Genomic DNA, 113,205 nt, shown 5'->3' on the forward strand with positions numbered 1-113,205 from the left:
CGATCACTCAGAGTGCCACATAAGTTGCCGGGAAAACCTCAGTGACGGGGAGACCGGTGAAACCGGCCTTCTCATACGTCCGTCGGGCTGGCGCGTGCCCAACATCGCCGCCGGTCCAGACTTCGACCCGGGAGTATCCGGCTTCACGAATTTGATCCATGGCGAAGTCGATGAGCGCGGTTCCGATTCCCTGGTTCTGCTGGTCAGTGTCGACTGCCAGCAGTTCGATTGCGGCCAACTTCGGATCATCTTGGTAGATCACGACGATGAAGCCGACGACTTGCTGATCGAGGACGGCAACCCAGCGCCCTGCATCCTCCCGAAGACAGCAAGCGCGAACCTCCTTCGCCTGGCTCTCTCGCCAATCAGGGTAGGCGGCGGCGAACAGCCGCTTCCCCAGAATCTCGGCGAAGGAAGCAAAGACCGGTTCCCATGCCCGCAGCGACAGCTCGGCGACTTGATCCTGGTCTCCGGGGGCGACGGACCGAATATCAAGTGTCACGTCTATCGATCGTAGGAGTCCCGTCAAATGCTTTCCCCTAGTGTCGACCCATCACTCGCTCTGCGGCCGCGCCTGCGACAGGTGTAACGTGAACCGACTCGTCGGTGGGCGGGACCCATCCCAACAAGTAGACGTGCTTGATGTGGCTGTGCCAGATGAGAGTCAGGCCCGCTTGACTGCGGACGATGCATAGGTGCCGCTGCTGGGCTTTGACGATCTCGGGGAGCTTGCGGACGTCGGCGGGCTTGTCGATGTCGAGCGGTCCGATCCAGACCTGGTGGCGGATGCAGGCGTATCGGTGGTGCGGCAGGAGCCGGATGACTCTGCCTCCCGGATGAAGAGCGTCGCAGTGGTGGCAGCCGACCTGGGGGAGGTGCCGGAACATCGCCCTCGGCCTGAACGACTCCACGACCGCAACGGAAGGACCAGCGCAAACACGCTGCTTTGCGGCTCATCGCACGCTTCTTACCAGCATCCCTACTACGTCGGTGGCCGCCACCGCGCCCTGGCGATGATGCAGGGCGTCCGCCGGACCGTCACGATGCGCCTAGAACTGCTCGACCCAGTCACCAAGAAGATCATCTACGACTGACAACGGTTCAGCGCGCCCACTGGTAGAACAGATGCTCACCTCGGTTGGCGCCCAGGTGGATCGGCAGAGTCAGTCGCGCTTCGAGCGAGATCGCCTGCTCGGAGGGAAGGACCTCGAACCCGTTGGCCCCGTAGAAGTCGGTCAGATGCGCCGAGTCGGCGTCGAACTGGCCGTACGCGAGTTGGTAACCCAACTGGAAGTACAACCGGGTGCAGCAGCGCAGCAGCGCGGTTGCCAACCCGCGGCCGCGGTGGTCGGGGAGTACGGCGAGTCGACGTACCTTCACCAGGACCAGCGCAGCGAGTAGTGCGTGAGTCCGGTCCACACCCGCCTCGGTCGCCTTTGCGATGATCGAACCGGGCGGGACCGCCTCCGCCGCACCGACTAGGTTCCTGTCCCGGTCAACGACGACCAGGACCACCGAGAGCTTCACCAACGCGCCCACCAGGTTCCCGGCCGCGGCCTCCGTCGTGAGGGCCAGGGCGAGTGTCTCGAAGGGATCGCGAGCGGCCAGCCCCTTGAACAGGTTGTTGCCGATCTCAGCGGCCTCGATAGCGGCGAGGTTGTCCTCCTCGGGAAGTTCCCCGGACATCACCAGCAGCTCTCGGGCGACCATCGATTCCCCCGGGCGAGCAAGCCGGATCCGGTAGCCGCCACCAGCGGCGAGGCCGTGCCGCAACCCATTCGGCCGCAACACTGCCGATGTGGATGCTGCCTTGCCGGAGGTCTTCTTCTTAACCATGCCACCACCGTATCGGGCAGCCCCTCAAAGGCCAACGGATGCGTCACCGGCCGGGACCGCCGAAGCTTTGCGGCTCATGACAGCTACCCAAGCGCTGGGACAAGACATGGCCGTTGCCATGCTCGATGCCCTCGTGTGCTCCCACCACAGCGTCTCCCTCGCCAACACCGAACGTTCAAGATTACCGCGGCGCGAGCTCGCGCCCGAGCTGCCATTGGTAGCGCTCGACCCGCTCATCCGGTGGACGGCCGGATCGAACTGCGGCCGCGGCAGCGCGCCCTCGGGGGAGTCCGCGCCTCTGGCCCTAGCCCGTCCAGGGGCACGGTTACTGCGAACAGCGCACGACCCCAGGCACGGTTGTCGCGGAAAGGGCACGATCAACTTGCACTGGACACACCAGTGCAGGTGTCCATTTCAGATTGATCTTGCCCGCGTTGAACTGTGTAAACAGGTAGTTGAACGGTTGACCCGAACGGTCTTCGGTCGATCTGTTCGGAGTAATCGTGCATTTCTGGACGGGCTCGGCGCGGCGAAGTCCCGGCTCGACGACTGGATCCAGTGTCAGCGGCCATTTTTCGCCCCGATGGCGGCCTTGAAAATTCCCCGGCCAACGGTCACGCTGCGTGAGCCAGAAATCGGTGGTAACCAACTCAGGATGCGGCTTGGCGCGTCGGCCAGAGACGGGGTTCATGCCGAACTGCCGCCCCGTATCTGGGCTATCCCCAGGAGCTAGTTGACGTCTGACATCGCTGCGTGTGTTTCGTTGTCTTCCCACTCGCGGAGGCTGCGGATCGAGATGAGGCAGAGCATCGCAGCGGCAGCGAAGACCGCGCCGGCGATCGCGAACGGTGTTCGATAACCGAGCGCGGAGGCGAGGAAGCCGCCCACGCCCGCGCCGACGGCGAGGCCGATCAGGCCGGCAAAGCCGTCCAGCGACCCCACTCGCCCCATCATCGCGTTGGGGGTAGCCCGCTGTCGGACCGTGGTGGCCATGATGCTCCAGACGACCGCGTGTGCGATGTAGATGGCCAGTGCGATCGCCACGACCACGATGTTGGTCGTCAGCGAGATCACGGCGAACGAGAAGGCGCCGGTGACGAGCGCCGCGACCATCGACCACCCGTAGCCGATCCGCTTGCGCAATCTGGTCGCGACGAACGTCCCCGCCAATCCTCCGAGGGCGGAGAAGGCGAGCAGGAGGCCGTAGCCGGTACCGTCGAGGCCGAGTTCCTCCTGGGCATAGAGAACAAGGTAGGAGAACGGGATCATGTAGGCGACGCAGGTGATGCCACTGAGGGCGATGAGCAGTCGCACGACTCGGTGCCGCATGGCCCATTGGGCGCCTTCGCGGAGGTCGGCGCGGACACTGGCGCGAGGCTTGTCCGTCTCGACCGGCGTGACGATGTAGGTTCCGCGCAGCTGCCAGAAGGCGAAACCCGCTGCTAGGAAGGCGACGGCGTTGAGAGCGGTGGGGGCGAAGGCGGCCATGGCGAACAGGAGCCCGCCCAGGGGCGGGCCGATGAATTCGTCGATCACCAGTTGTGTTCCGGCGATCTGTGAGTTCGCCTTGTCGAGTCCCTCCGGGGAGACCGCCTGAGGCAGGACGGCGCGCGCGGCGCCGTCCGCCATCGTCTCGATGACGCCCATGACGGCGTAGACGAGGTACAGCGTGGCGATCGGTGCGGCGTCCAGCAGCACGAGGCCGGTCAGGAGGGCGAACATCCCGGCGCGGGAGAAGTTCGCGAGGTAGGCGAGGCGGCGTCGGTCAACACGATCGATGAGCACACCGATGCCGAGCACCGAACAGATGCGTGACAGCGAGTACGCGACCGCCAGGCCGGCGATCGCGATCGGGTCGTCCGTGACGGTGGTAGCCAGCAGCGGCAGCGCGATGAACGTGATGCCATCGGCCAGGTTCGCTGACGCATTGCCGAACCAGATCCGGCGGTAATCGGCTCCCAGATGCATTGGTGTCCCTCGTCCACGGCAGCCGACCTTGAATGGTCGACTGGGTCTGAGCGGACGCTAGCCAGTTTGTCGTTGGAACGCAACCGGTTTGATGAGCGACAACTTCGATGAGGGGCGATGCCGAAGTTCGTAACTCTCGGCAAACATTACTGGCCGCCAGTGGGGACTTCTTGGCGGCCGCTGACAATCCAGCCCAACAGGAACGCATTCTTGATGTGGCTGTGCCAGAGGATGGTGATTCCGGCTTGGCGTTTCTTCGCGAACCAGTGTGCGCTCTTGCCGTGTCGGCGGCCGCGGTTGAGTGTGAGGTGGGCGGTGGTGATGCGCTTTCGGCCGGGGGTGTAGGTCAGCCTCGGCTCGCGCAGCGGCTGGAGTGCTCGGCCGGTCGCCCATCGGTCGATCAGCTCGACGGCCTGGTCGTTCTCTCGGAGGTAGCCGATGCGGTCGATCAGCTCGGAATGGAACCTGGATCGCTCGACCTCGGAGCTTCCGGCGGTCTGTCGCCAGTAGGGGGAAGCGAAGAGCGGGGCGATGCGAACGGCTTCGGGAAAGACGACTGCGAAGAGTTTCGAGGTGCTGTAGGTCGCCCAGATGTTGTCGGGTGGAATGAGCAGGTCCGTGCGCGAGTCCCAGAGCCGTCCGACATGACGCTGGTCGGACATGCGGTGAATCTCGGCCCAGAGCTGGGCGCAGAAGACGAACGCGGTGAGCAGCCCATCGTGGGCGGCGTTCCAGCCGAACCGGTGGACGGTGCGCAGGTGCCGCTGTTGAGCCTTGGTGATCTCGGGGATCTTGTGGACGTCGGCGGGCCGGTCGATGTCGAGCGGTCCGATCCAGACCTGGTGGCGGATGCAGGCGTATCGGTGGTGTGGGAGGAGCCGAACGACTCGGCCGCCCGGATGTCGGGCGTCGCATCGGTGGCAGCCGACCTGGGGGAGGTGGCGGAACATCGCCCAGTCCGGTTGCGGGTCGCGCAGTTCCGGAAGCGCCCCGGCGAGGGCGTGCGCCGATCGTCCGGTCAGCGCGGCGAGTCGTTCGGGGATGGCGGGAAGGTCTGCGGGGTTCGGCTCGGCCGGGTCGGTGACCTGCTTCCAGAGGCTGTAGGAGGAGACGCCGTGGAGGGCGGCCAAACGGTCCAGGTAGGAGGCGATGAGTTCGTGCCGAGCCGGGGGGACGGGGTCGGGCAGTTCTCGCGGCAGCATCAGGCGGCCTTCTTACTGGTGGTGCCTGATCTGGTCTTCTTGGCGGCGGCCCGCTTTCTGGCGGCGAGTTCGGCGGCGTAGTCGATCGGGACGATGTCGAGGAGGTCGCGAGTGATCTGCTCGCTGCCGTCCTCGATCGCGAGAATCGCGGCCCCTCGGATGAGCTGGGAGAGGCTGCCGATCATGCCTCCGGTCCGTTCGAAGAGGTATTCGCCCAGGTCCGGAAGCGCGCCCTTCTCATGCTGGTGGAGGCGCAGCATGGACTCCATCGTCGCGACCAGGGTGTGCCAGTCGGCGATCTCCTGCTCGGTCGCGTAGTCGAAGGCCTGGGTGGGGATGAGGGTGAAACGCCCGGCGAGCTGGCGACCGCGGACGCCGGAGAACAGGCCGTTGCTCTCGATGTCGATGCCCGCGTAGACGAATGTGGCCCGCAGCCGCTCGGCGAAGTACTTCAACTGGTCGCTCGCCTCGGCGCCTGAGCGGGCAGCGGTGAGGTTGTGCAGCTCGTCGACCAGGACGAGGTCGACGCCGACGTGCGAGGCGGTGGCGCAGACGGCGTCGACGATGTCGGTGATGTTCGCGCGCGCGACGAAGCTCAGGCCGAAGAACCGGGCGAACTCGACCGCGAGCATCTTCGGCGTCGCCGCCGGCGGAACGGTCACGTAGACGACCGGCAGCCGCCTGCCTTGCTCGGGATGCTGCTTGCGGACGGCCAGTTCATGCGCGCGGCCCAGGTAGGTGAGCGCGGTGGTCTTCCCGGTGCCGGAGTAGCCGCTGATGATGCCGCCCCTCCGGGCGGAGATCTGGTGCTTGTTCAGTTGCAGCAGGAGTCGGGCCGTGGCGGCGGCCTTGCGGATCGCAGGGGTGCTGACCAGTGGCAGCTCAGAGTGGTAGCCCATCCGGACCCGGTTGTATTTCGCGCGGGTGTTGCGGTGCAGGGCAGCGAGTTCGCCATCGGGGAGCAGCTCGGGCGGCGCGGGGTCGAGTTCGACGAAGGCCCGCCAGCCTTCCTTGGTCGTCAGGGGGTGGTCAGGCGGGACCTCGTCGGACTGGTCGTTCGGGGTGCGGCGGTTCACGGAGGCGGTCATATCCATCTTTCGGCTTCGGCATGGACATCGAGGACTTCGAAGACCGTGTCGGTCTTGATGCGGGCCGGCGGCGGTGTCCGCTCGGCGGGCGGCGGTGTTTCGACGTGGTCGGGGAGGGCGGCCGGGGCGGCCTTGCCGCGCCCGAGGATCCGGTCGGTGCGCTTGTCGATCGGGCCGTCCTCGGCGCGGGTGAGCAGGTCGTCCAGGACCCGGGCGACGGCGGCCTCGTGCGTGGGGTCCTCGCCGACCTCGGCAGCGAGGCGGCGGGCGTGCTGCCAGGTGAACTCGGCGAACGGGGCGGAGACGAGCGGCAGGTGGATCCAGGGGACGGTGATCCAGCCGTCCTTGGTGCGCAAGAAGACGCGCGAGACGTCGTAGGGGTCGTAGTGGACCTCCCAGCGGCCTTCCTGTGCCCCGTTGCCCGAGTGCTGCCGCCGCCAGGGGCCGAGGTCGGGGGAGTCGTAGGTGCGGTAGTCGATGCGAATGCCCCATTGGTTGATCTGGCGGCGTGCGACCGGCAGCAACTCCAGGTAGTCCTCGCTGGGCAGCAGCAGCGGCAGGTAGCCGCAGATCGCGACCAGCGAGGCGTACTTTTCGTTGGGGGACATGGGCCGCTTGGGCCGGTAGGGGTCGCGGAGGCTGTCGTGGGGACGTTCCTGCCAGATGAGAGCCCATTCCTCGAACAGGTCCTGGAGCTCGGGGACGGTCCAGAGCCGGTCGTTGTCGATGCGGTCGCCGCGGCGCGTGACGTTGGGACCGGTGTATCCGGCGACGTACTGGCAGAACAGGTCGTTGATCGAGCCGAATGTGCGCTCGACGATGGCCTTGTCGGTCGGGGTCCGAGGCCGGGCCCGCTGGATCGAGATCCCCAGCTTGGCGCAGGCGCGGGTGAACGTCTCGGACAGGAACACCTTCCCGCCGTCGATGACGATGGTCTCGGGGACGATGACCGGGCGCGCGGCCGCGGCCCGCATCCGCTCGTCGACCGCGGCCAGCCGGTCGTGCGGCAGCAGCGATGCCGACATCCGCATCGTCTCGGCCCAGCCGGGCCGCATGGGTTCGGGGACCAGCATCCGCGCCAACAGCAGCGCCGCGTCGACGGCCTTGGTGCCGACCGGCCGGAGCGCGGCCGCGCAGATCGTCCTGGTGGCGACGTCGACGGCGATGGTCAAGTCGGCGCGGACCGTCTCGCCCGTATCGAGCATCACCATCACGTCGATCGGTGTCGAGTCGATCTGGACCTGCTCGCCGGGGCGGGCGGCGAACGTCGGCGTGAACTGGCCTTCCGGGCGGTTGGCCGCCTGCCTGCGGGTAGCCGCCGGCCCGAACGTGTGCTTCCCCGACGCGAGGGTGTTCAGCAGCTTGTAGAACGTCGTCTTGCCCGGCAGGGGGACCACGCCCTTGCCGTAGACAGCCTCGACCTCCTTGGTGACCGCGCGGATCAGGCGCGACCGCGTCCCGGTCGAGGCGTGCTCCTGGTCGTCGACGATCTGTCGGGCGACCGCGACCACCCGCGCATCGACCCGCCCGGTCGAGTACCACTCGCGGACCAGCCGCCCGTCGACCAGGCCCCAGAGTCCCTGCGCCGCATAGTTGGCTCGCTTCTTCCGCAGCGTCCGTTCCGCCAGGCCCAGCTCGGCGGCCTTCGCCTCGATCCTCTGGCCTATCCCGCGGACCCCGGGGTCGAACTGCGGCCGCGGCAGCGCGCCCTTGGGGGAGTCGGGCGGCAGGCCGGTCTCCAGCTCAATGAGGTGCCGCTCCAGCTCCTTCGCTGCCGCAAGCACTTCCGGGCCCAGACCGTCCAGGACTCCGAACGGTTCGACCGCAGGAAGCACCCGCTTGCCCGCCCCGAGGATCTCGAAGTCGGGTGCGCCCATCAAGAACGCGGCCAGGACGACTCGGTCGGCCCCGTTTGCCGACCGCAGTCGGACCGAGGTGCCTGCCAGGGCCGCGACCTGGAACTCCTCGCCGTCGTAGGCGACCCAGTCGCCCAGCTCCAGCACCGCTCTCGGCCGCCCCATCACGACTCCCGACCGGTGTGGACCACGGACGCGGCGTGGAAGGGGACCGACAGGTCCACCTGTAGGACCTGGTTCCAAAGCAGGTGGAACAGCACCGGCATGACCGCGATCAAGTCGCCGACCGCCCCGGCTCCCTCGACCAGCCCGCGCGGCCGCGAGAAGACCTCCCGCAGCTCGGCCGCCACGGGCTCCCGCCAGTAGCGCGGGTGACGGTACCCGGCCAACCAGCGGACGTTCGCCGTCACGATCGCGTCGGGCGCGCCGACCAGCCGGTACTCCCAGCCGACTTCGTCGCAAGCCACTCGCGTCGCTTCGAACTTCGCCAGGTCCCGCGGTTTGCGCCGCTCCAGTGGCCGGCAGTCCACGACAATCCCCGAGCCGTCCGCGCAGCGCGCGAAGTAGTCTGGCGCGTGCGAGACCGGTCGGCCAGCCGCGTTCGCCCAGCACAGCCACAACGGCTGCGAGGACAACCCCACCACGGCCGGGTCGAAGTCCAGCACCATCGCGTGATCGCGTTCCAGCCAAGACTCGAACCCCACATGTGTGCCGAGCGTCGCCGACCACCACAAGCCAGGCAGGTTCCGCTGCCCCTTGTACGACGGGATCCGCCGCACCGGCAGGGCCTCCTCGAACCGGACCGACCGCGCCTGTTCCAGCGAGACCCGGTGCTCGGCCCCGGAGTCAGCGACGTAGACGACTTCGAAGCCGTCGGCCGGCGGGGCGCTGACACCCCCTTCAAGAACGCGCACGATCCCAGGCACGGTTGTCGCGGAAAGGGCACGATCAACTTGCACTGGACACACCAGTGCAGGTATTCGGTGACAGGCCCGTGGACATATAACTTGCGGGAACGGCACTTCTCGTGAGTTATGTGTTGGCTCGCGACAGGTTTTATTTTATCTTTATTTATTATAAAAGCCGGAAAATAATAATGGTATGATGTGGGCATGACGAAAACAGCTACGTTGTGCAAGCGGTGCGGCAAGCCGGTTCCTCAGGCGGGCGGGCGCGGGAGGCCGCGCCTGTACTGCGCCGAAGGCGACTGCGCGTCCCAGGCCAAGCGCCAGCGCGAGCTGCGCCGCGCCACACCCGGACTCGAAGGCGCGCTGGCCCGCGCCGAGGAACTCTACGAACAGATCGAGCAGTCCATGTCCACGGCGCTGGCGCCCCTGGCCGAGGCGCTGCGGGCCGAGACCGACCCGGCCGAGGTCGAGGCCCGGCTCGCCGAGGTCCGCTCCGAGGCCGCCGGCGCGGTCGCCGCCGCGCGGGCCGAACGGGACGAGGTCACCGGGCGTGCCGAGGCGCTCAGCGAGGAGCTCGCAGCGGTCCGGGCCGAGGCCGATCAGCATGCCGCGGGCAAGGCCGAGGCCGAGGCGCGGGCCAAGGAGGCGGTCGAAGCGCGGTTGGAGGCCGTCCGCGCTGCGGAGCTTGCCGGCGAGGCCGCGGCGGCGGCGAAGGCTGAGGTGTTGGAGGCGGTCGTCGAAAGGGATGGGGCCCGCAGCGAGGCGGAGGCCGCGCGAGGGCAGGCCGCGGCGGCTCGCGGCGAGCGGGATCGTGCGTTCGACTCGCAGGCAGAGGCCGAATCCGCTGCCGCGCAGGCGCGGGGTGAGGCGGACTCGGCTCGGGCCCGGGCCGATGAGGTCACCGCTGAGGCCGCTTCGGCGGTCAGGGCCGCTGAGGAGGCGCTGCGTCGGTCCGATGAGCGCTCGGCCGCTCTGGTGGCCGAGCGTGATGCCGAGCGCGGCCGTGTCGAGGCGCTCGTGGCCGATCTGGCCGTTGCCAGGCGCGATGCGGAACGGTCGGCTTCAGAGGCCGCCGAGGCTCGGGAGTCATTGGCGCACAGGCACCGTGAGGTCGAGGCGTTGGCCTCCGATAAGCGGGTGCTGTCGGCGCAGCTGGAGGCCGCGGACGCCGCCCAGACCGGGTTGCGGGGCGAAGTCGAGTCCTGGCGCCAGCGCGCGCTGGCCGCCGAAGCGCGTTTGGACGCCGGGAGGTCGTGAAGCGAGGGTAGGCCCGGGGCGCTGGTCCCCCGGGCCGTTCGGTGTTTCCTGGTGTCAGATCGTGATGGCGGTCTTGCCGAGGGCGTGGCCTTCGTGGAAGTGGCGCAAGGCCTCGGGGACTTCGGTGAGTGGGTGGGTTCGGCCGATGACCGGGGTCAGGGTGCCGTCGGTGAGCATCCGGGCGAGGTGTTCAAGGTGGGCGGCGCGTTCGGATCCGATCTGGGTGGTGAGGCTCTGCCTGGTGAACGGCGAGACCAGGGCGGCGCGCATCTGGCGGTCGAGGCCGCCCAGCCAGTTCCCGGGCGTCTCGGATCCGACGATCACGAGGGTGCCGCGTTCGGCGAGGATGCGGCGGAGCCGGTGCAGCGGGCGGTGCCCGGCGGTGTCGATGATCGCGTCGTAGCGTTCGGGCCGGTCGGTCGGTTCGGTGCGGGTGTAGTCGATGACGTGGTCGGCGCCTATCTCGGTGACTGTGTCGGTCTTCGTTTTTGAGCAGACGCCGGTGACTTCGGCGCCTGCGGCTTTCGCGATCTGGACGGCGAAGGTGCCGACTCCTCCCCCGGCGCCGATCACCAGTACGCGCTGGCCTGGTTTGATTTTCGCGGTGTCGCGGATGGTTTGGAGTGCGGTCATGCCGGAGACGGGGACGACCGCGGCCTGTTCGAAGGTGAGGTTCGCCGGTTTGCGGGCGATCTTGGCGGCCTTGGCGACGGTGTGTTCGGCGAAGGTGCCCGAGCCGATCCCGTAGACCTCCTCCCCTGGTTCGATGCCGGTGACCGCGGGGCCGACGGCTTCGACGACGCCTGCGAAGTCGATGCCGGGCACCGGTTGTTTGGGGCTTCGGGTGCCGGTCATGAGGCGCACGGGGTAGGGCAGGCCGGTGGTCAGGTGCCAGACTTCGGCGCCGAGGCCGGCGGCGTGTACGCGGACGAGGACCTCGTCGTCGCCGGGGACGGGTTCGGGGATGTCGGCCGGGTGCAGGACTTCGGGGGGTCCGTACCGGTCTTGGGTTATGGCGCGCATGGGTGTGTTCTCCTCTTTTCGGTGAGGGGTGGTGCCGGTCGGGTTATTCGTCGGTGTCGGCGTAGCCGAAGACTTCGTCGAGCGGTGTTTGGAATACGCGGGCGATCTGGAAGGCGACTTCGAGGGAGGGTGAGTAGCGGCCCTGTTCGATTGCGATGACGGTCTGGCGGGTGACGTTGATGCGGTCGGCGAGTTCGGCTTGGGTCATGCCGCCGTTGGCGAAGCGGAGCGCCTTGATGTTGTTGGTGACTTTGGTCGGTTTGCCCACGGTCACCATCCCCGGTGGTAGAGGACGAGTTTGGTCACCGATGCGGTGATGGCGTTGAGGACGTATGCCAGGTACATGGCGCTTGCGATCCAGAAGTACTCGGCTTCGAGCATGGCCAGTGCGAAGGGGCCGATCATGGCGAAGGCGAGGATGTAGAAGCCGATGTGTTCGCCGCGGCGGTGGATGTCCTTGTCGCGTTCGTCTCGGCGGTCGCGGCCTTTGCGGGGTGGTGGGGCGACGAACATGTTCATGAGGATCGAGGCGCCGATGGCGATGAGCAGGGGTCGTTGGTAGGCGATGTCGGCTGCGGTGGTGTCGGCGAGTCGGTTCAGGATGTAGACGGTGTAGACGACGGGGACGGTGATGGTGGTGGTGAGGTAGCCCCAGGTGTAGCGCTCGCCGTAGGGGATGGTGGCGCGGTCGTTGTCGGATGGTGTCATGAGCGGGCTCCTCCCCGGTAGCCGGTGATCTTCGCTGCGGAGAAGGCGATTCCGGAGATTGCGAAGGCGAGGTAGAGGGCGTTGGCGATCCAGAATTGGTCGATGTCGAGTAGGGCGAGTGTGAGTGCGGTGGTGGCGCCGAGGGCGATCCAGCTGCTGCCGGCGACTTGGCCTTTGCGGTCGATGTCGGCGTCGCGTTCGTCGCTTCGTGGGTCGGTGAGGAGTCGGGTGGCGGTGTAGCCGATGCCGAAGGCGAGGGTCGCCGCGGCGATGCTGATGATCATGGGTGCTCGGTAGGGGGTGTCGGTGATGGTTCCGTTGCCGGTCTGGGGCAGGACGGTGGCGTAGTAGGCGATGGGGGTGGCGGTGAGGATGGCGGCCCAGAGCCAGGTGAGTTTTTCCTCGAAGGACATCGGCGTCTCCCATGTCAAAGTTGTTTTACTCCTTCGAGCGTAAAGCATGTTTGACATCATGTCAATTTTTCTTGACTTCGATGGTGGCCAAGGGCGGGACGTTGCGGCGTTGCCGCCCCTGGAGGGGCCTTCGGCCTGCCCCCTTTGCGGTCGGCTGCCTGCGACTCGCGGCCTGGAACCGGCCAGCCTTGCGGCGCAAGCGGACATCCTCCGATTTCGGATGCGCCTTCGCCTTCTGCACCAGGCGTCAGATCTACCAAATGTGACTATATGGTGACCTAATGTAGTATTGTCTTGTTGCTGTCTATAACATCATTAACAGTAATATATAGAACAATTCAGACAATCGGAAGGGAATCGACGTGACCGAGCCGTACGTTATCCGTGGCAGGGGCAAAGAGCAGTGCCCTCCCAACACGTTCTGCCTGTTCGCCGACGTCAACTTCAATGTCGGCGGCCCCCGGGAGACGATCCTCGTCATCCCGGCCGGATCGACTTCGAACAACTTTTCGGAACACGGCTTCGACCAGTCGGCCGAAGGTGTCTCCTCGGTCGTCAACGGCACCGCTCAGGAAAACGCCCTGTTCACCAAGGTCGACCAGGGCGGCGCACGCCTCCCCGTGGCGGCGAACAGCGACATCGCCGACCTCACGAAGTACAATCTGCCAGGAAGCCGCACCGGCACCTGGAACGACCAGCCGCAGTCCGCCCTGGCGTACATGGAGGTCGTACCGGTGCCGGTCATCGACGAGCCGCGCCCCGACGCCCAAGTCGACAACGCCAGGCAGCGCGTCTCGGGGATCGCTAGCGGAGCGGTCGACAAGGTCGAGATCTATGACGGGCTCAAGCCCATCGGTACCGCTCCCGTCGCCAACGGCGCTTGGACCTACACGCCGAGCATCGACTGGAGCGACGGCAAACACGAACTCGCTGTCCTCGCCATGCACGGCTCGGCGAAGTCCGGCCGCGCCTACCGCAACTTCTACCTGGTGAAGCCTTCGGCGTCCGTGCAGATCACCAACCCGAAGAGCGGCGCGCACGTCGCCGCCTCGGCGCGCATCGAGGGGCACGCGTTCAACGCCGGGACCGTCGAACTCAAAGACGGAGGCAATGACCTCGGCACCGTGCCGGTCATCAGCAACAATTGGGCGTACGCCCACACCGAGGGATGGGCGGTCGGAGAGCACACCGTCCACGCCACAGCCGTCTCCGGCGGCATCCGGTCCACCGAGGCCCAGGCCACATTCACCGTGGAGAAGCCGAACCTCGATGTCTCCTACGAGTTCTCCGGAAGCTGGTCGGACAGCAGCAGCGGCGTCGAAGAGCACGTGTATTCCTACAACATCCTCCTGACCGCCGACACCAAGTCCGTTCAACAATGGCGGCTGGGATTCAAGCAGCTCCCCGCGGGGACGCACCTGCCCAAGACGTTCACCGACACGTTCTGGGGCGTGGTCATCAAGGACGGCGCCGACGGCACGATCCTCCTCGGCTCCCCGCCGCCCGAAGAGGGCAAGCACGTCATCTTCGCCGGGAATGAGTTGCACGTGCAAGTGCAGGTGATGTTCCCCGACAAGGACACCGCACACGAGAAGCTCTACGGCCTCTTCGCCGAGGACTGGGGCGACACCGCATAACCCGACGCGACGCCGTGAGAAGAAGGCGACGCCGAGGTGCCGCCTCTTCCCGCGGCGGCCGGGTCCCGTACGGGACCCGGCCGCCTATGGGTGTCGTAGGCGATCCAGCGGCCGGTGATGTGGGCCACCTAATTTGAGTGGTTATCGTTTGCCTCGCGGGGAGCCGACCGCCTAGGGTACGGACGATGACTGCGAACCGCGGGCCCGCACGGTACGGCCACCTCGACTTCAACTCCCCCATCGCCCCTTGGCGGGCCGACCGGCTCGTCGCGGGCCTGGCCGAGGCCGGACCGGGGACGATCGTCGACATCGGTTGCGGCTGGGGCGAGCTGCTCCTGCGCCTGGCCGAAGCGATCCCCGCGGCGAAGGCGACCGGGATCGACCCCGATGCCGAACTGCTCGAACGCGGCCGCGCCAAAGCCGCGGCCCGCGGCCTGGACGGCCGGGTGACGTTCGCGGAGTGCCGGGGCCGGGAATGGACCGAGACGGCCGACCTGGTCGTGTGCATCGGCGCCTCCCACGCCTTCGGCGGCAGCGCGAAGGCTCTGACCGAGCTGTACCGGATCGTCAGACCGGGCGGGCGGCTCGTATTCGGCGACGGTTTCTGGGAGCGGGTGCCGACCGACGCCCAGCTCGAACACATGTGGCCCGGAACGACCACAGAAGAATGCCTTGAACTGGCCGACCTCGTCGACGTCGGGATCAGCGCCGGTTTCCGGCCGCTGCGCATCGAGACGGTCGAACGGTCCGAATGGGACGACTTCGAATCCGGAGCCGGAGCCGACAAGGAGAACTGGCTGCTCGCCAACCCGGGCGCACCGCAGGCCGCCCAGATCCGCGCCCTGGCCGACCAGAACCGGAACTGGTGGCTGCGCGGCCACCGGAACCTGCTCGGCTTCGCCTATCTGACGCTCGGTCGGCCAGTCGCCTGAGGCGAGGCGCTCTGCCGGCGCGTCGAGGTCGGCGATGAGCCACCGGTGCCGGCCGCGCCGGCGTACCGAAGAGCGCACAGCGTCGCCGGTGCGCAGGACGAAGAAGCCTGCGCCGAGGCGTCCGAGGGTGGGATCCAGTCGGCCTGGTGGCTCCTCACGGTGCCGAGGAGGTCGGTGGCCTCCCCGGTGTAGAGGGGCTCTGGCACAGGTGGACCAGCTTGTCGGCCAACATGGTTTCTTCGCCGGCGAGTGCCCGTGCCCAGTGCGGCGGGCGGGAATTCAGGTGCGTCGGGCTCGCCAGGCGGCGAGGGCCGCCTCGGTGTCGATGGGGCCGAAGTTCAGCGGCGGGCCGTCCGGTGGTCCGATGAGGGCTTTGCGGATGCGTCCGTTGAGGTCCTCGACGGCGCTCTCGACTGCGACCTCGTCGGTGAGCGCGTCGAGGGTCTCGGGCAGGTCGTCGACTTCCTTGCGGAGTTTGAGCGCGGTCGGAAGTGCGTCGGCACCGATGTTCTCGCGGGTGGCCTTCTGGCGCAGCCACCAGTCATCGGCTGCGGGCTGTCCGATGCCCGGGAGCGGTTTCCCAGCTCCGGGGAGGTTTGTGAATTCGCCTCGTGCTTCGGCTTCGCGCATTGCCCGTTCGACGCCGCGGGCCTGTCGGTCGCTCATGGTCGCCTCCTTACCGGGCCAATGGTATCGGAATCAAGCGTTGTGGACGACCAGCGCGACGGCGATGAACTGGGTGATGTAGGCGGCGAGGGTGAAGGAGTGGAAGACCTCGTGGAAGCCGAACCAGGCGGTGCTGGGGTTGGGGCGTTTGAGCGCGTAGATGACGCCACCGGCGGTGTAGAGGACGCCGCCGGCGAGGATGAGGACGGTCGGGCCGGTCCCCGCGCCGGCGGCCAGTTGCGGAAGAACGAAGACGGCGACCCAGCCGAGGACGATGTACAGGCCGGTGTAGAGCCAGCGCGGGGCGCCGATCCACAGGGTGCGGAAGGCGACGCCGGCGGCGGCTCCGGTCCAGATGACGGCGAGGAGGACGGCCTGGGCGGCGCCGTCGAGGGCGAGGACGGCGACGGGCGTGTAGGTGCCGGCGATGATGAGGTAGATGTTGGCGTGGTCGGCTCGTTTGAGCCAGGCGGCGGCGGCGGCGGTGGTGAGTCGGGCGCGGTGGTAGGCGGCCGAGACGCCGAACAGGGCCGCGGAGGTGGCGACGTAGACGGCGGCGGACAGCCGGGCCGGCTCGGTGGGGCCGGTGGCGACCAGGGCGAGTCCGGCGATGATCGCGGCCGGGAAGGCGGCGAGGTGGAGCCAGCCGCGCAGGCGGGGTTTGGCCTCGTGGGGGGCGGTGTCCATGGGTTCGACGATACGCCCTGTTGTTACCTGTCGGTAGTGTCGTTGGGTCCCCTTCCCGCGGTGGGCTTAGCCCTACGAGGCGACCGGTCGGCGAGTCAGTGCCACAGCCCGCCGGTAGTGGCCGATGATGGCGTCGCCCTCGGCCTCCCAGGTGCGGCCCAGGACCTTCGATCGGCCCTCGGCGCCCCAGGCGCGCAGCAGCGCGCGCCGGTCGCGCAGGTCCGCGACGGTGCGTGCGAGCGTGTCGGCCTCGCCGCTCGGGAAGTGGGCGCCGTCGACGCCGGGGTCGACCAGTTCGGCCGCGCCTCCGGCGTCCACGCACACCACGCCGACGCCGGAGGCGTGGGCCTCCTGGATGGTCTGCCCGAACGTCTCGAACGGGCCGGTGTGGACGAACACGTCCAAGGACGCGTACAGGCGCGACAGGTCGGCGCCGTGCAGGTTCCCCAGGAACGCCGCGGAGGGCATCAGCCGCTCCAGGGCGCGGCGGCGGGGACCGTCGCCGGCGACGACCAGGCGCACCCCGGGCGTCTCGGACAGCGCCCGGGCGAGGTGAAGGTGCTTCTCGCGGGCCAGGCGTCCGACGTAGCCGACCAGGAGTGCGCCGTCGGGCGCGAGCGCGTCGTGGAGGCCCTGGTCCCTCCAGGCGGGGCTGAACCGTTCGGTGTCGACCCCGTGGGGCACGACCGTGACGCCGCCGATGCCTTGGGAGGCCAGGGCGTCGGCGGTGCATCGGGAGAGGGCGAGGTTGACGCTGGCGCGGGAGTGGATGCGCCGCAGGCGCCGCCACACGAGCTGTTCGAACGCGGTCAGGTGGTAGGCGCGGGCGTAGGCCGGCAGGTCGGTCTGCCAGACCGCGATCGCCGGGATCGCGTGGCGTTCGGCGTACTCGGCGGCGCGGGCGGTGTAGCCGAACGGGGAGGCCAGGTGGATGACGTCCGGGGCGTGCGCGTCCAGGGCGGCGTCCAGGGCGCGGGTCGCGAGGCCGGCGCGGAAGTTCCGGTAGGCCGGGACCGGCACCGACCGGACGTGGACGATCGGGCACGGGAAGTCGGGCACCGCGGCCGGGCCGGGTGCGGGGGCGATGACGACGGCGTCGAGGCCGCGCGCACACAGGTGCTCGGCGGTGCGGGCGACCGACCGGGCGACGCCGTTCACCTGCGGCGGGAACGACTCGGTGACCAGGGCGACTTTCATACCTGCAGCGTATGGGCTCAGCGGGGACACAGGCCGAATGCGACATGGCCTGGTCTTGAACCGGCGGCGACGCTCCAGGAACCGGGCCCGGGCCTCTGACGTGCGGGGCGGTGTCACAGGCGTGCGATAGGTATTGGAGGATGCACGAAGCCAGGCCGAGCCGAAGCTGCTCGCACTACCCGGAAGGAGCCTTGGATGTCACTGTCTAGTGCCGACGTCACCCATCTGGAATCGGTGCTGGCGCAAGGGAAGAAACCGAAGGTGATGTTCACCGACGCCGCAGGGCAGGTCGCCGGCAAGTCCGGCAAGGTCGTCGCCCTCGACGAGGCCAGGGACGGCGATTTCGTCCAGGTCGCGTTCGGGTCAGACCAGCTGCCGTTCTCCCCCGCCGAACTGCGCCTTCCCGAGCGCGGCGAGACGACCCGCGCCAAGACGCCCCGCCAGCGGGCACCCGAACCGGCGGCACCGCCCGGTCCGGGTCTGTTGCCCGAAGCACCGAAACCGAAGCCCACTGAGAGGAATACCCCGAACGTGCCCGAGACCGCCCCCGAGGCCAAGACCGAGGCCGCGCCGCGCAAGAAGGCCCCGCGCCAGCGCACCGCGAAGGAGAAGCACCCGGAGCTGACGGTAACGCTCACCTATGAGGACGGCGACTGGGCCGTCGCCGCCGCCAAGGGCGCCCGCACCCTCGTCAAGGGCGTGCAGGTGAGCCACGCGGCGGCGCTGGCGATGTGCGTGGCGACCGAGTCGGCCGACGTGACCGACATCGTCACCGAGGTGGTCGACAAGATCCGTTCGGAGGCCGCCGAGGAGGCCGAGGCGTTGCGCAAGCGCCTTGAAGAGGCCGAGGCGCGCCTTGCCGAGCTCGGTTCCCTCCAGTAGGGACCCGCTGACAACTGCATACCGGTTCGACGTTCACCCGCGGGCGTGTTTGATGTAGATCATCACCGCCTCGCGGGTGGTCTTCACTCCGAAGGTCTTGCGTGCGGCGGCGATGCGGCGGTTCGCGGTCCGCAGGGACACGAATTCGGCTTCGGCCGCGGCGGCGATGGTGGAGCCGGCGGCGAGCCGGTTGAGCAGGGCCCGCTGCTCGGTGTCGAGATCGAGGCCGTCTTCGGGTTCGGGCCGACCGGGCGTGTGTCCGAGGGGCCCGACGCGGCGCAGGTCCGAGGCGAGCGCGAGAGCGATCTGCCCGGAGGCGACGGCGACGATCGCGCTGCCGCGCGCCGCGGCGAGGACGGCTTGGGAGGCGGTGTGGTCGTCGGCGACGGTGCCGTGTGCGACCATGCGCCGCTCGGCCAGGTCCCAGGCCGGTTCCAGCAGCGCGAAACCGCGGTGGGCCTTCCAGCCTGCGGCGGTGCAGCGGCGCACGATCGCCTCGGCGTCCTGACTGGACGCCACGACGTGCAGCGGGACCGGTTCGCTCATGCCGCACCGCCGTGGGCGTCGAGCAGGACCGCCGCCTCGGTGCGGGTCTTGGCGCCGAGTTTGCGCATGCCCGAGCGGATGTGGGTCTCGACGGTCTCGGCGGTGATGCCGAGGACCTCGGCGATGCGGCGGGAGGGGTGCCCGGCCGCGACGTGGCGGAGCACTTCGACCTCCCGGTCGGTCAGGCCGCCGGTGCCGCGCGCCGACCGCCGGTCGCGCCGCACGTCGTGGCGCCGCAGCGACCGTCTCGCGCGCCCGGCCAGGACGGTCAGTCCGTGGTGCTCGGCGACCTGCTCGGCCGCTTCGAGCGCCGCGATGGCGCCGGCTGCCTCGGAGGTGTGGGCCGCGAGGGCGAGCAGGCACCTGACCTGTTCGCGCGCGGCCAGGCCGTCCCAGGCGTCGGCGGCGTCCTTGAACGCGGCACCTCGTGCCTCGTCCCAGGCGCGCAGCGTGGAGGCCACGGGCGCGGGCCAGGCGTCCGGGCCGGTCTCGACCGGATCGGTGCCGGTGTCGTAGGCGATCCAGCGGCCGGTGATGTGGGCGAGCCCGCCCATCAGGCCTGAAGCCGGGGCGCCCGGATCGGGGTCGGGCTGACCGTCGAGCCAGGCGGTCTCGTGTTCGAGCCAGGTGACGAGCGCGCCGAGCGCCGCCGGAGGGTCGGTCAGGCGCGCCAGGCGGGCACGAGCGGTGCCGAGCGCACCCGTGTCGGCCTCGGCCAGCGCGATCGCGGCGACGATGAGCGTGTCGGCCACGGCCGGGAGCGTGTGGTCGGCGAGGGTCTGCGCGGTGGCGATCAGATGGTCGAGCCCGGTGCCGGACAGGACGAGGCACCACGCGGCGGCGGCGAGGAACCGCGTCTGCCACGAGTAGGCGCCGGCCTCGGCGCAGCGGGCCGCGGCTTGGCGGGCGACGGCCTCGGCCTCCTGGAGCCGGGCGGCGTCGGCAAGGGCGATGACTCGCGACCAGGCGCACCAGGCGGCGGTGGTCGCGTCCCCGGCGGCCCGCGCGAGCGCTTCGGCGGCGGCGAGCGCCGCGGGGTCGTCCCCGGCCAGTGCCGCGGCAAGACCCGGATGGTCGACCGCCTCACCCCAGGTGAGACGCAGTTGCTCGGCGAAGGCCGCGCGGGCCTCGGCGGGGGCGCACAGCAGCCGCAGCTGATCGGTCTCGGCCCCCTCCGGTGCGGCCTCGAGTGATGCGGCGGCGGCCGGCCCGTCACCGGTCGCCAGGTGCGCCCAGGACCGCGCCAGAGCCGCCTCGCCGCCCGTGGCTCCTGTGAGGACTTCGAGTGCGGCGCGGGGCCGGCCGGCTTCGACCGCGGCGCGTGCGGCCGCGATCGCGTGCGCGGGTTCGATCTCGGCGGCCAGCAGCAGCGACTCGGCCCGCACCGACGGGCCCGCCGCCTCGGCGGCGGCCTCGAGCGCGGCGGCCAGGGCCCGCTGGTCGAGTCCGGCCGCCCGAGCGTGTCGGGCCGATTCGAGTCCGCCGGTGGCCTCGGCGAGGTGGACGTGCATGGCGGTGCGGGCGCCCGAGTCGAGGATGCCGGCGGCGATCTCGGCCATCCACGGGCTGGCCGGGCGCAGGAACTGGCCTTCGTACACGGCGAGGCCGGCCTCGACCAGGAGCGCGGCGCCTTCGCCGAGCAGGCTCGGGTGGGCCGGGCGGCCGAGCAGCCCGAGCGCGGCCAAGGCGGTGCGTCCGGGTCGGGGCAGGTCGGCGATCGCCGCCGCGGCGGCGGCGGCGGGGTCGGCGACCTCGCCGAGGTCGAGCTCGGCGTCGGGGTCGTTCGCGCGCCGCGCCAGCGCCGTCAATGCCAGCGGATTGCGCCCGCCCCTGGCGCACAGCGCGGCGATGCGGTGCCCGGCCAGCGCCGGAGCGCATTCGCGGATGAGCGCCTCTGCTTCGGCGTCGGTCAGCTCCGGTACCTCGATGACCGTCGCCGCGTCGAGCAGACGCTCCAGGGCCGGGGCGGGCAGGCGGTTGGGGACGCGCAGGGCGGCGGCGACCGGGAGGCGTTCGGACAGCAGCGGCAAGACCGCGAGCGTGGCCGCGTCGCACCATTGCAGATCGTCGATGACCAGGACGCCGCCGCGGGTGCGCGAGTACACCGCCTCGGCCAGCAGCGGCAGATCGCCTGCGGGCATGCGGGCCCGCGTCGCCCGCTCCAGTGCCAGAGCGGGTGAGCCGGAGAGCATCGCCAATCCGCCGCCTATGTGGACAGGTCGGGTCGAGGACGCGGCCAAGCGTTCCAGCAGACGGGTGCGGCCGGAACCGGGCGGGCCGCAGAACACGGCCAGACCGGTGTCGGTCAAGGCGTCGGCGGCCAGGCGCAGCGCGTCGTCTCGGCTGGCAGGGCTCGCTGCCGCCTGGTTCTCGGCGGTGGCGGACCGTGGTCGCTCGAGGCCGGGGGTGGGAGACGACGGGGCGGCCAAGGGGGCTCCTAACGCTCTGGCACGAATGGGGGAGGCGGCGTGCGCCTTGCGGTTTGTATCGTCAATGTCAGTCGACGGACCGCCGACGCCTTTCATGATATTGCGGAAGCTTCGATGCCGCAGACCGGCGTCGCCGGCCGTCGAGGCCGAACCGAGGAGAGGGCGGACGCGAAAGCATGGTGGCAGGGCAACTCACCACGAGCGTGGCGAGCATGTGCGAGGAGCTGTCCGGCAAGGTCAGCGACCCCTCGCGCGCCGTCGTCCAGGAGGTGGCGGCCCGGCTGGGGCAGCCGCTGCGGGTCGCCGTCGCCGGACGATTGAAAGCCGGAAAGTCGACATTGGTGAACGCGCTCATCGGCCGTCGCGTCGCCCCCACCGCAGCCGGCGAATGCACCCGCGTGGTGACCCAGTTCCGCTACGGCCCGGCCGACCGTGTCGACGTGATCGACCGCGCCGGCAGGAAGCACGCGGTGCCGTTGGACGCGACCGGGATGATCCCCACGACACTGCCGATCGCGGCCGAGGACGCGGCGATGATCGACGTCCAGCTGTCTTCGGACCGGCTGCGGGACTTGATGGTGGTCGACACGCCCGGCCTGCAGTCGATCAACACCGACATCTCCGAGACGGCCCGTGAAATGCTGTTCGCCGCCCCCATGGCCGACGACGTCGACGACGACTCGCGCGAGGCCGTCGCCGGCGCCGAGGCGATCATCTACGTGTTCACCCAGCAGGTCCGATCCGACGACGTCGACGCCCTGGAGGCGTTCGCGAAGGCCTCGCAGCAGCTGTCGAGTTCCCCCATGAACTCCCTGGCGCTCTACAACAAAGCCGACAAGCTCTCCCCCGGGCCCGGGCGGGACCCCTGGCCGGTGGCCGGGCCGATCGCCGAGGAGCAGGCCGCGATCCTGCGCCGCGCCGTGTGCGACGTCGTGCCGGTCGTCGGCCTCCTCGCCGAGACCGCCGAGGCCGGACTGCTCACCGCCGCCGACTGCGAAGCACTGCGCACCCTCGCCGGCCTCGACGAGGAGAAACGCGCGCTCATGCTCGCCAGCGCGGGCCTGTTCACCTCCACCGACGGTCCGGTCGGCGCCGAACAGCGGCACCGGCTGCTCGAACGCCTCGACCTGTACGGCATCCACTTCGCGATCGCGCACCTGCAGGCCAACCCCCACCTGGCCACCGGTGAACTCGTGCGGCTGCTGTTCGCCGCCTCCGGGTTCCCGCGCCTGCGCACTACCCTCCACCAGGTCTTCGGGGTTCGCGCCGACGTCATCAAGGCCGGTTGGGCCCTGGGCCGCCTCGAGGCCGCCGCCGCCGCGGGTCCCGCCGCCGACCGCGATCTGCTGCGCGGCGCGGTCGAATCGATCGTGGCCCGCCCCGAGTACCACCGGCTGCCGCTGCTGGAGGCCGCCGCGTCGGTCACCACCGGGCAGGTCGCCCTGCCCGAGGACATGGAGGCCGAAGTCGCCCGGCTCGCCCTGACCGACGACCCCGGCGTCGTCCTGGGCCTGCCCGACGCGGCCCGGCCCCAGCTGCGCCGATCCGCGATCGAGGCCGCCGCGCGCTGGCGGGCGTTCGCCAACGGCGGCGCCACGCCCGCGCAGGCCCGGGTGGCGAACGTGGTGCATCGTGGTTTCCATCTGCTGGCCCAACGCCTCGGCTGAGACTCGTACCTAAGGAGCACATTGTGACGTTTCGACTCGGCGGGCCCCTGATCGGGGCGCTGGTCGGCCTTGCGGCCGCCGGCCTCGGCGCCGTGTTCATCGCCGGCGGACCCGACTGGCGGACCTTGGCCGTCGCCTGCGGGCCGGTCCTGATCGCGGCCGCCGTCGCCGCGGCGACCGGCCGGACCATCACCCCCCGACCCGCCCCGGTCGCCCCCATGGCCGGGCCGGCGAACTCCGGGCCGATTCCGGTGAACCAGCTGGCCGAGCCGGCCCGCGCCGCCCAGGCCATCGCCGACCGCGCCGCGTTGGTCGAGGCGTGCATCTGGATGCGGGACCGCGCCACCTCTCCGGCGCTGGCCGCGCAGTTGGACCAGACGTTCGGGCGCGTCGGTGTCGCCGCGGTCGATGCGACCGGTCAGCGGTTCGACCCGGCTGTCCACGAGGCCGGCTCCACGGTCGCCGCGCCGGGCCCGGCCGAGGACGGCATCATCGCCGGCACCGAATCGGTCGGCTACACCGACCGCGGCCGGCTGCTGCGCCACCCGGTGGTGACCGTCTACCGCGGGCAGGTGCGCGCATGAGCGTCGAGACCGAGACCAAGGCGAAACCGAAGCCGAACCCGGCCGCGCAGATCCACAAACTGTGCGTCAAGGCCGCGAAGGCCGGCACCGCGTCGCTGCGGTCAGTGGATGCCAAGGCCGCCGCCGAAGTCGACGACGTCGCCCGCTGGCAGCCCGACAGGCCCGTCGCAGTGGTCGTCGGCGAAACCAAACGCGGCAAGTCCTCACTGGTGAACGCCATGCTCGGCACCCCGGGACTGTCCCCGGTGGACGCGGCGGTCGCGACCACCGCTTATCTCGAGTTCTCGCACGCCGAGGAGGCGTCGGTGCGGGCCTGGCAGCCCGGGGCCGCCGATCCGATGCTGCTGGGCGTCGGCGACCTGCGCAACTGGGCGACGCGCCTGGGCACCATGCCCGACGGGATGGTGCCGCCGCGGCGCATGCTCGTCGGCCATCCGGCGCCGCTGCTCAAACACCTGTCGATCGTGGACACGCCGGGCACCGGCGGGCTCGACCCCGACCACGCCCAGATCGCGCTCGAAGCGGTCAGCAGGGCAACCTGCCTCATCATGGTCACCGACGCGTCCTCGCCGATGGCCAAGACCGAACTGGACTTCCTGTCCGAGGCGTCCAAACGGGTCAACTTCGTGGTGTTCGCGCTCACCAAGACCGACACCTACCCGGGCTGGCGGACCGTCCTCGAAGAGAACCGGGCGCTCATCGAGGCGCACGCGCCCAGGTTCCGGCACGCCCCGCATTTCCCGGTCTCGGCGATGCTCGCCGAGCACGCCCTGGCCTCGGCCGGGCCCACCCGCCAGGCCCTGGCGAAGGAATCGGGCGTCGGCAAGCTCCAGCGGTCCCTGGTGCGCATCGCGACCGCGGGGAAAGCACTGGTCGCGGCGAACGTCGTGCGGGCGGCGCGCACCGAGTTCGCGCGCCTGGCCGCCTCGGCGCAGGCCGACATGAAGGCCTACGACCCCGACCCGGCGTCGGCGGCACGGCTCAAGGAGGAGAAGAAGCAGGCGCTGACCGCGAAGCGTTCGGAGACGAAGAAGGCGAACCTGGCGCTGCGCGTGGAGACCCAGCGGGCGAAGATCGAGGTGCAGGGCCGCCTGAGGGCCCACTTGCAGCAGCTCGAAGAGGCTCTGCTGGACGAGTTGGAGAAGGCCAACAAGTCCTCGCTCGAGTCGCTCCCCCAGCGCGTCGACATCGGCCTCCAGTCCATCGCCGCCAGGTTGTCGCACGAGCTGCACCAGCGGTTCGTGCTCTTGGCCGAACGGGTCTTGCGCCAGGTGTTCAACGACGACGAGCTGCGGCAGGCGACCAACTCGATCTCGGCGGGCCTGCGGGCCGCCGCCTCGGGGCGCGCCCGCCGCGACGCCAACGCCGACAGCGCCCTCCTGGTCGCCTCCAGCGCCGGCATGGCGATGATGGCCGGGCGCGGCGTCATGGGCGCGGCCTCGGGCGGTGCGGCGCTGCTCGGCGTCTCGGGCGCGCTCGGCGCGGCCATCTCGGTCGCGGCCATGGCCTCGGGCATCGGCATCGCGGTCGCCGCCGGCGGGTTCGTGCTCTACCGTCGCAAGATCCAAGGCGACCGCCAGGCCGCCAAGCAGTGGGTCCAGCGCGTCATCGCCGAGGCCCGCGCGAACCTGAACGAGGAGATCGGCTTCCGCTTCACCGAAGTCGAGTTCGTGTTCAACTCCACCCTCGACGACGCCCTGGAGCGCCGCGGCGCCGAGTACGACGCCCGCATCCAGGCCGCCGAATCGGCCGCGAAAGCCGACCAGGCCGCCCGCGCGAAGAAGAAGGACGCCCTCAAGCAGCGCCGGGACTCCATGGTGCAGAAAGTGAAACAACTCGACGAGGTGCTGGCCAAGGCCCGCACGCTCGTGCCAGGCGAGGAGGAATCCGATGGATGAGTTCGACGAGTTCGACGCCCCGGGCGAGGGCGACTTCGGCGACGCCGAGCTGGGAGACGAGGACCCCTCCGCCGCTCTCGACGAATTCGACGAATTCGACGACGGATCGGTTCCCGGCGAGGCCGAACTCGAAGCGTTCGACTTCGAGCCCGAGCCCGAGTTCGCCGATGGTCTGGACGACGCGTTCGACTTCGGCGAGGCGACCGACTCCGAGTCCGAGTCCGAGTCCGATGAGACGGCATACGCCTCGACCTATGAGGACATGCTCGTCGCCGACGCCGACAACCCCGCCGCGTTCCCGCCCGAGCTCGACCTCGACGTCCCCGAACCGGTCGACGGCTATCCGTGGGTCGACCTCGACGTCCTCGGCCGGGCCGAGGCCGAACCGTGGGTCAACACCGCCGAGTCCTCCGACTTCGCCGCCGCCGACGTCGACGACGTCGCCTCCGAGGCCCTGTCCCGGTTCTGGGAACGGTGAATGTAAGCGAACTGTAAGCGCGATCCATCGCCCGGTCCGACCGGCCGGGTGGAAGATGGAACGGTGACCGAACCATCCGCTCCCAACCAGGCGGGCACCCGCGCATGGGCCCTCGCCGGCATCATCGCGGCCCTCACCGCCCTGGCCGTAGGCCACCTGGTCGCCGCCCTGTTCGTACCGCGCGCATCACCGCTGTCGGCGATCAGCGACGTCGTCATCGCCGCCTCACCGCCCGATGCCACCGAATGGGCCATCGCGACGTTCGGCACCGCCGACAAACCGCTCCTGCAAGCCGGGATCGTCGCCGCCCTCCTCGCCTTCGGCGCCGCCGCCGGGCTGGTGTGGCGCCGCAGCCCGTGGCCGGGCCTGGCCCTCGTCGCCCTCCTGGCCGCCGCGGGCGCCGCCGCGGCCCTGACCCGTCCCGACCTCGGCGCCACCGCCGCGGTCCCGTCCCTGGCCGCCGGGGCCTGGGCCGCCGGCAGCCTCCACTGGTGGGCGACGCGCGGCACCGCCCGGACCGCGACCGACCGGCGCCGGTTCCTCATCGTCACCGCCGGCATCGGCGCCGCCGCCTTCGCCGCCTCACTGGCGGCGCGCCGGTTCGGGCCCGGTTCGGCCGAAGCCGACAGGGACGCCTTCACCGTCCCCGAACCCGACCTGCCAGCCGCCGACCCGGGCCCGGGCGCCGAACTCGACGTCGAAGGACTCGGCCCGTGGCGCACCCCCAACGCCGACTTCTACCGCATCGACACGGCCATCACACCCCCCAACGTCGAGGTCGACACCTGGCGGCTGCTCGTCAAAGGCCGGGTCGGCACCGAGCGCACCTACACCTTCGACGACCTGCTCGGCCGCGAACTGATCGAACGCGACATCACCCTGTGCTGCGTGTCCAACCCGATCGGCGGCGACCTGGTCGACAACGCCCGCTGGACCGGCGTGTCCCTCGCCGACCTGCTCGCCGAAGCCGACCCCGACCCGCACGCCGACCAGCTCGTGTCCCGCTCCTCCGACGGCTGGACCGCGGGCACCCCCACCGCGGCGGTCTTCGACGGCCGCGACGCCCTCATCGCCGTCGGCATGAACGGACAGCCCCTGCCCGTCGAGCACGGCTGGCCCGCCCGACTGGTCATCCCCGGCCTGTACGGGTACGTCTCGGCCACCAAGTGGCTCACCGAACTCGAACTGACCACCTTCGACTCGTACGACCCCTACTGGATCCAACGCGGCTGGGGCCTGCCCGCCCCCGTCCACACCGCCTCCCGCATCGACACGCCGCACTCGGGCGCTGCCGCGGGCACCGTCACCGTCGCCGGCGTCGCCTGGGCCCAGCACCGCGGCATCAGCGCCGTCGAACTGCGCGTCGACGACGGTGAATGGACACCGTGCGACCTCGCCGACGCCGCCACCGACGACACCTGGCGCCAATGGAGGACCGACGTCGAACTCGGCAGCGGCGAACACGACCTCGCCGTCCGCGCCACCGACGGCGACGGCACCGTGCAAACCGAGGAGCGCGCACCGGTCAAACCCTCCGGAGCGACCGGCCTCCACAATGTCACGATCACCGTGACGTGAATTTCTCGGACCGTGCGGCACCAACAGCGGCCAACCGGCGGTAGATTGGCTCCATTACCGTCGATTCGGCGCGACCATCCCCTCGAACGCGCCGACCCATCCCCGTACGACCGACCGGGAGCCGTGTGGTGAACGAACCAGACCACTACCGCATCCTCAGGGTGAGCCCGGAGGCCTCCAAAGGCGAGCTCCAAGCCGCCTACCGGCGGCGCCTGCGCGAGACCCACCCCGACCACGGCGGCGACGAGCACGCCTTCCACGAAGTGCAGACCGCCTGGGAGACCCTCTCCCAGCCCGCGCTGCGCCGCGAATACGACCTGCTGAAATTCGGGCGCCGCGCCGCCCGCAAATACGGACGCGCCGCGGCCCGCCCCTCCCACCGCAAAGTCCGCAGCTGGAACGTCCAACCCGCCTCCCCGGCGGCGAACCTGGACACGACCGGCGCGCTCGTCACCGTCCCATGGCACGCCCGCCTGCAACGCCGACGAGTCGCCTCCAAACCTGCACTGTGGATCGAACTGGCCGCTTTCGCGGCACTGCTCACAATCTGGGCCGCCACCGGCATCGCGTTCTGCGCCACCGCCATGGCCACCGCCGCACCACTGCCGATCCGGGCCCTGTCCATCCCCCTCGCCCTCGCCGGAGCGATCCTCGTCCTCTCCCAGGCCGCCCGCACCAGACGCAAACCCGAACACCGGCCCCCGCCGGTGCCCAAAGCCCGCATCGCCACCGCAGTCGCCTTCGGCGCCGCCGCCGTCTGGTCGGCCGGCCCCACCTCGACACTCGGCTGGTGGCTCGCCGCGTTCGCACTGACCGGCGCCGCACTGAACTGGCCGATCCGCCGCGTCCGCTGGGCCTCGGCGCTGCGCCGCTCGGTCGGCGCCGCCCTGCGCGAGTTCAACGCCTTCGGCCCGGCCGGCACCCGCCCCAAAGCCGACCGCCCCACCGGCAAACTCCTGCGCGAAGTCCTCACCAACCTGCCCGCCTCCCGCCTGTTCGTCGCCCTCCCGGCCACCGAATCGGTCCGCATCCCCCACACCATCGTCTGCGGCGACCGACTCGCGCTGCTGTGCGCACCGGTCGGACGCGACACCGGCGACGCCGACGCCGACAACCTCGCCGCCGCCGTAGAAACCATCGCCGCCGCACTCCCCGAAGCACACGTCCACGGCTGGGTCCTGTGGCCCACCCTCCCCGAAGAAGGCCCCACCACACTCGACGCCGGCATCGACAACGTCGCCGTCTCCATCGCCGCCGCCGACATCGGCCTGTGGCTCGCCGCCGGAGGCACCTACTACGACCTCCCCGTCCTCCAAAAACTCCGGATGCGCCTGGCCGCCGTCCCCGCCCAAAGGGACACCGCCCGCACACCTGCCGTGCGCGCGTGAGAAAACGCACCCCGCCACACCCGGCCCGAACTGAGTACAGTGCAAGGCGATGAACCCGACCCTCCGCGCCGACACCGTCGTCGCCGACCGTCTGCGCCTGGCCGCCTCCCGCGAACCGCTCCCCGGCACCCCTGAAGGGCACACGGCAGCCGAACTTGCCGCCTCCCTCGCCGCCGGATCACCCCACGCGGCCCGCTTCCGCACCGAAATCGCCGCCGCCGTCACCGGAACCGCACTCGCCCTCGCCGCCGCCCGACCCCACCCGCCCGACCTGTGGACCCACGCCGCCGCCGACCACCGCGACCCGACCGTCTGGTTCGAACAGGCCGCCGTCCTCGGACACCCCACCCACCCCCTGGCCCGAACCCGAGACCGCCTGACCGCCGCCCAGACCCTCGCCTACGCCCCCGAACACCGGCCCCGCATCGACCTCCCCCTCTACCCCATCGCCCCGCTGACCACCCGACGCGACTGGCCCGCACGCACCGGCACCGGCCCGCTCCTGCCGGTCCACCCCTGGCAAGCCGACCGGAACGGCCTCGGCCAGGCCGCCCAGACCTGGACCGACGCCGCACCGCTGATGAGCCTGCGCACCGTCTCGGTCGGCGACCTCCACATCAAATGCGCCGTCGACCTCCAACTGACCTCGGCCGTCCGCCACGTCTCGGCCGCCGCCGCCCACAACGGCCCGATCCTCTCGCGGCGACTCACCGACCCGGCCAGGCGCTGCGGCATCACCGTGCTGGGAGAAACCTCGGCCATCACCCGCGACGCGGCAGACCGACCGCAACCGCACCTGGCCGCGATCATCCGACCCGCCCCCCACACCCTCGGCCTCGACCGCTGCGTCCCCCTCGCCGCGCTGGCCGAACCGTGCCCGGCCACCGGCCGGCCCATCGCCGCCGCCCTGGCCGGGCCCGACCTCGACGCCTGGTGGACCGACCTGGTCGGTGTCGCGCTCGCGCCGCTGCGGCTGTTCGCCGCCACCGGCGTCGCCTTGGAAGCCCACGGCCAGAACACCCTCATCGCCTTCGACGGCGACCGCCCCGCCCGCTGCGTCTACCGCGACCTCGGCGGCGTCCGCGTCCCCGCCGCCGACTGGCCCCACCTCGAAGGCGACCTGGCGTGCGACGAGGAGGACGAACGGATCCGCAAACTCCTCGCCGCACTGTTCCCCACCACCCTCACCGCCCTGGTAGACGCGCTCGCGGCATGGACCGGCACCGACCCCGGCCGCTGGTGGAAGACCGTCGCCGACGCCGCACCCGAAGCCGCCGCAGGCTCGAAAGCCCTCACCGCGGCCCTGTCCGGCCCCACCTGGCCGATCAAGGCCACCACCGCGATGCGCCTGGCCGATGACCCGATCGCCGACCTGTGGGTGAGCGTCGACAACCGCCTGGCGACCGCGTGAACCTCACCGAGAAGACCCTCGCCGCCGCCTGGCGCGAGAACCTCGCGAACCTCCGCGACGATCCCGGCCGCATCGACTTCACCGGCACCGAAGGCGCGTTCAACCAGCTCGCCGTCACCACCGCCCCCGCAGTACCCCCGACCGTCCTGCTCGAGACGATCCTCGGCGGACCCGTGCCCGCCCACCTGGCCGCCGAACTCGCCAGCGCCGAAACCGGACACGAGATCGCCGCCGCCCGCGCGACCGCGCGCCGCTCGCACCTGGCGGGCCTGGCCGCACGAGCCGGAGCCCCCAGCCTCGCCCACCTCCTGGCCCGGTGCGGGCGCGGCGCCGACCAGGCCGCGCGACTGCTGGAGACCCTCGCGACCGACGGCCACCAGCTCCACCCGTGCGCACGCACCCGCCTGGGCTGGAACGCGGACGACATCGCCCGCTACGACCTGGAGACGCCCCGCCCGATCCGGGTGCGGCTCCTGGCCGACCCGGCCGGGCTCCTCGCCCGCTCCGGCGCCGACTTCCGCGACCACCCGATGCTCGCCGGCCTCGACCTGCCCGACCCGGTCGTCCCCGTCCACCCATGGCAGCTGGAGCACCGGATCCGCCCGGCCCACCGCGACCTGTTCGACACCGGCCGCCTGGTCGAACTCGACCAGACGATCCCGGCCTGGCCGACCGCCGCGATCCGCACCGTCTGCGGCCGCGACCGGCCCGGACACCTCAAGCTCGCGCTCGGCATCCACATCACCTCCACCCGCCGAGACATCTCGCCGGCGACCGCGCGGCTCGCGCCAGTCCTCACCGAGAAGATCACCGCCCTCGTCGCCGACGACCCGGCGCATGCGATCGCGGCCGACCAGTCCGGGGCGTGGCTGCCCGGCACCCGGGACCTGACGGCGATCGCCCGCGCCGGCCTGACCGACGCAGCACCGCCCGGCACCGTCGTCGTCCCCGCCTCGGCACTGTGCGCCCCCTCCCCGGTGACCGGCCGCTCCCTCGCGGCCGAATACGCGGACTGGGCCGCAGGAGCCGAGACCTGGATCCGCGACTACGCGGCCCTGGTCGTCCCACCGGTGCTCCGATTGGCCTCACGCCACGGCATCGGCCTCGAAGCGCACCTGCAGAACACCCTCATCGCCTTCGACGGGCCCTGGCCGGTCCGGCTCATCACCCGCGACCTCGGCGGGGTGCGCCTGTACCGCCCGGCCCTGCCGTTCACCCTCGAGGTGCCCGAGACCAGTCCGGTCGCCGCTCCGAGTCGGGGCGCCGTCCGCGACAAGGTCGCCTATACGCTGTTTCAGAACCAGTTGGCGGCACTCGCCGACGTCCTGGCCCGCGACTGCGGCCTCGACCGGTCCGCGTTCTGGGCCGATCTGGCCGACCTGGTCGCCGACCTCGACCTGCGAGCGGCCGACCGCGACGCCTACCTGGGCGACCGGATGGCGACCAAAGCGCTGCTGACGATGCGGCTCAACCCGGGAAGCGAGGTCGAAACATGGGTGGACAATCCGCTCGGCGCGGGCCGGCGATGACGGCGGTGACCGACTTCGCCGCCAGTCTCCCGACACCGGCGTGCGCCTGGATCTACTCCCCGGCACGCCTGGCCGACCGGCTCGAGCATCTGCGCGAAGCGCTCGCCGGACACACGATCCTGTACGCGATGAAAGCCTGCGCGAACCCGGCCGTCCTGGCCGCCGCCGTCGAAGCCGCCGACGGCATCGAATGCGCTTCGGCGAACGAGCTGGCCACCGCCGCCGAAGCCGGAGCCTCCCGCCTGGCCCTGTCCGGCCCCGCCAAGACCACCAGGGAATTCGAACGGGCCGCGAACACCGAGGCGCCGATGTGCGTCCACATCGAATCAGTGCGCGAACTCGACGGCCTCGCCGAGGCCGGATACACCGGGCCGGTCGCCCTGCGAGTCAACCGCGGACCGGCCCTGCCCGGCACCCACCGCATGACCGGCGAGGCCACCGCCTTCGGCCTCGACCCCCGCGACGTCCCCGCCGCCGCCGCGCACGCGGCCGACCTCGGCCTGGACGTCACCGGCTTCCACATGCACGCCGTCTCCAACTGCCTCGACGCCGACGCCTACGCCGGCCACGTCCACGCCTGCCTCGCCTGGTCCCACCAGGCCGCACGCCAGCTCGGCATCGACCTGCGCTACGTCAACGTCGGCGGCGGCCTCGGCGCCGACCCCAGAGGCGAGGTCATCGACCTGGGCGCCCTCGCACGCGCGCTCGAGGGCCTCGACACCGGCGGCGCCGAACTCGTCTTCGAACCCGGCCGCTACCTCGCGGCCGCCGCCGGCTGGTATCTCACCGAGATCGTCGATCTCAAGACCGTCGCAGGACAGGCTTTCGCGCTCGTGCGCGGCGGCACCCACCACCTCCGACTCCCCGCCGCCTGGGGCTACTCCCACCCGTTCACCGTCGTCGCAGTCGACCGTTGGGCCCACCGTTGGCCCCGCCCCCGCTTCGACGAGGTCGACTTGCGCGTCTGCGGTGAACTGTGCACCCCCAGGGACGTGCTCAACGCCGGCCAGAGGGTCGCCTCGGTCGCCGTCGGCGACCGGCTCGTGTTCGCCGACGCCGGCGCCTACGGCTGGGAGATCTCCCACGACCGCTTCCTCGACCACCCGAGGCCGCTCCAGGTCGTCATCGACGGCTCCTGACACGCACCCCCCTGGGGCGTGGCAAAACGAAACCGCACTATAGTGCCTCTCCCGGCCGTCCACACCGGCGCATCACGACGGGTCGGGTGACGCGCACCAAGCGTCACATGACAACCTGGAAGCCCCTGAGATCCCCTCTCTGTCGAGGAGCAGTCATGCCCAACAAGCGTCACGCCCGCAAGATGTACCGGGACGCGGCACGGCAGGCCTCCGCCGGAAACCACCGGACCGCGCTGACCGGACTCGCCCGCGCCGCCGCCGAATACCGCGCCCACCTCGACGGCCGCGGCGACGACGCCGCGGCCCGCACCGAACTGGCCGACCTGCTCGCCCTCATCGCCGCCTCCCACACCGACCTCGCCGCCCCCGCCCGCGCCGCCGACGCCCTGACCGAACGCCTCGGCCACCTCCGTGAACTCGACGCCCCCCGCCGCCTGCTCGCCGAGGTCGAACTCGACCTCGCAGAAGCCCGCCTGGCCGCCGGGCACCTGCTGAGCGCCGCGACCTGCGCCGACAATGCCGTCCGCTCCTACGACCGCCGCGACACCCTCGCACCCGACAGCGCCGGCTTCGCGGAACTGGCCGCCGCGCTGGCCCGCAATGCCCGGATCCTGCATCATGCGTCCGACCCGGATCTGGCGGTCGGCGCCGCCGACCAGGCCGCCCGGATGCTGTTGGCGATACCGGGTGTGGGGGCGGACGCGCGGCGCCTGGAGTATCTGCGGGGCGTCCTGGGTCTGGCCGTCGAGTTGCATTCCGCAGCGGGGCGCGCTGCGTATGCGCGCAGTGCGGCGCGGTTGTTCGGCACGTATTTCCCCGGCGCCGACCCGGCCGCCGAGGCCGGGTCGGGCGCTGAGGGGTTGACGCTGCGGGCGGCGTTGGTCGCGGCCGGGCGTCTCGGGGTGTTCACCGACGCGAACCTGGTCGACCGTCTGTGCCCGGACCCGGCCTCGCATGCGGCGCCGCCGGCGATCTCGGCGCGCTGCGACCCGGGTCTGGCGCCGGTGGCGCTGCACGCTGTGGGCCCGGCAGTGGAGTCGCTGCGGGGATCGCATGCGCCTGTGGCGTGGCGGATGGCCACGGAGATCCATTATCTGCTGACGGCGGCCGACCGGCAAGGTGAGCGGAACCTGCGGTTGAACTTCCGCGATCACGGTCCGGTGTGGCTGGGGATGCTCATGGCGTTGACGGACACGGCCGCGCGGCGTTCGGAACTGGCCTCGGATCTGGCGCGGGTGCTGGCGGACCTGCTGGAGCGGCTGCGGTCGCGGCATGCGGCCGAGGGTCCGCTGGTTGGAGCGGCCGTGCGGTTCATCGAGGCGCACCACCGGCGTTCGTAGGGCGCCCGCCGCGGCGGCGCTCGGCGTCCTTGGCGTCGAAGTGCATGCCGAGCAGCACGATGCCGGTGGCGATGACGAGCATCGCGAGCAGCAGCGCGTCGGTGGAGAAGCCGACGCCGTACAGCAGCAGTAGCGCGGTGAGAGTCGCGATGGCCCACACGGCCTGGTGGGAACGTTTCATGGTGGTCTCCTCTCTCTGGGAGTTCCCACGTTATGGCCCGAGGATGCGCTCCGGCAGGGGCTGAAAGCCGCGCCCGGCCGGGACGGAGGTCCCGGCCGAGCGGACGTGAGCGACTAACGCCGCAGCGACCTTTCCTGCTCGGCGAGGGCCTGCTTGAGGATCCGCACTGTCTTCGGGCCCACACTGTGCAGCTCCAGCAGCTCGGCCTCGGATTTGGCCGCGACGAGATCCAAGGTCGCCAGGCCCGCCCCGCGCAGCGCCCGCGTCGCCGGTCGCCCGATCCCCGCCGGCAGGTCCCCTTCGCCGGGCTCGGTGGCCTCGGCCTGATCGACCGCTGCGACCACCCGCTCCGGCGGCAGCCGGAGCTGCACCCAGCCGTCCTCGGGGAGCGAGGCGAATCCCTTGCCGCGAACCGAGAACGCCGGCATCGCAGCATGAGCGGCCTCCTCGGTCTCCGGCAGCGCGAGCACCGCCTTCCGCAACTGGTTGCGAGTGGTCATCTGTTCCGCCTACATTCCTTCGGTCGCCTCGGCGAGCGACCGGCGGCCGGTCACGACCAGCAGCAGGTCCTTGGCGGGCAGGCGCAGCTCCGCGCCGTCCCCGACCGCCGCGTCCGCATCGGTGGCCACCAGGCGGCGACCGGCGAGGTCGACGCCGAAGTAGGCGAAGCTGCGCGACCCGGCCGCGCTCAGGACCAGGCCGATCCGCTCGGCCGGAGGCGCGGGTAGCCCCAACGGCTCGGTGATGTCGAGCCCGTGGACGACCTCGTGCGAGAGCGCGCCGGCCCGCCCGCCCCCTGGCGGACGCCACGGATGCTCGATGTTGGACCGGTAGAGTGCGGCCAGCTCCCGGTCTGCCATCGCCGCAGTCGCCCGCCGGGCGTCACGGTCGGCGAAGGCGTCGAACCGGAACCGCGCCCGTACCATCCCGCCGAAGAACCTGGGCCCGGAGAGGCGGAACGGCATCGTCAGGTGCGCCAGTACCTCGCGGATGCGCCAGCCCTCGCATAGCGAGACTGCCGACCACTGGGCGGGATTCAAGTCGTCGAAGATCGTCGAGAGCCGTTCGCGCTCGGCGCGGGTCTGCTCGGCGAGCCGGGGATCGTTGCGTTCCATGGCTGTGTCCTTCCTGGTTCGGTCGCGCTTCACCGCTTATACGACCGGACCGGCTCGGACTCATCGGTCGGGGTGATCCGGAAGCCCGAATTCTGCGAATCGCTCACCCGATCCCAGGAAGGTGACTGACTCGGATATCCGCCTGTCCCGCAGCTCGACCAGGATGACGGCGAACGGGGCCAGGCGACCCTCGTTGTCGGGGCGGTACTGCCCGAATCCGGCCGATCCGTTGACGGCGGTCGGAACCAGCCGGTCTCCGGCGCACGCCTCGCTGTCTCCGATCAGCGCGGCGATCCGCTTCCCGCCGCGGATCCACCAGGCGAACGGCGGCATCGAGGTCGCCGCGTCCTCGCGCAGCAGCGCCGTCAGGCCCGCCACATCATGCGATTCGAAGGCGGTGACATAGCGCCGCAGCAGCTCCCGCTGATCGGCGTCAGCCGGGTCGAAGACGTCGGCCGGCTCGGGACGATCGGTCTGGAGTGCGACGCGGGCGCGCTGCAGCGAACTGTTGACCGCCGCGACCGTGGTATCGAGGATCTCAGCGGTCTCGCGGGCCGAGAACGAGAGGATTTCGCGCAGCACCAGGGCCGCGCGCTGGCGGGGAGGCAGTGTCTGGAGCAGGGCGATGAACGCCAGGCGGACCGTCTCGCGCTCCACGGCGACCTCACCGGGATCCTCCGCACCGAACAAGCGCCGGTCGGGCATCGGCTCGACGAATCGCTCGGGCGGCAGCGGCGCACCGAGATCGCCGCCTTCGGAGGCCGGGCCGAGGTCGACCGCGAGGGCCCGGCGCTGGGCGCTGCGGAGCAGGTCGATGCAGATGTTGGTGGCGATCCGATGGACCCAAGTGGTCAGCCGGGCGCGGGCCGGGTCGTAGCGGTCGGCGTTGTGGGCCGCGCGGATGAGGGTCTCCTGCACCGCGTCGTCGGTGTCCGCGGCCGATCCTAGCAAGCGGTAGCAGTAGCGCGTCAGCGGAGCGCGGAGCGATTCGAGCTCCTCGAACGCGAGGGCGGTGTCGTTCATTGCGTCCATACGTCCTCCGGGGCCGTTGTGCCATCTGGAGCCGGCCCAAGGCGCGACTTCACTTGCCTGACCCCGGCTGCGGTTCAATCCAACCCGAGTCGACGATCGCGCCAAGGCAGGCACGACCATTGCCATCAGCTGCGGTAGCTTCGGACAATGTACGGTGCCGGAACTGGCTCAGGAACGCGCCGTCCGCAGCAGTCAACGTGAAGTACTTGATCAACTCAGCACTGTTGATCGAGGGGAAACGGCGCAGCTGTTCAAGCTCGGCCTCAGAGAAGACATCTCGTGTGCTCACGGATCGGGGACCTACCCAGACCACTCCTGTTCGCGATCGGTCGCCCCTGAGAGACAATGCGGACCACGTTGCGCGGCTACCAGGAGGCGGTCCGGACCTCTGCTCCTTCCTCATCGACCCGGCCTACGGCTGGAGCAAGAAGTTCATGGACCGGTTCGGTGCGGCTCCAGTGCAGGTGATCCCGCGACGAGCTGATCGCGCTGTTCGATCACGCCGACGACCAGGTCGGCAGGATCCGCATACACGTCGGGGCCACGGCTCGGATCAACAATGAGGTCGGAGGCGGAATTCCTACGCCCCAGGCGATCACACATAGTCACGAACCAAGGGGACGAGGCTCGAATACCGGTCACTGAATCAACGGTCACTACCTGCGCAACGCTGCGTCCGAGAGACGCGCCTCATAGCACCCGGCCGCGACTCGGGAGGGTCACGATCGTTATTCGAATTGGATGTTCCCCACGCTGGTGGGGGTGAGCCGTACGGCAAGTCGTTCGACAAGCTCGAGCGGATGTGCTCCCCGCTCACGCGGGGTTGGTGAACATGTGTGGCCCCCGGCTTCGCCGGGGGCCACACATGTTTCGACTGGCGCTCGTTGTTCTAGGCGGCGCGGGCGGCGGCCTTGCGGAAGTCCCGGTTCAGCCGGCCGATCACGTCGAGCCCGATCTCCTTGGGGCACGCGCTCGCGCACTCGCCGGTGTTGGTGCAGCCGCCGAAGCCGGCGGCGTCATGCTCGGCGACCATGCCGAGCACACGCGTGGCCCGCTCGGGCTGGCATTGGGGCATCAGACCCAGATGCGTGACCTTCGCGGCCATGAACAGCATCCCCGACCCGTTGGGGCAGGCCGCGACACAGGCGCCGCAGCCGATGCACGCGGCAGCGGAGAACGCCGCGTCGGCGTCCTGCTTGGGGATCGGGGCGGCGTGCGCGTCCGGTGCCGTCCCGGTCGGCGCGGAGATGTACCCGCCGGCGGCGATGATCCGGTCGAACGCGGTCCGGTCGACCACGAGGTCCTTGACCACCGGGAACGCCCCGGCCCGCCACGGCTCGATGTCGATGATGTCGCCGTCGCGGAACTTGCGCATGTGCAGCTGGCAGGTCGTCGTCGCGGCCTGCGGGCCGTGCGGCTGGCCGTCGATGACCAGCGAACAGGCCCCGCAGATGCCTTCACGGCAGTCGTGGTCGAACGCGACCGGGTCCTCGCCGTCGGCGATGAGCTGCTCGTTGAGCACATCGAGCATCTCCAGGAACGAGGCGTCCTCGGAGACGTCGTCGAGCACGTAGGACACCATCTTGCCCTTGGCCTCAGGGTTCGGCTGACGCCAGATTCGCAGCTTGAGTTTCACTTGTAGCTCCGTTGGGTGGGCTTGACGTATTCGAATTCCAGGTCTTCCTTGTGCAAGACGGGCGCTTCACCGGCGAACTCCCACGCGGCGACGTACGAGAAGCGCTCGTCGTCGCGGCGAGCCTCGCCGTCCTCGGTCTGGGACTCGGCGCGGAAGTGCCCGCCGCACGACTCGGCGCGGTGCAGCGCGTCGATGCACATCAGCTCGCCCAGCTCGAAGAAGTCGGCCACCCGGCCGGCCTTCTCCAACTGCTGATTGAGCTCGGCACCGGTCCCGGGCACCTTGACGCGCTCGTAGAACTCGTCCTTGAGGTCGCGGATGAGGCCGATGGCCTTGCGCAGGCCCTCGTCGGTGCGCTCCATACCGCAGTACTCCCACATGATCTTGCCCAGTTCACGGTGGAAGGAGTCGACGGTGCGGTCACCGTCGTTGTTCAAGAAGAACTCGACGCGCTCGTTCACCGACGCCCGCGCGGCGGCCACGGCCTCATGGTCGTCGGCCACGGCCTCGAACGGGCCGTCGGCGAGGTAGTCGGAGATCGTGTTCGGCAACACGAAGTACCCGTCCGACAGCCCCTGCATGAGCGCCGAGGCGCCGAGCCGGTTGGCACCGTGGTCGGAGAAGTTCGCCTCACCGGTCACGAACAGGCCCGGGATGTTCGACTGCAGGTCGTAGTCGACCCACAGCCCGCCCATCGTGTAGTGCACGGCCGGGTAGATCCGCATGGGCCGCTCGTACGGGTTCTCACCGGTGATCCGCTCGTACATGTCGAACAGGTTCCCGTACCGCGCCTTGACCGCGTCCTCGCCGAGCCTGGCGATCGCGTCCGCGAAGTCGAGGTACACGCCCAGCCCGCCGGGGCCGACGCCGCGGCCCTCGTCGCACACGGCCTTGGCCGCCCGCGAAGCGATGTCACGCGGCACCAGGTTCCCGAACGCCGGGTAACGCCGCTCCAGGTAGTAGTCGCGTTCGGCCTCGGGGATGTCGCCCGGGGCGCGCTCGTCACCGCGCTCGGTCGGCACCCACACTCGCCCGTCGTTGCGCAGCGACTCCGACATGAGCGTCAGCTTCGACTGGTGGTCACCGGACTGCGGAATACAGGTCGGGTGGATCTGCGTGTAGCACGGGTTCGCGAAGTAGGCGCCCTGCCGGTGCGCCCGCCACGACGCGGTGACATTGCAGCCCTTGGCGTTGGTCGACAAGAAGAACACATTGCCGTACCCGCCGGTCGCCAGCACGACCGCGTCGGCGATCTCCGTCGTCGTCTCACCGGTCACCAGGTCGCGCACCACGATCCCGCGCGCACGGCCGTCGACCACGACCAGCTCCAGCATCTCGTGACGCGTGTGCAGCTCGACCGTCCCGGCCGCGACCTGCCGCTCCAACGCCTGATAGGCGCCCAGCAGCAGCTGCTGCCCGGTCTGACCGCGCGCATAGAACGTACGCGAGACCTGCGCGCCCCCGAACGACCGGTTGTCGAGCAGACCGCCGTACTCGCGCGCGAACGGCACACCCTGCGCCACACACTGATCGATGATCTCGGTGGAGACCTCCGCCAAACGGTGCACGTTCGACTCCCTCGAACGGAAGTCACCGCCCTTGACCGTGTCGTAGAACAGACGGTGCACACTGTCGCCGTCATTGCGGTAGTTCTTGGCGGCATTGATCCCGCCCTGCGCGGCGATCGAATGCGCCCGCCGCGGCGAGTCCTGGAAGCAGTAGTTCGACACCCGGTAGCCCAGTTCACCGAGCGTCGCCGCCGCGCTGGCGCCGGCCAGACCGGTGCCGACGACGATGACCCGCAGCTTCCTGCGGTTGGACGGGTTCACCAGCCGCCCGGAGAAGCGCCGCTGCTCCCAGCGTTCGCTGATCGGCCCGGCCGGAGCCTTGGTGTCGGCGACCGGGTCGCCGTCGGTGTAGTACTCGTTTGCGCTCATGTTCAGCTCACCAGTCCGAAGGTGACCGCCAAGGGAACGATCGCGAACCCGGCGGTGACGATGACGGCGACAGCGAGCGCGATGACCTGCGTCCGCTTGCGCCACTTGTTGTTGGGCCCGGCGATGGTCTGCACGGCCGACCACACGCCGTGACGCAGGTGGAATCCGAGGGCGAGGACCGCGATCAGGTAGAACACCGTGACCGGCCAACGCTCGGGCGCGAAGCCCTCCACGACCGCCCCGTAGGCGTCGGGGAGGTCCTTGACCGGGTTGACCGTCCTGAAGGTCAAGTCGAGCAGGTGCCAGACGACGAACAGCAGCACGACCAGAGCGCCCCACCGCATCGTCGCCGCCGCATGCCGCGACTCGCCCTTGGCGGGCTTGCGGGAGACGTAGCGGACCGGGCGCGCCTCCACGGCGCGGCGCGTCAGCACGACCGACGAGGCGATGTGCGCCGCCGCCGCCGCGATCAGACCGATGCGCATCACCCACAGCAGCGACTCGTGCGGCAGCAAAGGAGCCCCGAACGTCCGCAGACCATGGGCGTAGTCGTTCATCGACTCCCGCCCCTCGAACACGTGAAGATTGCCTGCCATATGGGCGATGATGAACAGCACCAGCAGCACGCCGGAGGCGGCCATGACGAGCTTCAAGCCGATCGACGACCGCAGCCGAGGGGCGCGCCCGGGCAGGGCCGGCGCCTTCGACGCGGGCGCGCCACTGCGCGATTTCAATTCCGTAGACACGAAGACCCACGCTAGACGCGACCCATGTCACGAGTCCAATTCATGGACCGAGCATCTTTCATGCCGATACGTTATGAACATGCGCCCACAGCAACTCAAAGCCTTCATCACCGTCGCAGAAACCCGTCATTTCACTCAAGCAGCGGAAAACCTCGGTGTGACACAACCATCATTGAGCAAACAGATCCAAGCCCTCGAACACGAACTCGGCGCCCCACTGCTCACCCGCACCCGCGGCCGCATCGAACTCACCGACATCGGCCGCACCCTCATCGCCCACGCCCGCCGCATCACCGCCGCCCACGAAGCCGCCCACAACGACATCGACGACATCCTCGCCGTCCGCACCGGCCGCCTCCGCCTCGGCGCCACCCCCAGCCTCTGCTCCTGGCTCATCGCCCCCCTCCTCGTCCGCTACCACGAAACCCACCCCGGCGTCGCCGTCACCCTCACCGAAGACGGCTCCGGCCCCCTCACCGAACGCCTCACCGCCGGCGACCTCGACCTCGCCTTCACCATCGGCACCGCCGACACCGAACCCGGCCTCGCCGTCCAACCCCTCCTCGCCGAAGCCCTCGTCGTCGCCTCCGCCGCCACCCAGCCACCCCTCACCCGCCAGGCCTACATCGGACTCCCCCAACTCAGAGAACAACCCTTCGTCCTCCCCGCCCACGGCTACGACCTCCGCAACATCACCATCACCACCTGCGAACAAGCCGGATTCACCCCCATCGTCGCCGTCGACGGCGGCGCCACCGACGCCGTCGCCAGCCTCGTCCAAGCCGGCCTCGGCATCGCCCTGCTACCCGCGATGATCGCCGCCCGGACACCCGACCTCCGCGCCACCCCCATCGCCCCACCCGGCGCCTCCCGCACCATCGCGCTGGCCTCACGCGCCGACACACCCCTGACCAAGGCCGCCAAAGCGTTCGCCGGGACCCTCGAAGCGCACCTGACCGACCTCCACGCCTGGGGGCGCCTGCCCCAAGGCATGCGCACCGTCTAACGCACCGAACGAGTCCCGGTCGAACATCGCCGCGATCTGCCGCGCCGAAGGCGTGCCCGCATCCGGATCGGCGCCCGCCGCCAACAAGACCGTGACGACCTCCCCGAAATCCTTGAACACGGCGCCGGCCAGCGGCGACTGGCCGCGGTCGTTGCGCCGCTCCACATCAGCACCCCGCCCGATCAGCGCCCGGACCGTATCGGCGTGCCCGTGATAGGCCGCGAGCATCAACAGCGAATCACCCGAACCGTTCACCAAGTCGACCGGCAGTCCAGAATCGACGAACCTCAGCAACCGGGCCGTCTCACCGGTCCGTGCCAGGTCGAAAGCGGCATCGGCGATCTGTCGGAATTCGGCATCATCATTCATGCCCGAAAGCTTGACACAGCCCCACCGGCACGACAGACGCATCGCAGCTAACGGATACCGGACACAACACCGCCTCCAAGCGGCCTGTCCAGCAGGTTCACCCGCCGAGACGGCAAAGCGGGTATTGACATCCCTACAGCTCGCAGTCAAGATGAAACACGGGCACGAGCCGTGGAGGTGCTGACACCAACTCAGCGGACGCGCCACATCGGTGGGAGACGAACGGTGAGGACTCGCATATGAACGAGCCGAAAATCCTGGGACAGTTCCAACTGGAACACCGCACGATCCAAGTCAGCGGCGACGACCACGGCGGCACCGTGTGGCTCCGGCGAGTCCACCCCGACCCGCCCATGGCACTCGGCTGCGTAGTCGAACTCGACACCCCGACCCCGCGCCTGCGCCTCTACCGGGCCGAATGGCCCGACCACCTCCGCGACCAAGCCAAAGTACACACCATCGAAGTCTGGACAGCCTCACGCCGGCCCTGACGCCAACGCCCGCACCACACCGGCCGCCTTCGACTCGGCCTCGGCCACCTCCGCCGACGGCACCGAACGCCACGTGATGCCCCCGCCCGCCCACACATGCACCGACTCGGCGTCCAACGCGACCGTACGGATCGTCAGACCCAAACGCCAGCGCCCATCCGAATAGAACCCCAGAGCACCCATCGCCGGGCCCCGCCCGACCGGCTCCAGACCACCGACCAGATCAAGCATCGCCAACTTCGGCGTGCCCGTGACCGACCCGGGCGGACACATCGCCCGCAGCAACTCGGCCGCACCCACACCCGCATCGAGCCGCGCGCGCACCGTCGACTCCGCCTGCCACAGATCATCCCAACGGCGAACGGTGAACAACCCCTCCACCGCGACCGAACCGGGCACGGCGACCCGCGCCAGATCATTGCGTTCAAGATCGACGATCATCACATGCTCGGCCCGCTCCTTCACCGACGACACCAGATCATCCCGACCGGCCCCCGTCGCAGGCGCCGTCCCCTTGATCGGCCGCGTCACGGCACTGACCCGATCAGCCTCCAAGAAACACTCCGGCGAACCGGACGCGACCATCCAGTCCTCCCCCGCGATCACCCCGCCCCAAGCGGCCCCGCCAACCCGCCGCAGCGCGGCCGCGGCCGCCGCCGGATCACCCGACCACACCGCACGCCGATGCCCGACCACACACGCCTGATAGACCTCCCCGCGCCCGATCGCCTCCTGCACCGCGGCGACCGCCTCGGCGTGATCGGCCGCCGACCACGAACGCCGCCACGGACCCGCCGCGAACGAACCGTGCGCAGACCCCGACCGGACACGCCCGTGCACGTAAGCGACCAACGCCACATCCGGCACCGCCGGCACCGGACTGGCCGCACCCCTCGCCCCACCGATCATCGCCGCACCCGCCGCAGCCGACACCATCACCGCCACACCGCACGGCGAACCGACCGCCCCAGTGTGCGCCGCCTCGTGCCGAGCACAGAAATCAGCGACGATCCGCGCCGGATCGCCCGCATCACCCAGCCGCCACTCCACACGATCGACCTCGACCAACCGGTCGAGACACGCGCTCGCCACCCCGGGCGGAGCCGGACGCACCTCGGAGAACAACGACATCGATCAAGTGTGAGCGCCACTCAACCCAAGCGCCACACGAACCACACCGCCAGTGGATCAGTTCACCGGGTTCGCCCGCAGCGACTCCAACAGTCCCCCCGCATCCGGCGCCCGAACATACCCACCCTGCGTCGCACCAGCAATACGCTGCAGATACTCCTCGTTCACCTCACCGAACCCGACCGTGTACACCGACACCGGCACCGCCTGCGCCCCCGCCAAATCCGCCAAACGCTCCTCAGTCTGCTCAATCGTCGGCGCACTCACCGAATCGGTCCCATCGTTGGTCAACACCACGATCACATTGTCAGCGCCATCGACCGTGCTCGACCCCAGATGCTCGTACGCCGCCATCACCGTATCGAACAGCGGCGAACCACCCTCATACAACACATCGCCCGACAAACCCCACAACTCATCGACCAAAGCCCCGCGATACTCCGACGACAACTGCTCCGGACCGACCACACTCCGATACGGCACATCACCACCGGCCCAGACACCGAACTCCCACAACTCAGCCCGCGACGTCGACCCCAACTCATTGACCAGATCCAACGCCACCCCGATCTCCGCATCCGACGCCGAAACAGACTCCCCGCCATACTCGACCGTCTCCCCGCCGACACCCGACGACCGATCCACCACGATCAACAGATTCACCTCCCGCCGCAAACCCTGCCAATCCCGCACCACACTCCGCACCGTCTCACCAGTGATCGCACTGTCCGCCAACGAAGCCGCATCCACCGGCGAGATCCCCGCCGCCTCGAACGCCGACCGCGCCGCCGACCTCTGCAAGAACGCCCCGAACATCGCCGCGATCCGCTCATCGGCATCCGACACCCAACCCGCACCGTCGAACACCACATACGGATACACCGCATTCAAATCCGCACCGGCCGGCGTAATCGGCACCAACCGATAATCCAACTCAGCCCGCTCATTGAAATCCTCAACCTGATAATCCAGCGCAGTGAACACATCCGCGAACGCCAACGGGTCATCAGCCTTCAACGACAAGGCGAACAGCTCCTCGGCGTTCTCACCCATCACACCGGCATCGAGCGCAGCAACATACCGGCTCATCTCACCCGCATCCACACCGCCCGCACCATCACTCACCGCGTTCAGCAACGACTGCAAGCCCTCGGTCGAAGACCGAGGATTCGCCCCCGCCAACCGCACCTCACCATCCAACGCCGCATCCAACACCGCACTCCACGACGGCGGCTCACCACCGAGCCACCCCAACTCCTCCGCCGTCGGCTCAGGCACCGCCAACACCGTCTTCGACTCCCCCAGCACCACCGGATCAGACGAGAAGTAATCCGCCGTCGCCTCCGTACCGGTCACCCACTCAGGCCAAACATCCGAATCAGGCACCCACGCGATCGGCGCCCGACCATGCGACACCTCGTCCCACTGCCCGGTCAAACCGCGAGACGCCGCCACCGCCGACACCTCCCGGATCGACACACCCACACAAGAGCCATCGACCTCCGGATCCTGCGCCTCCCACTCCCGCGCCAAATCCTCCAAAGTCCCCACGGCGTTCCCCGCCACCGCCACCGGAATCTTGTACACGTCCCCACCGCAACCGGCCCGCAACAACGTCACGAACCCGGCCGTCAACGCCGACGCCACCAACACGCACACCAGCGTGATCAAGATCCAAGGCGCCACCGGCAGCTTCGAACCGCCCCGCTTCCGCCGCCGTCCCGTGCGGTGGGACCTCACTGCCCGCGTGTGACCGAAAACCATCAGCTTCTCTCCTGGACGAACCGTCGGCAGCCAGTGTAAAGCCAGGCCCGACCACCGACACAGACGAACCCCAGGCCCTAACCCCCGTAAGCCTCGACCGGCGCACACGTACACGCGAGGTTCCTATCCCCCCACGCATTGTCGACCCGACCCACCGGCGGCCAATACTTCGCCCCCACAACCCCGACCGGCCACACCGCCGCCGCCCGCGAATACGCCCGACCCCAAACCTCGCCCGTCACCGCCTCAGCAGTGTGCGGCGAGCCGCGCAACGCCGAATCCCCGACCCCGACCTCACCCGCCGCGATCGCATCGATCTCCCCCCGAATCGCGATCATCGCCTCGCAGAACCGGTCGAGCTCAGCCAAATCCTCCGACTCGGTCGGCTCCACCATCAACGTCCCCGCCACCGGAAACGACATCGTCGGAGCATGAAACCCGTAATCGATCAACCGCTTCGCCACATCCTCGACCGTCACACCCGTCACCCTGGTCAACCCACGCAGATCCAAGACGCACTCATGCGCCACCAGATCATGCTCACCGGCATACAACACCGGGAACGACCCCCGCAAACGCGCAGCCACATAATTCGCCGCCAACACCGCCGACGCCGTCGCCGCCCTCACCCCCTCCGGACCCATCATCCGCAAGTACATCCACGGAATCTGCAAAATCCCCGCCGACCCCCACCGAGCCTGCGACACCGGACCCACCCGACCCGGCCCAGCAGCCAACGGATCCGACGGCAGATACGACACCAAATGCTCCGCAACCGCCACCGGCCCCACCCCAGGCCCCCCGCCACCATGCGGAATACAGAACGTCTTATGCAAATTCAAATGCGACACGTCCGCACCGAACCGACCCGGCTTCGCCCAACCCAACAACGCATTCAAGTTCGCCCCGTCGACGTACACCTGACCACCCGCATCGTGGACCTTCCCGCACACCTCCACGATCGACGACTCGAACACCCCATGCGTCGACGGATACGTGACCATCAACGCCGCCAAGACACCCGCATTCGCCGCGATCTTCGCATCCAGATCGGCCACGTCGACGTTCCCGTCCGCATCACAGGCCACCACGACCACACGCATCCCGGCGAGCACCGCCGACGCCGCGTTCGTGCCGTGCGCGCTGGCGGGGATCAGGCACACGTCCCGGCCGCCTTCGCCGCGGTCCTCCTGCCAGGCCTTGATGGCCAGGAGTCCGGCGAGCTCGCCCTGGGAGCCCGCGTTGGGCTGGACCGACACGGCGGCGTAGCCGCACACGTCGGCCAGCCAGCCTTCGAGCTGGTCGATCAGGCGCCGCCACCCGGCCGTCTGGTCGTCGGGGGCGAGGGGGTGGACGTCGGCGAACTCGGGCCAGGAGATGGGCTCCATCTCCGCGGCGGCGTTGAGCTTCATGGTGCACGAGCCGAGCGGGATCATGCCGCGGTCGAGGCCGTAGTCGGCGTCGGCGAGGCGCTTGAGGTAGCGCATCATCGCGGTCTCGGAGTGGTGGGCGGAGAACACCGGGTGTGTCAGGTAGGGGCTCTCGCGTCGCAGCTCGGCGGGGATCGCGGCGGGCCGGGCGCCGAGGAGTTGAGCGCCGAAGGCGTCGCACACGATCCGCAGGTCGGCCTCGCCGGTGGTCTCGTCGCAGGCGACGGCTACGTAGTCGGCGTCGACGCGGCGCAGGTTCACGCCGTACGCGGCGGCCGAGGCGACGACCGTGTCGGCGCGTCCGGGGGTCGCGGCAACGACGGTGTCGAAGCACGATTCGTGGACGATGTCGATGCCCGCGCCGCGCAGCGAGGCCGCGAGGCGCGCGGCGCACGCGGCGGTGCCCTCGGCGATGCGCCGCAGGCCCTCGGGGCCGTGCCAGACGGCGTAGGAGGCGGCGACGACGGCGGGGAGCACCTGGGCGGTGCAGATATTGCTGGTGGCCTTCTCACGGCGGATGTGCTGCTCGCGCGTCTGGAGCGCCAGTCGCAGCGCCGGGGCGCCGTTCGCGTCTCGCGACACGCCGACGAGCCGGCCCGGCAGTTGGCGTTTGAGGTCGTCGCGCACGGACATGTAGCCCGCGTGGGGGCCGCCGAATCCCATCGGCATGCCGAACCGCTGGGTCGAGCCGACGGCGATGTCGGCGCCGAGTTCGCCCGGCGCCTTCAGCAACGCCAACGCGAGGAGGTCGGCGGCGACGGTGACGGCCGCGCCGCGCTCGTGCGCGGCCCGAACGGTGTCGCTCCAGTCCAGGACGGCGCCGTCGGCGGCCGGGTACTGGAGCAGCAGCCCGAACATGCGCTCGGGCAGGTCGCCCGGGTCGGCGCAGTCGGCGACGACCAGTTCGATCCCGACCGGCTCGGCGCGGGTGGCGAGGACCGCGAGGGTCTGGGGAAGGACGCGGGTGTCGACGACGAACACGTCGGAGGCGCCCCGCCCGGCGGCGCGGCGGGACAAGAGCATGGCCTCGGCGGCGGCGCTGGACTCATCGAGCAGGCTCGCTCCGGCGACGGGCAGCCCGGTGAGGTCCGCGACCATCGTCTGGAAGTTGAGCAGCGCCTCGAGCCGGCCTTGGCTGATCTCGGCCTGGTAGGGCGTGTAGGCGGTGTACCAGGAAGGGTTCTCCAGGACGTTCCGGCGGATGACCGCCGGGGTGCGGGTGCCGTAGTAGCCCAGGCCGATCATCGAGCGCATCGGCCTGTTGGTCTCGGCGATCGCGCGAAGTTCGGCCTGCGCCTCGGTCTCGGTCACGGCGCTCGGGAGCGCGAGCGCTTCGCCGGTGCGGATGAGGTCGGGCATGCAGGCGTCCATGAGCGCTTCGAGGCTCGGCAGGCCGACGACCTTGAGCATCGCGTCGCGGTCGGCGGCGCTGGTGCCGATGTGGCGATCGGAGAAGGAACGGTCGATCACGGGGTCCTCCGGTGACAGTCGACGGCGGTTGCAGTCCCCTCGTCTGTCACCGGCGCCAGGCCGGTTCCAGAGCGGCCAATCCCGGACAGTCCTGGTACCTGAGAGTTTCTAGCGAGGGACTTGCCCCTTCGGTGCCGTGCGGCCGCTGTGGCCCACGATCTCTCCCGCCCGGATTTCCAGCTCTGCGCACATCGTATGTCAGGAGGCGGTGCGTCGTCGATTCGGCACCACGGGGTGCGCGTGGATCTGCTCGGGCGGGTTCACCCGCTCGGCGACCTTGGGAAGTTCGGCGGGCTCGGCGCCGGGAAGGGTGGCGAGGCGGCCCATGACCTCGGTGACGGTGGACCGCACGGCGATGCCGAACACGCCCTGGCCGCCGCGCAGGAGATCGATGACCTCGCCGGCCGAGCGGCACTCGTAGACCGTGGAGCCGTCGGACATGAGTGTGATCTCAGCGAGGTCCTTGACTCCGCGGCTGCGCAGGGCCTCGACGGCCTTGCGGATGTTCTGGAGGGAGACCCCCGCGTCGAGGAGCCGCTTGATGACCTTGAGGACGATGATGTCCCTGAATGAGTAGAGCCGGTTCGACCCCGACCCGTTGGCACGCCTCACGCTGGGCTCGACGAGCCCGGTGCGGGCCCAGTAGTCGAGCTGCCGGTAGGTGATGCCGACGACACGGCAGGCGGCGGTGCCGCGCCAGCCGCGGATCTGCGAGGGCGGGACGAGTCCGCGCCCGTTCGATTCACTGTGGTCGACCATCGCATCCTCCGCACCATGAGGCTCCTCGAAGGTGAGAGTAGCGCTGGAATCGAGCACAATGGGCTGAACCGGAATATTGCTCGGCAGGTCAGCGCGGGTGGGACGCCTGAACGCCTCCGCGTCAGCCGAAGTCCTCGGGGCTGACCTCTTCGAGGAACTCGCGGAACTTCTCCACTTCATCCTCCTGGGTGTCCGGGAGGACCACGCCCGCCTCTTCGAGGACCTCGTCGGCGCACCAGATCGGGGCGTCGGCCCGCAGAGCGAGCGCGATCGCGTCGGACGAGCGGGAGGAGACCCGCGTCTTGCCGTCCAGGACCAGCTCGGCGTAGTAGACCGTGTCGCGCAGCTCGGTGATCTCCACAGCCGAGAGCGTGACGTCCAACGAATCGAGCAGGTCGCGCATGAGGTCGTGGGTGAGCGGCCTGGACAGCTGGACGTCCTGCTGCTGGTAGGCGATGGCGGCGGCCTCGACGGTGCCGATCCAGATCGGCAGATAGCGGTTGCCGTCGGCCTCCTTCAGCAGGACCACCGGTTGGTTGCTCGGGAGTTCCACGCGGACCCCGACTACGGTCATCATCCGCACCGGTTCGCCTCCAACGGGTGCCGTCATCGCTGATGCCGGACCCGCCGCGGGTGCGACCCGGGCGGGCCCCTTGTCTGTCAGCCTACCCGCACAAACGCCGGGTTGATCTGACCGGACGCCCTGCGGGCTACCCGGTCAGGCCGCGGCCGGCTTCGGACCACTGATGAAGACCAGGCGGAACTTCCCGATCTGGACCTCGTCGCCGTTGCCGAGCGTCGCGGTCTCCACGCGCTCGCGGTTGACATAGGTGCCGTTGAGGCTGCCGACGTCGCGAACCGTGAAACCGGACGTGTCGCGGTGGAACTCGGCGTGGCGCCGCGAGACCGTCACGTCGTCGAGGAAGATGTCTGAGTCGGGATGGCGGCCGGACGTCGTCACCTCCGTGTTCAGCAGGAAGCGTGCGCCGGCGTTCGGTCCACGGCGGACTACCAGCAGCGCGGTTCCCGCCGGCAGTGAGTCTGCCAGCCGAGCAGAGTTCAGCTCCGCGTCGACCTCGCCGCTCTCCTGCAGAGCGGAGAGGTTCATCGTGGCCGTCACATCGGGCGGAGGGAACTCATCATTCGAACGCGTCATGGATTGCCACCTTCTACAAGTCTGGACCCTCTGGTCACTCAGTAAGCTTCGCATACGCACCGGCGTCGAGCAAAGCAGTGAGCGCGCCGGAATCTTCGACTTCGATGTCGAACATCCAGCCCGCCTGATAGGGGTCGCTGTTCACCAATTCCGGGGATTCCGACAATTCGTCATTACGCGCCTGAATCTTACCGGTCAACGGAGCGTACACGTCGGAGACGCTCTTGGTCGACTCGACTTCGCCGACCACGTCCCCCGCCCGCACCTGGGTACCTGCCTCCGGGAGCTGGACGAACACGACGTCGCCCAGTGCGTTCTGCGCGAAGTCGGTGATGCCGACACGCGCGACGTCGCCGTCGCGCCGCTCGACCCACTCGTGCTCCGCGGTGTAACGCAGCTGATCCGGAATCACCTGGTGCTCCCCTCTGAGAACCCCGCCGAGAGGCGGGTCGGACGCACATGACCGTATCGCCCAGCCGCGCAGCGCCGACGGCGGGGCCGCGCCTGCGTGATCATGGCGATCGAATCGGTCAGTCGTGCATCCTCCCGCCCCTTCCGCCGCGTAGGACCTCAAGCGGCGACGTGCGCGCGGGCGTGCTTCGAACGGATGAGACCGGCCGCCTGCCTGAGGTAGACGAACGCGGCCAGCCAGTACAGGCCCAGGCCCCACCAGGCGAGCGCCCAACCCACCGGGGCCGCCCAGGCCTCGGCGCTGTCGACCAGGCCCGCGATGACGAGCACCGGGAAGGACATGAACACCACCGACGTGGCGCACTTCCCGAGGAAATGCACTTCGGGAGGGGCGAAGCCGTGCCAGCGCAGCACGATGACCATGGTCACCAGCGTCGCCTCGCGCAGCAGCACGGCAATCGTGAACAGCCACGGCAGCAGGCCTATGTAAGTCAGCGCGAGCAGCGCTGTGAGGATGTAGAGGCGGTCGACGAAGGGGTCGAGGAGCCGGCCGAGCTTGGAGACCTGGTTGAGGCGCCGCGCCAGCTGCCCGTCGACCCAGTCGGTGCCGCCGCCGACGGCCAGGACGACCGCGGCCTGCCAGTAGTACTCAGTGGCCAGCAGCAGGTAGCAGAACAGCGGGATCCCCGCCAGGCGCACGGCCGTGACCAGGTTCGGCCACGTCCAAACCCCCCAGCCGGTCGGCGCTGTCGAATTGCTCAAGGCTGTCCTCTCGACGGCCCCGAGGGGCCGTGGGTCTCCTTCCGACCGGCGGCCTGCCGGTCGGTGTTGTCACAAGTGCTCGGTGGGTGTAGGCCGATTCTAGCGTCAGCGGTCCGACACTGTATTCCGGAAAATCGAGGCCGTTGATGTGTCGCTGCCGGGCGAAGCCCGACCTTTGGAGGGTCTTGAAGTGGGCGGACCCGTTTTGGAGGAGAGGCGGTTAAGCCTCGGAGTCGATATATATCTAGAAGAAAACGTGATAGGAAACAACCCGGACCGAGGTTCGGCCCGGGTTGCGTCGTTCGTCTTACTCGGTGGGGGCGCCCGGGATGTACGTCGTCGGCGCCTCCTTGCGGAAGTAGGCGTTCGCGCTGGGCACGGCGAGCAGGATGATCACCAGAATCGAGCCGAGCGTGGCCAGGGCGACCACGACCCAGTCGACGAGGACGCTCCAGCCCGGGTAGACGCCGTACACGGCGTCGACGAGGGCTTCCACGTCGACCTCCTGGAGGTCTTCGTTCGGGGAGCTGTCGAAGGCGAACTGCAGGAACTGCGCCAAGAAGAGCTGCCCGGCGAACAGGAAGGCGCCGCAGATGAGCACCAGGGGTTGGAAGATCCACGTCAGGATGCGCCCGACGCGGTTGCCCGCTGCGTTGAGCATCGCCAGCACCACCAGCAGCGCCACGATGACGAGGGCGAACACGAGGTCCCCCGCGCCGCCGCCGAAGTTCGCGGTGTTGCCGGGGATCTCGGCGATGTCGAAGCCCTGATCGGCGAGCTCGGCCTCGAACGCGTCATTGGCCTTCGAGCCGTATACGAAGCCGACGACGGCGGAGACCGCCAGCGCGGCGGCGAGCAGGAGCTGCAACCAGACGGCGACGGTCACCGAGCCGGGGCGGGGCTTCTTCTCCATGGGCTGGGGTGTTGTGGACATTGTTCCTCCAATGATCGATGCCCACAACGTACCAAGCATCGAAAACCTTCGCTGGAAGGAATCTCCGTCCTACTTGAGTATGACTCGCGTCTAGTCGCCTAGGAGGGCGTGTTCGCGCGGCGTCGGCGCACGGCCAGCGCCGCGCCGATCACGCAGCCGCTCATGGGGACGAAGAGGATCCACAGTGCCCATGTGGAGACGACCAGGACCAGCAGCCCACCCAGGAGGATTCCGGTGCCGCTGAAATCCTCTTTGGCCTCGTCGGCGGCGCCGGCGAAGAGGGCCTTCCATGAGGCGCCCGGACCCCACGCGGTCGCCGCCCGCAGCAGCACCGACGCCGCCGTGGCGGCGATCGCCATCGTCAGCAGGGCCGTCCAGGACCGTCCGGGGACGCCCTCGATGGTGAGCAGGGCGAGGTTGAGCCCGAGCGCGAGCGCGGCGCCGACGGCGGCCAGGCCGACGATCCAGCCGCCGCGCCAGGCCGATCGGCAGTCGCGGACGAAGTCGCCCAGCGAGGAGGAGGTGCCGTCGAGGAATCCCGCCAGGTGGCGGCTCGAGGCGGCGAGCGCGGCCGGGATCGTCACGAGCGGCAGTGCCGCGACCGTGAACCACACGCCGGTGAGGATGCACTCGGCGAACAGCGCGAACGGTCTCGTCCCGTAGGTGTAGCTTGTGCGCGTCGTCCCGGCCGCCTTCATCGTCGCCTACCCCTTCACGCCGGAGGTCGCTATGCCCCGGATGAGGAAGCGCTGGAACACCAGGAAGAACAGCACCACCGGGATCAGCGACAGCAGGGTCATGGCCATCATGCCGCCCCAGTTGGTGACGCCCTCGGAGTTCGAGTACGACTGCAGCAGGCGCGGCAGCGGGAACTTCTCCATGTCGTACAGGTAGATCAACGGCCCGAGGAAGTCGTTCCACGACCAGATGAAGGTGAAGATCGACGAGGTGATGACCGCCGGGCGCAGCAGGGGCAGCAGGATCGAGAAGAACACCCTGAAGTGCCCGGCCCCGTCGATCGTGGCCGCCTGGTCGAGTTCCCTCGGGATTCCCCGCATGAACTGGATGTACAGGAACACGAAGAACGCGTCCAGCGCCAGGAACTTGCCGATCACCAAGGGCACGTACGAGTTGGTCAGCTGCAGCTCGGAGAAGATCAGGTACTGCGGGATCAGCATGACCTGTCCGGGCAGCAGCAGTGTCGCGATGACGATCCCGAGCATGAGCGTGCGTCCGGGGAAACGGAGCCGGCCCAGAGCGTAGGCGGTCATAGCGCACGAGGCGACCACTCCGATCACCGACAGGCCCGCGATGACGAAGGAGTTCCAGAAGAACTTCCACAGCGGGATCCCGGCCAGTCCGTCGAAGGCGGAGGCGAAGTGCTCCCAGGTCACCGTCTCGGGCCACAGCCCGGTGTCGGTGATGATGTCGGTGTTGCCCTTGAGACTGGCGGCGATGACCCATACCAGCGGGTAGAGCACGATCGCCAGGACGGCGATCATGATCAGGTGCCAGGCCCAGGACTTGGCCCGTTCGGAGGCGGGCTCGGTGTTGCGGACGATCTCGCGTCCGGATGCGGTCTTGGCCGTCATTTGTCCTCCGCGGCGTAGAAGACGAGCTGCTTGGCGGCCCGGAACATGATCAGGGTGACGATCCCGACCGCGACGACCAGCAGCCAGGCGTAGGCCGAGGCGTAGCCCATCCGGAAGTCGGTGAACGCGAGGGTGTAGATCCGCACCGTGTAGAACAGGGTCGACCAGGCCGGGGATCCGGCCTCGCCGCCGATGATGTAGGCGGGACCGAACACCTGGAAGGCGCCGACGGTCTCCATCAGGACGTTGAAGAAGATCACCGGGGAGAGCATCGGCAGCGTGATGTGGACGAATTTCTTCCACTTGCCGGCGCCGTCGACGTCGGCGGCCTCGTACAGCTCCTGGGGGACCTGCATCAGCCCGGCCAAGAAGATGACCATGGGGGCGCCGAAGCTCCACACCGCCAGGATGACGAGCATCAGGATCGACACGGACGGATTGCCGAGGAACCCGCCGCCGTCCCAACCGAAGGAGCTCATGATGCTGTCCTGGACGCCGTCGTTGGAGAACAGGGCCTTCCAGATCAGTGCGATGCCGACGCTCATGGCGATGAGGCTGGGCATGTAGAACGCGGCTCGGTAGAAGCCCATGCCGCGCCGCTTCTGGGACAGGAGCATCGCCACGGCCAGGGACGCGACGAGCTTGACCGGGACGGCCAGGACGACGTAGATGATGGTCACGCGCACGGCGCGGGCGAACATCGGGTCGTCGAACATGGCCGTGTAGTTGGCGAATCCGATCCAGTCGCCGCCTCGGATGAGGTGGTAGTCGGTGAACGACAGGTACAGCGACCAGGCCATCGGGCCGACGGTGAGGACCGCGGTGCCGATGAGCCAGGGGATCATGAATGTATAGCCGGCCAGACGCTCGCCGCCCCGGATGCCCGGGGAGCGGCGCTTTGCCGCTCCCCGGGCCCCGCGATCCGGCGGCGCTCCAGGCTCACCGGCCGTGCCGGACTCCGGCTCGGCGGCGGTGGAAGGTGAAGCAGACACGGTGGATTCCCTCGGGTTGATTACTGCTCGGACGCCAGCAGGGTCTCGGCCTCAGTGAAGAAGGTGTCGGCGCCGTCTTCGGCCGAGAGCTCCTCGAACAGGACCTGCTCGTAGACTTCGGCGAACTTCTGCTCGATCGAGCCGGTCGCCGCCGGCGGGGGCGGCGGAGGCGAGGCCAGGTACTGCTCGACGCTGGCCTCGTAGTCGAGGACCTGCTGGGAGACCTCGTCGACCTCGACGTTGTCGCGACCGACGTTGGTGGCCGGGACGCCTCGGTTGGTGCCGAGGATGGCGATGGCCTCGGGGTCGGTCAGCAGGAAGTCGATCAGCTTGGCCGACTCGTCCGGGTGTTCGGTGTTGGCGCCGACCACGAACTGCATCGACGGCTTGAGGTACAGGCCGATGTTGTTCGGGTCCTGCGAAGGCGGCGCGGCCAGGGCCAGTGTTCCGCCGTTCTCGGCGACGGCCGGGGCGAACCACGGCATGAAGTTGTCCCAGCCGATCTCCGAGCCGAGCGCGTCGAGGACGAGGCCGCCCTCTTCCCACTGGCTGGTGGTGCCGATGTCGGGGACGACCCCGTCCGCGGCCAGGTCTTGGTTCATCGACCACCACTCGACGAGCTGGGCCTTGTCGAAGTTCAGGGCCGTGCCGTCCTCGGTGTAGAAGCTGCCGCCCGCCTGGCGGAGCCACAGCTCCATGAAGTGGTACTGCCCGGCGAAGTCGCCGCCGCCCCACTTGCCGTCCTCCGCGAGGTTCTCGGTGACCTCGCGCATCGCCTTCTGGTAGTCCGCCCAGGTGTAGCCGGGCTCGAGGGTGACGCCGGCGGCCTCGAACCAGTCGGCGCGGTAGACCAGGCCGAGGGTGTTGCCGGCGACCGGGACGGCCACCAGTTCACCGTTGACGTACCCGGTGTCGAGGAAGCCCTCGATGAAGTCCGAGGTGTCGACCAGGCCGTCGAGCGGCAGCAGCATGCCGTTGCCGCCGAACTGGAGCAGCCGCGAGTAGTCCATCTGGAACACGTCGGGCAGGTCCTGCCCGGCCATCCGGGTGGTCATCGTCTGCCAGTAGTCGGGGAAGTCGGCGAAGTTGGTGGTGACCGTGATGCCCTCGTTCTTCTCCTCGAACAGGTCGACGGCCTGACGGGTGATCTCGGCGCGGTCGTCGTTGCCCCACCATTCGAAGCTCAGTTCGATGGGGTCGTCGGCGGTGCCGGCCGGGCCGTCGTCGCCGCATGCGGCGGTCATGCCGAGGGCGGCGGCCGCGCCGGCGCCTCCCAGCAGGGTGCGGCGGCGGGCGCGATACGGGTAGCGATTCATCGTCGTTGTTCTCCTTCTTACAGAGGGGTCCCGCTCTCGCGGGCCATCAGGATCTATTCAGTTGTTCCCCGGCCGGTTTACTCAGCCGGGGAAGTCTCGGAGTCGGGCCGCTGCGTCTCGCCACTGCCCTTCGGTGCCGCGCGGGGTGTGCCGTCGCGGGTTCGCGGAGGCTCTTGCGGCCTCGCGTCGGGCGACCGGGCCCGGGGCGATGAGGCCGAGCGCCTGGGCTTGGACCAGTGCGTTGCCGAGAGCGGTCGCCTCGTCGGGTCCGGCCAGGACGGTGCGGCCGGTGGCGTCGGCGGTAAGCTGGCACAGCAGTTCGTTGTTCGAGCCGCCGCCGACGATGTGGATGAGGTCGATCTCGGTGTCGCCGGCGGCCTCGAGCCCTTCGATGGCGCGGCGGTGGGCCAGCGCGAGCGAGTCGAGGATGCAGGCGGCGATCTCGGCGGGCGTGTCGGGGACGGCCTGGCCGGTCCGACGGCAGTAGTCGCGCACGCGCGCGGGCATGTCGCCGGGTTCGGCGAAGACCGGGTCGTCGGGGTCGAGGAGCGAGCGCAGGCGGGGTGCTTCGGCGGCTTCCTTGAGGAGGTCGCCGAGGTCGGGTCCGGTGCCGCTTCGGTGCCAGGCCCGCATGGACTCTTGGAGGAGCCACAGGCCGGCGACGTTGCGCAGGAACCTGATCGAGCCGTCCGCGCCGCGTTCGTTGGTGAAGCCGGCGTCGCGGGCTTCGGCGGTGAGGACGGGGGTGGGGCGTTCGGTGCCGACCAGGGACCAGGTGCCGCAGGAGATGTAGGCGGCGTTGTCGGTCTCGTAGGGGACGGCGGCGACGGCGGAGGCGGTGTCGTGGCTGGCGGTGGCGATGACCTTGGTGCCGGAGCCGAGGCCGGTGTCGGCGGCGACGGCGTCGGTGAGCCCGCCGAGGACGGTCCCGGTGGGGGTGACGGGGCCGAGCAGGTCGGTGCGGACGCCCGCGGCGGTGCAGATCTCGTGCGCCCAGGTGCCGGTGGCCTGGTCGATCAGGCCGGTCGTGGAGGCGTTGGTGGCTTCGCAGGCGTAGGCGCCGGAGAGCCAGTAGCAGAACAGGTCCGGGATCAGCAGGAGCCGGTCGGCCGCCTGGAGTGTCTCGTTCCGCTCGGCGGCGAGCTGGAAGACGGTGTTGAACGGCTGGTGCTGGATGCCGGTGCGGGCGTAGAGGGTTTCGGCGCCTGCGGATTCCAGGACCCTCTCGCGGGGGCCGCGGGTGCGGCCGTCGCGGTAGCAGACGGGGGTGCCGAGGAGGTCGCCGTCCGCGTCGAGGAGGGCGTAGTCGACCGCCCAGGAGTCGACGCCGATCGCCTCGGCGCCGTCGAGCGCGCGGAGTCCTTCGAGGACGCCGCTCCAGAGCCCGAACACGTCCCAGTAGAGGCGTCCGGCGGTTTCGACGGCGCGGTTGGGGAACCGGGCGGCCTCGGTCAGGCCGATCCGGTTCCCTTCCACTGCGGCGGCCATGACCCGTCCTGAGGACGCGCCGAGGTCGACCGCGGCCAGCACTCGTGTCATCGCAGGAATCCCTGGGGGTTGCCCGAGTCGACGGGGATGTGGACGCCGGTGGTCAGGCCGAGGTCGGGGCCGACGAGGGCGTAGACGGCGTCGGCGACCGATTCGGGGAGGACCTCGCGGCGCAGGAGCGTGCGTCCGGCGTAGTACTTGCCGAGTTCCTCCTCTTTGACGCCGTAGACGGCGGCGCGTTTGGCGCCCCAGCCGCCGGCGAAGATGCCCGAGCCGCGGACGACGCCGTCGGGGTTGACGCCGTTGACGCGGATGCCGTGCTCGCCGAGTTCGGCGGCGAGCAGGCGCACCTGGTGGGCCTGGTCGGCCTTGGTGGCCGAGTAGGCGATGTTCTTGGGGCCGGCGAACACGGCGTTCTTGGAGACGATGTAGACGATGTCGCCGCCCATGCGCTGGGCGATCATGAGTTTCGCGGCCTCGCGGCTGACCAGGAACGAGCCCTTGGCCATGACGTCGTGCTGGAGGTCCCAGTCGGCGGCGGTCGTCTCGACCAGGGGCTTGGACTGGGACAGGCCGGCGTTGTTGACGACCAGGTCGACGCCGCCGAACGCGAGCGCGGCCTTCGCCATCGCGGTCTCGATGGCCGCTTCGTCGGTCACGTTGGCGGCCAGGCCGATCGCGACGTCGGCGCTGCCGATCTCCGCGGCGGCCTCGATCGCCTTGGCCTCGTCGAGGTCGGCGATGACGACGCAGGCGCCCTCGCCGGCGAGTCGGGCGGCGGTGGCCTTGCCGATGCCGCTGGCGGCGCCGGTGATCAGGGCGACGCGGCCGGCCAGCGGTTTCGGCTCCGGGAGGCGCTTGAGTTTTGCCTCTTCGAGGGCCCAGTACTCGATGCGGAACTTCTCGGACTCGTCGATGGGCTTGTAGCTCGACAGGGCCTCGGCGCCGCGCATGACGTTGACGGCGTTGATGTAGAACTCGCCGGCGACCCTCGCGGTCTTCTTGTCGGCGCCGAAGGAGAACATGCCGACGCCGGGGACGAGGACGATCGCGGGGTCGGCCCCGCGCATCGCCGGCGAATCGGGCTCGGCGTGGCGCTCGTAGTAGGCGCGGTAGTCCTCGCGGTAGGCCGCGTGACGCTCCTTGAGGTGCTCGACGACCTCTTCGAGGGGCGCGTCGGCGGCGGTCTCGACCACGAGCGGGCGGACCTTGGTGCGCAGGAAGTGGTCGGGGCAGGAGGTCCCGAGCGCCGCCAGGTCGGGCATCTTCTCAGTGGAGAGGAACTCGAGGACGGCGTCGTCGTCGCAGAAGTGCCCGACCTGGCGGCGGTCGGTGGAGGCCAGGCCGCGGACGACGGGTGCGAGGGCGGCGGCGCGCTCGAGGCGGGCGGCGTCCTCGAGCGGCGCCCACTTGGCGACGCGGGCCCCGAAGGGCTCGGTCTTGCCGCGTTCGGCGATGAAGGTCTCGCAGCCGCGGATGATCTCCAGGGAGTTGGCTTCGCATTCGGCTGCGGTGTCGCCCCAGGCGGTGATGCCGTGGCCGCCGAGGATGCAGCCGATGGCCTGGGGGTTGGCCCGCTTGATCTCGGCGATGTCGAGCCCGAGCTGGAAGCCGGGGCGGCGCCACGGGACCCACACGACGCGGTCCGCAAAGCATTCCTTGGTCAGGGCCGGGCCGTCGGCCGCGGTGGCGAAGGCGATCCCGGAGTCGGGGTGGAGGTGGTCGACGTGGTCGGCGTCGACCAGGCCGTGCATCGCGGTGTCGATGGAGGGGGCGGCTCCTCCCCTGCCGTGGAGGCAGTAGTCGAAGCGGGCGACCATCTCGTCCTCGGCCTCGATGCCGGGGTAGGTGTCGACCATGGCGCGCAGCCGGTCGAGGCGGAGCACGGCCAGACCTGCGGCCTTGAGGGTGCCGAGGTCGCCGCCGGAGCCCTTGACCCACAGCAGGTCGACGTCGGCGCCGGTGACCGGGTCGGTCTCGGTGCCTTTGGCGGAGGTGTTGCCGCCGGCGAAGTTCGTGTTGCGCTTGTCGGCGCCGAGGCGGTTGGAGCGGGCGATGAGGTCTGCTACGGGGTTGCTCACGTCAGGCCCCCCATCCGGCGGCCTGGCCGCCTTGGCGCTCGGCTTGGACCTTCGCGGTGTATCCCGAGGCGGCGAAGGCCGCGACCGGGTCGGTGGCGAGGCCCTGCTCCTCGCGGAGTTCGGCCAGCAGCGGGCGCACGTCGGTGTTGTAGGCGTCCATCAGGACCGCGTTGGCGCCCAGCACATCGCCGGCGGCCTGCGCGGCTTCGAGCGCGTCGTGGTCGACCAGGAGGGCCTTCGCGGTGGCCTCCTGGGCGTTCATGACCGAGCGGATGACCGCGGGGATCTTCGGCTCGATGTTGTGGCACTGGTCGAGCATGTAGGCGATGCCGGAGTCGGTGCCGACCGCGCCGCGAAGCGCGAGCTCGTGCATGATGCGGAACAGTTGGAAGGGGTCGGCTGCGCCGACCATGAGGTCGTCGTCGGCGTAGAAGCGCGAGTTGAAGTCGAAGCCGCCGAGCTTGCCCTGGCGCAGCAGGAACGCGACGATGAACTCGATGTTGGTGCCCGGGGCGTGGTGGCCGGTGTCGATGACGACCTGCGCCTTGGGACCCAGCTCGACGCAGTGGGCGTACGAGGTGCCCCAGTCGGGGACGTCGGTGTGGTAGAACGACGGCTCGAACAGCTTGTATTCGAGCAGCATCCGCTGGTCGTCGCCGAGGCGGGCGTAGACCTCGGCGAGGACCTCGGCGAGGCGGTCCTGGCGGGCGGCGATCGAGTCCTGGCCGGGGTAGTTGGTGCCGTCGGCGAACCACAGCTTGAGGTCGTTCGAGCCGACCGCCTCCATGATCTCGATGCATTCGAGGAGGTGGTCGGTGGCCTTGCGTCTGATGCCGGGGTCGGGGTGGCAGACGCTGCCGAGCATGTAGTCGTCGTCTTGGAAGGTGTTGGAGTTGATCGTCCCGACGCGCACACCGTGGTCGGCCGCGTAGGCGGCGAGCCGGGTGTAGTCCTCGACCTTGTCCCAGGGGATGTGCAGGGCGACCGAGCCGGCCGCGCCGGTGAACCGGTGGACCGTCGCCGCGTCGGCGATCTTCTCGTAGGGGTCGCGCGGGACTCCCTGCTGGGAGAACACCTTGAACCTGGTGCCGGAGTTGCCGAACGCCCAGGAGGGGGTCTCGATGTTCTGACTCGTCAGCACCGACTTCGCGTGCGTGACTCGGTCGCTCATTTCCCGGCTCCATTCTTCGGCGAGGCCTGCTGGCCGTGAGCTGCAGCCGCCTCTGCCACCGCAATCTGGTCCTCTAGGTTGAACACCTCTGTGAGCACGTTGAACGACTCGTCGTCGGCGGCTCCGTCGGTTCCTTCGAAGAAGGGGGCCATCTCGGCTTGCCAGCGGGCGTTGACGTCGCGCTCGGCCATGGCCTCGCGGGCGGCGTCGAAGTCCTCGGTCTCGAGATAGCCGACGAGGAGTCCGTCGTCGGACAAGAACAGCGAGTAGTTGCCCCAGCCGGTCTCGGCCAGTGCCCGGAGCATGTCGGGCCACACGGCCGCATGCCGCTCGCGGTATTCCGCGAGGCGCTCGCGGCGCACTTTTAGGGTGAAACACACTCGTCGCGTCACAGGGGTGCCTCCTTGAGGTCGTGGTCACGATTATTACATCGGAATGATTGAATCGTTTCACGTGGGGGTCCCGTTAACATAGAACGCACTGGCCAGCGCTGTCAAGGTTCGTCCGGAGACATTTCTGTGACCGGGTCGCGATATGCTTCGCCGTGCTCTCGGCCTGGCGTTGAGTCGTTTCAACGCCTCCGGCCCCATCCGCCGGCAGGACCCCGGTTGCCGCAGAGCGCAGGCCTGGCGCAGCTTGCAAGCCATGAATCGGCGCTGCTTAGACTCAATGAGGTGACGATGACCACTAGCAGCATGAAAGACGTCGCGAGGACGGCGGGCGTATCGGTCGGCACGGTCTCGAACGTGCTCAACCGGCCCGAGGCGGTCGCGGAGGAGACCAAGCGCCGGGTCCTGGCGGCGATCGCCAAGCTCGGATACGTCCGCAACGACTCGGCCCGGCAGTTGCGCGCCGGGCGCAGCCGCAGCGTCGCGATCGTGGTCCTCGACGTGGCCAACCCGTTCTTCACCGACGTGGTGCGCGGCGCCGAGCCGCTGGTCGACTCGGCCGGCGGCGTGGTCACCGTCTGCGACTCCGGCGAGGACGTGCGCCGCGAGCAGCGCCAGCTGGAGATCCTGGAGGAGCAGCGGGTCCTGGGCCTGCTCATCACGCCGGTCGACGACTCCTCGGCCGAGCGGCTGGAGCGGCTGACCGCCCATGACATCCCGGTGGTCCTGGTCGACCGCGGCGCCGGGCTCCACCCCCACTGCTCGGTAGCCGTCGACGACGTCCACGGCGGCCGGCTGGCCGCGAGGCATCTGGTGGACCGGGGGCACCACTCGATCGCGTTCATCGGCGGTCCGATGTCGATCCCGCAGGTCCGCGACCGCCTGGCCGGGTGCCGCGAGGTGAGCGAGGAGGCCGGGGTCGGCCTGGAGACGTTCACTTCGGTGAGCCTGAACGTGGCCGGCGGCCGGGAGGCGATCGAGCAGATGCTGCGGCTGCCCCAGGTGCCCACGGCGGTCTTCTGCGCCAACGACCTGGTCGCGCTCGGGGCGCTCCAAGGCCTGACGATGCACGGGGTGAAGGTGCCCGAGGAGTGCGCGATCGTCGGCTACGACGACATCGACTTCGCCGCCGCCGCGGCGGTCCCGCTGTCCTCGATCCGCCAGCCGCGGGCCCAGCTGGGGCGCACCGCGGCGCAGCTGCTGTTCGACGAGATCGCCGAGGGCAAAGGCCACACACACCGCAACGTGGTGTTCCAGCCCGAGCTGGTGGCTCGAGCGTCGACGGCCGTGGAGATGTAGGATTGCGCCGTTGGTTTACCGATAAAGCAATCGGTGGGCCCCTGCACTCGCGACGTTTTCGACCCCCTGAGAGGCACCCATGGCCGAACACCTTCACGCACGCATCGAATTCGACCCCCGCTTCACCGTCGCCGAGGTGCCCGACCGGCTCTTCGGCTCCTTCGTCGAGCACCTGGGCCGCTGCGTCTACACCGGCATCTACGAGCCCGGCCACCCCACCGCGAACGCCGACGGCCTGCGCGGCGACGTCCTCGACCTCGTCGCCGAGCTGGGCCCGACGATGATCCGCTACCCCGGCGGCAACTTCGTCTCCGGCTACCGCTGGGAAGACGGCGTCGGCCCCAAGGAGGACCGGCCCCGCCGCCTCGACCTCGCCTGGGGCACCACCGAGACCAACCAGTTCGGCCTCGGCGAGTTCATGAAGTTCTGCCGAGCCGTCGGAGTCGAGCCGAACATGGCCGTCAACCTCGGCACCCGCGGCGTCCAGGAGGCCCTCGACCTGCTCGAGTACGCCAACCACCCCGGTGGCACCTACTGGTCGGACCTGCGCCGCTCCCACGGCGACGAGGACCCCTACGGGATCAAGCTGTGGTGCCTGGGCAACGAGATGGACGGCCCCTGGCAGATCGGCCAGCGCACCGCCGCCGAGTACGGCAGAATCGCCGACCAGACCGCCCGAGCGATGCGCATGATCGATCCCGGCCTCGACCTGGTCGCCTGCGGCTCCTCCAGCCGAGGCATGCCGACCTTCGGCGAATGGGAGGCCGAGGTGCTGGCCAACTCGTACAAGTCGGTCGACTACATCTCGGCGCACGCCTACTACCACCCCGGCGACGGCGACATCCCCAGCTTCATGGCCAGCGCCCAGGACATGGAGCTGTTCATCTCCGGCGTCATCGCCACCGCCGACGCCGTCGGAGCGAAGCTCAAGACCGACAAGAAGATCGACATCTCCTTCGACGAGTGGAACGTCTGGTACCAGGAGGAATGGGAGGCGTCCGCGCACGCCGAGTGGGTCGAGGCGCCGCGCCAGCTGGAGGACCACTACTCGGCGATGGACGCGGTGGTGTTCGGGTCCCTGCTGATCACGCTGCTGCGCCGCTGCGACCGGGTGACCGCGGCGTGCCTGGCGCAGCTGGTCAACGTGATCGGGCCGATCATGACCGAGCCGGGCGGCCCGGCCTGGCGCCAGACCACGTTCTTCCCGTTCGCCGAGGCAAGCAGTTTCGGCCGCGGCCAGGTCCTGCACGTCAACGCCGACTCGCCGAGGTTCGACACCACGAAGTACGGGGAGGTCGACGCCCTGCACTCGGTGGCGGTGGCGAACGCCGACGGCTCGGTGACGGTGTTCGCGGTCAACCGGGACCTCGAATCACCGCTGTCGCTCGAGGTCGACACGGCAGCGCTCGGCGGCCACGGCGAGGTCACCTGCTCGACGCTGTCGGACTCGGACCCGAACGCGAAGAACACCCTGGACGATCCCGAGCGGGTCACGCCGGTGGAGAACAAGAGCGTGGCCCTCGCCGAAGGCAAGGTCACCGTGGAACTGCCGGCGATGAGCTGGAACACGATCCGCATCCGCCCCCGGTAGGACGAAACGCAGTGCGGGCCCGGACGCGTCTCGTCCGGGCCCGTCACCGTCAGTCGGCGAACTGCCCGATCAAGTCGTGGAAGGCGTCGGCCTTCGCCCGGTCACCTTCGACCAGGGCGTCTGCGGGCAGGCGCCGCCACAGCCACATGAGGACCTCGCCCGGCGTTCCCGACACGGCGGCCTGCGCGTCCTCGGCGACGCCGTCGACCAGATCGATCCCGTCCGCAGTGACACGGACGGTCCAGGCGCGCTCGCCGGCGTCGATCGCGACGACGAGCCCCGCGTTCGCGGCCAGCGACTCGGCGACCCACTGCCGGTTGGCCCTGCTCCCCCAGGCGAGCATGACCGTGAGGAACTCGTCGACGGCGTCGAGGCCGAAATCGTCCTCGACCGGCCCGATCGCCCGCCCGGCGGCCAATTCGGCGTCGGCACGGTGGACGACCGTCTCGCAAGCCATCCTCCGGATCCAGAATCCCACAGTCTGATCGGGCCCGTACCAGGTGTAGGCCAGGCTGTCGGGGCCCCGGCCGTCGAACTCGGTGAGCAGCTCGGCCAAGGCCGCCTCGAACCGCTCAGTGGGGCTTCCCTTGCGCACCAGCACATCGGCGTCACCGGGCTCGCGCAGCAGCCGCACGCACTGGAGCTTGTCGTCGTAGACCTCGGTGACATGGTCGAGCAGATCAGCGACAGTCCAATCAGGGCAGGTGGGGACTCGGGCGGCGGGGCCGGCGACGGCGACGGCGCGCTTGAGGAGGTCGGCCTCGTCGATGAGATGGGCCCGGAGGGTGGATGATTCCATGCTGCGATCCTTCCACACGCGCGCAAACGGCTTCGCCGATCAGCAGCACTGCCAAGTGAACACGGCCCGATCGAACCGCCCGGCCGCCAGATCGGGCTCCTGTATGAGCCAGTACAGGGTGCCGACGTCGCCCCACATCATGCCGGAGGCCTCATCCGAGTCGATCTGGGCGAGCAGGAGCCACCGGTCGGCATCGCGGTACTCGACCCGTCCCGACCCGCCGGGGACCTCGGCCGCGACGGCCTCGTACTCGACCGGCCGCTGCACCGACGAGGGATAGCCGCCGACCTGGTGGCAGACGCTGACCGACAGCTCGTCGTAGACCGCCTCGGTGAACGCGGCGGCGTCGAGAGGATGGCCCGCGCCGCGGGCGGCACGGTCGCCGAAGACCGCGGCGATGCGTGCACCGCCGGGCTCGGGTGCAGTGGTCACCGACCCGGCGCGCAGAAGCTGACGCTGGTACGGCTTGAGAGGCGCCGGGGCCTGGCGGCATTCGACTTCGACGTCGGCCGGGACGTACAGGACGCGGGCGCCGCCTCGGGTGCCGGGTTCGAAGGCGCCGACCGTCTCCTCACCGTCGTCGACCTGACCGTCGAAGTAGAAGAACAGCAGCCGCCCGTCCTCGGGCAGTGGGAAGCCTTCGATCGCGATCTGCGCGCATTCGAAAGCGGCGATGAACGTCAGCGGGCCGTGGCCGTCCCACTGGGGCCAGGCTTGTCCGATGGGCAGCTCGGGCTCGCCGCCGAGCCGGGCCGCGACAGGGTCGCTCCCGGCGGCCCAGTCGAACTGGACCGCGGGCTTGAGCAGGCCCTTCCACCTCGCGGCCACCTCGGGCGGCAGGTGCTGGTCGGCCAGCGCGGAGAGCTCCTGAGTATCCGTCATCACCGCACCGTAGCGCAGCGCTGCGACACCGGTGCGCCGTCACCGCCCCTGCCTCGCAAGGCGGGACCGTCATGTCGCGTCCCGCGCACAAGATCCGGCGGCGGGTGGGCCGATCGGCCCACCCGGCCCCGCCGCCGCGCCTATGGTGTGGCGATGCGGCAAGTCGGCGACCGAACGACACTCCTTCTGTTCCTCGCGGTGTCCGTGTTCGCCGGAGGCAACGCGGTCGGCATCAGGTTCAGCAATCGCGAACTCGACCCGCTGTGGGGCGCGTCCCTGCGGTTCGGCGCCGCCGCGGTCCTCATGCTCGCGATCATGGCCTCACTGCGGCGGCAGATGCCGCACGGCCGGGCGCTGGCGGGCGCGGCGCTGTTCGGGCTGCTGAACTTCGGGGTGACGTTCGCGCTCGCGTACTACGCGCTCGTCCACCTCCACGCCGGTCTGGGGCAGACGATCCTCTCTCTGGTGCCGTTGGCGGCGCTGCTGCTGTCCGTCGCTCAACACCAGGAGCGCTTCCGGTGGGCGATGGCGGCCGGGGCCGCGTTCGCGGTCGCCGGTGTGGCGGTGGTGTCCCAGGCGCCGCTGCAGGAGTCGGTGCCGCTCGTGGCACTGCTGGCGATCCTCGGATCCGTGCTCGCGTTCGCGCAGGCGGCCGTGCTGGTGCGCCGGCTGCCGAAGGTGGACCCGGTGACGATGAACGCGGTGGGCATGACGGCGGCCGCGCTGGCGCTGTTCACGGCCTCGTTCGCGGTCGGCGACCGATGGGAGGCGCCGCATCTGGCCGCGACGTGGTGGGCGCTGGCCTATCTCGTCGTGGCCGGGTCGGTCCTCACGTTCATCTGCTATCTGGTGCTGATCCGCCGTTGGGGCGCCTCGCGCGCCGCCTATGTGTTCGTGGTGATCCCGGTGGTGACGATCATGCTGTCGGCCTGGCTGGACGGCGAGCCGCTGACCTGGTCGCTGCTGCTGGGTGCCCCCCTGATCCTCGTCGGGGTCTATCTGGGGGCGCTCCGGCCGGTCCCGGTCACCGATCCTTGAGTCCCGCCTCGTAGGCGATGAGCCTCGCCTGCACGCGGTTCTCGGTGCCGAGCGCGGTGAACAGCGCTCGGCACCGCCCTAGGAGTCGGACGAGCGGGCCTGGCCGTAGGCGCGCTGCTCCACATCGGTGCCGGGGCCGGTCGTCTGCGCCGACTGCTGCGGTGAGGTCCCTGTCAACCCCGATGCGCGCGCCAGCCGCCGGCGGCGGTGATGTCGGCGCCCGACGGTTCGCTCGCGACGAAGCCGGTGGCCCAGGTGCCGTCGGACAGTTCGACCTTCCCCAGGCTCATCGGAGCGGGCAGGTCTGTCAGGAAGCGGCCCAGAGCGGTCGGGCTGAGCAGCCAGCGCTCGCCGGGCAGGCTCGCGCCGTCCTCGGTGCGGACGACGAGCGGCTTTGGCGGTGCGGTGTCCAACTCGTACATCCGGTATCGCGGCGCGGTGGTCACTTCCCCGGCGAGGCGGGCGCCGAGGTCGGTGAGCTGGCCGTTGAGCGGCATGCCGGACAGGTGGGCTCCGAACACGACGATCTCGGCCTCGGCCGGGGCGTACAGGGGCGCCTCGGTGCCGTCGATGCGGGCGGCGAGGTCGATCGCGACCTGGTCGTCGAAGGCCGGGACGATGACGCTGACGCCGAAGCCCTTCGTGCCGGCACTGCCGGCGGGGACGGCGACGGCGGCCAAGTCGAGCAGGTTGACGAAGTTGGTGTAGGTGCCCATCTTGGCGTTGACGCCTATGGGGTCGGCCTGGACTTCGGCGATGCTCGGGTGCAGGGGCGCGGTGGGCAGGACGAGGGCGTCGAAGCCGTCGAGGAGCTCGCGGGCGCCGGATCGGGCGCTGCGGAGCATCTGCTGGTCGAGGGCGAGGTCGGCGCCGGAGAACTTCTTGGCGCCGGTGACGATCTCGGCGACGGTCGGATCGACCTGGTCGGGCCAGGCGTCGATGTACTCGCCGAAGGCGGCGAAGCGCTCGGCGACGAGGGCGCCTTCGTAGAGCAGCAGCGCGGCCTTGAGGAGGGGCTGGACGTCGATCTCGGCGACGGCGATGCCGGCGGCCTCGATACGCGCGACGGTGTCGGCCCACAGGGGACCGAAGTCGGGGTCGAGTGGTTCGAGGTCGGCTTCGCGGGGGATCGCGACGCGCGGCGCGGGCGGCGCGGCGAGCCTGACGTGGTCGGGCCAGTCGCGGGAGGCGGGGTCGGTGTGCGGGCCGGTCATGACCTCGGCCGCTGCGACCGCACCGGGGAGGTCGGGGGCGAAGACGGTGACGCAGTCGTAGGAGAAGCAGGCGGGGACGACGCCGTCGACGGGCACGAGACCGAGGCTGGCCTTGATGCCGACGATGCCGTTGAGCGCGGCGGGGACCCGGCCGGATCCGGCGGTGTCGGTGCCGAGCGCGAAGTCGGCGATGCCGACCGCGACCGCGACGGCCGAGCCCGAGGAGGATCCGCCGGAGATGAGCGCCGGGTCGGCGGCGCTGCGGACGGCCCCGTAGGGGCTGCGGGTGCCGACCAGGCCGGTCGCGAACTGGTCGAGGTTGGTCTTGCCCAGGCAGATCGCGCCCGCTTCGCGGAGTCTGGCGACGGCTGCGGCGTCGGCGGCGGGCTCGTAGGCGTAGGACGGGCATCCCGCGGTGGTCGGCAGTCCGGCCACGTCGATGTTGTCCTTGACGGCGAAGACCGTCCCGGCGAGCGGCAGCCGCTCCCCTGCCGCCGCGGCGGCGTCGACGCGTGCGGCTTCGGCGAGGACGTCGGCCTTGTCGCGCAACGTGATCCATGCTTCGGGGCGGTCGGTCTCGGCGATGCGGGCGAAGGCGGCCTCGACACGTTCGATGGCGTTCACTTGGGTCCCTGTCTCCAGTTCTTCTATTCGCTGACGATCAGCAGCGGCGATCCCGGCGCGGCCTGGTCGCCCGGGCGGGCGAGGACACGGGTGACGGTTCCCGACACCGTTGCGGCGACGGGCATCTCGAGTTTCATCGCTTCGAGCACGACCACGGTCTGCCCGGCTTCGACGCGTTCGCCTTCGGCGACGTCCACGCGCCAGACGCTCGCGGCCATCGGCGCTTCCACCAGTGTCTCCCCCGGCGCGAGTTCCACCGACGAGGCGCCGGGATCGGGTTCGGTCAGGTCGCGGTCGAATTCACCGGCGTCGGCCCAGCGCTGCCGCTCTGCCTCGAACGCGGCAGCCTGCCGGGAGGTGAACGCGCCGATGGAATCGGCGTTGTCGGCCAACAGGCGCCGGTAGTCGGCGTAGGCGAAGGTGCCTTCGCGGATGTCGATCTCGCGCCTTCCGGCGGCGAGTTCGCGCCGGATCTCGGCCAGTTCCTCTTCGGAGACCGGTTCGAAGACGACGCGGTCGAAGAAGCGCAGCAGCCACGGCAGGCCGTCCTTGAAGGAGGCGAGGTCGCGCAGGCCGGCCCAGATGGGGGCGGTGCGGCCGACGAGCTGGTACCCGCCGGGCGAGTCCATTCCGTAGATGCACATGTAGGACCCGCCGATGCCGACGGTGCCCTCGGCGGTCCAGGTGCGGGCGGGGTTGTACTTGGTGGTCACGAGCCGGTGGCGCGGGTCGACCGGGACGGCCGCGGGCGCGCCGAGGTAGACGTCGCCGAGGCCGAGGACGAGCCATTCGGCGGCGGTGGCGATCCGGGCGACGTCCTCGACCGAGTCGAGGCCGTTGATGCGGCGGATGAACTCGATGTTGGACGGGTTGTAGAGGGCGTCGTCGCGGACGTTGGTGGCGTAGCGGGCGATGGCCTCGTCGACCACGGAGTCGTTCCAGGAGATCGGCATGCGCACCTCGCGGGAGGGCACGGTCATGTCGTCGACCGCGGGCAGGTCGGCCTCGAGCTCGACCAGCAGCCCGGTGAGGGTCCGAATCGGCAGCACGTCGGGGTCGACGTGAAGGTGGAGGGACCGCACCCCCGGAGTGGTGTCGATGAGTCCGGCCGGGGCGGCATCGGCGAGAGCGTCCATGAGCGCGCCGACGCGCATGCGCAGCCCCAGGTCCAGTTGCATGGGTCCGTATTCGAGGAGGATCGCGTCGTCGCCGGCGCGGCGGTAGGCGACCGCGGGGCGCTGGTCGTCGCCCTCGATCGCGGCGAGCGTGGCGGTGTCGTCGGCGGCCCCGACGAGCGGGACGGGAGCCGATACCGGTGCGGCCCTGAGCCGGTCGGCCTCCGCCTCGGTCACCGGCAGGAATCGGACGGTGTCGCCCGGCCGCAGCTGGCCGAGCTTCCACCGGTCGGAGGTGGTGACGGTGAACGGGCAGGCGAAGCCGCCCAGGCTCGGCCCGTCGGGACCCAGCAGCGCGGGCGTGTCGCCGGTGAAGTTGACGGTGCCCACCGAGTACGGGTTGTCGTGCAGGTTCGAAGGGTGCAGCCCCGCCTCGCCGCCGTCGGTGCGCGCCCACTTAGGACGGGGCCCGTCGAGACGGACGCCGCTTCGACCGGCGTGGACCTGGACGGTCCACGACGCGTCGAAGACGGTCTCCATGTCCTCGCGGGTGAAGTAGTGCGGCGCCGGCTGCGGCCCGGGTGTGACGGCGAGCGTCCACTCGTGCGCGAAGGCCGGCCGCTCTTCGGCGGGGACGGGAACGGCGTTGCCGACCGGCTCCCCGGGGACGAGCCGGTCGCCGACCCGCAGCTGGTCGCCCGTGTAGCCGCCGATGCGGCCGGGAGGGAAGGTCGAGGCCGAACCGAGGAACGTCGGGACGTCCAGGCCGCCTTGGAAGAGGATGTAGGCGCGGGCCCCGGCGTCGGCGATCTGGCCCACCGCCAGCTCGCCGCCCACGGGGACCTCGATCGGCGTCCACTGCTCGACCGGTTCGCCGTCGAGCGTCACCGCGGCGGGCGCGCCGGTGACGCAGACGGTCACCGCCGTGCCGAACCGCAGGGTCGGCCCGGCGATCGTGCATTCGAGGCCGGGGACGCCCTCGTCGTTGCCCAAGGCGCGGTTGCCGAGCCGGAAGGAGTAGTCGTCCATCGGGCCCGAAGGCGGGACGCCCACCTGCCAGTAGCCGACGCGCCCGGGGAAGTCCTGGACGGTGGTGAGGACGCCGGGCGCGATCACGTCGATGCGCGGGGAGGAGTCGGCGATGGTCGCGACAGTGCCGGTGGTGTGCTCGGCGGCCGCGACGCGCTCGTCGACGGCGGCGGCGCGCAACTGCCCGAGGTTGGTGTGGACACCCTCGATCCTGGTGTCGGCCAGCGCTTCGGCGAGGGCCGCCCAGGCGGCGGCACGGTCGGCTCCGGCGGTGACGACCTTGGCGAGCATCGGGTCGTAGGCGGCCGGGACCTCGATGCCGCGTTCGATCCACGTGTCCACGCGGGCCGAGGGCGAGAATTCGGCGCAGGTGAGGAGTCCGGCGCTCGGCAGGTGGTCGCGCACGGGGTCTTCGGCGTAGACGCGGGCCTCGACGGCGCAGCCGTCGACCGGCGGCCCCGCGTCGGGGACGTCGTCGAGGAAGCCGGTGTCGCCTGCGGCGGCGCGAATCATCCACTCCACCAGGTCGATGCCCAGGATCTGTTCGGTGACCGGGTGCTCGACCTGGAGGCGGGTGTTGAACTCCAGGAAGGAGGCCTCGTCGCGCTCGGCGTCGTAGATGAACTCGACGGTCCCGGCCGACCGGTAGGCGGCCGAGGCGGCGAGGGCGCGGGCGGCGGTGTGCATCTGCTCGCGGACGGCGTCGCTCAGGCCGGGCGCGGGCGCCTCCTCGATGACCTTCTGGTGGCGCCGCTGGAGCGTGCAGTCGCGGTCCGAGAGGCTCACGACACGGCCGTCGCCGTCGCCGAAGACCTGGACCTCGACGTGGCGGGCGCGGCGCACGTAGCGTTCGAGGTAGACCGCGTCATCGCCGAAATTGTCGGCGGCGAGGCGCTTGACGGAGGCGAAGACCTCGGCGAGTTCGGCCGGGTCCTCGGCGATGCGCATGCCGATGCCGCCGCCTCCGGCGGAGGCCTTGACGATCACGGGGTAACCGATCGCCTCCGCGGCGGCCACGGCCTCGTTCACATCGGGGAGGGCCTCGGTGCCGGCGGCGAGCGGCACGCCCGCGCGAGTGGCGGCGCCCCGGGCGGTCACCTTGTCACCGAACAGTTCGAGCTGTTCGGGTTCGGGGCCGATGAACACGAGCCCGGCCTCGGCGCAGCGGCGGGCGAACTCGGCGTTCTCCGCGAGGAAGCCGTAGCCGGGGTGCACGGCCTGCGCGCCGGTGTCCTTGGCGGCCGACAGGATCGCGTCGACGTTGAGGTAGGACTGCGCTGGGGCTGCGGCGCCGACGCAGACGGCTTCGTCTGCGTCCCTGACGTGCAGGGAGGCGGCGTCGGCCTCGGAGTAGACGGCGACGGTGGCTACGCCCAGGCGGTGGGCGGTGCGGGTGATCCGACGGGAGATCTCGCCCCGGTTGGCGATGAGGATGCGGTCGAACACGGTTTGCTCTCTCTCAGGCAGACGTCAGGGCAGGACGGCGTTGGCGAGGTGCGCCCAAGACAGGGCCGCCTCCGCTCGGGTGACCACTATGGATCTGGAGGTCTCGATGTGGCGGGTGAGGATCGTCGTCGACTCCTCATAGCGTCCTTCGAGGGCGCCTTCGGCGATGGCGATGTGCTCGGCGATGGTCGTGGCCATGCGCTCGTCGGTGAAGTAGTCGAACATGCGGGCGGGCCGGATGCGGTTGTTGACGGCCTTGAGCGCCTCGGCCAGCTGCGGGTTGCCGGAGGAGGCCAGCAGGGTGACGTGGTAGCGCTCGTCGGCGTCGACGAAGCCGGCGTCGGGGCCGGGCGGGGCATCGCGGAGCCGGTACCAGCGGTCCAGTTCGGGGCCGAGGAGGTCCCGGTCGTGGACGATCCCGGGATCGGCCTCGGCGCGCTCGAGGCCGCGCATTTCGAGGACGAGGCGGACCTCGTAGAGGTCGTTGAGCTGGTCGATGCGGGGCCGGTACGGGTAGAGCCCTTCGGGTTCACGGGCGACCAGGCCGTCGGCGACCAGACGGGACAGGGCCTCGCGCACCGGAGTGCGCGAGACGCCGTAGTTGCCCGCCAGGCGCTCCTCGCCGAGGCGACGGCCGGGCTCGTAGCGCCCGGCCATGAGGTCGGCGCGCAGGGCCATGTAGACGCGCGCGGCGAGCGGCTCGTCCGACTCCGGCAGGGCAGTGAACTCCGCACTCATATCGCCATGGCCTCTCTGACGCGGGTGTCTGCGTCGGCCCCGGTCTCGCCTTCGGAGGCGATCCGGCCCGACTTGAGCACGTAGTAGCGCTGCGCGGCCTGGAGAGCGAAGCCGAGGTGCTGCTCGACCAGGAGCACCGAGAGCCCGCCGCGCTTCGCCAGGCCCACGATGGTGGATTCGATCTCGGCGACGACTGTCGGCTGGATGCCCTCGGTGGGCTCGTCGAGGATGAGCAGGCGCGGCTCGGTGATGAGCGCGCGGGCGATCGCGAGCTGCTGGCGCTGGCCTCCGGAGAGCAGCCCGGCCTGGCGGCCGAGGAGACCGCGCAGGGCCGGGAACAGGTCGAGCTGCTCGTCGACGAGGGCCTTGCCCCGTTTGCGGCCGTCGGCGACCAGTCGCAGGTTCTCGGCGGTCGTCAGGTGCGCGAAGCACTGCTGTCCTTGGGGGACGTAGGCCATGCCGGCCTTGACGCGTTTGTTGGTTGCCCTGCCGGTGACGTCGGCGCCGTCGAAGGAGACGGTGCCGTCCATGGCGCCGATGAGGCCGACTACGGCGCGCAGGAGGGTGGTCTTGCCGGCGCCGTTGTGGCCCATGACGGACACGACCTCGTCCGGCCCGACTTCGAGGTCGATGCCGTGGACGACGGCGGAGCGGCCGTAGCCGCAGGTGAGGTTACGCAGCCGCAGCATCGGCGGCCTCCTTGTGGTCGCTGGTGCCGAGGTAGACCTCTTGAACCTTGGGGTCGGCCGAGACCTCGTCTACCGATCCGGCGGCGAGGATGGTGCCGCCGTGGAGGACGGTCACGCGGGAGGCGTTGGCGCGCATGAAGTCCATGTCGTGCTCGACGACGGCGACCGCCCGCTCGGCGGCGATGTCGTGCAGGAGCCGGCCGGTGGTCTCGCGCTCGTCGTGGCCCATGCCCGCGATCGGTTCGTCGAGGAGGAGGACGTCGGCGTCGCCGACCAGGAGCATGCCGATCTCCAGCCACTGCTTCTGGCCGTGGGCCAGGATCCCGGCGAGGGTGTCGGCGTGGTCGGCCAGGCCGATGCGTTCCATGGTGTCGGTGACCGCGGCCGGGAGTGCTCTGCGGCGGCGCAGGAGGCTCCAGGGGCCTCGCCCGGATCCGGCGGCGATGTCGAGGTTCTGCGCGACGGTGAGGTTCTCGAAGACCGTGGCGGTCTGGAAGGTCCGGCCGATGCCCTTGCGGGCGATGTGGTGGACCTTCTTGCCGCGCAGTTCCTCGCCGTCCTTGAGGACCGATCCGGTGTAGCCGACCAGGCCGGTGACGGCGTCGACGAGGGTGGTCTTGCCCGCGCCGTTGGGTCCGATGAGGAAGTGGACCTCGCCGCGGCGCAGTTCCAGGTCGACGCCGCCGACGGCCTTGAAGCCCTCGAAGTCGACTTCGATGTTCTTGCAGGTCAGTGCGATGTCGTTCATGCTGTCGCCTCCACGGGTTCGGGGCGGTTCTTGACTCGGATGCGCCTGGCCAGCGCCGGGATCGATGAGATCCCGCCGGGCAGGAGCGCGATGACGACGACGAACAGCAGGCCCTGGGCGTAGGTCCACGCCGAGGGGAACTGCTCGGACAGGGTGGTCTGGGCCCAGGCGACGGCGAGCGCGCCGATGACCGGGCCGAGGAGGGTGCCTCTGCCGCCGATGGCGACGCCGAGGATGAACATGATCGAGGGGACGATGCCGATGCTGGCCGGGGAGATGATCCCGACGACCGGCACGAACAGGGCCCCAGCGACGGAGGCGAACAGGGCCGCGACCGCGTAGGCCACGACCTTGATGTTGGCCGAGTCGTAGCCCAGGAAGCGGACGCGCTCCTCGGAGTCGCGGACGGCCACGAGCAGCTCGCCGTAGCGCGAGCGCCGCAGTTGGAGGGAGACTGCGACGACCGCCAGGAGGACGCCCGCGGCGATGAAGTACAGCATCTGCTGGTTGACCGGGTCGTTGATGGCGAAGCCGAAGAAGTAGCGGAAGTAGCTCAGCCCGTTGAAGCCGCCGAGGGTCTGCTGTCCGATGAGGAAGATCGCGAAGGCTCCCGCGAGGGCCTGGGAGAGGATCGCGAAGTAGGCGCCCTTGACACGGCGTTTGAACACCGCCAGGCCGAGTAGGACTGCGACGGCGGTGGGCAGCACCAGGATCGCGGCGACGGTGAACGCCGGGGAGGCGAACGGGACCCAGTAGGCCGGCAGTTCCCGGACTCCCGCGAGCTCCATGAAGTCGGGGACGGCGCCGGGGCCGTTCCTGAATTCGGCGTCGGCCATCTTGAGGTGCATCGCCATGAGGTAGGCGCCCATGCCGAAGTAGACGCCCTGTCCGAGGGTGAGCATGCCGCCCCTGCCCCAGGCCAGTCCGATGCCGACGGCGACGATCGCGTAGCAGATGAACTGGGCGAACAGGCCGAGCCTGAAGCCGGACATGATGAGCGGGGCGACGGCGAACAGGCCGATCGCGGCCGCGGCGAACCCGGTCCAGGCGCCGAGTCTCGATTGGAGGAATTTACTCATCAGCGTTCACTCCGGTTCGGGCAGAGGCGAGCGAAACGAGCAGGTTGGGCGGGGCGACGGGCGCGGGCCTCATGCCAGACTCCTTGTCCGCAACGTGAACAGGCCTTGGGGACGCAGCTGGAGGAAGACGACGATGACGATGAACACGCCGACCTTCGCCAGCGACGCCGTCGAATAGGTCTCGAAGACCGCTTGGAGCGTGCCGAGGGCGACCGCGGCGACCACGGCGCCCTTGATGCGGCCCAGGCCTCCGGCGACGACGACGAGGAACGCGTCTACCAGGTAGGACTGGCCGGTGGTCGGGCTCGTGGACCCGATGAGCGTCAGGGCGACCCCGGCGACGCCGGCGAGCCCGGAGCCGATGAAGAACGTCCCGGCGTCCACGGTCCGCGAGGAGATCCCGGCGGTCTCGGCCAGGTCCCGGTTGCCTACGACGGCGCGGATTCTCCGCCCCGCCGGGGTGAGCCTCAGGACCAGCGTCACGGCCGCCACGGCTACGACGGCCAGCGCCATGATGAACAGCCGCGTCTTGGGGACGGTCGTGCCGAGGAGGTCGACGCCGCCGCGAAGGAACTCCGGGACGGTGACGTTGACAGCCGGCGCCCCGAAGACATCGCGGGCGACCTGCTGGAGGATGAGCCCGACGCCGAAGGTCACCAGGAGGGTGTCGAGGGGCCGGTGGTAGAGGTGGCGGATGAGCAGCGTCTCCAGGACGAGGCCCATCGCGCCGCCGACGGCGAAGCCGAGCGGGAGGGCGATCAGGAGGGAGACTCCGGCGTCCCCTACGGCCTGTTGGACGACGTACGCGGTGTAGCACCCGGCCATGATGAATTCGCCGTGCGCCATGTTGATGACGCCCATCTGCCCGAATGTCAGCGACAGGCCCAGGGCCGCGAGCAGCAGGATCGATCCGGTGCTGAGTCCGGTGAACAGCTGTCCGACTATGAGGTCCACGCGTGGTCTCCTTCCTGATCGCGCTCGGGCTAGTCGGTTACCTTGAGGTCGGCGGCCCAGTCGTAGCCGTCGAGGAACGGGTCGGGCTCGATGGGCCCTTCGGACTCCCAGACGGTGTAGAGCAGGCCGTCGGCGGAGATCTCACCGATGCGGGCGGTCTTGGAGACGTGGTTGTTGTCGCCGTCGATGACCACGGTGCCCTCGGGTCCGTCGAAGGCGATGCCTCCGGCGGCCTCCTGGACGTCGTCCACTGCGAACGACTCGGCGGCCTCGACGGTGGCGGCCCACAGGTGGACGGAGTTGTACGCGGCCTCCATCGGGTCGGAGGTGACGCGCTCGGAGCCGTATTCGGCCTTGAACGCGTCGACGAACGCGGTGTTGGTCTCGGATTCGACTGTCTGGTAGTAGTTCCAGGCGGCGAGCTGGCCTTCGATGTTCTCGATGCCGATGCCGCCCACCTCTTCCTCGGCGATGGAGACGCTCATGACTGGCATGTCCTCGGGCGTCAGGCCGACGTTGGTGTACTCGCGGAAGAAGGCGACGTTGGAGTCGCCGTTGAGGGTGTTGAAGACCGCGTCGGCTCCGGCGGCGTTGACCTGCTGGACGATGGTGGAGAACTCGGTGGAGCCGAGGGTGACGTAGTCCTCGCCGAGGACCTCGATGCCGTGGGCTTCGGCGTAGGCGTTGATGATCGCGTTGGCGGTGCGGGGGAAGACGTAGTCGCTGCCGACCAGGTAGAGCGATTCGACGCCGGTCTCGGCGAGGTAGTCGAGGGCGGGGATGATCTGCTGGTTGGTGGTGGCGCCGGTGTAGAAGATGTTCTCGCTGGCTTCGAGGCCCTCGTACTGGACGGGGTAGTACAGCAGGGAGTCGTTGTCCTCGAAGACCGGCAGCATCGCCTTGCGGGAGGCAGAGGTCCAGCCGCCGAAGACGGCGGCGACGCAGTCCTCGCGGATGAGCTTCTCGGCCTTCTCGGCGAACACGACCGGTTCGGAGGCGCCGTCCTCGGCGACGATCTCGATCTCCTTGTCGAGGACGCCGCCGGCGGCGTTGATCTCCTCGACGGCGAGGTAGATGGAGTCGCGGACGGTCGTCTCGGAGATGGCCATGGTGCCGGACAGGGAGTTGAGGGCGCCGACCTTGATCGTGTCGCCGGAGGTGTCCAAGCAGGATTCGGCGGCGGCGGCCTCTTCGCCGGCGCGGGCGCCGCAGGCGGCGGTGGCCGCGGCGGTGAACACTACGGCCGCTGATGCGACGAGGGCGCGGGCCGTCGGGCCGGAGCGGCGTTTGAAGCGGTGTGGCATGCGGTGTCGACCTTTCGCAGAGGAGTCTCCCGACGCCGGGGGCGGCAGGGCCTGCAGGGGGCACCGCCGCAGGTCGCGGCGGTGTACAAGTGCGTATACAACGGCGTATCCGCTATCCGTAAAAGCTAGGGCCGCGATGTTTCGCCGCAATGCCTGTCAAGTACAGGCCGGTGAACTGTGGTTTCTTCGCCGTAAACAAGCCCGCACAACCGCTGAATCGGATCGAGAGGCCGATCCCGCCGGTCATCGACTCGCGGCGAGCCGCCGGAACCCGGCCCACAACCGCACGGCCGCCACTAGGAGCGCGGCCAGCGCGAGCGCGTACAGGGACCAGCCCATGTCCGGGAGCAACAGGACCAGCAGGGAGCGGTTCGGGAACAGTCCCGGCACGGCCACGCCCGCGGCATACGCGACCGCCAGGCCGCCGATCGTCCAGCAGGCCATGCCGGCCGCCACCCGTCGGCGCGGTGCCGAGCGCCACCCGCCCCGCCGGATCCGGCGCAGCGTCCACACCAGTACCAGCGCCGCGGCCGACAAGAGGGCGAGCAGGACGGCGAGGATCGCCGGGTACGTCGGGTCGCTTGCGGGCACGGCGGCTTCTCCTCCGGCGAGGACGCGGGCCGCGTTCAGCATCGCGCCGACGAGCGCGCCGTCCTGGAAGAACCCGTACAGGTTCTGCACCATGACCACCGCGCGGTCGATCTCGGGCAGCAGGATCACGCCGGCGAGGTAGCCGGGGGCCGCGCCGGTGTGCCAGACGGTCGAGGTTCCCAGGTCGGCGTTGCGGTCGTCGACCCTCCAGCCGAGTCCGTAGGAGACGGTCTCGTTCATCGGGGCGGCGCCCGTGTGAGTCTCGGCCACAGAGGACGGCTCCAGGACGCGGGTCTCACCGAAGACACCTTCGCCGAGTTGGGCCATGCCGAAGTGGGCCAGGTCGGTGACGCTGCCGCCGAGGTAGCCGTAGCTCGGACCGGTCTGGTCGAAGGAGACGTCGATGCCGACGGGCCGCCCGAATGCGTAGGAGTGCCCGTCGGGCACCGCGGCGGCGTCTTCGCGCGTGGCGACGGCGCCGTCCATGTCGAGCGGGTCGAGCACTGCTTCGCGCAGGTACTCCGCATACGGCATGCCGCTCGCGGATTCGACGACGGCGCCGAGTACGAGGTAGTTGGCGCTCGCGTATCCGAACGCTTCGCCGGGCCCGGCGAGCGGCCGGACGCCGGCTAGGTCGGCGACCGCGTCGCCGTAGGGGTCGGCGCGGTCCTCGAACCGGTCGGTGATCCCCGTGCCCTCGGGGATGCCGCCGGTCTGCTGGAGCAGGTGCCGCACGGTGATGCGGTCGGAGTGGTCCTCGTCCGCGAGGCGGAACCCGGGCAGGTATGCGGTGACCGGCTCGTCGAGGTCGATCGCGCCGTCCTCGACGAGGGTCATGACGGCGGTGGCGGTGACGGGTTTGGCGACCGAGCCCCACAGGAACGGGGTCGACTCGGTGACCGGTTCGCCGTCGCCGTCCTCGCCCCAGGCGACGACGTGCTCGATCTCGTCCGGGGTGACGACCGCCCAGGAGGCGCCGGGGACGTCGGTCGCCTCCAGCCGGGCCTGGAGATAGTCGTCGATGCGGGCGTGCGTGTCCGGGTCCGCGCCTTGGTGGTGGGCGGCGGTCCCGGCCAGGAGCGACGCGGCGACGGCGATGCCGGTGAATGCGGTGGTGTGCATGGTCTCCTCGGGGTGTCGGCGGGGAGGTCGATAACCATACGCTCATATGGCTATGAAATAACCATACATATATATGATTATGAGATGCCGAGGACCGCAGACCACGACCTCCGCCGCTCCCAGATCGCGGCGGCCGTCCACCGCCTCATCGCCCACGCGGGGCTCGACTCGGCGACGATGGCCGCGGTGGCGCGCGAGGCCGGGATCTCGGTGGGCCTCGTGCAGCACTACTTCCACTCCAAGGACGACCTGCTGCTGTTCGCCTACCGGCGCACGACGTCCGATCTGCTGGAGCGCGTGGCGAGGCACGTCGCCGAGGGCGAGGCGGCGAAGGAGTCGATCGCGGCGGTCATGCTGACCTGTCTCCAGGAACTGTGGCCACTCGACGAGCCGCGCCGCGGCGAGCACCGGGTCGGCCGCGCCTTCCACGCCCGCTCGCTCGACAACCCGACCGTCGCGGCGGTTGCGCGCGAGACCGCCGCGACGCTGCGGACCCAGATCGCCACCGCGGTGGACAACGGCAAGCACTGCGGCGAGGTCGAACCCGGCACCGACACCGAGCTGGCGGCCGTCCGCCTCTCGGCGGTCGTGGACGGCCTGGCCGACCAGCTCTACCGAGAACCGGAACGGCCCGTGGGAGACCGGCCACTCCACTCCGCCGCAGTGGAGATCCTGCGCGCGAGCCTGGCCGACATCTTCAGCGGCGAATGCCACCACCACGATCCCGACTGGATCGACCCGGTCGATCGGAATTGACCGGGTCGACGTCGCCGCGTTGTACCGTTGTGGCCGGGTTTTCAGTTCCGGCCGATGACCAATAACTCTTGGCCGATATATATCAGTGACTTCAGGACGTGGCGGCCCGGTTCGAGCAGGCCCCTGAGCACCGGCAGCCACGTGCTCGGCCAGTACAAGTGCGTGCCCGGCATCGGCTGGATCAGTGCGGCCTCGCGGTTGGAGCTGCCGTCGATGATCTCGCTGCGGATGCCCTGGCTGGTCACGACGACCTTGTTCTCGGAGACGTCGGCGACGTGGCCGTCGCGCGGGACGCACCAGCCGCCCTCACCGGTGTGGAGGGTGCGGCCGGTCTCGATGATGTGCACGCGGGCGTGCCAGCCGTCGAGGGACGCCTCCAGGGACGTCGTGACCGAGACGTCCTCCCAGGGCTGCCAGCTGACCGTGAGGACGCCCTTGTCGTCGATCGCGCCTTCCTCGGAGTCTTCGCGGCCCCGCCAGTGGCGGCCGTCCTCGGACAGCATCAGGGCGCCGTCGGGGACGGCGCACTCGAGCCCCGGCCCGGCGACCGAGTGCGAGAACCCGCCGAGCGTGGAGTAGGCGAGCTTCCCGTAGGTCTCCTGCCCGCCGCGCGCCCACGGGTGCCAGGCCTGGCCGTTCAATCGCGTGACGTTCCCACCCTGGTCGCGCACGTGGACGGCGCGCGCGGCCCGGTGCGGCTCGATCCCCGGCCCCGGCTCGGCGGCCTCCACAGTCCAGAAGGGATGCGTCGGCTCGGCCAGGAGCCCCGCGAAGATCTTCGTGGCCCACCAGGGGGAGCCGCCGGTCAGGTACTGCTCCACGAGTGCGTGGTTCGGGTAGGCGTAGCCGACCGTCAACCGCCCCTCGGGATCGAGGATCGGCTTGTCCCACCACCATTCGAGGTGCCTGCGCGCGAACCCGGCGGCCTCGGCCCACGGAACGGCCTCCACATCGGCGGCGGCCAGCGCGCCCCACATCGAGCCCTGGGCGAAGCGGTAGCCGAGGCTGCGCCCGTAGGGGACGGCGGCGCCGTCGCCTGCGAACCAGGACCGGAACCTGCGGGCGAACGCGGCCGCGGTCTCGACGTACCGGTCGTCGCCGCTCAGCCGGTAGTGCAGCAGCGCGTAGGTGTGGAAGGCGAAGGGGTTGTAGTAGTCGACCCGTCCGCCGGGGCCGTCCTCGAACACGGCGTCGCCGAGGAGGAACTCCCCCATGCGCTCCAAGTGCGCGGTCGCGACGCTCCTGTCGCGCTCGACGCCGATGCCGTCGAGCCCGTGCCCGGCGAAGACCGGGAAGTAGTGCCAGTTGGTGTCGCACACGTCGGCCGCGTACGCGTCGCTCAGCCAAGCGGCGACCTTGTCTTTGGCTTTGGGCTCCATGGGTTCCCAGAGCTTGTCGGGGGCCAGTGCCAGGCTCCACCCGACGGCTGCGGCCTCGACGCAGCGCTGCCCCCCCAGCCTCACGTCGCCGATGTACCAGGCGTCCTCAGGGTCGAGCGCGCGGACGAGGCTCTCGGAGAGGCCGCCCCACACGTCGTCCCCGACGGCGTCCTTGGCGGCCGCGAGGCCCCACAACGGCCGGGTGAGCAGCTCGAACCAGTCCTCGGCGTGGGAATGGTTCGACATCGTCACCGGCATCGCCTCGGGGCCCTCGCCGGCGAGCTCGGCTGCGGGGCGGCCGATCGCCAGAGCCGCGGCCTGCCAGCCGGCGTAGGTCTGTTCCAGTGGTCCGTGTGTTCGCAATGGGGACGTCACAACGGCACACGCTATCAACGCGTTCGGCCGACGGCAACCCTCCGGGCGCGCCGTCAGTCGGTTTCGCAGGTGGCGAGGTTGGCTTCGAGGCGGGAGAGGATGCGTCGGAGGTCGTCGCGGTCTTCGGGGGTGAAGCCGGCGCAGGTGATCGCGTCGAGGCGGCGCCAACGGTCCTCGATCTGACCGAGGAGGTCCTTGCCCTCGTCGGTGACGGCCACGACGGTCACGCGCTTGTCGGCGGGGTCGGAGCGGCGTTCGACCAGGCCGGTGCGTTCGAGGCGCTGGAGCATCTTGGTGACCGTGGAGGGGTCGATGCCCAGTTCGGCGACGAGGCGGGACTGGCGGGTCTCGCCGTTGTCGGCGAGGTGTCCGAGCATGATCTCCTGGCCGGGGTGGAGGCCGATCTCGCGCAGGAGCCGCGCGGCGGCGGCGCGGTGCGCACGGGCGACGCGGAAGAGCGCGTGGCCGACTCCGCCCACGCGTGCTTCGGAGTCGCAGATGTCGCTTCCGGGGACCTTCATGGCGGCTCCCTCCTCTCGTGCGTCCAAGGGTAGCAATCATTGGCCGGCCAATGATATTGTTGGCTGGCCAAGGTTTTTACGGCTGGACGACCGGAGGAGGCCCTCATGCCGGCAGTGACCGCGCCCGACATCCTCGCGCTTGCGCGCATCGACGCTCCCGGACTGGAGGCTCGGCCGCGGGCGGTCGCGAAGGTCGTCGACTCGATCCGCACCCTGGAAGGCGGGGGCTTCCCGGTCCGCCGTCCGTTCCCCACCCAGAGCCTCATCGACGGGACCGACCCGTTCCTGCTGTTCGACCACATGGTCGCCGCCTACGAGCCGCGCGAGGCCAAGGGCGCCCCCTGGCACCCGCACCGCGGCTTCGAGACCGTCACCTACCTGATGGACGGGACGTTCGTCCACACCGACTCGCACGGGGGAGGCGGCGTGATCCGCGGCGGCGACACGCAGTGGATGACGGCGGGGTCGGGGCTGCTGCACGACGAGCTGCCCTCGGAGAAGCTCGTCATGACCGGCGGTGTCTTCGACGGCGTGCAGCTGTGGGTGAACCTGCCGAAGTCGGCCAAGTGGAACCCGCCGAACTACCAGGACATCAAGGGCCAGGGCCTCACGCTCGTCGCCTCGACCGACGGCGGCGCCCTGGTACGAGTCATCGCCGGCGAGGTCGCCGGGCACGCCGGCCCCGGGCGCACGTACACGCCGATCACAATGGTCCACGCGTCCCTGTCGCCGGGCGCCCAGGTCCGCGTCCCCTGGCAGCACTCGTACTCGGCGATGGCCTTCAGCCTTCACGGCGACGGCCACGTCGGCGACGAGCGGCGCCCGCTGCGGGAGTCGCAACTGGGGCTGTTCGCGGGGACCGGCGACTACATCACCGTCGGCGCCGGGCCCGAGCAGCACCACACCACCGGGCAGATGGAGGTCCTGCTCATCGGCGGCGAGCCGATCAACGAGCCGGTCGCCCGCTACGGCCCGTTCGTCATGAACTCCAAGGCGGAGATCCTCCAGGCCGTCGAGGACTTCCAGTCCGGGCGCATGGGCCAGATCCCGGCGGGGACCGAAGGCCGCGAGCACGCGCCCGACCCCGACGATCCTTGGGTCCCGGGCGGTTTCGAGCAGGACTAGCAAGAGGTGAAGGGCGGCCCCGCGGGGCCGCCCTTCAGCTTTCGACCGGCGCGGTCTCGAACCACCATCCCAGGACCAGGCTCAAGGCGACCACGGACGTCACGGTCGTGGTCGCGGCCAGCAGCCCAGCGCCGAAGAGCCAGCCGATGAGCAGGCCGACGCCGACCATGTAGGACGCCCAGGCCGCTCCGGCGATCGCCGCCATGCGGCCGTGCGGGTAGTCGGGTGTGGCGACGGCGGCCCATGCCAGGGCGGTCCTGCCCGCGGGCAGGAATCTGGCGACGACCGTCGTCCGGCGCGGTCGGCGCCTGAGCGTGCCTCGCAGCTTGATCTCCAGGTGGGTGATCTTGGCCGAGTTGAAGATCGGCCGACGCATCCTCGCGCGCGCGTGCCGCAGGGCGTGGAAGCCCAGCACGTCCCCGATCCAGGACGCCAAGGCCGCCCACGCGATCAGGGTGACTATCAGGAGCGTGTCGCCGACGAGGAAGCCGGCGATGGTCGCGACCGTGGTCGCGCTCGGGATCATCGGCACGAAGAAATCAGCGATGACCAGCGCGGCCAGCAGCAGGGCCACGACCGGCAGACTGAGACTCATTGCATTCTCGTATTCACTTCGGGGAGTGGGGCGGGCCTCCGGCGCGCCCCACTCCGCTGCTATTTCGCCGTCGCCCCGACGAGCTCGGGCTCGTCGGCGCGCTCGGTCTCGGCGAGATGCCGCTGCAGCTTCTCGCCTTCGACGTCGACGTTCGGCAGGATCCGGTCCAACCACTTCGGGATCCACCAGCCGCCGCGGCCGAGCAGGGCCATGACCGCCGGGATGATCGCCATGCGGACCACGAACGCGTCGAAGGCGACCGCCGCGGCCAGACCGAAGCCCATGGCGGCGATGAACACCTCGCCGCTGAAGATGAACGCGGCGAACACGCTGATCATGATGAGCGCCGCGGCCACGACCACCCGCGAGGAGTGGGCGTATCCGTCCTGGATGGCCTGCTTCGACGCCTCGCCGCCGACGTAGGCCTCGCGGACCCTCGTGAACAGGAAGATCTGGTAGTCCATCGCCAGACCGAACACGAGCCCGATCATGATGATCGGCATCATCGACATGATCGGCCCGGGCTGCTCGACGCCGAACAGGCCGCCCATCCAGCCCCACTGGAACACCGCCACAAGAGCACCGAGAGACGCGAAGACGCTGAGGACGAATCCGAGCGTCGCCGTGATCGGCACCATGATCGAGCGGAACACCAGCAGCAGGATCAGCGTCGCCAGTCCGACCACGACGAGCATGTAAGGCACCAGCGCGTCGTTGAGACTGTCGGAGATGTCGATGTTGATCGCCGTCTGGCCCGTGACCGCCCAGTCGGCGTCGCCGCTTCCGGCGAGGACGTCGCGGATCTGGTGCACGAGGTCGTTCGTCGCCTCGTCTGCCGGCGCGGTCTCGGGGATGACGGTGACCAGGACGGTGTCCCGGGCCTCGTTCGGGAACGCCTGGCCGACCACGGCGATGCCGTCGACCGAGTTCAGGTCGTCGGTGACGTTCTGGGCCGCGGCGATCGGGTCGGCGTCCCCGCCCAGGTCGCCGACGATGAACAGCTGGCCGTTGAAGCCCGCGCCGAAGCCCTCGCTGACGAGGTCGTAGGCGCGCCGCGCGGTGTTGTCCTCGGAGGACGACCCGGCGTCCGGCATGCCGAGCTCGAGGTCCATGGCGGGCACCGCGATCGCGCCGAGGCCGATGATGCCGACCAGCCCGACCAGGACCGGGTGGCGGGTGACGAACCCGCCCCAGCGGCGTCCGCCGTTCGGCTTCTCGTCGTGGCGGCCCGCGGCGATGCGGTCCCTCTGGCGGCTGGTGAAGACGCGCTTGCCGGTGAAGCCGGCCAGGGCCGGCAGCAGGGTCACGGCGATGAACACGGCGATGAGGACGGTGACGGCCGCGGCGGCGGCCATCTCGGTGAGGAACGGGATGTTCACGACCGACAGGCCCAGCAGCGCGACGATCACCGTCAGCCCGGCGAAGAAGACCGCCGATCCGGCGGTGCCGACCGCGCGCCCCATCGCGTCGGCGCGGGCGGCCCGGTCTTCGACGCGGCCGTCGGCGGCCAGTTCGTTGCGGTAGCGCGAGAGGATGAACAGGGCGTAGTCGATGCCCACGGCCAGTCCGATCATGGTCGCGAGGGTGCCGGTGTCCTCAGAGACGTCCATGAAGGAGGTGGCCGCCAGGATTCCGGCGGTGGTGAGCATGACGCCCAGGACCGCCGTGACGATCGGCAGCCCGGCCGCCAGGAGCGCGCCGAAGGTGACGACGAGGACCACCAGGGCCACGCCGATGCCGATGAGCTCGGTGAGGCCGCCGATCGGGATCTCCTGCAGGACGTCGCCGCCGATCTCGACGGTCAGCCCGGCGCCGCGGGCGGTCTCGACGGTGTCCTCAAGGTAATCGACGGTGGTCTCGTCGAGCTCCATCGAGGGTTCGGCGTAGGTGACCTGGAGGACCGCTATGTTCTGCCCTTCGGGCGCGATCATGCCGATCGGATCGCCCTCGGGGTCGGTGTCGAACGGTCCGGTCACATTGGAGACCTGCGGCGACTCCCGCATCACCTCGACCGCCTCGACGATGGTCGCGGCTTCGTCTCCGTCGGTGAGAGGTCCGCCGTCTTCGGAGGCGAAGACGATCTGCGCGGTCGCGCCGTCGGCGCTCTGGTCGGGGAAGCGTTCTTCGAGGAGGTCGAACGCCTCCTGCGATTCGGTGCCGGGAAGCCTGAATTCGGGGTCGGTCTCCTGCTGGAGTGTCGCCGCGGCGGCGCCGACGCCGCCGACGATGAGGATCCAGACGGCGAGGACGAGCCATCGCAATCGATAGGATCCCCTGCCCAGACGGTAGAGGAAGGTAGCCACTGGTGGGTGCTCCGTTCGCGGTTCAGTACCCGGCCCCGCCTGGTGTTGGGTGTGGCGGCGGGGCCGGGTGAGCGGTGTTCTTCACCGACGTGTTCGACGGCGGGTTTCCTGGTATTGCCCTTATTCGGTTATAGGTCTGGTGATCCCGGCTTCGAACTGCGCGAACGACTTCGCTATGACCGCTTCGAGCGGTTCGGCATCGGGGTCGGCGATCCACTGCTCGTTCGCGATCTTCATCGAGATGAGCGCGCTGCCGAGCACGAGACGCGGATACAGGTCGGTCGGCTCGGTTCCGGTGGCCTGGGCGACGATGCCGACGGCGTCCTGGAACAGCTCCATGAACTGGCCCGCCTGATGGGTGATCAGGGTGGGTGAATTCCGCACTATCGCCTCCCTGCACTGAAGCAGCTGCACGTCGTACGCGTCGCTGAGGTGGAGGCTGATGCACGCGTCGCGCAGCGCGTCCCAGATCGGCTGGTGCCGGGAGCGCTCGCGGAGATCGTCGAGGAGCTTGCGCGTCATCTCACTGAAGTCGTAGAGGAGCGCTTCCTCCTTGCCGCGGAAGTAGTTGTGGAAGGTGCGCGTGGACACGCCCGCCGCTGCGGCGATCTCGTCGGGACTGACGGCCTCGATGCCGTCCTTCTCCATGGCGAGGCGGAACGCCGCCTGGCTGAGCGCGGCCTTGGTGGCGGCCTTCTTGCGCTCGCGGAGCCCGGTCGGTTCTGCCATGAGTGCAACACTAATATGAGTTTCCGCCGTTCACAAGATTCACTCAATGAAATTTTGCAGAAGGCGCAAGTTTTCTAAGTGAGAGGCGTCACACACGAGACGCCGAGGCAGTCCCAGGCGGTGACCGGGACTTCCCCTCCGGTCGGATCGACGAGGGTGACGACGCCGCCGAACTGACAGGCCACCAGCAGTTTCCCGTCGGATCTGAGCGTCGCGTCGCGCGGCCACGAGGCGCCGGCGGGCACCGAGCGGATCAGGGCCGGAGCGGCCGGGTCGATGACGGCGACCTGGTCGGTGCCGCGGACGGTGACGTACGCCAGGCCGCGTTCCTCGTCGGGCACCACCGCACCCGGATAGGGCCGCGGCACGTCCTCGGGCAGTCCGATGTCCGGCAGTGCCGCCAGGTCGGCCGGGTCGGTGCCCGGCAGCGGCAGCCTCGGGCCGAGCTCGAACGTCCCGGACGAGGCGTCGAAAGAGCCGATGACGACGGCGTTCGCCAGTTCCCCGGCGATGACCGCCCGGTCGCCCACGAAGGCGAGGTGGCGGGGACCGAAGCCGGGCTCGAAGGCGGTGAACCCGTCCGCCTCCAGTTCCCCGGCCGCGTTGAGCCTGAAGACGTGGACCCGGTCGGAGCCGAGGTCGACCACGAGGACGCGGCCTGAGCGGCAGACGATCTGGTGGGCGTGCGGGCCTGCTTGGCGGTCGGGGTCGGGACCGGTGCCGACCAGTGGGAACACGTCCGAGGGCGCGTCCAGTGAACCGTCGGGACCGATCGGCAGGACCGCGACAGAACCGCCGCCGGCGGCGTTGCCGTAGTTGGCGACCAGCAGCCACTCACCGGACGGGTGCACGGCCGCGTGGCACGGGTTCGCCCCTCCGGTGGCCTGCGCGGTGCCGACCTCCCGCGGGACGAACGTCTCACCGAGGCGCCAGGCCGCTGCGAAGCCCGGCTCGGTCTCGGTGACGGTGTAGACGGTCCCGTCCGGGCCGCCGGTCGCCACCCAAGAGGGATTCACCGCCGGCGCGGGCGTCGCGAGGCCGTCGGGGCCGGCGACTACCAGCCCGGGGCCGCCATCGGTCGTGTAGTCGCCAAGGAGGTACCGCATTGAGCCGATCTTAATGGTCGCGAAGCGGCTCTGGCAGATCCCTCGGATTAGACTCGATGCCATGACCGACGACAAGTGGCGCGAGAAGCTGAGCGAGGCCGAATACCGCGTGCTGCGCGAGGGCGGCACCGAGGCGCCGTGGACCGGAGAGTACGTCGACGAGAAGCGCAAGGGCGTCTACCGCTGCCGCGCCTGCGACGCCGAGCTGTTCTCCTCCGACACCAAGTTCGACTCCCGATGCGGCTGGCCGTCCTTCTGGACCCCGATGGCCGGCGACCGCGTCGAACTGCTCGAAGACCGCAGCTTGGGCACGGTCCGAACCGAGGTCCGCTGCGCCGACTGCGGATCGCACCTGGGCCACGTCTTCTACGGCGAAGGCTGGGACCTCCCCGAGGACGCCCGCTTCTGCATCAACTCCGTCAGCCTCACGCTCGAACCGGACGTCTGAACCCGAAACGGCCCCGACTAAGCTCACCTCGAAACACTTCCCCGACGCTGAAGAGAGGGCCGAGGTGCAACTCGGGACACTGATCGCGGGCCGCTACCGCCTGGACGACCGACTCGCCGCCGGCGGCATGGGCGAGGTGTGGCGGGGAACCGACACGCGCCTCAACCGCGTCGTCGCCATCAAGCTCCTGCACTCCGGACTGTCGGGCAACGACCGGTTCCGCGCCAGGTTCCACCAGGAGGCGCAGGCCGTCGCCGCCCTGCAGTCCCCCGGGATCGTCGCCCTCTACGACTACGGCGAGGAGCACAGCCCCGAAGGACTCGTCTCCTACCTCATCATGGAGCTCGTCCAGGGCCAGTCCCTCGCCGCCCTCATCCACCAGCGTGGACGACTCTCGCCGGCCGAGACGATGAAGATCATGGCCACCGCCGCCGAGGCGCTCGACGTCGCCCACCGGGCGCACATCATCCACCGCGACGTCAAGCCCGCGAACCTGCTCGTGAACGAGGAGGGCGCGGTCAAGATCGTCGACTTCGGCATCGCCTCGGCTCGGGGCCAGGCCGGACTCACCGAGACCGGCACGGTCATGGGGACGCTCTCGTACGCCTCGCCCGAGCAGCTCGCCGGCGGCGACCTGTCCGGCGCCACCGACCTCTACTCGCTCGGCATCGTCGCCTACGAGTGCCTCTGTGGCCGCACCCCGTTCCCAGGCAACGACCCCGCCGCGGTCATCACCGCGCACATGACCGGCCAGCCCGCGCCGCTGCCGCCCGACGTCCCGCAGCCGGTCGCGCAGATCGTGATGCGATGCCTCGCCAAGGACCCGCGCCAACGCTTCGGCTCGGCGGGCGAGCTCGCCCAGGCCTGCCGTACCGGCCGCCCCGGCTCGGGCACCACGGCGATGCTGACCCCCGCACCGCCCGGAGAGACCTCGCCCGCGACCCGGCCGATGGCCCACGGCGCGGTCCCGGCCTCGACCGGGGCCATGACGCAGGCGATGAGCCCCGGTGACCAGTCACCGCCGCCGGGCCGCGACCTGCCGCCGCCGCGAGACTTCGAGGAGCCTCAGCGCAGCAAGACCGTCCCGCTCCTCATCACAGTGACCGGGGTGCTGGTGCTCATCGTCGCGCTGGTGATGCTGCAACCGTGGTCGCGCGGCGCCGACGACACCGGCGACGTCGGCGACGGCAACAACGCCGCCGCGACTCCGGCGGACGCGGAGGACTCCCCCGCCGCCGACGAGTCCACCGCCGAACAGGAGCAGCAGGGCTCCGATCAGGAGGACGAGGAGGACGACGAGTCCGACGACGAGTCGGAGGAGATCGCCGAGGAGACCTCCGAACCCGCCGAGACCGGACCCGAGCTGGCCGAGCTGCCGGACGTGACCGGCGACCTGGTCGAGGACGCGATCGCCGAACTCAATGACGAGGGCTTCGGGAACGTGGTGACCGAGCCGGTGTCGCAGGGCGGCGCCGAGGAGATCGCCGAGGACGAACTGTGCCGGGTCGACACCCAGAGCCCGCCGGGCGAGACCGACGCCGGGTACCCCTACAACACCGAGATCACCCTGCGGTACTGGAACGACCCGGTGGCAGGCTGCGGCGTCTGACCGCGGTCAAGGCATCTCGGTGACGGCGTTGCCCTCGGCGTCGAGGACGTACCAGACGTCGTTGACGCCCTGGCCGGTCACATCGCCGGGCGCGACGTCGTTGGCCCAGTAGTACAGCGGGTGGCTGTTGTAGGTCACCTGCATGGAGCCGTCGTCGCGTTCGACCGAGCCGACCAGCGATTCGTCGAGTCCCTCTGCGACCGAGGCGTCCCCCTCGCCGGTCAGCGGCGGCCAGGCCTCGGCGCACTCGTCGTAGCAGGTCGACTCCCCTCCCTCATCCGGGGTGAACAGGTAGAGCGTCATGCCGTCGGCATCGGCGATCACCTGGCCGAGCGTCGTGTCCGCCAAGGCGAGCTCGACGCCCTCGGCCGCGCCGTCGGTCTCCTCGGTCTCAGGCGCGCCGTAGCCAGGGTCGCCATCCGAACCGGAGTCGTTGTCGTCGTCGCCGCAGCCGGCCAGTGCCAGCCCTGCGACGAGCATTGCGGTGGCGGCGGCGAGGCCGCGGTACTTCGTCTCGATCTCCATGTCGGTGACGCTATATGCGCTCGCCCTCGATGTCATGGAAATCGGCTCAGGCGACAATGGTCGGCATGCCCGTCCTACCCGACTTGCCGATCCGGTCGTCCCTGCCCGAACTGCTGCGCGCCGTCGACGCCACCGGGACCGCGGTGCTCGCCGCTCCCCCGGGCACCGGCAAGACCACGCTCGCGCCGCTGGCGCTGGCGGGGCTGCTTGACGACGCCGCGCCGGCTCGTCGGGTGCTGGTGGCCGAACCGCGGCGGCTCGCCGCTCGGGCGGCGGCTAAGCGGATGGCGGCGATCCTGGGCGAGCGGGTCGGCGAGCGCGTGGGATACCGGATCCGGGGCGAATCGCGCCGGTCGGCGGCGACGCGCGTCGAGGTGGTGACGACCGGCGTGCTGCTCAACAGGCTGCTGGCCGACCCGGAGCTGCCAGGCGTCGACGTGGTCATGCTCGACGAGTGCCACGAGCGGCACCTGGAGACCGACACCGCCTGCGCGTTCCTCATCGAGACCCGCCAGGTGCTCAGGCCGGAGCTGGCTCTGGTCGCCGCCTCGGCGACCGCGGACGTGAGGCTTTGGACCGGGCTGCTCGACGGCGCGCCGGTCGTGGAGTCCGAACCGATGCGCCATCCGGTCGAGATGCACTGGCTGCCGCCGAGGGAGCGGATCACTCCGCCCGACGGCCTGCGGGTCGATCCACGGTTCCTGACGCATGTCGCGCACGTGATCGACCGGGCGCTGGCCGCCGACGACGGCGACGTGCTGTGCTTCCTTCCCGGTGCAGGTGAGATCCGGCGTGTCGCCGAGACACTCGACTACCTCGATGTCGATATATATCAATTGCACGGGTCGGTGTCGTCGGCCGAGCAGGACGCTTCGATGCGCCGGAACCCGCGGCGGCGCAGGGTGGTGCTGTCGACCGACATCGCCGAGTCGAGCCTGACCGTTCCCGGAGTGCGCGTCGTCGTCGACGCCGGGCTGGCGCGGCGGCCGATCATCGACCACTCGCGGGGACTGCCGGGCCTGACGACGGTCGCCGCCTCACGGGCCTCGTGCGACCAGCGCGCCGGGCGGGCCGGACGCGAAGGCCCGGGCGCGGTGTGGCGGTGCTGGAGCGAGACCGAGCACGCCCGCCGACCGGCGCAGCCGACCCCGGACGTCGACTCCTCCGATCTGACCTCCTTCGCGCTCCAGGCGGCCTGCTGGGGGACGCCGGTCGCCGAGCTGGCGCTGCCCGCGCAGCCCGCCGCCGGGGCATTGGAGGCGGCCGAGTCCGCGCTGACCTCGCTCGGAGCGATCGACGCCGACGGCGCCGCGACCGCGCGGGGCAGGACTCTCGCGAAGGTGGGCCTCCACCCGCGCCTGGCCAGGGCTCTCGTCGACGGCGCGGAACGGGTCGGCACCGCCAAGGCCGCGGAGGTGGCCGCCGTGCTAGGGCTCGACCGGCGCGGGAGGGTCGACGACCTGCTCACCCAGTGGCGGAGCCTGCGATCGAGCCGGGACCGCCCGTGGCTGAGCGAGGTCCGCAGGCTGACGTCGAGTGCGCCCGAGATCGACCGCCGGGTGAGCGATGACGAGGCGGCCGCGACAGTCGTCGCCCTGGCGTTCCCCGAACGCGTGGCCAAGCGGAGCGGCGGGCAGTGGCGGACCGTGGCGGGGACCGGCGCGGTGACCGCCGACGGGTCGTCGCTGGCGGGGAGCGAATGGCTCGCCATCGCCGACGCCGACCGCTCTCCCGGCCGCGCGGCGGCGATCGTCCGCGCGGCCGTGCCGATCGACGGGGAGCTGGCCTGCGAACTCATCGGCGACCGCGTCGAGGAGCGTGTCGAGTGGGATCGGCAGCGGCGGGACGTGGTCGCGCGCGAGGTCCGCGCGCTCGGCGCGATCGAGGTGTCCGCGAAGCCGCTGCGCCGGGCCGACCCCGCGCTCATCGGCGCGGCCCTGGCGGAGGGCCTGCGCTCGGAGGGACTGGGGCTGCTGCGCTGGTCGGAGGAGTCGAAGCGGCTGCGGGAGCGGATGGCGTTCTGCCACCGCCGGATCGGTGAGCCGTGGGCGGACGTTGGCGACGCGGCGCTCGTGGCCGGCACGGACTGGCTGGAGCCGTGGTGGTCGCGATCGCGCAGGCGCGGCGACGTCGAGGCGATCCCGGTGGCGCAAGCGCTGCGGAACCTGCTGCCGTGGCAGGCGAACCTCGACGAGGACGCGCCGGAGGCGCTGCCCGTCCCGAGCGGGCGGAGCGCACGCCTCGACTACTCGGGCGAGACGCCGGTGCTGGCGGTCAAGCTTCAGGAGATGTTCGGCGCGGTGGACACGCCCACGGTCTCCGGGGTTCCGGTCACGCTGCACCTGCTGAGCCCGGCCGGGCGGCCCCTCGCCGTCACGGCCGACCTCAGGTCGTTCTGGGAGGGCCCGTACCAGCAGGTGCGCAAGGAGATGCGCGGACGCTACCCCAAGCACCCGTGGCCCGAGGATCCGTATTCGGTGCCGGCGACCGCCAAGACGAAGCGACGCCTTCGGTGAACCTCGCGCCCCTCGCCCGCCGGCCGCCCGAACTCGGTGCCGCTACGCGGCGGAGAGCCATGTCCACTCCTCCACGGGCAGCAGCATCCAGGTCCCCCAGGCCGCGGCGGCGATGGTGAGCACCGAGAAGAAGAAGATCCACGCGCCCGCGGGGAGCGGGGTGATCCCGGCGAGCTGGTCGGCGTCCGAGGCGCCCGAGCTCCTCCCCCGGCGGCGTCGCGCGCCGAGCTCCAGCACGGGCTTGACCGAGCCGAGCAGCAGCAGCCACGCCCCGAGGTAGGCGGCGACGGTCTGGACGATCGCGTTGCCGTACCAGGTGGCGGCGAAGACGCCCGCTCCGACGACGAGCAGGGCCAGAGCGCCGTACCAGTTTCGGATGAACACGAGCATGACCGCCAGGAGCACCAGCGTCACCCACAGCAGTGCGACGATATAGCCCGCGCCGGTCAGGGCGGCCGCGCCGAGGCCGATGGCGGCGGGTGCTATGTAGCCGGCCAGAAGCGTCATTGCGGCGCCGAAGCCGGTCGGCTTGCCGCGTGAGAAGGTCAGCCCGGAGGTGTCGGCGTGGAGCCGGATGCCGGTGAGGCGGCGGCGCATGAGCACGGCCATGAGGGCGTGGCCGCCTTCGTGCGCGATGGTCACCAGGCCGCGGCTCCAGCGCCAGACGGGCGTGTAGAGGACCATCGCGCCCGCGGCGGCCAGGCAGGCCAGCATGATGCCGACGGGAGGGGTCTCCTGCGTCTGGGTCAGGCGGTCGATGAAGGGGTCGATGATTTCCACTGGGCCTCGGCTCTCGGGGTGGGACGCGCGGTGAAGGATACCGAACGCTCGCCCGTATGGTAGAGGTGACGGCACTTCCTCGACACGGAAGGACAGCCCCGATGGGCACCGACGACCGCCCCGATCCACATCTGAACTTCCTCGAACTGACCGACCAGATCGTGGAGGACCTGGCCTTGCACAATCTGAAGGCCCGCGAGAAGCTCCGCGAGGGGATCGCCTGGCTGGAGGCGCGCCGCCTGGACGCCACGTCGGCCGAGAACGCCGACATCGAGATCCTGCTGGCGCAGTGCCATGACGCGCTGCACCGGATGGAGTCGCTGCGCGACACCTATCAGGACGTGCGGGCCATCAACGCCGCCGCGCACGCCGAGCACGTGGAGTGGCTGGAGAAGCGGATGCTGGGCGGGACGGAGTCGCCCGAGGAGCTGCGGGCGCGGCAGCAGCGGCTGGACCGGCTGCGGTCCGAGCGCCGGGACCGGTTGAACGATCTGCGGGAGCACAGCAGAGAACACCAGGAGCGTCGTCCGGAGTCCGACGACACCGGACTGTGAGCCGCGCCGGCGGCGTGGTTTCCCTGAGTCCCTTGATTCGCGGCCGACAGCTGCGCTGCGACATATTGACATATCTCAATTTCATAGGGTACAACTGGGTCATACCTCAATGAGAGAGCGCTCTCTCACGGTTCCCAGCGTGTCGTTCACACCGGAGAGCGGTTTCTCAATCCATCGGCATGAGCGCCGAGAACAGGAGCCGCCATGACCTCCGCTCAGACCCCCGACCCCCGCAGCCCGATCCGCCACCGCCCCGCCGTCCGCATCGCCGCCGTCACCGCGGCGGCCGCCTTCACCGCCGCCGTCGCCATCGGCACGGCGGGCGCCGACGCTCCCCCGCTCCAGGCCGACCAGCAATGGGACCTGGTCTGGTCCGACGAGTTCGAGGGCGCCGCAGGGCAGCTGCCCTCCTCCGAAGACTGGCAGATCGACATCGGACACTCCTACCCGGGCGGCCCCGAAAACTGGGGAACCGGCGAGATCGCCTACCACACCGACGATCCCGCGAACATCTCACTCGACGGCGAGGGCAACCTCGCCATCACGCCCCTGCGCGACGCCGACGGGAACTGGACCTCCGCCCGCATCGAGACCAGACGCGGCGACTTCAAACCGCCCGAGGGCGGAACCCTCCGCATCGAAGGCAGCGTCCAGACCCCCCAGGTCGACGGCGAGGCCGCCCTCGGCTACTGGCCCGCCTTCTGGGCGCTCGGCTCGCCCTACCGCGGCGACTACTGGAACTGGCCGGGCATCGGCGAACTCGACTTCCTCGAGAACGTCAACGGCCTCGACTGGGCCTTCGGCACCCTCCACTGCGGCACCGCCCCCGGCGGCCCCTGCAACGAGTTCAACGGCATCTCCGGCGAGACCCACTGCGGCGGATCCTGCCAGGACGGCTTCCACGAATACGCCTTCGAATGGGACGAGACTTCCTCGCCCGCCCAGCTGCGCTGGTACTCGGACGGGCAGCTCTACCACTCGGTCAGCGAGGCCGACCTGCCCGCCGACACCTGGGCGCAGATGAGCGAGCACGCCGGATACTTCATCCTGCTCAACCTCGCCGTCGGCGGCGCCTTCCCCGACGGTGTCTCAGGCACCACCACCCCGACCGCCGCCACCGAACCCGGGCACCCGATGCTCGTCGACTACGTGCGCGTCTACTCGCGCGGCGGTTCGGGACCCGACCCCGACCCCACCGCCTCCGAGCCCGGCGAGCCGGGACAGGGCCACGACGCCTACGCACCCATCGACGCCGCCGCCTTCGACGCCTCCTCGGGCGTGCCGGTCCGCGGCTCGGCGATCGGGCCGCTCGGCGACGGCGAATGGGTCCGCTTCGACGACGTCGACTTCGGATCGAGCTCCCCGCTGGACTTCACGGCCCGAGTCGCCTCCGGTGCCGGCGGCGGCGTCAGCGGCCTGGTCGAGGTCCGCATCGGCTCGTCGACGTCCCCGCCCATCGGAACGTTCGCGATCGCGAACACCGGCGGCTGGGAGTCCTGGAGGGACGTCCCCGGCAACGTCTCGTCGGTCACCGGCGTCCACGACGTCTACCTGACCTTCACCTCGGGCCAGCCGGACCCGTTCGCGTCGGTCGACCGGTTCCACTTCCGCCGATAGGGGGAGCCCGGTGGTCACGAACGGCCTGAACCCGGGGCGACCGACCCTCGAAGCGGTCGCCGAGCGGGCGGGCGTCTCCAGGGCGACGGTCTCCAGGGTCGTCAACGGGCGGACGAGCGTGGCCCCGCACCTGCGCAGGGCGGTCGAGGCCGCCGCCTCGGAGCTGGGCTACGTGCCGCACGCCGCAGCGCGCAGCCTGGCGACCCGGCGGACCGATTCGATCGCGCTCATCGTGCCCGAGTCGCCCACCCGGGTGTTCTCCGACGACCAGTTCTTCCCGAGCGTCATCCGCGGCGTCGCGACCGAGCTGGACGCGGCCGGGAAGCTCCTGGTGCTCATCACGACCGGGTCCAGGGACGCTCGCGCGCGCGTTGAGCGCTACGCCGTCGGCGGGCATGTCGACGGGGTCGTGTTCGCCTCCCTGCACGACGCCGATCCGCTGCCCGAACTGGTCCGGGAGCGCGGCGTCCCGGTGGTGTGCAACGGGTCCCCACCGCATACGTCGGCGCCGTGCATCGACGTCGACCACGTCGGCGGCGTCAGGGCCGCCGTCGGTCATCTCATCGCGCAGGGCCGCAGCACGATAGCGACCATCGCGGGGCCGCAGGACATGTCCGCCGGGCGGGCGCGCCTGGAGGGCTACCGGCGATCGCTGGAGGCGTCCGGACGGCGCGGCGTCACCGCGATCGGCGACTTCACCGCTCCGTCGGGCGCCGCCGCGATGCGCCGGCTCCTGGCCGACGAACCGGACCTGGACGCAGTGTTCGTCGCCTCCGACCTCATGGCGCACGGGGCGCTGAGCGCCCTGCGCCAGGTCGGCCGCAGAGTGCCCGAGGACGTGGCGGTGGTCGGCTTCGACGACATCGCACTGGCCTCCTACTGCGAGCCGCCGCTCACCACGGTGCGGCAGCCGATCACCGAGATAGGCCGGACGCTGGCGCGCCGCATGCTCGCGCTGCTGGACGGGGAGGACGTCGAGGCCACGACGATCCTCCCCACCGAACTGGTGGTGCGCGAATCGGCCTGACCGGTCAGGTGAAGAGGCTGACGCCTCCCGGCCCCACGAGGAGGCCGACGATGATGAACAGGATGCCCATCAACACACGACCGCGGAAGATGACGTAAATGCCGTAGGCGACCAGGATGACCGCAAGTATCCAAAGAATGAACTCCATGCCTGAGGGCTACCCCTTCGCCGCGGAACTATGTCCGTCCGGGCCGACACGTCCCCGGAATGTCGCAGGCGCGTGCTTCGCTTGAACGGTGACGGTCGCGATAGTGCCTGGTCGAGGCGCCGAAGGGTGGACAATGCCCCTGCCCGGCGGCGCTGCGTACCATGAGGATCTCGCGGCGGCGGTCGCCGGGATCGAAGCCGAGCGGGCGCCCAGGTGGGTCCTGGCCGACGCCGCCCGCGACTACCCGCCCCTGCTGGCGGCCCGAGCACGACTGGACCGGTGCCGCGACCTGCGGCTGGCGGAGCGGATCCTCTCACGTATCGAGGGCCGCGAGCCGCCCGCGTACGTCGTGGAGACCGACCCCGACGCGGGCACGCTGTTCGAACGCGAGCCCGAGCCGGTCGACGGCCCGGCGCTGCTGACGAGACTCCAGGCGACCTGGCTCGACCAGCAGAGGCGCCTGCGCGAGGCCGACATCGACGGGCTGGGGATGCTGCTCGCCGCCGAATCCGCCGGCGGCCTCGTCGCCGCCGAGATGAGCCGGGCCGGCATGCCGTTCGACGTCGAGGTCCACGACCGGCTCCTGCGCGAGCTGCTGGGTCCGCGCCCCGCCAAGGGCATGCGGCCGCGCAGGCTCCAGGCGCTCGGCGACAAGGTCGTCGAGGCGTTCGGGCACCAGCTGAACCCCGATTCGACCAAGCAGGTCCTCGCGGCTTTCCACGCCGCGGGTCTCGAGGTCAAGACCACCCACCACTGGGAACTGTCCAAGGTCGACCACCCGGCGGTGGAGGCGCTCAAGGTCTACCGCGAGCACGCCCGCGTGTGGACGGCGTTCGGGTGGAACTGGGCCGACCAGTGGGTGACGGACGGGCGGTTCAGACCCGTGTACACCGTCGGCGGCGCCGACACCGGCCGGTGGGGCACCGACGGCGGCGGTGCGCTGCAACTGCCCCACGCCGTCCGCGAGGCCATCCGGCCCGAGCCGGGCTGGAAGCTCGTGGTCGCCGACGCCGCGCAGCTGGAGCCGCGGCTGCTCGCGGCCATCAGCGGCGACGAGGGCATGATCGCGGCCACGGCCGCCGACGACCTCTACACCGAGCTGTCCCCGAACCTCGGCGGCGAGCGATCCAAGGCGAAGATCGCCCTCATCTCCGCGATGTACGGCGGCACCGCAGGCGAGGCCGCGGCGCTGGTCGCGCTCATGCGCGAGCGCTTCCCCGCCGCGTTCGACCGCGTGGAGCGGGCGGCGCGCACCGGGGAGCGCGGCGGTATCGTCCGCACTTGGCTGGGTCGCACCGCCCCGGCGCCGTCGGCGAAGTGGTGGTCGCAGCTCAACTCGGAGGAGGGCACCCAGATCGCACGCGGCAGGGGCCGGTTCACCCGCAACTTCATCGTGCAGGGGACGGCCGCCGAATGGGCCCTCGTCGTCCTCGCGCTGCTGCGCCGCAGGCTCCACCAGGGCGGCCTCGGGGAACTGGTGTTCTACCTCCACGACGAGGTCATGGTCCACTGCCCGGCCGAGCACGCCCCGGCGGTGTGCGAGGCGGTGGAGGCCTCGGCCTCCGAGGCCACACGGACCCTGTTCGGCGAGATGCCGGTGCGCATCCCGCTGCGCCCCAAGGTGGTCGGAAGCTACGCCGAAGCGAAGTAGCGGCCCCGGGGGATGAGGCCGGAGCGACGCCGGTAGTAGTACCGCAGTACCAACGGCGCCAGGCAAGTTCAGGCCCGAGCCCGATGAATCCGGCCCTTCGCGGCCGTAGCGTCGTGGACATGATCGAAATCGAGCACCTCACCAAGAGGTACGGCAAGAAGACCGCCGTGGACGACCTCAGTTTCACCGTCAAGCCGGGCGCCGTGACCGGCTTCCTCGGCCCCAACGGCGCCGGGAAGTCCACCACGATGCGCGCCATCGTCGGCCTCGACGCCCCCACCAGCGGCGTCGCACGCGTGGGCGGCAAGCACTACTCGCAGTTCCGCTCCCCGCTGACCGAGGTCGGCGCCCTGCTGGAGGCCAAGTCCGTCCACGCCGGACGCAGCGCCTACAAGCACCTGCTGGCCCTGGCCCACACCCACGCCATCCCGAAGCGGCGCGTCAGCGAGGTCATCGACGTCGTCGGCCTGTCCGACGTCGCCGGCAAGCGCGTCGGCGGCTTCAGCCTCGGCATGGGCCAGCGCCTGGGCATCGCCGTCGCCCTCCTGGGCGACCCGGCCGTACTCATCCTCGACGAGCCGGTCAACGGCCTCGACCCCGACGGGGTCCGCTGGATCCGCGAGCTGCTCAAGGGCCTCGCCGCCGAGGGCCGCACCGTTTTCCTGTCCTCGCACCTGATGAGCGAGCTGGCCCAGACCGCCGAGCACCTCGTCGTGGTCGGCCAGGGCAGGCTGCTGGCCGACACCACCGTCGAGGACTTCATCGACGGCCGCGGCGCCGGGCGCGTCCGGGTTTCCTCCCCCGACGCGGCGGCCCTGGCCGAGTGCCTTCGGGGGCCGGGCGTCTCCATCACCAGCCCGCAGTCCGGGGTCCTGGAGATCCAGGGGACCGAGGCCGCCGCCGTCGGCCAGGCCGCCGCCGCGCACGGGATCGTCCTCCACGAGCTGCGCACCGATCGGGGCTCGCTTGAGGACGCGTTCATGGAGATCACCGCCGACTCCGTCGAGTACCACCAGTCCAAGGAAGGGGTGTCCGCGTGATGACCACCGCGCTCATGACAGAGAACCCGGCGGTCTACACGCCACCGGCGCAGTACAAGCTGAGCGCGGCCGGGCTGCTCCGCGGCGAGTGGACCAAGTTCTGGTCGCTGCGTTCGAGCTGGATCGTCCTGGTGTGCGCGGCGGTCTTCGGTGCCGGCATCGCCGTCGCGGTGGCCGCCACGTACGACGGCGGCATCCCGCCGGAGGCGGGCCTGCATCCGATCGACTTCACGATGGTCGGCGTGGGACTGAGCGCGGTCTTCATTGCCATCCTGGGCGTCCTGTTCATCACCGGCGAGTACTCGACCGGCTCGATCCGATCCACCATGGCCGCCGCGCCCAAGCGCACCGGGGTGCTGTGGGCGAAGGCCGCGGTGTTCGGCGCGATCGTGTTCGCGATGTACGCCACCGTGGTCGGGGCGACCTTCCTCGTCACCCAGGTGCTCCTGGACGGAACCGACATGGGCGGAGTGTCCCTTTCCGACCCGGACGTGCTCCGGGTGCTCGCCGGCGGGTACGTCGCCGCCACCGTCTACCTGGGCCTGCTCGGCCTGGCGGTCGGCGCGATCCTGCGCAACTCGGCGGGCGCGATCGGTTTCTACATCGGGGTGATCATCATCCTGCCGAACCTGGCAGGGCTCCTGCCGTGGGAATGGGTCGGCGACATCACCCCGTACGCACCGGGCAACGTCGCCAACGTCCTCTCGACCTTCGACACCGCGGGCACCGCCTTGTCGGTCGGCCAGGCGTGGCTGTGGATGGGCATCTGGACGGTGTTCTCATTCGGGCTCGCCGCGGTGCTGCTCAAGCGACGCGACGTGTGAGAATGCCGGAGTGACCGAAGCCGTGACCGCCCCGCACAGGCGAGGACTGTGGCAGCGGATGTCGGAGTTCGACTCCCGGCGTCCGCTGCTGTGGAATCTGGCCCCGGTCCTGGTGTACGCGCTGCTCCTCATACCGGCGATCTTCGTCGCCTCCGTGCAGCTGCGCTTCCCGTGGCTGCAGCTGGTGCTGGCCGCGGCGTTCATGGTGCCGGTGGTGTGGCGGCGGCGGTATCCGTTCGCGGTGCTGCTGAGCCAGTTGGTCCCGCTGATGATCGGCTACGCCTACGACCTCGTCGGCGCCGAGGGCAGCTCCGGAATCGTCGATTCCGCGGCCGGTATCGCGTTCATCCTCGCCCTGTTCAACCTCGTGCTGCGCTGCCGCCCGGTGATGCTCTGGTGGGCCGCGCTCCTCGTGCTGATACCGGTCGTGGTCGACTTCGCCCTGAACTCCCCCACTCGATCGGTGCCGAGTTTCCTGGGCTACTTCTTCGAGAGCGCGCTGGTCTTCGGGTTCATCGCGATGGTGGCGCTGCTGGTGAGGACCAGGCGGAACTACCAGGCCTCGACGAGGCACCTGGCGGCGCGCGAGGCGGTCCAGGAGGAACGGGCGCGGATCGCCCGGGAGATGCACGACATCATCGGCCACAACCTGGCGGTCATCAACGCGCTGGCCGACGGCGGCGCCTACGCGGCGGCGGCCTCCCCCGAACGGGCCAAGGAGGCGCTCACTGCGATCGGCGCGACCAGCAGGCAGGCCCTCAGCGAGCTGCGCAGGGTCCTGTCGGTGCTCCAGGCCGAGGACGTCGACCAGGTCGCCGAGCTGGCGCCGCAGCCGGGCATGTCGGAGCTCGAGCCACTGGTCGAGCGGGTCCGCGAGGCCGGGCTGCCGCTGACGTTCAAGATCACCGGCGCGCCTTGCGAGCTGTCGGAGAACCAAGAGCTGACGATCTACCGGACCGTTCAGGAGGCGCTGACCAATGTGCTCAAGCACGCGTCGGGGCCGCGTCGGGCGCGAGTGGAACTGGATTACCGCGAGGACGGGCTCAGCGTCGTCGTCGCCAACTCCGGGTCGCTCGTCGAGGACAGCGGGGCGCCGCGTGGCCTGCTGGGACTGCGCGAGCGGGCGATGGCGTTCGGCGGCACAATGGAGGCCGGGCCGCAGCCGGCCGGAGGCTGGCGAGTGGCCCTGTGGCTGCCCAAAGAGAAGGATCGAACGTGACGACACTGCTCATCGTCGATGACCATGCGCTGCAGCGGATGGGATTTCGCATGCTGGTGGAGAGCCAGTCTGACCTGACGGTCCTGGGCGAGGCCGACAACGGCGCCGACGCGGTCCGAAAGACCGCCGATCTCGGCCCGGACGTGGTGCTCATGGACGTGCGCATGCCGGGGATGGACGGGATCGAGGCGACCAAGCGGATCATCGCCTCCGGTGGGCGCAGCCGGGTGCTGGTGCTGACCACGTTCGACCTCGACGAGTACGCGTACGCGGCGCTGCGCGCCGGGGCGAGCGGCTTCCTGGTGAAGGACGCGCAGCCCGAGGAGTTGCTCGCGGGGATCAGGGTCGTTGCCGCCGGGGACGCGGTGGTGGCGCCGAAGCTGACTCGGCGCCTGCTCGACCGGTTCGCCGACCAGTTCCCCATCGAGGGCGAGGACGACGGCACGATGGCCTCGCAACAGCTGGATGCGCTCACCGAGCGCGAGAGGGAGGTCCTCACCGCGATCGGGCGGGGCTGGAACAACACCGAGATCGCCGAGCGGTTCCACCTGGCCGAGTCGACGGTGAAGACCCATGTGGGCCGCATCCTCGCGAAGGTCGGCGCGCGGGACCGCGTCCAGGCGGTCATCTTCGCCTACAATGCCGGGCTGGTGTCGCCGGACAGCAATCACTCCTAGCGTCGCGTCAAGACCGGCAGGCCGCGTTCGGCCGTCCTCCGCCTTCGGCCGTGTTGGCCGGGGTCGTCGGCACCCAGTAGCGGAGCTTCTTGCCCCGCTGGTCTTCGTAGACGCCGCCGTTGCGCTGGATGACCTTGCGGGAGGCGACATTGTCGAAGTCGCAGGTGATGAGGGCCTTGTCGATACCGAGGGCGGCGACGCGGGGCAGGGCCGCGGCGAGCATTGCGGTGGCGTGGCCACGGCGGCGCGCCGAGGGCCGGATGTCGTAGCCGATGTGCCCGCCGACGTCGCGGAGCCGCTCGTTGAGGTGGTGGCGGATCGAGATGCGGCCCAGGTAGGTGTCGCCGTCGGCCCACCACAGCATGGTCATGGGGACGAGGCCTGGCGGCGGGTCGGTGACCCAGCGGCGCTCCTCCGCCAGGTAATCGTGTACCCAGTCGACGCCTGCGCGAGCTGCGAACCTGCGGATCAAGTACCCGGTGAGCGATTCGTCGTCGTGCCCACCGCGTCCTTCGTCCATGAATTCGTGCACGGCCTCGACCAGGGAGGCGGCGAGGCGCTCGGTCGGCGCGATGAGTTCGGTCATGCCTACGACGCTAGGCGAGGCTCCCGCCCGATTCAACCGCATTTCGCGATGGTCTGGTTCACCTTTTGTTGGTAGCGTGGCGGATCGGAAGGTCAGGTGTTGCTCATGGATGCTGCGGTCGTGTTGCCCGCTGAGGTACTGCTGTTCGACATGGACGGGACGATCGTCGACTCGACCGAGTCGGTGGTGGGGGCCTGGACCCGATTCGCCGATCGGCATGGGATGGACGCCGGGGCGATCCTCGCCGTGGCGCACGGGCGTCCCACGGTCGAGGTGATAGCGATGTTCGCGCCTGCGGGCATGGACGTGGCAGCGGAGGCCGCGCGGATCGAGTCCGAGGAGGTCGACCGGACCGTGGGCATCGCCGAGGTGCCGGGGGCGGCGAAGCTGCTCGAGTCGCTCGATCCCGGGCGGTGGGCGGTGGTGACGTCGGCGACGCGGGAGCTGACGGTCAAGCGACTGGCCGTGGCGGGGTTGCCGCAGCCGCGGGTGCTGGTGTCGGCGAACGAGGTCACCGAGGGCAAGCCGAGCCCGCAAGGCTACCGGATGGCGGCCGAGGCGCTCGGTTTCGACCCGGCTTCGGCGGTCGCGTTCGAGGACGCCGAGGCCGGGCTTCTGGCGGCGCGTGCCAGCGGCGCGTCCACGGTCGTGGTCGGCGGCCACGCCGGTGACGCCGCCGCGGGTCTGCCGCGCGCGGCAGACCTGCGGTCGGTCGGGGTCCGCGCGAGCGGTTCGCGTTACGACGTCTTGGTCGGCTGACCGACCGGTTGGGCGGCGTCCATGCTGGCGACCCTGGCTGCGCGCAGGCGCCCGGCGAGGTCGCGGGTCGGTCCGCCGCGCAGCAGCAGCACCAACCACGGGTCGTCGTCCATCCTCGCGGCGCTCACCAGAGCGACGGCCATGATGTGGCCGCACACCTCGCGGGTGTCGGCGCATTCGCACGTGGTGGTGATCCGGTTGTGGGGTTCGGCGACGTACTTCTTGGGCAGCAGGCGCATGCCCGCGTCCGCCAGGACCTCGTCGATGCGTTTGGGCAGTCGCCCTGCGAGCAGCCCGGCCACGCACGAGGGCGACAGCGACAGCGCAGTCATGCCCTCGGTCCACGTCGGGCCGTCGTAGACGGGGATGCGGATCGAGGCCGCGAAGGTGCCGTTGGTGTCGGCGACCCTTCCGGAGACGACGCCCGGCTCGATCGCGAGGTCCCGGACGGCGGCGTGCCCGGCCAGCGCGCGGCCTTTGACGATGCGCTGGTCGGGGTAGTTCAGGCCGATGGTCTCCAGGGCGCGCCACCATTTGCGGCCCCACCAGGTCTTGCCGTACGGGTCGCTCATGCGTGGATTCCGTCCTCGTCGAGTTCGATGAGTTTGCGCAGCTGGGAGTCGTCGAGCTCGCCCAGCCAGTCCTCGCCGTTGCCGACGACGGCGTCGGCGATCGCCCGCTTTCGGTTGAGCAGCTCGTCGACGCGTTCTTCGAGCGTGCCGGCGGTGACGAGTTTGTGGACGTGGACGGTCTGGGTCTGCCCGATGCGGTGGGCCCGGTCGGTGGCCTGGTCCTCGACGGCGGGGTTCCACCACCGGTCGTAGTGGACGACGTGGGAGGCGCCGGTGAGGTTGAGACCGGTGCCGCCGGCGCGCAGGGAGATCAGGAGGATCGCCGGTCCCTCGACGGTCTGGAAGTGGTCGACGAGCTTGTCCCGGGCGATCTGGTCGAGGCCGCCGTGCAGGAACGGGGCGGCGACGCCGGCCTCGGCGGCCAGGTGGCTGGACAGCAGCTCGCCCATCTGCCGGTACTGGGTGAAGACGAGTGCCTTGGCGCCCTCGTCGACGACCTCGGTGAGCATCTCGGTGACGCGGTCGAGCTTCCCGGAGCGCTCGGCGAGGGCGGAGCTGTCGCCGAGTCCGACGGCCTGCGCGGGGTGGTTGCACACCTGTTTGAGTTTGGTGAGGAGCTTGAGGACGCGGCCGCGGCGGGTGATGCCGTCGCCCAGGCCCTCGTCGAAGGCGTCCCTGATGGCCTCCTTGTAGAGGCCGGCCTGCTCGTCGGTCATGGTGCAGGCGACGGTGGACTCGATCTTCGGCGGCAGGTCGGCGGCGACCTCCTCTTTCAGGCGGCGCAGCACGACCGGGTCGATGCGGGCGCGCAGGAGCGCGGCGGCGCTCGGATCGCGGCCGATCTCGATGGGGTCGGCGAAGCGGCGCTTGAAGTCGGCCTGGCCGCCGAGGAGACCGGGGTTGACGAATTCGGAGATCGACCACAGCTCGGCGAGGTGGTTCTCTACCGGTGTGCCGGTGAGCGCCACTCGCACTCTTCCGGTGAGGTCGCGGACGGCCCCGGCGGTGCGGGATCGGTGGTTCTTGATGGCCTGGGCCTCGTCGATGACGATGGTGTCGAAGGCGATGGAGCGCAGGAGTTTGATGTCGCGCAGCGCGATCGAGTAGGAGGTCACGACGACGTCGGCGTCGAGGAAGGGCTCGGCGTGCTTGGTGCGCTGCGGCCCGTGGTGGAGGTGGACGGTGAGCTGCGGGGCGAAGCGGGCGATCTCGCGCTGCCAGTTGCCGACCAGGGAGGTCGGGCAGACCACGAGGTGGGGGGCGTATCCGGCGCGGCGGACGAGCAGTCCGATGGACTGGAGGGTCTTGCCGAGGCCCATGTCGTCGGCGAGGATGACGCCGGCGCCGCCGTCGGCGGCGGCCTCCAGCCAGGCGATGCCGTGGGACTGGTAGCGGCGCAGGTCGGCGTTGACGCGGACGTTGCCGGGGTCGGAGTGTTGGGCGGTGATGAGTCGCAGGTTGAGGCCGGAGTCGGAGCGGAGGAGCTCGGTGTAGGACTCGACGAAGGCGCCGACGGCGGCCACGGCGGTCCACACGTGGCCCTCGGAGTGCGGGGCGGCGTGGCCTTCGGCGGGCAGTTCGGCGGCGATGCGGTCGAGGTCGTCGAACTTGTCGTCGTCGACGGCGCCCGCGATGCGGGCCCAGACGGCGACGGACTCGGTGATGTCGGGGCGCGAGGCCACGCGGGTGAGCGCGGTCAGGACCGGGCGGACCGGAACGGCGAGGCCTTCGACGTCGGTGAGTTCGCCGTCAAAAAAGAGGCCGAGTTCGCCGGCGGCGGCCTGTGGATGCTCGCCGCNATGTAGAGCTCGGTGGCGACCGGGTCGCCCGGTGGGAGGCCGAGTTCGCCGGCGGCGGCCTGTGGATGCTCGCCGCCGTAGAACAACAGCCGCCCATCTGCCGGTGAGGCGTGGTCGGGGAGGAAGGTGGCGTGCAGGTGGCTTGGCAACGAGGCTCCTACGGGTTCGCGGCAGACGAGCCATTTTGCCACAGGTCGAGTCCCTAACCCAAACTCACAGAGGTCGTTTGGGTGGTATTTGCGTGCTTTATCACGAAACGAGGCGAGCCCGGAGACCCACCCCACGTCGACCCCGGTGCAGGGCCCGTGAACGGGCGGGTCCAACTGCTGGTTGACGCGGCCCAGGCCGTCCCACCGGGCGATGGTCGACCCGGGCTGCACCACCGTTGGCCAATGTCAATGTGTCAATCGACTCCCGTGCCCGCGCACCGCAGCGACAGGTCGACCTCCACCAGGCCGCGGTACAGCTGGAGGCTCTCTTGGAGCTCCTCGGTGTCGCCGGTCTCAGTGCCCGCGACGACGTCCTCGACGCGGCCGGCGAAGGAGTACGCCATCGCGGAGAGCTCGGGATCCTCGATGTCGGAGGCGATCGTCTCTATCTCGTCGACCACGAACTCCGCGCTCTCGTGGTCCGCCTCGCCCGTGAGCGCCAGCGCCTCCCACGTGTTCTGGCAGTCCTGGGCGTACTGCTCCGCGTCCCGCTGGATCTCCTGCTCGCTCGGATCATCGGCAGGGTCCGGGCCGCCGACGCACTCGGCCAGCAGCCACAGCAGCGCCAGTACGCCGATCACCCAGGCGAAGATCTTTGTGAGGAGCACACCGGTCATGGTTCCCCCGACTCCCTCCCCACGAAACTTGCGAGCCGAACCCGATTCCGCGGAAGCTCGCGAGCCGGACGTTCGTACCACGGAGGCCCGGTTTCGAGTCTAACGCGGATATCGATCGGTGCGGATGCGCGGGACGGGATCCCCCGGTAGTCTGGGCCTCCCCACCGTGATGGAGTCGCCAATGGAAGTACTGTGCCTCGGCGAGTCGATGGTCGTGCTCGCCCCCACCGCCGCAGCCTCCCTGCGCCACGCCGCCGACCTGCGCGCGGGCGTCGCCGGAGCCGAGTCCAACGTCGCGATCAGCCTCGCCCTGCTCGGCGTCCACGCCGGCTGGCGGGGCAAGGTCGGCGACGACCCCTTCGGCCGCCGCATCCTCGACGTGCTGCGCGCCTCCGACGTCGACTGCGACGGCGTCGAGGTCGAGGTCGACCACCCCACCGGCATCTACTTCAAGGACCCCTCCCCCGAGGGCACGAAGGTCCACTACTACCGGGCCGGCTCGGCCGCCTCCACAATGGCGCCCGGCCTCCTCACCGACGTCGAGCCCCCGAGGCTCCTGCATCTCTCCGGCATCACCCCGGCATTGTCGGACGGCTGCGCCGAACTCATCCGCGAGCTCGTCATCGACCGCGCCCTCGCCCCCGCCGAAGTAAGCTTCGACGTCAACTACCGGCCCGCGCTGTGGCCGGTCGAGGTCGCGGCGCCGGTCCTGGCGCCGCTGGCCGACGCCGCCGACCTCACCTTCGTCGGCCTCGACGAGGCCGAGACCCTCTGGGGCTGCAAGAGCGCCGACGAGGTCCGCGAGCGGCTCCCGGGAGTGGAGACCCTGGTGGTCAAGGACGGCGGCATCGGGGTGACCTGCTTCCAAGGAGACCGACGCTTCTACTCCCCCGCCGAGCCGGTCGAGGTCATCGAACCGGTCGGCGCCGGCGACGCCTTCGCCTCCGGGTTCCTCCACGGCCGCCTCAAGGGCGCCTCCCCCGACGGGTGCATGCGCCTGGGCCATCGGCTCGCCGCCGGAGCCCTCCAGACCATCGGCGACCTCGCCGCGCCCCCACCACCGCAGACCGTCAAATCCATCCTGGAGCAGCAGATATGACTCGAACCGACTTCGACTCCCTCTTCGCCGGCCAGCGCGTGATGGCCATCCTGCGCGGGCTGCCGCCCGAGGAGACCGTCGCACTGGCCGAGACCGCATGGGACGGCGGCGTCGAACTCGTCGAGGTTCCGATCGGCCAGAAGGGCCAGGAGGCGGCTCTCGCGGCCGCCGTCGAGGCCGGTGCGAAGCGCGGGCACCTCGTCGGCGCCGGGACGGTCGTCTCGACCGACCACGTGGCCCGCGCCCACGAGGCCGGGGCGGCTTACACCGTCGCGCCGGGGCTCGACGAGACGGTCCTGGAGGCCTCGCGGTACGCCGGACTGCAGCACCTGCCCGGCGTGGCGACCGCCTCCGAGCTCCAGAGGGCCGCGAGGCTCGGCTGCCGCTGGGTGAAGGTCTTCCCGGCCTCCGCTCTGGGTCCGGGCTGGTTCAAAGCCATGGGAGGGCCGTTCCCGGACATGCGGTTCGTGGCCACCGGCGGCGTCGCAGTGAGTGAGGTGGGCACGTACCTGCGAGCCGGTGCCTCTGTCTGCGGGATCGGGTCGGCGCTGGCCGACCCGGAGCAGCTGGCGCTACTGGCGGAGCAGCCCGGGGACTAGACCTTGCCGAGCAGTGAGATGACGGGGTGGCCGTCGAGGCGGTCGCGTCCCGACAGCGCCCCTATCTCCAGCAGTGCGGCGCAGGCGGCGACGGTGCCGCCGAGTCCCTCGACCAGGCGGACGCCGGCGGCCATGGACTCGCCGGTGGCGATGACGTCGTCGACGAGGAGGATGCGGTCGCCGGGCGCGACGGCGTCGGCGTGCATCTCGACGCTGACCGCGGCGTACTCGCCGCGGTAGGTCTCGACGGCGGCCGAGCGCGGGAGTTTGCCGGCCTTGCGTATGGGGATCAGCGGCTTGGCGGTGCGATCGGCCAGCGGCGCGGCCCAGAGGAACCCTCGGGCGTCGAAAGCGGCGATCGCGTCGTACGGGTGGGCCCCGCACGCCGACTCGAGGTCGTCGATCGAGGCGCGGAACGCCTCGGGGGAGGCCAGCAGCGGCGTGATGTCGCGGAATCCGACTCCCGGTTCGGGGAAGTCGGGCACGACGGGCACATAGTCGGTCAGATCCACGCCCGCAAGCCTATCCGGTCGGCGTGCCGACTACCCCCGACCGGTGGCCGGGGGTAGTCGGCCGCAATTCAGCCTTTCAGACCGGTCTGCGCCACTCCCTGCACCAGGAAGCGCTGGAGGAACAGGAAGACGAAGATCAGCGGCAAGATCGCGACCGCGGCGGCCAGGAACAACTGCGGCAGGTTCACCGTCTGGGCCGTGAGGAAGGTCGACAGCGCCACCTGAACAGTCCAGGAGTCCGGTGAGCGCCCGATGACCAGCGGCCACAGGAAGGAGTTCCACGACGTCACGAACGTGATCACCGCGATCGCTGCCAGGAAGCCCTTCGAGTTCGGGATCACGATGCGCCAGAACGCGCCCCAGTAGCCCAGCCCGTCGACTCGGGCGGCCTCCTCGAGCTCCTTGGGGAAGCTCAGGAAGTACTGGCGGCACAGGAACGCGACGAAGCCGTTGAACAGGGTCGGGATGATCAGGCCACGAAGGTCCGAGACCCAGCCGAGGCTGGAGACCATCACGAAGCTGGGCACGAACGTGATCGCGCTCGGGACCATCAGCGTGGCCAGGATCGCGTAGAAGACCTTGTCGGCGTGCCGGTTCGGGATCCGGGCGAGGCCGTATCCGGCCGTCGTGCACAGGAACAGTGTTCCGATCGTGGTGAGCACGGCGACCACCGTGGAGTTCCACACGCTTCGCGCCATCGGGACCATCGGGTTGTTGAACAGCTCGGGGATGGCGCCCCACTGGATGTCGGTGGGAAACCACATCCATCCCGGCGAGGTGATGTCCTGCGTGGTGGCCAGGGCGTTGCGCACGATCAGGTAGAACGGGATCAGGAACACCACCGCGAGCAGGCACAGTCCCGCGAAGTTGAACCAGCGCGCGGCAGGCGTGCTCTCTCCCGGCTTGTAGACGGCCCGTTTCAGCCGCTTCTGAGTCGACACCATGTCGGTCACCGTCCTTCCGGTTTGCCGAAGCCGAGGATCTTGCCCTGGAGCAGCGTCACGATCGCGATGAGCAGGGCCAGGATGAGCGCCCCGGCCGAACCGCGGCCCATGTCCTGGACCGTCCCCAGCGCGGTGTTGTAGAGGTAGATCAGGGGCGTACGGGCATACGGCACATTGCCGTTGTTGGGCAACAGGTTGTAGAACTCGTCGAAGGCCTGGTAGGCCTGGATGAGGACCAGCATCAGCACCGCCACCGAGGTGGCCCGCAGCTGCGGCAGGGTGATGTGCCAGAAGGTCTGCCAGCCGGGCTTGGCCCCGTCGACGTAGGCGGCCTCGTAGAGGTGGACCGGTATCTGCTGGAGCGCCGCGATGAACAGGATCATGTAGAAGCCGCACTGGATCCACAGGCGAAGCGTCGCGATGACCAGCCAGAACCAGGGCGGGCTGTTTCCGAACAGCCACGGGATCGACTCGATCCCGAACCATCCGAGGACGGTGTTGACCATGCCGTAGCGCACACCGGTGAAGATCGACATCTTCCAAACCAGTGAAGCCACCACATAGGAGCAGGCGAACGGCAGGAAGAACACCGAGCGGAAGAACGCCTGCATGATCGGGACCTTGTTGACCGCCAACGCAAGTCCGAGCGAGCCCGCGAAGGTCAGCGGAACGATGATCGCCGAGAACACCGTGAAGGTGATCAGGCTGCGCCGGAAGTTCGCGTCGGAGAACATCGTGACGAAGTTGTCGAACCCTACGAAGTCTTCGGCGGCAGGTGTGACTGTGTTGCGCGCGTCGAAGAACGACAGGTAGGTCGACCAGCCGACCGGGATGTAGGTGAAGATGAGCAGGCCGAGCAGGAACGGCCCGACGAAGTACCAGAATGCGAGGTTGCGGCCGCCGAACGATCGGCGGCGGCGAGGGCGCCGAGACGCCTCCGCTGCCGCCGATGCCGGTTCGGCCGTCTGTTGGGGGACGGCCACGTGATTCTCCTAGCCGAAGATGCCGTCGAGCTCGCTGTTGACCGTCTCGATGGCCTTGGTGAGTTCGGATTCGGGGTCGTTGCCCTCGACGACGATGTTGCTCATCATGTCGTTGACGGCGGTGTTCATCGCTGGGGTCCAGTTGGGGTCGTCAGCCCAGCCGTACTCCTCCGAGATGGCGACGGCGTCCGCGGCCGGTCCCGAGGTCAGCTGGTCGGCCTTGGCCCGCAGCGACTTCCGGGACGGAATGTGGAAGCCGTAGCTGAGACACCAGTCCAGGATGTACTCCTCGTTGTCGACCCACAGCCACTTGGTGAAGGCTTTGGCCGCCTCCACGTTGGGGCCGTTGGCGTTGACGAAGGTGGACCAGCCGCCGTTGTAGACCGTCGGCGAACCGCCGGCGAAAGCCGGGCAGGGGAAGACCCCCACGTCGTCACCGAGGTTCTCCAGCAGTGCAGGCATCGTCCACAGGCCGGTCCACGACATGGCGGTCAGGCCCTGGATCATCGAGGACGGGTCCCACCAGGAGGTGGGGGCGCCCAGCAGGAGCGCGTCGGAGTCCTGGAGCCGCTTGACCGACTCGGCGCCCTCCAGAATGCGGGGGTCGTCGAAGCCGGCCTGCATGTCGTCCCCGATGAACGAGAGCCCGAGGCCCTTGATCATGTGCTGGCCCAGGCGGGAGGTGCCGCCGTCATCGGTGAAGTCGATGCCCTTGACGTCGCCGTTGGTCAGTTCGATCGCGACTTCGACCAGCTCGTCGAAAGTGGTAGGCGGCGCGCTGATGCCAGCGGCCTCGAACATGCTGGGCCGGTAGACGATGTACTGGGGGTCGTCGATCATCCGGATGCCGTAGATCGTGCCGTCGATGGTGTTGCGCGCGATGTCGTTCTCGGGGATGTCGTCCAAGACGTCCGCCACGATGTCGTCGAGCGGTTCGAGCTGGCCGGCTTCGACCATGCCGCGGTTGAGGTGGCTCTCGAACACGTCCGGACCGTCGTCGGTCAGAAGGCCCGAGGACAGCGCCGAGTCGTAGTCGCCCGGGATCCATTCGATCGAGACGTTGGCGTCGGGGTACGCCTCGGCGTATCCCTGGGCCGCCTGCTGGGTTCCCGCCTCGCCGTATTCGTGGTACCA

Annotated in this window: 104 protein-coding genes, 3 pseudogenes and 1 riboswitch (1 of these 108 only partly in view); of the genes and pseudogenes, 36 read left to right on the forward strand and 71 right to left on the reverse strand. The window is 70.0% G+C overall.

Features of this window, described 5'->3' with window-relative positions:
- Window positions 1–7: 7 nt before the first annotated feature.
- A complete protein-coding gene (locus tag L0U85_RS05305) occupies window positions 8–502 on the reverse strand; it encodes a GNAT family N-acetyltransferase (RefSeq protein WP_241376715.1) in 495 nt (164 codons plus the stop codon).
- 193 nt (window positions 503–695) lie between these two features.
- Between L0U85_RS05305 and L0U85_RS05310 the strand changes: the two genes are divergently transcribed.
- A complete protein-coding gene (locus L0U85_RS05310) occupies window positions 696–1,094 on the forward strand; it encodes a hypothetical protein (protein ID WP_241376716.1) in 399 nt (132 codons plus the stop codon).
- Between the two features lie 7 nt (window positions 1,095–1,101).
- Here the strand turns inward: L0U85_RS05310 and L0U85_RS05315 are convergent, their stop codons facing one another.
- From L0U85_RS05315 to L0U85_RS05345, 7 genes are all read right to left on the reverse strand, one after another.
- Complete coding sequence (locus L0U85_RS05315) at window positions 1,102–1,836, reverse strand: GNAT family N-acetyltransferase (protein WP_241376717.1); 735 nt, start codon at window positions 1,834–1,836, stop codon at window positions 1,102–1,104.
- Between the two features lie 325 nt (window positions 1,837–2,161).
- The gene (locus tag L0U85_RS05320; RefSeq protein WP_241376718.1) at window positions 2,162–2,527 is read right to left on the reverse strand and encodes a hypothetical protein; all 366 of its coding nucleotides are present in this window, start codon (window positions 2,525–2,527) and stop codon (window positions 2,162–2,164) included.
- A 38-nt stretch (window positions 2,528–2,565) separates the two neighbouring features.
- Entirely contained in the window at window positions 2,566–3,804 is a 1,239-nt protein-coding gene (locus tag L0U85_RS05325; protein ID WP_241376719.1) for an MFS transporter, read from the reverse strand.
- A gap of 146 nt (window positions 3,805–3,950) precedes the next feature.
- Window positions 3,951–5,006, reverse strand: a complete 1,056-nt coding sequence (locus L0U85_RS05330) for a TniQ family protein (RefSeq protein ID WP_241376720.1) — start codon at window positions 5,004–5,006, stop codon at window positions 3,951–3,953.
- Window positions 5,006–6,094, reverse strand: coding sequence for a TniB family NTP-binding protein (locus tag L0U85_RS05335; protein ID WP_241376721.1), 1,089 nt, complete (start codon window positions 6,092–6,094; stop codon window positions 5,006–5,008). Before L0U85_RS05335 ends, L0U85_RS05330 begins: the two co-directional genes overlap by 1 nt.
- Complete coding sequence (locus tag L0U85_RS05340) at window positions 6,091–8,115, reverse strand: Mu transposase C-terminal domain-containing protein (protein WP_241376722.1); 2,025 nt, start codon at window positions 8,113–8,115, stop codon at window positions 6,091–6,093. Before L0U85_RS05340 ends, L0U85_RS05335 begins: the two co-directional genes overlap by 4 nt.
- A complete protein-coding gene (locus tag L0U85_RS05345) occupies window positions 8,115–8,864 on the reverse strand; it encodes a TnsA-like heteromeric transposase endonuclease subunit (RefSeq protein ID WP_241376723.1) in 750 nt (249 codons plus the stop codon). Before L0U85_RS05345 ends, L0U85_RS05340 begins: the two co-directional genes overlap by 1 nt.
- 198 nt (window positions 8,865–9,062) lie before the next feature.
- Between L0U85_RS05345 and L0U85_RS20465 the strand changes: the two genes are divergently transcribed.
- A complete protein-coding gene (locus L0U85_RS20465) occupies window positions 9,063–10,115 on the forward strand; it encodes a hypothetical protein (RefSeq protein ID WP_277605413.1) in 1,053 nt (350 codons plus the stop codon).
- Window positions 10,116–10,169: 54 nt separating this feature from the next.
- On the opposite strand, the gene L0U85_RS05355 is transcribed toward L0U85_RS20465, so the two are convergent.
- From L0U85_RS05355 to L0U85_RS05370, 4 genes are read right to left on the reverse strand one after another with little or no spacing between them, the layout of a single operon-like run.
- The gene (locus tag L0U85_RS05355; protein ID WP_241376724.1) at window positions 10,170–11,138 is read right to left on the reverse strand and encodes an NAD(P)-dependent alcohol dehydrogenase; all 969 of its coding nucleotides are present in this window, start codon (window positions 11,136–11,138) and stop codon (window positions 10,170–10,172) included.
- A gap of 43 nt (window positions 11,139–11,181) precedes the next feature.
- Window positions 11,182–11,406 carry a helix-turn-helix transcriptional regulator gene (locus L0U85_RS05360; protein ID WP_241376725.1) on the reverse strand — a complete coding sequence of 75 codons (225 nt, stop codon included), beginning with the start codon at window positions 11,404–11,406 and terminating at the stop codon, window positions 11,182–11,184.
- A 2-nt stretch (window positions 11,407–11,408) separates the two neighbouring features.
- Entirely contained in the window at window positions 11,409–11,846 is a 438-nt protein-coding gene (locus L0U85_RS05365) for a hypothetical protein (protein WP_241376726.1), read from the reverse strand.
- Complete coding sequence (locus tag L0U85_RS05370; protein ID WP_241376727.1) at window positions 11,843–12,259, reverse strand: hypothetical protein; 417 nt, start codon at window positions 12,257–12,259, stop codon at window positions 11,843–11,845. Before L0U85_RS05370 ends, L0U85_RS05365 begins: the two co-directional genes overlap by 4 nt.
- Window positions 12,260–12,621: 362 nt before the next feature.
- Between L0U85_RS05370 and L0U85_RS05375 the strand changes: the two genes are divergently transcribed.
- Together L0U85_RS05375 and L0U85_RS05380 are read left to right on the forward strand one after the other, a co-directional pair.
- Window positions 12,622–13,896, forward strand: coding sequence for a peptidase inhibitor family I36 protein (locus L0U85_RS05375; protein WP_241376728.1), 1,275 nt, complete (start codon window positions 12,622–12,624; stop codon window positions 13,894–13,896).
- A gap of 185 nt (window positions 13,897–14,081) precedes the next feature.
- On the forward strand, window positions 14,082–14,828 hold the full coding sequence (locus L0U85_RS05380; RefSeq protein ID WP_241376729.1) for a class I SAM-dependent methyltransferase: 747 nt from the start codon (window positions 14,082–14,084) through the stop codon (window positions 14,826–14,828).
- 279 nt (window positions 14,829–15,107) lie between these two features.
- Here L0U85_RS05380 and L0U85_RS05385 read toward each other — a convergent pair whose 3' ends face one another.
- From L0U85_RS05385 to L0U85_RS05395, 3 genes are all read right to left on the reverse strand, one after another.
- Entirely contained in the window at window positions 15,108–15,494 is a 387-nt protein-coding gene (locus L0U85_RS05385) for a DUF1992 domain-containing protein (protein WP_241376730.1), read from the reverse strand.
- A gap of 33 nt (window positions 15,495–15,527) precedes the next feature.
- A complete protein-coding gene (locus L0U85_RS05390; protein ID WP_241376731.1) occupies window positions 15,528–16,181 on the reverse strand; it encodes a hemolysin III family protein in 654 nt (217 codons plus the stop codon).
- Between the two features lie 72 nt (window positions 16,182–16,253).
- Window positions 16,254–17,378, reverse strand: coding sequence for a glycosyltransferase family 1 protein (locus L0U85_RS05395; RefSeq protein WP_241376732.1), 1,125 nt, complete (start codon window positions 17,376–17,378; stop codon window positions 16,254–16,256).
- 195 nt (window positions 17,379–17,573) lie between these two features.
- Here L0U85_RS05395 and L0U85_RS05400 point away from each other — a divergent pair, with 195 nt between their 5' ends.
- Entirely contained in the window at window positions 17,574–18,260 is a 687-nt protein-coding gene (locus L0U85_RS05400; protein ID WP_241376733.1) for a DUF6319 family protein, read from the forward strand.
- Between the two features lie 33 nt (window positions 18,261–18,293).
- On the opposite strand, the gene L0U85_RS05405 is transcribed toward L0U85_RS05400, so the two are convergent.
- The gene (locus L0U85_RS05405; protein WP_241376734.1) at window positions 18,294–18,806 is read right to left on the reverse strand and encodes a LuxR family transcriptional regulator; all 513 of its coding nucleotides are present in this window, start codon (window positions 18,804–18,806) and stop codon (window positions 18,294–18,296) included.
- Window positions 18,803–21,235: a helix-turn-helix transcriptional regulator gene (locus L0U85_RS05410; RefSeq protein ID WP_241376735.1), complete on the reverse strand. Its 2,433-nt coding sequence runs from the start codon at window positions 21,233–21,235 to the stop codon at window positions 18,803–18,805. The genes L0U85_RS05405 and L0U85_RS05410 overlap by 4 nt, the downstream gene beginning before the upstream one ends.
- 176 nt (window positions 21,236–21,411) lie before the next feature.
- Here L0U85_RS05410 and L0U85_RS05415 point away from each other — a divergent pair, with 176 nt between their 5' ends.
- The 10 genes from L0U85_RS05415 (at window position 21,412) to L0U85_RS05460 (ending at window position 34,247) form a co-directional block, all read left to right on the forward strand.
- On the forward strand, window positions 21,412–22,902 hold the full coding sequence (locus tag L0U85_RS05415; protein WP_241376736.1) for a dynamin family protein: 1,491 nt from the start codon (window positions 21,412–21,414) through the stop codon (window positions 22,900–22,902).
- A gap of 23 nt (window positions 22,903–22,925) precedes the next feature.
- Window positions 22,926–23,486 (forward strand): nucleotide exchange factor GrpE, encoded by a 561-nt coding sequence (gene grpE, locus L0U85_RS21105; RefSeq protein WP_241376737.1) that lies wholly within the window; start codon window positions 22,926–22,928, stop codon window positions 23,484–23,486.
- Window positions 23,483–25,384 carry a dynamin family protein gene (locus L0U85_RS05425; protein WP_241376738.1) on the forward strand — a complete coding sequence of 634 codons (1,902 nt, stop codon included), beginning with the start codon at window positions 23,483–23,485 and terminating at the stop codon, window positions 25,382–25,384. The genes grpE and L0U85_RS05425 overlap by 4 nt, the downstream gene beginning before the upstream one ends.
- Entirely contained in the window at window positions 25,377–25,862 is a 486-nt protein-coding gene (locus L0U85_RS05430) for a hypothetical protein (protein WP_241376739.1), read from the forward strand. Before L0U85_RS05425 ends, L0U85_RS05430 begins: the two co-directional genes overlap by 8 nt.
- Window positions 25,863–25,925: 63 nt before the next feature.
- Entirely contained in the window at window positions 25,926–27,440 is a 1,515-nt protein-coding gene (locus tag L0U85_RS21110; protein ID WP_241376740.1) for a molybdopterin-dependent oxidoreductase, read from the forward strand.
- Between the two features lie 128 nt (window positions 27,441–27,568).
- Window positions 27,569–28,828 (forward strand): J domain-containing protein, encoded by a 1,260-nt coding sequence (locus tag L0U85_RS05440; RefSeq protein ID WP_241376741.1) that lies wholly within the window; start codon window positions 27,569–27,571, stop codon window positions 28,826–28,828.
- Window positions 28,829–28,877: 49 nt separating this feature from the next.
- Window positions 28,878–30,239: an IucA/IucC family protein gene (locus tag L0U85_RS05445; RefSeq protein WP_277605415.1), complete on the forward strand. Its 1,362-nt coding sequence runs from the start codon at window positions 28,878–28,880 to the stop codon at window positions 30,237–30,239.
- Window positions 30,236–31,768, forward strand: coding sequence for an IucA/IucC family protein (locus L0U85_RS05450; protein ID WP_241376742.1), 1,533 nt, complete (start codon window positions 30,236–30,238; stop codon window positions 31,766–31,768). Before L0U85_RS05445 ends, L0U85_RS05450 begins: the two co-directional genes overlap by 4 nt.
- Window positions 31,732–32,907: a type III PLP-dependent enzyme gene (locus tag L0U85_RS05455; protein ID WP_241376743.1), complete on the forward strand. Its 1,176-nt coding sequence runs from the start codon at window positions 31,732–31,734 to the stop codon at window positions 32,905–32,907. Before L0U85_RS05450 ends, L0U85_RS05455 begins: the two co-directional genes overlap by 37 nt.
- Window positions 32,908–33,062: 155 nt before the next feature.
- Complete coding sequence (locus L0U85_RS05460; protein WP_241376744.1) at window positions 33,063–34,247, forward strand: hypothetical protein; 1,185 nt, start codon at window positions 33,063–33,065, stop codon at window positions 34,245–34,247.
- Here L0U85_RS05460 and L0U85_RS05465 read toward each other — a convergent pair.
- The 8 genes and pseudogenes from L0U85_RS05465 to L0U85_RS05500 all read right to left on the reverse strand — a co-directional run bounded on the left by L0U85_RS05465 (window position 34,219) and on the right by L0U85_RS05500 (window position 40,840).
- Complete coding sequence (locus L0U85_RS05465; RefSeq protein ID WP_241376745.1) at window positions 34,219–34,428, reverse strand: hypothetical protein; 210 nt, start codon at window positions 34,426–34,428, stop codon at window positions 34,219–34,221. The genes L0U85_RS05460 and L0U85_RS05465 overlap by 29 nt on opposite strands.
- Before the next feature lie 113 nt (window positions 34,429–34,541).
- On the reverse strand, window positions 34,542–34,928 hold the full coding sequence (locus tag L0U85_RS05470; RefSeq protein WP_241376746.1) for a hypothetical protein: 387 nt from the start codon (window positions 34,926–34,928) through the stop codon (window positions 34,542–34,544).
- A gap of 9 nt (window positions 34,929–34,937) precedes the next feature.
- Entirely contained in the window at window positions 34,938–35,543 is a 606-nt protein-coding gene (locus L0U85_RS05475; RefSeq protein ID WP_241376747.1) for a maleylpyruvate isomerase family mycothiol-dependent enzyme, read from the reverse strand.
- 60 nt (window positions 35,544–35,603) lie between these two features.
- Window positions 35,604–36,566 carry an RNA polymerase subunit sigma-70 gene (locus tag L0U85_RS05480; protein ID WP_241376748.1) on the reverse strand — a complete coding sequence of 321 codons (963 nt, stop codon included), beginning with the start codon at window positions 36,564–36,566 and terminating at the stop codon, window positions 35,604–35,606.
- 166 nt (window positions 36,567–36,732) lie between these two features.
- Window positions 36,733–36,864: pseudogene (locus L0U85_RS21115) on the reverse strand (DUF4158 domain-containing protein); the annotation flags it as partial.
- Window positions 36,865–37,464: 600 nt separating this feature from the next.
- Window positions 37,465–38,211, reverse strand: a complete 747-nt coding sequence (locus L0U85_RS05490) for a succinate dehydrogenase/fumarate reductase iron-sulfur subunit (protein WP_347177361.1) — start codon at window positions 38,209–38,211, stop codon at window positions 37,465–37,467.
- Window positions 38,208–40,148: a fumarate reductase/succinate dehydrogenase flavoprotein subunit gene (locus L0U85_RS05495; protein WP_241376750.1), complete on the reverse strand. Its 1,941-nt coding sequence runs from the start codon at window positions 40,146–40,148 to the stop codon at window positions 38,208–38,210. The genes L0U85_RS05490 and L0U85_RS05495 overlap by 4 nt, the downstream gene beginning before the upstream one ends.
- 2 nt (window positions 40,149–40,150) lie before the next feature.
- Entirely contained in the window at window positions 40,151–40,840 is a 690-nt protein-coding gene (locus L0U85_RS05500; RefSeq protein ID WP_347177362.1) for a succinate dehydrogenase cytochrome b subunit, read from the reverse strand.
- Between the two features lie 133 nt (window positions 40,841–40,973).
- Here L0U85_RS05500 and L0U85_RS05505 point away from each other — a divergent pair, with 133 nt between their 5' ends.
- On the forward strand, window positions 40,974–41,900 hold the full coding sequence (locus L0U85_RS05505; protein WP_241376752.1) for a LysR family transcriptional regulator: 927 nt from the start codon (window positions 40,974–40,976) through the stop codon (window positions 41,898–41,900).
- Window positions 41,901–41,912: 12 nt separating this feature from the next.
- On the opposite strand, the pseudogene L0U85_RS05510 reads toward L0U85_RS05505, so the two are convergent.
- Window positions 41,913–42,269 (reverse strand): annotated as a pseudogene (locus L0U85_RS05510) (ankyrin repeat domain-containing protein); the annotation flags it as partial.
- 239 nt (window positions 42,270–42,508) lie between these two features.
- Here L0U85_RS05510 and L0U85_RS05515 point away from each other — a divergent pair.
- Window positions 42,509–42,760 (forward strand): hypothetical protein, encoded by a 252-nt coding sequence (locus L0U85_RS05515; RefSeq protein ID WP_241376754.1) that lies wholly within the window; start codon window positions 42,509–42,511, stop codon window positions 42,758–42,760.
- Here the strand turns inward: L0U85_RS05515 and L0U85_RS05520 are convergent.
- The 17 genes and pseudogenes from L0U85_RS05520 to L0U85_RS05600 form a co-directional block, all read right to left on the reverse strand.
- Window positions 42,746–43,891, reverse strand: a complete 1,146-nt coding sequence (locus L0U85_RS05520) for a chorismate-binding protein (RefSeq protein WP_241376755.1) — start codon at window positions 43,889–43,891, stop codon at window positions 42,746–42,748. The two genes, L0U85_RS05515 and L0U85_RS05520, sit on opposite strands and share 15 nt — an antisense overlap.
- A gap of 57 nt (window positions 43,892–43,948) precedes the next feature.
- Complete coding sequence (locus tag L0U85_RS05525; RefSeq protein WP_241376756.1) at window positions 43,949–45,562, reverse strand: substrate-binding domain-containing protein; 1,614 nt, start codon at window positions 45,560–45,562, stop codon at window positions 43,949–43,951.
- Between the two features lie 170 nt (window positions 45,563–45,732).
- A complete protein-coding gene (gcvP, locus tag L0U85_RS05530; RefSeq protein WP_241376757.1) occupies window positions 45,733–48,555 on the reverse strand; it encodes an aminomethyl-transferring glycine dehydrogenase in 2,823 nt (940 codons plus the stop codon).
- A gap of 76 nt (window positions 48,556–48,631) precedes the next feature.
- Window positions 48,632–48,732, reverse strand: a riboswitch (glycine riboswitch).
- A 21-nt stretch (window positions 48,733–48,753) separates the two neighbouring features.
- Window positions 48,754–49,314 (reverse strand): MerR family transcriptional regulator, encoded by a 561-nt coding sequence (locus L0U85_RS05535; RefSeq protein WP_241376758.1) that lies wholly within the window; start codon window positions 49,312–49,314, stop codon window positions 48,754–48,756.
- A 121-nt stretch (window positions 49,315–49,435) separates the two neighbouring features.
- Window positions 49,436–49,897: a bifunctional nuclease family protein gene (locus tag L0U85_RS05540; protein ID WP_347177363.1), complete on the reverse strand. Its 462-nt coding sequence runs from the start codon at window positions 49,895–49,897 to the stop codon at window positions 49,436–49,438.
- 135 nt (window positions 49,898–50,032) lie between these two features.
- Complete coding sequence (locus L0U85_RS05545; RefSeq protein WP_277605416.1) at window positions 50,033–50,470, reverse strand: FHA domain-containing protein; 438 nt, start codon at window positions 50,468–50,470, stop codon at window positions 50,033–50,035.
- A gap of 34 nt (window positions 50,471–50,504) precedes the next feature.
- Window positions 50,505–50,882: a glycine cleavage system protein GcvH gene (gene gcvH / locus L0U85_RS05550; protein ID WP_241376760.1), complete on the reverse strand. Its 378-nt coding sequence runs from the start codon at window positions 50,880–50,882 to the stop codon at window positions 50,505–50,507.
- A 158-nt stretch (window positions 50,883–51,040) separates the two neighbouring features.
- Entirely contained in the window at window positions 51,041–51,643 is a 603-nt protein-coding gene (locus L0U85_RS05555) for a CDP-alcohol phosphatidyltransferase family protein (RefSeq protein ID WP_241376761.1), read from the reverse strand.
- Between the two features lie 307 nt (window positions 51,644–51,950).
- Entirely contained in the window at window positions 51,951–52,577 is a 627-nt protein-coding gene (locus L0U85_RS05560) for a hypothetical protein (RefSeq protein WP_241376762.1), read from the reverse strand.
- A 98-nt stretch (window positions 52,578–52,675) separates the two neighbouring features.
- A complete protein-coding gene (locus L0U85_RS05565) occupies window positions 52,676–53,275 on the reverse strand; it encodes a hypothetical protein (protein ID WP_241376763.1) in 600 nt (199 codons plus the stop codon).
- 6 nt (window positions 53,276–53,281) lie between these two features.
- Window positions 53,282–54,169 carry a carbohydrate ABC transporter permease gene (locus L0U85_RS05570; protein ID WP_241376764.1) on the reverse strand — a complete coding sequence of 296 codons (888 nt, stop codon included), beginning with the start codon at window positions 54,167–54,169 and terminating at the stop codon, window positions 53,282–53,284.
- Entirely contained in the window at window positions 54,166–55,161 is a 996-nt protein-coding gene (locus L0U85_RS05575; RefSeq protein ID WP_241376765.1) for a sugar ABC transporter permease, read from the reverse strand. Before L0U85_RS05575 ends, L0U85_RS05570 begins: the two co-directional genes overlap by 4 nt.
- A 20-nt stretch (window positions 55,162–55,181) precedes the next feature.
- Complete coding sequence (locus L0U85_RS05580) at window positions 55,182–56,477, reverse strand: sugar ABC transporter substrate-binding protein (RefSeq protein ID WP_241376766.1); 1,296 nt, start codon at window positions 56,475–56,477, stop codon at window positions 55,182–55,184.
- An 81-nt stretch (window positions 56,478–56,558) separates the two neighbouring features.
- Entirely contained in the window at window positions 56,559–58,016 is a 1,458-nt protein-coding gene (locus L0U85_RS05585; protein WP_241376767.1) for a rhamnulokinase family protein, read from the reverse strand.
- Window positions 58,013–60,046 carry a bifunctional aldolase/short-chain dehydrogenase gene (locus L0U85_RS05590; RefSeq protein WP_241376768.1) on the reverse strand — a complete coding sequence of 678 codons (2,034 nt, stop codon included), beginning with the start codon at window positions 60,044–60,046 and terminating at the stop codon, window positions 58,013–58,015. The genes L0U85_RS05585 and L0U85_RS05590 overlap by 4 nt, the downstream gene beginning before the upstream one ends.
- Window position 60,047: 1 nt before the next feature.
- Window positions 60,048–61,217: an L-rhamnose isomerase gene (rhaI, locus tag L0U85_RS05595; protein ID WP_241376769.1), complete on the reverse strand. Its 1,170-nt coding sequence runs from the start codon at window positions 61,215–61,217 to the stop codon at window positions 60,048–60,050.
- Between the two features lie 74 nt (window positions 61,218–61,291).
- Window positions 61,292–61,609: pseudogene (locus tag L0U85_RS05600) on the reverse strand (L-rhamnose mutarotase); the annotation flags it as partial.
- Window positions 61,610–61,897: 288 nt separating this feature from the next.
- On the opposite strand from L0U85_RS05600, the gene L0U85_RS05605 reads away from it, so the two are divergent.
- Both L0U85_RS05605 and L0U85_RS05610 read left to right on the forward strand, forming a co-directional pair.
- Window positions 61,898–62,905, forward strand: a complete 1,008-nt coding sequence (locus tag L0U85_RS05605) for a LacI family DNA-binding transcriptional regulator (RefSeq protein WP_241376771.1) — start codon at window positions 61,898–61,900, stop codon at window positions 62,903–62,905.
- Window positions 62,906–62,984: 79 nt separating this feature from the next.
- A complete protein-coding gene (locus L0U85_RS05610; RefSeq protein ID WP_241376772.1) occupies window positions 62,985–64,496 on the forward strand; it encodes an alpha-N-arabinofuranosidase in 1,512 nt (503 codons plus the stop codon).
- Between the two features lie 49 nt (window positions 64,497–64,545).
- Here the strand turns inward: L0U85_RS05610 and L0U85_RS05615 are convergent, their stop codons facing one another.
- Together L0U85_RS05615 and L0U85_RS05620 are read right to left on the reverse strand one after the other, a co-directional pair.
- Window positions 64,546–65,295 carry a maleylpyruvate isomerase family mycothiol-dependent enzyme gene (locus L0U85_RS05615; protein WP_241376773.1) on the reverse strand — a complete coding sequence of 250 codons (750 nt, stop codon included), beginning with the start codon at window positions 65,293–65,295 and terminating at the stop codon, window positions 64,546–64,548.
- 39 nt (window positions 65,296–65,334) lie between these two features.
- Complete coding sequence (locus tag L0U85_RS05620) at window positions 65,335–66,177, reverse strand: DUF1963 domain-containing protein (RefSeq protein WP_241376774.1); 843 nt, start codon at window positions 66,175–66,177, stop codon at window positions 65,335–65,337.
- Between the two features lie 153 nt (window positions 66,178–66,330).
- On the opposite strand from L0U85_RS05620, the gene L0U85_RS05625 reads away from it, so the two are divergent.
- Window positions 66,331–67,215 (forward strand): EamA family transporter, encoded by an 885-nt coding sequence (locus L0U85_RS05625; protein ID WP_241376775.1) that lies wholly within the window; start codon window positions 66,331–66,333, stop codon window positions 67,213–67,215.
- Window positions 67,216–67,388: 173 nt separating this feature from the next.
- Here the strand turns inward: L0U85_RS05625 and atzF are convergent, their stop codons facing one another.
- From atzF to L0U85_RS05670, 9 genes are all read right to left on the reverse strand, one after another.
- Window positions 67,389–69,053 (reverse strand): allophanate hydrolase, encoded by a 1,665-nt coding sequence (atzF, locus tag L0U85_RS05630; protein ID WP_241376776.1) that lies wholly within the window; start codon window positions 69,051–69,053, stop codon window positions 67,389–67,391.
- Window positions 69,054–69,076: 23 nt separating this feature from the next.
- Window positions 69,077–72,643: an urea carboxylase gene (gene uca, locus L0U85_RS05635; RefSeq protein WP_241376777.1), complete on the reverse strand. Its 3,567-nt coding sequence runs from the start codon at window positions 72,641–72,643 to the stop codon at window positions 69,077–69,079.
- Window positions 72,644–72,667: 24 nt separating this feature from the next.
- Window positions 72,668–73,381: a GntR family transcriptional regulator gene (locus L0U85_RS05640; RefSeq protein ID WP_241376778.1), complete on the reverse strand. Its 714-nt coding sequence runs from the start codon at window positions 73,379–73,381 to the stop codon at window positions 72,668–72,670.
- The gene (gene urtE / locus L0U85_RS05645; RefSeq protein WP_241376779.1) at window positions 73,378–74,070 is read right to left on the reverse strand and encodes an urea ABC transporter ATP-binding subunit UrtE; all 693 of its coding nucleotides are present in this window, start codon (window positions 74,068–74,070) and stop codon (window positions 73,378–73,380) included. The genes L0U85_RS05640 and urtE overlap by 4 nt, the downstream gene beginning before the upstream one ends.
- Complete coding sequence (gene urtD, locus L0U85_RS05650) at window positions 74,054–74,818, reverse strand: urea ABC transporter ATP-binding protein UrtD (protein ID WP_241376780.1); 765 nt, start codon at window positions 74,816–74,818, stop codon at window positions 74,054–74,056. The genes urtE and urtD overlap by 17 nt, the downstream gene beginning before the upstream one ends.
- A complete protein-coding gene (urtC, locus tag L0U85_RS05655) occupies window positions 74,815–75,897 on the reverse strand; it encodes an urea ABC transporter permease subunit UrtC (protein ID WP_241376781.1) in 1,083 nt (360 codons plus the stop codon). Before urtC ends, urtD begins: the two co-directional genes overlap by 4 nt.
- Before the next feature lie 69 nt (window positions 75,898–75,966).
- Complete coding sequence (gene urtB, locus L0U85_RS05660; protein ID WP_241376782.1) at window positions 75,967–76,851, reverse strand: urea ABC transporter permease subunit UrtB; 885 nt, start codon at window positions 76,849–76,851, stop codon at window positions 75,967–75,969.
- 29 nt (window positions 76,852–76,880) lie between these two features.
- Window positions 76,881–78,155, reverse strand: a complete 1,275-nt coding sequence (urtA, locus tag L0U85_RS05665; protein WP_241376783.1) for an urea ABC transporter substrate-binding protein — start codon at window positions 78,153–78,155, stop codon at window positions 76,881–76,883.
- Between the two features lie 243 nt (window positions 78,156–78,398).
- Window positions 78,399–79,868: a beta-lactamase family protein gene (locus L0U85_RS05670; RefSeq protein WP_241376784.1), complete on the reverse strand. Its 1,470-nt coding sequence runs from the start codon at window positions 79,866–79,868 to the stop codon at window positions 78,399–78,401.
- 84 nt (window positions 79,869–79,952) lie between these two features.
- Here L0U85_RS05670 and L0U85_RS05675 point away from each other — a divergent pair, with 84 nt between their 5' ends.
- Window positions 79,953–80,624 carry a TetR/AcrR family transcriptional regulator gene (locus L0U85_RS05675; RefSeq protein ID WP_241376785.1) on the forward strand — a complete coding sequence of 224 codons (672 nt, stop codon included), beginning with the start codon at window positions 79,953–79,955 and terminating at the stop codon, window positions 80,622–80,624.
- A gap of 41 nt (window positions 80,625–80,665) precedes the next feature.
- On the opposite strand, the gene L0U85_RS05680 is transcribed toward L0U85_RS05675, so the two are convergent.
- Both L0U85_RS05680 and L0U85_RS05685 read right to left on the reverse strand, forming a co-directional pair.
- Window positions 80,666–82,378 (reverse strand): DUF2264 domain-containing protein, encoded by a 1,713-nt coding sequence (locus tag L0U85_RS05680; protein WP_241376786.1) that lies wholly within the window; start codon window positions 82,376–82,378, stop codon window positions 80,666–80,668.
- Window positions 82,379–82,431: 53 nt separating this feature from the next.
- Entirely contained in the window at window positions 82,432–82,899 is a 468-nt protein-coding gene (locus tag L0U85_RS05685) for a MarR family winged helix-turn-helix transcriptional regulator (RefSeq protein WP_241376787.1), read from the reverse strand.
- A 105-nt stretch (window positions 82,900–83,004) separates the two neighbouring features.
- Here L0U85_RS05685 and L0U85_RS05690 point away from each other — a divergent pair, with 105 nt between their 5' ends.
- Complete coding sequence (locus L0U85_RS05690) at window positions 83,005–84,024, forward strand: pirin family protein (protein WP_241376788.1); 1,020 nt, start codon at window positions 83,005–83,007, stop codon at window positions 84,022–84,024.
- A 34-nt stretch (window positions 84,025–84,058) separates the two neighbouring features.
- Here the strand turns inward: L0U85_RS05690 and L0U85_RS05695 are convergent, their stop codons facing one another.
- The 4 genes from L0U85_RS05695 to L0U85_RS05710 all read right to left on the reverse strand — a co-directional run bounded on the left by L0U85_RS05695 (window position 84,059) and on the right by L0U85_RS05710 (window position 88,757).
- Window positions 84,059–84,619: a hypothetical protein gene (locus L0U85_RS05695; protein WP_241376789.1), complete on the reverse strand. Its 561-nt coding sequence runs from the start codon at window positions 84,617–84,619 to the stop codon at window positions 84,059–84,061.
- A gap of 59 nt (window positions 84,620–84,678) precedes the next feature.
- Window positions 84,679–86,922 carry an MMPL family transporter gene (locus L0U85_RS05700; protein ID WP_241376790.1) on the reverse strand — a complete coding sequence of 748 codons (2,244 nt, stop codon included), beginning with the start codon at window positions 86,920–86,922 and terminating at the stop codon, window positions 84,679–84,681.
- 120 nt (window positions 86,923–87,042) lie between these two features.
- Window positions 87,043–87,651, reverse strand: coding sequence for a TetR family transcriptional regulator (locus L0U85_RS05705; protein ID WP_241376791.1), 609 nt, complete (start codon window positions 87,649–87,651; stop codon window positions 87,043–87,045).
- Window positions 87,652–87,725: 74 nt separating this feature from the next.
- Window positions 87,726–88,757: a beta-propeller fold lactonase family protein gene (locus L0U85_RS05710; RefSeq protein WP_241376792.1), complete on the reverse strand. Its 1,032-nt coding sequence runs from the start codon at window positions 88,755–88,757 to the stop codon at window positions 87,726–87,728.
- 61 nt (window positions 88,758–88,818) lie between these two features.
- Here L0U85_RS05710 and msrB point away from each other — a divergent pair, with 61 nt between their 5' ends.
- Both msrB and L0U85_RS05720 read left to right on the forward strand, forming a co-directional pair.
- The gene (gene msrB, locus L0U85_RS05715) at window positions 88,819–89,205 is read left to right on the forward strand and encodes a peptide-methionine (R)-S-oxide reductase MsrB (protein WP_241376793.1); all 387 of its coding nucleotides are present in this window, start codon (window positions 88,819–88,821) and stop codon (window positions 89,203–89,205) included.
- A gap of 64 nt (window positions 89,206–89,269) precedes the next feature.
- Window positions 89,270–90,814, forward strand: coding sequence for a serine/threonine-protein kinase (locus L0U85_RS05720; protein ID WP_241376794.1), 1,545 nt, complete (start codon window positions 89,270–89,272; stop codon window positions 90,812–90,814).
- A gap of 6 nt (window positions 90,815–90,820) precedes the next feature.
- Here the strand turns inward: L0U85_RS05720 and L0U85_RS05725 are convergent, their stop codons facing one another.
- Window positions 90,821–91,339 carry a hypothetical protein gene (locus tag L0U85_RS05725; protein WP_241376795.1) on the reverse strand — a complete coding sequence of 173 codons (519 nt, stop codon included), beginning with the start codon at window positions 91,337–91,339 and terminating at the stop codon, window positions 90,821–90,823.
- 56 nt (window positions 91,340–91,395) lie between these two features.
- On the opposite strand from L0U85_RS05725, the gene hrpB reads away from it, so the two are divergent.
- Entirely contained in the window at window positions 91,396–93,855 is a 2,460-nt protein-coding gene (gene hrpB, locus L0U85_RS05730; RefSeq protein ID WP_347177364.1) for an ATP-dependent helicase HrpB, read from the forward strand.
- Between the two features lie 42 nt (window positions 93,856–93,897).
- Here the strand turns inward: hrpB and L0U85_RS05735 are convergent, their stop codons facing one another.
- Complete coding sequence (locus L0U85_RS05735) at window positions 93,898–94,635, reverse strand: M50 family metallopeptidase (RefSeq protein WP_241376797.1); 738 nt, start codon at window positions 94,633–94,635, stop codon at window positions 93,898–93,900.
- A 101-nt stretch (window positions 94,636–94,736) separates the two neighbouring features.
- Between L0U85_RS05735 and L0U85_RS05740 the strand changes: the two genes are divergently transcribed.
- The 3 genes from L0U85_RS05740 to L0U85_RS05750 all read left to right on the forward strand — a co-directional run bounded on the left by L0U85_RS05740 (window position 94,737) and on the right by L0U85_RS05750 (window position 97,833).
- Window positions 94,737–95,189, forward strand: coding sequence for a hypothetical protein (locus tag L0U85_RS05740; protein WP_241376798.1), 453 nt, complete (start codon window positions 94,737–94,739; stop codon window positions 95,187–95,189).
- A gap of 204 nt (window positions 95,190–95,393) precedes the next feature.
- On the forward strand, window positions 95,394–96,806 hold the full coding sequence (locus L0U85_RS05745; protein WP_241376799.1) for a carbohydrate-binding protein: 1,413 nt from the start codon (window positions 95,394–95,396) through the stop codon (window positions 96,804–96,806).
- A 10-nt stretch (window positions 96,807–96,816) separates the two neighbouring features.
- Window positions 96,817–97,833, forward strand: a complete 1,017-nt coding sequence (locus L0U85_RS05750; RefSeq protein ID WP_241376800.1) for a LacI family DNA-binding transcriptional regulator — start codon at window positions 96,817–96,819, stop codon at window positions 97,831–97,833.
- Between the two features lie 4 nt (window positions 97,834–97,837).
- Here L0U85_RS05750 and L0U85_RS05755 read toward each other — a convergent pair whose 3' ends face one another.
- On the reverse strand, window positions 97,838–97,981 hold the full coding sequence (locus L0U85_RS05755; protein WP_241376801.1) for a GPGG-motif small membrane protein: 144 nt from the start codon (window positions 97,979–97,981) through the stop codon (window positions 97,838–97,840).
- Between the two features lie 133 nt (window positions 97,982–98,114).
- Here L0U85_RS05755 and L0U85_RS05760 point away from each other — a divergent pair, with 133 nt between their 5' ends.
- From L0U85_RS05760 to L0U85_RS05780, 5 genes are all read left to right on the forward strand, one after another.
- Window positions 98,115–99,632 carry a bifunctional 3'-5' exonuclease/DNA polymerase gene (locus L0U85_RS05760; RefSeq protein WP_241376802.1) on the forward strand — a complete coding sequence of 506 codons (1,518 nt, stop codon included), beginning with the start codon at window positions 98,115–98,117 and terminating at the stop codon, window positions 99,630–99,632.
- Between the two features lie 119 nt (window positions 99,633–99,751).
- The gene (locus L0U85_RS05765) at window positions 99,752–100,672 is read left to right on the forward strand and encodes an ABC transporter ATP-binding protein (protein ID WP_241376803.1); all 921 of its coding nucleotides are present in this window, start codon (window positions 99,752–99,754) and stop codon (window positions 100,670–100,672) included.
- On the forward strand, window positions 100,672–101,496 hold the full coding sequence (locus tag L0U85_RS05770; protein WP_241376804.1) for an ABC transporter permease subunit: 825 nt from the start codon (window positions 100,672–100,674) through the stop codon (window positions 101,494–101,496). The genes L0U85_RS05765 and L0U85_RS05770 overlap by 1 nt, the downstream gene beginning before the upstream one ends.
- A 10-nt stretch (window positions 101,497–101,506) precedes the next feature.
- On the forward strand, window positions 101,507–102,715 hold the full coding sequence (locus L0U85_RS21120) for a histidine kinase (RefSeq protein WP_241376805.1): 1,209 nt from the start codon (window positions 101,507–101,509) through the stop codon (window positions 102,713–102,715).
- Window positions 102,712–103,392, forward strand: a complete 681-nt coding sequence (locus L0U85_RS05780) for a response regulator transcription factor (protein WP_241376806.1) — start codon at window positions 102,712–102,714, stop codon at window positions 103,390–103,392. The genes L0U85_RS21120 and L0U85_RS05780 overlap by 4 nt, the downstream gene beginning before the upstream one ends.
- A gap of 7 nt (window positions 103,393–103,399) precedes the next feature.
- On the opposite strand, the gene L0U85_RS05785 is transcribed toward L0U85_RS05780, so the two are convergent.
- Window positions 103,400–103,978: a GNAT family N-acetyltransferase gene (locus L0U85_RS05785; protein ID WP_241376807.1), complete on the reverse strand. Its 579-nt coding sequence runs from the start codon at window positions 103,976–103,978 to the stop codon at window positions 103,400–103,402.
- Window positions 103,979–104,098: 120 nt separating this feature from the next.
- On the opposite strand from L0U85_RS05785, the gene L0U85_RS05790 reads away from it, so the two are divergent.
- Entirely contained in the window at window positions 104,099–104,737 is a 639-nt protein-coding gene (locus L0U85_RS05790; protein WP_241376808.1) for an HAD-IA family hydrolase, read from the forward strand.
- On the opposite strand, the gene L0U85_RS05795 is transcribed toward L0U85_RS05790, so the two are convergent.
- The 3 genes from L0U85_RS05795 to L0U85_RS05805 all read right to left on the reverse strand — a co-directional run bounded on the left by L0U85_RS05795 (window position 104,716) and on the right by L0U85_RS05805 (window position 107,934).
- On the reverse strand, window positions 104,716–105,309 hold the full coding sequence (locus L0U85_RS05795; protein WP_241376809.1) for a hypothetical protein: 594 nt from the start codon (window positions 105,307–105,309) through the stop codon (window positions 104,716–104,718). The two genes, L0U85_RS05790 and L0U85_RS05795, sit on opposite strands and share 22 nt — an antisense overlap.
- Window positions 105,306–106,991 (reverse strand): DEAD/DEAH box helicase, encoded by a 1,686-nt coding sequence (locus L0U85_RS05800; protein WP_241376810.1) that lies wholly within the window; start codon window positions 106,989–106,991, stop codon window positions 105,306–105,308. The genes L0U85_RS05795 and L0U85_RS05800 overlap by 4 nt, the downstream gene beginning before the upstream one ends.
- 520 nt (window positions 106,992–107,511) lie before the next feature.
- The gene (locus tag L0U85_RS05805) at window positions 107,512–107,934 is read right to left on the reverse strand and encodes a hypothetical protein (protein ID WP_241376811.1); all 423 of its coding nucleotides are present in this window, start codon (window positions 107,932–107,934) and stop codon (window positions 107,512–107,514) included.
- Window positions 107,935–108,115: 181 nt separating this feature from the next.
- Between L0U85_RS05805 and L0U85_RS05810 the strand changes: the two genes are divergently transcribed.
- Together L0U85_RS05810 and L0U85_RS05815 are read left to right on the forward strand one after the other, a co-directional pair.
- Window positions 108,116–109,033, forward strand: a complete 918-nt coding sequence (locus L0U85_RS05810) for a sugar kinase (protein WP_241376812.1) — start codon at window positions 108,116–108,118, stop codon at window positions 109,031–109,033.
- Complete coding sequence (locus L0U85_RS05815; RefSeq protein ID WP_241376813.1) at window positions 109,030–109,632, forward strand: bifunctional 4-hydroxy-2-oxoglutarate aldolase/2-dehydro-3-deoxy-phosphogluconate aldolase; 603 nt, start codon at window positions 109,030–109,032, stop codon at window positions 109,630–109,632. The genes L0U85_RS05810 and L0U85_RS05815 overlap by 4 nt, the downstream gene beginning before the upstream one ends.
- Here the strand turns inward: L0U85_RS05815 and L0U85_RS05820 are convergent.
- The 4 genes from L0U85_RS05820 to L0U85_RS05835 form a co-directional block, all read right to left on the reverse strand.
- Window positions 109,629–110,144: an adenine phosphoribosyltransferase gene (locus tag L0U85_RS05820; RefSeq protein WP_241376814.1), complete on the reverse strand. Its 516-nt coding sequence runs from the start codon at window positions 110,142–110,144 to the stop codon at window positions 109,629–109,631. The two genes, L0U85_RS05815 and L0U85_RS05820, sit on opposite strands and share 4 nt — an antisense overlap.
- A gap of 68 nt (window positions 110,145–110,212) precedes the next feature.
- Window positions 110,213–111,088 (reverse strand): carbohydrate ABC transporter permease, encoded by an 876-nt coding sequence (locus L0U85_RS05825; protein WP_241376815.1) that lies wholly within the window; start codon window positions 111,086–111,088, stop codon window positions 110,213–110,215.
- Between the two features lie 5 nt (window positions 111,089–111,093).
- On the reverse strand, window positions 111,094–112,071 hold the full coding sequence (locus L0U85_RS05830; RefSeq protein ID WP_241376816.1) for a sugar ABC transporter permease: 978 nt from the start codon (window positions 112,069–112,071) through the stop codon (window positions 111,094–111,096).
- A 9-nt stretch (window positions 112,072–112,080) separates the two neighbouring features.
- A protein-coding gene (locus L0U85_RS05835; RefSeq protein WP_241376817.1) for an extracellular solute-binding protein crosses the window boundary here: on the reverse strand, window positions 112,081–113,205 show its 3' portion. The gene runs 171 nt beyond the window's last position; 1,125 of the gene's 1,296 nt are visible here — the last part of the coding sequence; the start codon falls outside the window, past its right edge — the gene reads right to left on this strand; it ends in the stop codon at window positions 112,081–112,083.

The sequence above is a fragment of the Glycomyces sp. L485 genome, assembly GCF_022548875.1.
Taxonomy (GTDB): domain Bacteria; phylum Actinomycetota; class Actinomycetes; order Mycobacteriales; family Micromonosporaceae; genus Glycomyces.

Bases quoted from the DNA above. Each gene is read 5' to 3' on its own strand.
- L0U85_RS05315 (WP_241376717.1), bottom strand. From the start codon at position 1,836: ATGGTTAAGAAGAAGACCTCCGGCAAGGCAGCATCCACATCGGCAGTG.
- L0U85_RS05320 (WP_241376718.1), bottom strand. From the start codon at position 2,527: ATGAACCCCGTCTCTGGCCGACGCGCCAAGCCGCATCCTGAGTTGGTT.
- L0U85_RS05325 (WP_241376719.1), bottom strand. From the start codon at position 3,804: ATGCATCTGGGAGCCGATTACCGCCGGATCTGGTTCGGCAATGCGTCA.
- L0U85_RS05330 (WP_241376720.1), bottom strand. From the start codon at position 5,006: ATGCTGCCGCGAGAACTGCCCGACCCCGTCCCCCCGGCTCGGCACGAA.
- L0U85_RS05335 (WP_241376721.1), bottom strand. From the start codon at position 6,094: ATGACCGCCTCCGTGAACCGCCGCACCCCGAACGACCAGTCCGACGAG.
- L0U85_RS05340 (WP_241376722.1), bottom strand. From the start codon at position 8,115: ATGGGGCGGCCGAGAGCGGTGCTGGAGCTGGGCGACTGGGTCGCCTAC.
- L0U85_RS20465 (WP_277605413.1), top strand. From the start codon at position 9,063: ATGACGAAAACAGCTACGTTGTGCAAGCGGTGCGGCAAGCCGGTTCCT.
- L0U85_RS05355 (WP_241376724.1), bottom strand. From the start codon at position 11,138: ATGCGCGCCATAACCCAAGACCGGTACGGACCCCCCGAAGTCCTGCAC.
- L0U85_RS05365 (WP_241376726.1), bottom strand. From the start codon at position 11,846: ATGACACCATCCGACAACGACCGCGCCACCATCCCCTACGGCGAGCGC.
- L0U85_RS05370 (WP_241376727.1), bottom strand. From the start codon at position 12,259: ATGTCCTTCGAGGAAAAACTCACCTGGCTCTGGGCCGCCATCCTCACC.
- L0U85_RS05380 (WP_241376729.1), top strand. From the start codon at position 14,082: ATGACTGCGAACCGCGGGCCCGCACGGTACGGCCACCTCGACTTCAAC.
- L0U85_RS05385 (WP_241376730.1), bottom strand. From the start codon at position 15,494: ATGAGCGACCGACAGGCCCGCGGCGTCGAACGGGCAATGCGCGAAGCC.
- L0U85_RS05390 (WP_241376731.1), bottom strand. From the start codon at position 16,181: ATGGACACCGCCCCCCACGAGGCCAAACCCCGCCTGCGCGGCTGGCTC.
- L0U85_RS05395 (WP_241376732.1), bottom strand. From the start codon at position 17,378: ATGAAAGTCGCCCTGGTCACCGAGTCGTTCCCGCCGCAGGTGAACGGC.
- L0U85_RS05400 (WP_241376733.1), top strand. From the start codon at position 17,574: ATGTCACTGTCTAGTGCCGACGTCACCCATCTGGAATCGGTGCTGGCG.
- L0U85_RS05405 (WP_241376734.1), bottom strand. From the start codon at position 18,806: ATGAGCGAACCGGTCCCGCTGCACGTCGTGGCGTCCAGTCAGGACGCC.
- L0U85_RS05415 (WP_241376736.1), top strand. From the start codon at position 21,412: ATGGTGGCAGGGCAACTCACCACGAGCGTGGCGAGCATGTGCGAGGAG.
- L0U85_RS05425 (WP_241376738.1), top strand. From the start codon at position 23,483: ATGAGCGTCGAGACCGAGACCAAGGCGAAACCGAAGCCGAACCCGGCC.
- L0U85_RS05430 (WP_241376739.1), top strand. From the start codon at position 25,377: ATGGATGAGTTCGACGAGTTCGACGCCCCGGGCGAGGGCGACTTCGGC.
- L0U85_RS05445 (WP_277605415.1), top strand. From the start codon at position 28,878: ATGAACCCGACCCTCCGCGCCGACACCGTCGTCGCCGACCGTCTGCGC.
- L0U85_RS05455 (WP_241376743.1), top strand. From the start codon at position 31,732: ATGGGTGGACAATCCGCTCGGCGCGGGCCGGCGATGACGGCGGTGACC.
- L0U85_RS05460 (WP_241376744.1), top strand. From the start codon at position 33,063: ATGCCCAACAAGCGTCACGCCCGCAAGATGTACCGGGACGCGGCACGG.
- L0U85_RS05465 (WP_241376745.1), bottom strand. From the start codon at position 34,428: ATGAAACGTTCCCACCAGGCCGTGTGGGCCATCGCGACTCTCACCGCG.
- L0U85_RS05470 (WP_241376746.1), bottom strand. From the start codon at position 34,928: ATGACCACTCGCAACCAGTTGCGGAAGGCGGTGCTCGCGCTGCCGGAG.
- L0U85_RS05475 (WP_241376747.1), bottom strand. From the start codon at position 35,543: ATGGAACGCAACGATCCCCGGCTCGCCGAGCAGACCCGCGCCGAGCGC.
- L0U85_RS05480 (WP_241376748.1), bottom strand. From the start codon at position 36,566: ATGAACGACACCGCCCTCGCGTTCGAGGAGCTCGAATCGCTCCGCGCT.
- L0U85_RS05495 (WP_241376750.1), bottom strand. From the start codon at position 40,148: ATGAGCGCAAACGAGTACTACACCGACGGCGACCCGGTCGCCGACACC.
- L0U85_RS05505 (WP_241376752.1), top strand. From the start codon at position 40,974: ATGCGCCCACAGCAACTCAAAGCCTTCATCACCGTCGCAGAAACCCGT.
- L0U85_RS05515 (WP_241376754.1), top strand. From the start codon at position 42,509: ATGAACGAGCCGAAAATCCTGGGACAGTTCCAACTGGAACACCGCACG.
- L0U85_RS05520 (WP_241376755.1), bottom strand. From the start codon at position 43,891: ATGTCGTTGTTCTCCGAGGTGCGTCCGGCTCCGCCCGGGGTGGCGAGC.
- L0U85_RS05535 (WP_241376758.1), bottom strand. From the start codon at position 49,314: ATGGTCGACCACAGTGAATCGAACGGGCGCGGACTCGTCCCGCCCTCG.
- L0U85_RS05545 (WP_277605416.1), bottom strand. From the start codon at position 50,470: ATGACGCGTTCGAATGATGAGTTCCCTCCGCCCGATGTGACGGCCACG.
- L0U85_RS05560 (WP_241376762.1), bottom strand. From the start codon at position 52,577: ATGTCCACAACACCCCAGCCCATGGAGAAGAAGCCCCGCCCCGGCTCG.
- L0U85_RS05565 (WP_241376763.1), bottom strand. From the start codon at position 53,275: ATGAAGGCGGCCGGGACGACGCGCACAAGCTACACCTACGGGACGAGA.
- L0U85_RS05570 (WP_241376764.1), bottom strand. From the start codon at position 54,169: ATGACGGCCAAGACCGCATCCGGACGCGAGATCGTCCGCAACACCGAG.
- L0U85_RS05580 (WP_241376766.1), bottom strand. From the start codon at position 56,477: ATGAATCGCTACCCGTATCGCGCCCGCCGCCGCACCCTGCTGGGAGGC.
- L0U85_RS05585 (WP_241376767.1), bottom strand. From the start codon at position 58,016: ATGACACGAGTGCTGGCCGCGGTCGACCTCGGCGCGTCCTCAGGACGG.
- rhaI (WP_241376769.1), bottom strand. From the start codon at position 61,217: ATGAGCGACCGAGTCACGCACGCGAAGTCGGTGCTGACGAGTCAGAAC.
- L0U85_RS05605 (WP_241376771.1), top strand. From the start codon at position 61,898: ATGACCACTAGCAGCATGAAAGACGTCGCGAGGACGGCGGGCGTATCG.
- L0U85_RS05610 (WP_241376772.1), top strand. From the start codon at position 62,985: ATGGCCGAACACCTTCACGCACGCATCGAATTCGACCCCCGCTTCACC.
- L0U85_RS05615 (WP_241376773.1), bottom strand. From the start codon at position 65,295: ATGGAATCATCCACCCTCCGGGCCCATCTCATCGACGAGGCCGACCTC.
- L0U85_RS05620 (WP_241376774.1), bottom strand. From the start codon at position 66,177: ATGACGGATACTCAGGAGCTCTCCGCGCTGGCCGACCAGCACCTGCCG.
- L0U85_RS05625 (WP_241376775.1), top strand. From the start codon at position 66,331: ATGCGGCAAGTCGGCGACCGAACGACACTCCTTCTGTTCCTCGCGGTG.
- L0U85_RS05640 (WP_241376778.1), bottom strand. From the start codon at position 73,381: ATGAGTGCGGAGTTCACTGCCCTGCCGGAGTCGGACGAGCCGCTCGCC.
- urtE (WP_241376779.1), bottom strand. From the start codon at position 74,070: ATGCTGCGGCTGCGTAACCTCACCTGCGGCTACGGCCGCTCCGCCGTC.
- urtD (WP_241376780.1), bottom strand. From the start codon at position 74,818: ATGAACGACATCGCACTGACCTGCAAGAACATCGAAGTCGACTTCGAG.
- urtC (WP_241376781.1), bottom strand. From the start codon at position 75,897: ATGAGTAAATTCCTCCAATCGAGACTCGGCGCCTGGACCGGGTTCGCC.
- urtA (WP_241376783.1), bottom strand. From the start codon at position 78,155: ATGCCACACCGCTTCAAACGCCGCTCCGGCCCGACGGCCCGCGCCCTC.
- L0U85_RS05670 (WP_241376784.1), bottom strand. From the start codon at position 79,868: ATGCACACCACCGCATTCACCGGCATCGCCGTCGCCGCGTCGCTCCTG.
- L0U85_RS05675 (WP_241376785.1), top strand. From the start codon at position 79,953: ATGCCGAGGACCGCAGACCACGACCTCCGCCGCTCCCAGATCGCGGCG.
- L0U85_RS05685 (WP_241376787.1), bottom strand. From the start codon at position 82,899: ATGAAGGTCCCCGGAAGCGACATCTGCGACTCCGAAGCACGCGTGGGC.
- L0U85_RS05690 (WP_241376788.1), top strand. From the start codon at position 83,005: ATGCCGGCAGTGACCGCGCCCGACATCCTCGCGCTTGCGCGCATCGAC.
- L0U85_RS05695 (WP_241376789.1), bottom strand. From the start codon at position 84,619: ATGAGTCTCAGTCTGCCGGTCGTGGCCCTGCTGCTGGCCGCGCTGGTC.
- L0U85_RS05705 (WP_241376791.1), bottom strand. From the start codon at position 87,651: ATGGCAGAACCGACCGGGCTCCGCGAGCGCAAGAAGGCCGCCACCAAG.
- L0U85_RS05710 (WP_241376792.1), bottom strand. From the start codon at position 88,757: ATGCGGTACCTCCTTGGCGACTACACGACCGATGGCGGCCCCGGGCTG.
- msrB (WP_241376793.1), top strand. From the start codon at position 88,819: ATGACCGACGACAAGTGGCGCGAGAAGCTGAGCGAGGCCGAATACCGC.
- L0U85_RS05725 (WP_241376795.1), bottom strand. From the start codon at position 91,339: ATGGAGATCGAGACGAAGTACCGCGGCCTCGCCGCCGCCACCGCAATG.
- hrpB (WP_347177364.1), top strand. From the start codon at position 91,396: ATGGTCGGCATGCCCGTCCTACCCGACTTGCCGATCCGGTCGTCCCTG.
- L0U85_RS05740 (WP_241376798.1), top strand. From the start codon at position 94,737: ATGGGCACCGACGACCGCCCCGATCCACATCTGAACTTCCTCGAACTG.
- L0U85_RS05745 (WP_241376799.1), top strand. From the start codon at position 95,394: ATGACCTCCGCTCAGACCCCCGACCCCCGCAGCCCGATCCGCCACCGC.
- L0U85_RS05755 (WP_241376801.1), bottom strand. From the start codon at position 97,981: ATGGAGTTCATTCTTTGGATACTTGCGGTCATCCTGGTCGCCTACGGC.
- L0U85_RS05760 (WP_241376802.1), top strand. From the start codon at position 98,115: ATGCCCCTGCCCGGCGGCGCTGCGTACCATGAGGATCTCGCGGCGGCG.
- L0U85_RS05765 (WP_241376803.1), top strand. From the start codon at position 99,752: ATGATCGAAATCGAGCACCTCACCAAGAGGTACGGCAAGAAGACCGCC.
- L0U85_RS05770 (WP_241376804.1), top strand. From the start codon at position 100,672: ATGACCACCGCGCTCATGACAGAGAACCCGGCGGTCTACACGCCACCG.
- L0U85_RS05785 (WP_241376807.1), bottom strand. From the start codon at position 103,978: ATGACCGAACTCATCGCGCCGACCGAGCGCCTCGCCGCCTCCCTGGTC.
- L0U85_RS05795 (WP_241376809.1), bottom strand. From the start codon at position 105,309: ATGAGCGACCCGTACGGCAAGACCTGGTGGGGCCGCAAATGGTGGCGC.
- L0U85_RS05805 (WP_241376811.1), bottom strand. From the start codon at position 107,934: ATGACCGGTGTGCTCCTCACAAAGATCTTCGCCTGGGTGATCGGCGTA.
- L0U85_RS05810 (WP_241376812.1), top strand. From the start codon at position 108,116: ATGGAAGTACTGTGCCTCGGCGAGTCGATGGTCGTGCTCGCCCCCACC.
- L0U85_RS05815 (WP_241376813.1), top strand. From the start codon at position 109,030: ATGACTCGAACCGACTTCGACTCCCTCTTCGCCGGCCAGCGCGTGATG.
- L0U85_RS05825 (WP_241376815.1), bottom strand. From the start codon at position 111,088: ATGGTGTCGACTCAGAAGCGGCTGAAACGGGCCGTCTACAAGCCGGGA.